Origin of the sequence: Streptomyces sp. NBC_01428 (genome assembly GCF_036231965.1) — a bacterium.
Classification (GTDB): Bacteria; Actinomycetota; Actinomycetes; order Streptomycetales; family Streptomycetaceae; genus Streptomyces.
On the sequence record NZ_CP109499.1, the window covers coordinates 6,529,813 to 6,644,817 of the forward strand.

Annotated in this window: 102 protein-coding genes, 1 pseudogene and 1 riboswitch (2 of these 104 cut by a window edge); of the genes and pseudogenes, 55 read left to right on the plus strand and 48 right to left on the minus strand. The window is 72.1% G+C overall.

What is annotated here, in order from left to right; all coding sequences use genetic code 11:
* From OG406_RS28220 to OG406_RS28255, 8 genes are all read right to left on the minus strand, one after another.
* Positions 1-551, minus strand: partial view of a LuxR C-terminal-related transcriptional regulator gene (locus OG406_RS28220; RefSeq protein ID WP_164373228.1) — the 5' portion only. The gene continues 106 nt to the left of window position 1, outside the view; only the first 551 of its 657 coding nucleotides appear in the window; the start codon lies at positions 549-551; its stop codon lies beyond the left edge, outside the window.
* Positions 536-1,807, minus strand: coding sequence for a sensor histidine kinase (locus OG406_RS28225; protein ID WP_329188441.1), 1,272 nt, complete (start codon positions 1,805-1,807; stop codon positions 536-538). Before OG406_RS28225 ends, OG406_RS28220 begins: the two co-directional genes overlap by 16 nt.
* Positions 1,808-1,959: 152 nt before the next feature.
* Positions 1,960-2,964 carry an NAD-dependent epimerase/dehydratase family protein gene (locus tag OG406_RS28230; RefSeq protein WP_329188443.1) on the minus strand — a complete coding sequence of 335 codons (1,005 nt, stop codon included), beginning with the start codon at positions 2,962-2,964 and terminating at the stop codon, positions 1,960-1,962.
* 113 nt (positions 2,965-3,077) lie between these two features.
* Positions 3,078-3,674, minus strand: coding sequence for a winged helix-turn-helix domain-containing protein (locus OG406_RS28235; RefSeq protein WP_164373231.1), 597 nt, complete (start codon positions 3,672-3,674; stop codon positions 3,078-3,080).
* A gap of 328 nt (positions 3,675-4,002) precedes the next feature.
* Positions 4,003-4,932, minus strand: coding sequence for a DUF6891 domain-containing protein (locus OG406_RS28240; RefSeq protein WP_329188445.1), 930 nt, complete (start codon positions 4,930-4,932; stop codon positions 4,003-4,005).
* A gap of 105 nt (positions 4,933-5,037) precedes the next feature.
* Positions 5,038-6,066: a glutamine synthetase gene (gene glnII / locus OG406_RS28245; protein WP_081216851.1), complete on the minus strand. Its 1,029-nt coding sequence runs from the start codon at positions 6,064-6,066 to the stop codon at positions 5,038-5,040.
* A gap of 413 nt (positions 6,067-6,479) precedes the next feature.
* Positions 6,480-7,166, minus strand: a complete 687-nt coding sequence (locus OG406_RS28250; protein ID WP_266848891.1) for a hypothetical protein — start codon at positions 7,164-7,166, stop codon at positions 6,480-6,482.
* A 205-nt stretch (positions 7,167-7,371) separates the two neighbouring features.
* Positions 7,372-7,740 (minus strand): ArsC/Spx/MgsR family protein, encoded by a 369-nt coding sequence (locus OG406_RS28255; RefSeq protein ID WP_164373234.1) that lies wholly within the window; start codon positions 7,738-7,740, stop codon positions 7,372-7,374.
* Positions 7,741-7,949: 209 nt separating this feature from the next.
* On the opposite strand from OG406_RS28255, the gene OG406_RS28260 reads away from it, so the two are divergent.
* A complete protein-coding gene (locus OG406_RS28260; protein ID WP_081221516.1) occupies positions 7,950-8,258 on the plus strand; it encodes a hypothetical protein in 309 nt (102 codons plus the stop codon).
* A gap of 145 nt (positions 8,259-8,403) precedes the next feature.
* Here the strand turns inward: OG406_RS28260 and OG406_RS28265 are convergent, their stop codons facing one another.
* Entirely contained in the window at positions 8,404-9,600 is a 1,197-nt protein-coding gene (locus OG406_RS28265) for a winged helix DNA-binding domain-containing protein (protein ID WP_329188451.1), read from the minus strand.
* Between the two features lie 182 nt (positions 9,601-9,782).
* Between OG406_RS28265 and OG406_RS28270 the strand changes: the two genes are divergently transcribed.
* From OG406_RS28270 to OG406_RS28295, 6 genes are all read left to right on the plus strand, one after another.
* Positions 9,783-10,310: a hypothetical protein gene (locus OG406_RS28270; protein WP_329188452.1), complete on the plus strand. Its 528-nt coding sequence runs from the start codon at positions 9,783-9,785 to the stop codon at positions 10,308-10,310.
* A 5-nt stretch (positions 10,311-10,315) separates the two neighbouring features.
* Positions 10,316-11,674: a DUF2252 domain-containing protein gene (locus tag OG406_RS28275; protein ID WP_164373236.1), complete on the plus strand. Its 1,359-nt coding sequence runs from the start codon at positions 10,316-10,318 to the stop codon at positions 11,672-11,674.
* A 126-nt stretch (positions 11,675-11,800) separates the two neighbouring features.
* Positions 11,801-12,400 carry a chemotaxis protein CheB gene (locus OG406_RS28280; RefSeq protein ID WP_329188454.1) on the plus strand — a complete coding sequence of 200 codons (600 nt, stop codon included), beginning with the start codon at positions 11,801-11,803 and terminating at the stop codon, positions 12,398-12,400.
* Positions 12,401-12,425: 25 nt separating this feature from the next.
* Entirely contained in the window at positions 12,426-14,297 is a 1,872-nt protein-coding gene (locus OG406_RS28285; protein ID WP_164373238.1) for a CheR family methyltransferase, read from the plus strand.
* A gap of 18 nt (positions 14,298-14,315) precedes the next feature.
* Positions 14,316-15,164, plus strand: a complete 849-nt coding sequence (locus tag OG406_RS28290) for an ANTAR domain-containing protein (protein WP_329188457.1) — start codon at positions 14,316-14,318, stop codon at positions 15,162-15,164.
* 152 nt (positions 15,165-15,316) lie between these two features.
* Positions 15,317-16,057 carry a GAF and ANTAR domain-containing protein gene (locus tag OG406_RS28295; protein ID WP_329188459.1) on the plus strand — a complete coding sequence of 247 codons (741 nt, stop codon included), beginning with the start codon at positions 15,317-15,319 and terminating at the stop codon, positions 16,055-16,057.
* Between the two features lie 90 nt (positions 16,058-16,147).
* Here OG406_RS28295 and OG406_RS28300 read toward each other — a convergent pair whose 3' ends face one another.
* Entirely contained in the window at positions 16,148-16,882 is a 735-nt protein-coding gene (locus tag OG406_RS28300; protein WP_329188461.1) for a DUF1269 domain-containing protein, read from the minus strand.
* 274 nt (positions 16,883-17,156) lie between these two features.
* Between OG406_RS28300 and OG406_RS28305 the strand changes: the two genes are divergently transcribed.
* A complete protein-coding gene (locus tag OG406_RS28305; protein WP_267050608.1) occupies positions 17,157-17,462 on the plus strand; it encodes a hypothetical protein in 306 nt (101 codons plus the stop codon).
* 36 nt (positions 17,463-17,498) lie between these two features.
* Here OG406_RS28305 and pspAB read toward each other — a convergent pair whose 3' ends face one another.
* The 3 genes from pspAB to glnA all read right to left on the minus strand — a co-directional run bounded on the left by pspAB (position 17,499) and on the right by glnA (position 20,691).
* Positions 17,499-18,083, minus strand: a complete 585-nt coding sequence (gene pspAB, locus OG406_RS28310) for a PspA-associated protein PspAB (RefSeq protein ID WP_164373241.1) — start codon at positions 18,081-18,083, stop codon at positions 17,499-17,501.
* A 4-nt stretch (positions 18,084-18,087) separates the two neighbouring features.
* Complete coding sequence (gene htpX / locus OG406_RS28315) at positions 18,088-19,032, minus strand: zinc metalloprotease HtpX (RefSeq protein WP_164373242.1); 945 nt, start codon at positions 19,030-19,032, stop codon at positions 18,088-18,090.
* 249 nt (positions 19,033-19,281) lie between these two features.
* Positions 19,282-20,691, minus strand: a complete 1,410-nt coding sequence (glnA, locus tag OG406_RS28320) for a type I glutamate--ammonia ligase (protein ID WP_267050606.1) — start codon at positions 20,689-20,691, stop codon at positions 19,282-19,284.
* Between the two features lie 199 nt (positions 20,692-20,890).
* On the opposite strand from glnA, the gene OG406_RS28325 reads away from it, so the two are divergent.
* Positions 20,891-21,358 carry an RDD family protein gene (locus OG406_RS28325; protein ID WP_081216841.1) on the plus strand — a complete coding sequence of 156 codons (468 nt, stop codon included), beginning with the start codon at positions 20,891-20,893 and terminating at the stop codon, positions 21,356-21,358.
* A 318-nt stretch (positions 21,359-21,676) separates the two neighbouring features.
* Here OG406_RS28325 and OG406_RS28330 read toward each other — a convergent pair whose 3' ends face one another.
* The 4 genes from OG406_RS28330 to lipB form a co-directional block, all read right to left on the minus strand.
* Complete coding sequence (locus OG406_RS28330; protein WP_081216840.1) at positions 21,677-22,375, minus strand: DUF4191 domain-containing protein; 699 nt, start codon at positions 22,373-22,375, stop codon at positions 21,677-21,679.
* 81 nt (positions 22,376-22,456) lie between these two features.
* Positions 22,457-22,654, minus strand: a complete 198-nt coding sequence (locus tag OG406_RS28335; protein ID WP_081216839.1) for an SCO2195 family GlnR-regulated protein — start codon at positions 22,652-22,654, stop codon at positions 22,457-22,459.
* 304 nt (positions 22,655-22,958) lie between these two features.
* Positions 22,959-23,924 carry a lipoyl synthase gene (gene lipA / locus OG406_RS28340; protein WP_164373244.1) on the minus strand — a complete coding sequence of 322 codons (966 nt, stop codon included), beginning with the start codon at positions 23,922-23,924 and terminating at the stop codon, positions 22,959-22,961.
* A gap of 131 nt (positions 23,925-24,055) precedes the next feature.
* Complete coding sequence (gene lipB / locus OG406_RS28345; RefSeq protein ID WP_164373245.1) at positions 24,056-24,862, minus strand: lipoyl(octanoyl) transferase LipB; 807 nt, start codon at positions 24,860-24,862, stop codon at positions 24,056-24,058.
* Between the two features lie 329 nt (positions 24,863-25,191).
* Here lipB and OG406_RS28350 point away from each other — a divergent pair, with 329 nt between their 5' ends.
* Complete coding sequence (locus tag OG406_RS28350) at positions 25,192-26,664, plus strand: regulator (RefSeq protein ID WP_081216836.1); 1,473 nt, start codon at positions 25,192-25,194, stop codon at positions 26,662-26,664.
* Positions 26,665-26,756: 92 nt separating this feature from the next.
* Here OG406_RS28350 and OG406_RS28355 read toward each other — a convergent pair whose 3' ends face one another.
* Both OG406_RS28355 and OG406_RS28360 read right to left on the minus strand, forming a co-directional pair.
* Positions 26,757-28,118 (minus strand): NAD(P)/FAD-dependent oxidoreductase, encoded by a 1,362-nt coding sequence (locus tag OG406_RS28355; protein WP_329191016.1) that lies wholly within the window; start codon positions 28,116-28,118, stop codon positions 26,757-26,759.
* Between the two features lie 293 nt (positions 28,119-28,411).
* Entirely contained in the window at positions 28,412-29,329 is a 918-nt protein-coding gene (locus tag OG406_RS28360) for a TIGR01777 family oxidoreductase (protein ID WP_266613147.1), read from the minus strand.
* A 72-nt stretch (positions 29,330-29,401) separates the two neighbouring features.
* Between OG406_RS28360 and OG406_RS28365 the strand changes: the two genes are divergently transcribed.
* Positions 29,402-29,893 carry a GNAT family N-acetyltransferase gene (locus tag OG406_RS28365; protein WP_081221513.1) on the plus strand — a complete coding sequence of 164 codons (492 nt, stop codon included), beginning with the start codon at positions 29,402-29,404 and terminating at the stop codon, positions 29,891-29,893.
* 111 nt (positions 29,894-30,004) lie between these two features.
* Here the strand turns inward: OG406_RS28365 and OG406_RS28370 are convergent, their stop codons facing one another.
* On the minus strand, positions 30,005-30,670 hold the full coding sequence (locus OG406_RS28370) for a TetR/AcrR family transcriptional regulator (protein ID WP_329188465.1): 666 nt from the start codon (positions 30,668-30,670) through the stop codon (positions 30,005-30,007).
* Between the two features lie 175 nt (positions 30,671-30,845).
* Between OG406_RS28370 and OG406_RS28375 the strand changes: the two genes are divergently transcribed.
* Positions 30,846-31,631: an SDR family NAD(P)-dependent oxidoreductase gene (locus OG406_RS28375; protein ID WP_267050601.1), complete on the plus strand. Its 786-nt coding sequence runs from the start codon at positions 30,846-30,848 to the stop codon at positions 31,629-31,631.
* A 75-nt stretch (positions 31,632-31,706) separates the two neighbouring features.
* Here the strand turns inward: OG406_RS28375 and OG406_RS28380 are convergent, their stop codons facing one another.
* Complete coding sequence (locus OG406_RS28380) at positions 31,707-32,891, minus strand: MarP family serine protease (RefSeq protein WP_164373254.1); 1,185 nt, start codon at positions 32,889-32,891, stop codon at positions 31,707-31,709.
* Between the two features lie 389 nt (positions 32,892-33,280).
* On the opposite strand from OG406_RS28380, the gene OG406_RS28385 reads away from it, so the two are divergent.
* Positions 33,281-34,006, plus strand: coding sequence for a peptidoglycan recognition protein family protein (locus tag OG406_RS28385; protein ID WP_267050600.1), 726 nt, complete (start codon positions 33,281-33,283; stop codon positions 34,004-34,006).
* A 150-nt stretch (positions 34,007-34,156) separates the two neighbouring features.
* Positions 34,157-34,396 carry a hypothetical protein gene (locus tag OG406_RS28390; RefSeq protein ID WP_164373258.1) on the plus strand — a complete coding sequence of 80 codons (240 nt, stop codon included), beginning with the start codon at positions 34,157-34,159 and terminating at the stop codon, positions 34,394-34,396.
* A 58-nt stretch (positions 34,397-34,454) separates the two neighbouring features.
* Here OG406_RS28390 and OG406_RS28395 read toward each other — a convergent pair whose 3' ends face one another.
* The 7 genes from OG406_RS28395 to OG406_RS28425 form a co-directional block, all read right to left on the minus strand.
* Positions 34,455-34,976, minus strand: a complete 522-nt coding sequence (locus tag OG406_RS28395) for a DUF4240 domain-containing protein (protein WP_267051604.1) — start codon at positions 34,974-34,976, stop codon at positions 34,455-34,457.
* 142 nt (positions 34,977-35,118) lie between these two features.
* Positions 35,119-36,090 (minus strand): helix-turn-helix transcriptional regulator, encoded by a 972-nt coding sequence (locus tag OG406_RS28400; protein WP_164373260.1) that lies wholly within the window; start codon positions 36,088-36,090, stop codon positions 35,119-35,121.
* Positions 36,091-36,244: 154 nt separating this feature from the next.
* Complete coding sequence (gene aceE / locus OG406_RS28405) at positions 36,245-38,944, minus strand: pyruvate dehydrogenase (acetyl-transferring), homodimeric type (protein ID WP_164373262.1); 2,700 nt, start codon at positions 38,942-38,944, stop codon at positions 36,245-36,247.
* A 356-nt stretch (positions 38,945-39,300) separates the two neighbouring features.
* Positions 39,301-39,924: a GntR family transcriptional regulator gene (locus tag OG406_RS28410; RefSeq protein ID WP_164373264.1), complete on the minus strand. Its 624-nt coding sequence runs from the start codon at positions 39,922-39,924 to the stop codon at positions 39,301-39,303.
* Between the two features lie 553 nt (positions 39,925-40,477).
* On the minus strand, positions 40,478-42,295 hold the full coding sequence (sucB, locus tag OG406_RS28415; RefSeq protein ID WP_329188474.1) for a 2-oxoglutarate dehydrogenase, E2 component, dihydrolipoamide succinyltransferase: 1,818 nt from the start codon (positions 42,293-42,295) through the stop codon (positions 40,478-40,480).
* 92 nt (positions 42,296-42,387) lie between these two features.
* A complete protein-coding gene (lpdA, locus tag OG406_RS28420; protein ID WP_081216825.1) occupies positions 42,388-43,776 on the minus strand; it encodes a dihydrolipoyl dehydrogenase in 1,389 nt (462 codons plus the stop codon).
* A 293-nt stretch (positions 43,777-44,069) separates the two neighbouring features.
* On the minus strand, positions 44,070-45,599 hold the full coding sequence (locus tag OG406_RS28425) for a leucyl aminopeptidase (RefSeq protein WP_081216824.1): 1,530 nt from the start codon (positions 45,597-45,599) through the stop codon (positions 44,070-44,072).
* Between the two features lie 348 nt (positions 45,600-45,947).
* Here OG406_RS28425 and OG406_RS28430 point away from each other — a divergent pair, with 348 nt between their 5' ends.
* From OG406_RS28430 to OG406_RS28445, 4 genes are all read left to right on the plus strand, one after another.
* A complete protein-coding gene (locus OG406_RS28430) occupies positions 45,948-47,975 on the plus strand; it encodes a hypothetical protein (RefSeq protein ID WP_329188477.1) in 2,028 nt (675 codons plus the stop codon).
* 121 nt (positions 47,976-48,096) lie between these two features.
* Entirely contained in the window at positions 48,097-49,626 is a 1,530-nt protein-coding gene (pelF, locus tag OG406_RS28435; RefSeq protein WP_164373913.1) for a GT4 family glycosyltransferase PelF, read from the plus strand.
* On the plus strand, positions 49,623-51,413 hold the full coding sequence (locus OG406_RS28440) for a hypothetical protein (RefSeq protein WP_329188479.1): 1,791 nt from the start codon (positions 49,623-49,625) through the stop codon (positions 51,411-51,413). The genes pelF and OG406_RS28440 overlap by 4 nt, the downstream gene beginning before the upstream one ends.
* Before the next feature lie 37 nt (positions 51,414-51,450).
* Positions 51,451-52,146: a spherulation-specific family 4 protein gene (locus OG406_RS28445; RefSeq protein WP_267050592.1), complete on the plus strand. Its 696-nt coding sequence runs from the start codon at positions 51,451-51,453 to the stop codon at positions 52,144-52,146.
* A gap of 27 nt (positions 52,147-52,173) precedes the next feature.
* Here the strand turns inward: OG406_RS28445 and OG406_RS28450 are convergent, their stop codons facing one another.
* Positions 52,174-52,968: an adenosylcobinamide-GDP ribazoletransferase gene (locus tag OG406_RS28450; protein WP_267050591.1), complete on the minus strand. Its 795-nt coding sequence runs from the start codon at positions 52,966-52,968 to the stop codon at positions 52,174-52,176.
* Between the two features lie 60 nt (positions 52,969-53,028).
* On the opposite strand from OG406_RS28450, the gene OG406_RS28455 reads away from it, so the two are divergent.
* Positions 53,029-53,796 (plus strand): hypothetical protein, encoded by a 768-nt coding sequence (locus tag OG406_RS28455; RefSeq protein WP_267050590.1) that lies wholly within the window; start codon positions 53,029-53,031, stop codon positions 53,794-53,796.
* Here the strand turns inward: OG406_RS28455 and OG406_RS28460 are convergent.
* From OG406_RS28460 to cobT, 3 genes are all read right to left on the minus strand, one after another.
* Positions 53,733-54,434 carry a hypothetical protein gene (locus tag OG406_RS28460; protein WP_329188482.1) on the minus strand — a complete coding sequence of 234 codons (702 nt, stop codon included), beginning with the start codon at positions 54,432-54,434 and terminating at the stop codon, positions 53,733-53,735. The two genes, OG406_RS28455 and OG406_RS28460, sit on opposite strands and share 64 nt — an antisense overlap.
* Positions 54,435-54,477: 43 nt before the next feature.
* The gene (locus OG406_RS28465) at positions 54,478-56,274 is read right to left on the minus strand and encodes a phosphatidylglycerol lysyltransferase domain-containing protein (protein WP_329188484.1); all 1,797 of its coding nucleotides are present in this window, start codon (positions 56,272-56,274) and stop codon (positions 54,478-54,480) included.
* A 143-nt stretch (positions 56,275-56,417) separates the two neighbouring features.
* On the minus strand, positions 56,418-57,608 hold the full coding sequence (cobT, locus tag OG406_RS28470; protein ID WP_329188485.1) for a nicotinate-nucleotide--dimethylbenzimidazole phosphoribosyltransferase: 1,191 nt from the start codon (positions 57,606-57,608) through the stop codon (positions 56,418-56,420).
* 122 nt (positions 57,609-57,730) lie between these two features.
* Here cobT and OG406_RS28475 point away from each other — a divergent pair, with 122 nt between their 5' ends.
* Entirely contained in the window at positions 57,731-58,798 is a 1,068-nt protein-coding gene (locus tag OG406_RS28475; RefSeq protein WP_329188486.1) for a class I SAM-dependent methyltransferase, read from the plus strand.
* A 94-nt stretch (positions 58,799-58,892) separates the two neighbouring features.
* On the opposite strand, the gene OG406_RS28480 is transcribed toward OG406_RS28475, so the two are convergent.
* Complete coding sequence (locus OG406_RS28480) at positions 58,893-60,092, minus strand: bifunctional adenosylcobinamide kinase/adenosylcobinamide-phosphate guanylyltransferase (RefSeq protein ID WP_164373920.1); 1,200 nt, start codon at positions 60,090-60,092, stop codon at positions 58,893-58,895.
* 113 nt (positions 60,093-60,205) lie between these two features.
* On the opposite strand from OG406_RS28480, the gene OG406_RS28485 reads away from it, so the two are divergent.
* The gene (locus OG406_RS28485; RefSeq protein ID WP_081216814.1) at positions 60,206-60,418 is read left to right on the plus strand and encodes a hypothetical protein; all 213 of its coding nucleotides are present in this window, start codon (positions 60,206-60,208) and stop codon (positions 60,416-60,418) included.
* A gap of 247 nt (positions 60,419-60,665) precedes the next feature.
* On the opposite strand, the gene OG406_RS28490 is transcribed toward OG406_RS28485, so the two are convergent.
* From OG406_RS28490 to OG406_RS28500, 3 genes are all read right to left on the minus strand, one after another.
* Positions 60,666-61,766 carry a S1C family serine protease gene (locus OG406_RS28490; RefSeq protein ID WP_327409979.1) on the minus strand — a complete coding sequence of 367 codons (1,101 nt, stop codon included), beginning with the start codon at positions 61,764-61,766 and terminating at the stop codon, positions 60,666-60,668.
* Between the two features lie 92 nt (positions 61,767-61,858).
* Positions 61,859-62,560: a class I SAM-dependent methyltransferase gene (locus tag OG406_RS28495; RefSeq protein WP_329188491.1), complete on the minus strand. Its 702-nt coding sequence runs from the start codon at positions 62,558-62,560 to the stop codon at positions 61,859-61,861.
* 83 nt (positions 62,561-62,643) lie between these two features.
* Entirely contained in the window at positions 62,644-63,267 is a 624-nt protein-coding gene (locus OG406_RS28500) for a DUF3043 domain-containing protein (RefSeq protein WP_266613106.1), read from the minus strand.
* A 246-nt stretch (positions 63,268-63,513) separates the two neighbouring features.
* Here OG406_RS28500 and OG406_RS28505 point away from each other — a divergent pair, with 246 nt between their 5' ends.
* The 5 genes from OG406_RS28505 to OG406_RS28525 all read left to right on the plus strand — a co-directional run bounded on the left by OG406_RS28505 (position 63,514) and on the right by OG406_RS28525 (position 69,997).
* A complete protein-coding gene (locus tag OG406_RS28505) occupies positions 63,514-64,311 on the plus strand; it encodes a PspA/IM30 family protein (protein WP_081216810.1) in 798 nt (265 codons plus the stop codon).
* A gap of 30 nt (positions 64,312-64,341) precedes the next feature.
* Positions 64,342-64,620 (plus strand): PspA-associated protein PspAA, encoded by a 279-nt coding sequence (gene pspAA, locus OG406_RS28510; protein WP_164373924.1) that lies wholly within the window; start codon positions 64,342-64,344, stop codon positions 64,618-64,620.
* A 133-nt stretch (positions 64,621-64,753) separates the two neighbouring features.
* Positions 64,754-65,974 carry a sensor histidine kinase gene (locus OG406_RS28515; RefSeq protein WP_266613103.1) on the plus strand — a complete coding sequence of 407 codons (1,221 nt, stop codon included), beginning with the start codon at positions 64,754-64,756 and terminating at the stop codon, positions 65,972-65,974.
* Positions 65,971-66,654, plus strand: coding sequence for a response regulator (locus tag OG406_RS28520; RefSeq protein ID WP_081216807.1), 684 nt, complete (start codon positions 65,971-65,973; stop codon positions 66,652-66,654). The genes OG406_RS28515 and OG406_RS28520 overlap by 4 nt, the downstream gene beginning before the upstream one ends.
* 154 nt (positions 66,655-66,808) lie before the next feature.
* Positions 66,809-69,997, plus strand: a complete 3,189-nt coding sequence (locus OG406_RS28525; RefSeq protein WP_329188494.1) for an efflux RND transporter permease subunit — start codon at positions 66,809-66,811, stop codon at positions 69,995-69,997.
* A 95-nt stretch (positions 69,998-70,092) separates the two neighbouring features.
* Here the strand turns inward: OG406_RS28525 and nadA are convergent, their stop codons facing one another.
* Positions 70,093-71,277, minus strand: a complete 1,185-nt coding sequence (gene nadA, locus OG406_RS28530; RefSeq protein ID WP_081216805.1) for a quinolinate synthase NadA — start codon at positions 71,275-71,277, stop codon at positions 70,093-70,095.
* Between the two features lie 335 nt (positions 71,278-71,612).
* On the opposite strand from nadA, the gene OG406_RS28535 reads away from it, so the two are divergent.
* Entirely contained in the window at positions 71,613-71,969 is a 357-nt protein-coding gene (locus OG406_RS28535; RefSeq protein ID WP_081216804.1) for a HesB/IscA family protein, read from the plus strand.
* Between the two features lie 219 nt (positions 71,970-72,188).
* On the opposite strand, the gene OG406_RS28540 is transcribed toward OG406_RS28535, so the two are convergent.
* Both OG406_RS28540 and OG406_RS28545 read right to left on the minus strand, forming a co-directional pair.
* Complete coding sequence (locus tag OG406_RS28540) at positions 72,189-73,964, minus strand: hypothetical protein (protein WP_443067115.1); 1,776 nt, start codon at positions 73,962-73,964, stop codon at positions 72,189-72,191.
* 208 nt (positions 73,965-74,172) lie between these two features.
* A complete protein-coding gene (locus OG406_RS28545; protein ID WP_164373927.1) occupies positions 74,173-74,394 on the minus strand; it encodes a hypothetical protein in 222 nt (73 codons plus the stop codon).
* Positions 74,395-74,528: 134 nt separating this feature from the next.
* Between OG406_RS28545 and OG406_RS28550 the strand changes: the two genes are divergently transcribed.
* Complete coding sequence (locus tag OG406_RS28550; protein WP_267050584.1) at positions 74,529-75,503, plus strand: carbohydrate kinase family protein; 975 nt, start codon at positions 74,529-74,531, stop codon at positions 75,501-75,503.
* A gap of 51 nt (positions 75,504-75,554) precedes the next feature.
* Here OG406_RS28550 and OG406_RS28555 read toward each other — a convergent pair whose 3' ends face one another.
* Positions 75,555-76,949: a cysteine desulfurase/sulfurtransferase TusA family protein gene (locus OG406_RS28555; protein WP_329188497.1), complete on the minus strand. Its 1,395-nt coding sequence runs from the start codon at positions 76,947-76,949 to the stop codon at positions 75,555-75,557.
* Positions 76,950-77,219: 270 nt separating this feature from the next.
* On the opposite strand from OG406_RS28555, the gene ctaC reads away from it, so the two are divergent.
* The 4 genes from ctaC (at position 77,220) to OG406_RS28575 (ending at position 81,748) form a co-directional block, all read left to right on the plus strand.
* Entirely contained in the window at positions 77,220-78,218 is a 999-nt protein-coding gene (gene ctaC, locus OG406_RS28560) for an aa3-type cytochrome oxidase subunit II (protein WP_382749417.1), read from the plus strand.
* Entirely contained in the window at positions 78,215-79,951 is a 1,737-nt protein-coding gene (gene ctaD / locus OG406_RS28565) for an aa3-type cytochrome oxidase subunit I (RefSeq protein WP_081216799.1), read from the plus strand. Before ctaC ends, ctaD begins: the two co-directional genes overlap by 4 nt.
* Positions 79,948-80,346 carry a cytochrome c oxidase subunit 4 gene (locus OG406_RS28570; protein WP_081216798.1) on the plus strand — a complete coding sequence of 133 codons (399 nt, stop codon included), beginning with the start codon at positions 79,948-79,950 and terminating at the stop codon, positions 80,344-80,346. Before ctaD ends, OG406_RS28570 begins: the two co-directional genes overlap by 4 nt.
* A 130-nt stretch (positions 80,347-80,476) precedes the next feature.
* Positions 80,477-81,748 (plus strand): L,D-transpeptidase, encoded by a 1,272-nt coding sequence (locus OG406_RS28575; protein WP_266848941.1) that lies wholly within the window; start codon positions 80,477-80,479, stop codon positions 81,746-81,748.
* Positions 81,749-81,776: 28 nt separating this feature from the next.
* Here OG406_RS28575 and OG406_RS28580 read toward each other — a convergent pair whose 3' ends face one another.
* Complete coding sequence (locus OG406_RS28580) at positions 81,777-82,178, minus strand: hypothetical protein (RefSeq protein WP_329188501.1); 402 nt, start codon at positions 82,176-82,178, stop codon at positions 81,777-81,779.
* A gap of 202 nt (positions 82,179-82,380) precedes the next feature.
* Here OG406_RS28580 and ctaE point away from each other — a divergent pair, with 202 nt between their 5' ends.
* The 6 genes from ctaE to OG406_RS28610 all read left to right on the plus strand — a co-directional run bounded on the left by ctaE (position 82,381) and on the right by OG406_RS28610 (position 89,539).
* A complete protein-coding gene (ctaE, locus tag OG406_RS28585) occupies positions 82,381-83,001 on the plus strand; it encodes an aa3-type cytochrome oxidase subunit III (protein WP_081216795.1) in 621 nt (206 codons plus the stop codon).
* A 64-nt stretch (positions 83,002-83,065) separates the two neighbouring features.
* Entirely contained in the window at positions 83,066-83,875 is an 810-nt protein-coding gene (gene qcrC / locus OG406_RS28590) for a cytochrome bc1 complex diheme cytochrome c subunit (RefSeq protein ID WP_164373931.1), read from the plus strand.
* The gene (gene qcrA, locus OG406_RS28595) at positions 83,872-84,948 is read left to right on the plus strand and encodes a cytochrome bc1 complex Rieske iron-sulfur subunit (protein WP_164373932.1); all 1,077 of its coding nucleotides are present in this window, start codon (positions 83,872-83,874) and stop codon (positions 84,946-84,948) included. The genes qcrC and qcrA overlap by 4 nt, the downstream gene beginning before the upstream one ends.
* Complete coding sequence (gene qcrB / locus OG406_RS28600; RefSeq protein WP_267050582.1) at positions 84,945-86,582, plus strand: cytochrome bc1 complex cytochrome b subunit; 1,638 nt, start codon at positions 84,945-84,947, stop codon at positions 86,580-86,582. The genes qcrA and qcrB overlap by 4 nt, the downstream gene beginning before the upstream one ends.
* Positions 86,583-86,724: 142 nt before the next feature.
* Complete coding sequence (trpD, locus tag OG406_RS28605; protein ID WP_329188503.1) at positions 86,725-87,789, plus strand: anthranilate phosphoribosyltransferase; 1,065 nt, start codon at positions 86,725-86,727, stop codon at positions 87,787-87,789.
* Between the two features lie 84 nt (positions 87,790-87,873).
* Positions 87,874-87,990, plus strand: a riboswitch (SAM riboswitch).
* A gap of 187 nt (positions 87,991-88,177) precedes the next feature.
* The gene (locus tag OG406_RS28610) at positions 88,178-89,539 is read left to right on the plus strand and encodes an aminotransferase class V-fold PLP-dependent enzyme (protein WP_164373935.1); all 1,362 of its coding nucleotides are present in this window, start codon (positions 88,178-88,180) and stop codon (positions 89,537-89,539) included.
* Between the two features lie 40 nt (positions 89,540-89,579).
* Here the strand turns inward: OG406_RS28610 and OG406_RS28615 are convergent, their stop codons facing one another.
* Complete coding sequence (locus OG406_RS28615; RefSeq protein WP_164373936.1) at positions 89,580-89,861, minus strand: Lrp/AsnC family transcriptional regulator; 282 nt, start codon at positions 89,859-89,861, stop codon at positions 89,580-89,582.
* Positions 89,862-89,904: 43 nt separating this feature from the next.
* A complete protein-coding gene (locus OG406_RS28620; RefSeq protein ID WP_164373937.1) occupies positions 89,905-90,669 on the minus strand; it encodes a rhomboid family intramembrane serine protease in 765 nt (254 codons plus the stop codon).
* Between the two features lie 151 nt (positions 90,670-90,820).
* Here OG406_RS28620 and OG406_RS28625 point away from each other — a divergent pair, with 151 nt between their 5' ends.
* The 5 genes from OG406_RS28625 (at position 90,821) to OG406_RS28645 (ending at position 96,353) form a co-directional block, all read left to right on the plus strand.
* Positions 90,821-91,060, plus strand: a complete 240-nt coding sequence (locus OG406_RS28625; RefSeq protein WP_081216788.1) for a hypothetical protein — start codon at positions 90,821-90,823, stop codon at positions 91,058-91,060.
* A gap of 35 nt (positions 91,061-91,095) precedes the next feature.
* The gene (locus OG406_RS28630; protein WP_329188508.1) at positions 91,096-92,445 is read left to right on the plus strand and encodes an NYN domain-containing protein; all 1,350 of its coding nucleotides are present in this window, start codon (positions 91,096-91,098) and stop codon (positions 92,443-92,445) included.
* Between the two features lie 320 nt (positions 92,446-92,765).
* Positions 92,766-93,797 carry a C40 family peptidase gene (locus tag OG406_RS28635; protein ID WP_266848948.1) on the plus strand — a complete coding sequence of 344 codons (1,032 nt, stop codon included), beginning with the start codon at positions 92,766-92,768 and terminating at the stop codon, positions 93,795-93,797.
* A gap of 242 nt (positions 93,798-94,039) precedes the next feature.
* The gene (locus OG406_RS28640; RefSeq protein ID WP_326843353.1) at positions 94,040-95,062 is read left to right on the plus strand and encodes a C40 family peptidase; all 1,023 of its coding nucleotides are present in this window, start codon (positions 94,040-94,042) and stop codon (positions 95,060-95,062) included.
* A gap of 91 nt (positions 95,063-95,153) precedes the next feature.
* Positions 95,154-96,353 (plus strand): hypothetical protein, encoded by a 1,200-nt coding sequence (locus OG406_RS28645; RefSeq protein WP_329188511.1) that lies wholly within the window; start codon positions 95,154-95,156, stop codon positions 96,351-96,353.
* 75 nt (positions 96,354-96,428) lie between these two features.
* Here the strand turns inward: OG406_RS28645 and OG406_RS28650 are convergent, their stop codons facing one another.
* Entirely contained in the window at positions 96,429-97,670 is a 1,242-nt protein-coding gene (locus tag OG406_RS28650; RefSeq protein ID WP_329188512.1) for a glycosyltransferase family 87 protein, read from the minus strand.
* 141 nt (positions 97,671-97,811) lie between these two features.
* Between OG406_RS28650 and OG406_RS28655 the strand changes: the two genes are divergently transcribed.
* On the plus strand, positions 97,812-98,954 hold the full coding sequence (locus tag OG406_RS28655) for a glycosyltransferase family 4 protein (protein ID WP_329188514.1): 1,143 nt from the start codon (positions 97,812-97,814) through the stop codon (positions 98,952-98,954).
* Between the two features lie 187 nt (positions 98,955-99,141).
* On the opposite strand, the gene OG406_RS28660 is transcribed toward OG406_RS28655, so the two are convergent.
* Positions 99,142-100,938, minus strand: coding sequence for an AMP-dependent synthetase/ligase (locus tag OG406_RS28660; protein WP_164373943.1), 1,797 nt, complete (start codon positions 100,936-100,938; stop codon positions 99,142-99,144).
* 338 nt (positions 100,939-101,276) lie between these two features.
* On the opposite strand from OG406_RS28660, the gene OG406_RS28665 reads away from it, so the two are divergent.
* The 6 genes from OG406_RS28665 to OG406_RS28690 all read left to right on the plus strand — a co-directional run bounded on the left by OG406_RS28665 (position 101,277) and on the right by OG406_RS28690 (position 106,883).
* Positions 101,277-102,032, plus strand: coding sequence for a metallophosphoesterase family protein (locus OG406_RS28665; RefSeq protein WP_164373944.1), 756 nt, complete (start codon positions 101,277-101,279; stop codon positions 102,030-102,032).
* Between the two features lie 123 nt (positions 102,033-102,155).
* Positions 102,156-102,596: an SRPBCC family protein gene (locus tag OG406_RS28670; RefSeq protein ID WP_081216780.1), complete on the plus strand. Its 441-nt coding sequence runs from the start codon at positions 102,156-102,158 to the stop codon at positions 102,594-102,596.
* A gap of 489 nt (positions 102,597-103,085) precedes the next feature.
* Positions 103,086-104,255, plus strand: coding sequence for an ArsA family ATPase (locus tag OG406_RS28675; RefSeq protein ID WP_164373945.1), 1,170 nt, complete (start codon positions 103,086-103,088; stop codon positions 104,253-104,255).
* 127 nt (positions 104,256-104,382) lie between these two features.
* Positions 104,383-104,868 (plus strand): DUF5304 domain-containing protein, encoded by a 486-nt coding sequence (locus tag OG406_RS28680; protein WP_164373946.1) that lies wholly within the window; start codon positions 104,383-104,385, stop codon positions 104,866-104,868.
* Between the two features lie 54 nt (positions 104,869-104,922).
* Positions 104,923-105,876, plus strand: a complete 954-nt coding sequence (locus OG406_RS28685; protein WP_081216777.1) for an ROK family glucokinase — start codon at positions 104,923-104,925, stop codon at positions 105,874-105,876.
* 242 nt (positions 105,877-106,118) lie between these two features.
* Entirely contained in the window at positions 106,119-106,883 is a 765-nt protein-coding gene (locus OG406_RS28690) for an endonuclease/exonuclease/phosphatase family protein (protein ID WP_267050575.1), read from the plus strand.
* A gap of 62 nt (positions 106,884-106,945) precedes the next feature.
* Here OG406_RS28690 and OG406_RS28695 read toward each other — a convergent pair whose 3' ends face one another.
* Positions 106,946-107,578: a hypothetical protein gene (locus OG406_RS28695; RefSeq protein WP_443067153.1), complete on the minus strand. Its 633-nt coding sequence runs from the start codon at positions 107,576-107,578 to the stop codon at positions 106,946-106,948.
* 193 nt (positions 107,579-107,771) lie between these two features.
* Positions 107,772-108,581: an alpha/beta hydrolase gene (locus OG406_RS28700; protein ID WP_081216774.1), complete on the minus strand. Its 810-nt coding sequence runs from the start codon at positions 108,579-108,581 to the stop codon at positions 107,772-107,774.
* A gap of 158 nt (positions 108,582-108,739) precedes the next feature.
* Here OG406_RS28700 and OG406_RS28705 point away from each other — a divergent pair.
* From OG406_RS28705 to OG406_RS28725, 5 genes and pseudogenes are all read left to right on the plus strand, one after another.
* Positions 108,740-109,531 (plus strand): annotated as a pseudogene (locus OG406_RS28705) (lysophospholipid acyltransferase family protein); the annotation flags it as partial.
* A gap of 266 nt (positions 109,532-109,797) precedes the next feature.
* On the plus strand, positions 109,798-111,024 hold the full coding sequence (gene macS / locus OG406_RS28710) for a MacS family sensor histidine kinase (RefSeq protein ID WP_164373949.1): 1,227 nt from the start codon (positions 109,798-109,800) through the stop codon (positions 111,022-111,024).
* 19 nt (positions 111,025-111,043) lie between these two features.
* Complete coding sequence (locus tag OG406_RS28715) at positions 111,044-111,745, plus strand: response regulator (RefSeq protein WP_203661002.1); 702 nt, start codon at positions 111,044-111,046, stop codon at positions 111,743-111,745.
* Positions 111,746-111,896: 151 nt separating this feature from the next.
* Positions 111,897-112,925 (plus strand): 6-phosphofructokinase, encoded by a 1,029-nt coding sequence (locus tag OG406_RS28720; RefSeq protein WP_267050571.1) that lies wholly within the window; start codon positions 111,897-111,899, stop codon positions 112,923-112,925.
* Positions 112,926-113,036: 111 nt separating this feature from the next.
* Positions 113,037-114,032 (plus strand): 2-hydroxyacid dehydrogenase, encoded by a 996-nt coding sequence (locus OG406_RS28725; protein ID WP_164373950.1) that lies wholly within the window; start codon positions 113,037-113,039, stop codon positions 114,030-114,032.
* On the opposite strand, the gene OG406_RS28730 is transcribed toward OG406_RS28725, so the two are convergent.
* Positions 113,984-115,005, minus strand: the 3' portion of a protein-coding gene (locus OG406_RS28730) for an anthranilate synthase family protein (RefSeq protein ID WP_329188519.1). Its footprint extends 880 nt past the window's final position; only the last 1,022 of its 1,902 coding nucleotides appear in the window; its start codon lies off the right edge, out of view; its stop codon occupies positions 113,984-113,986. The genes OG406_RS28725 and OG406_RS28730 overlap by 49 nt on opposite strands.

A 115,005-nucleotide genomic window follows, 5' to 3' on the forward strand; every position in this document is an offset into this window, starting at 1 on the left:
GCGATCGCCCTTTCGGTCACGACGAGCTGCGCGGCGATCGCCGTGTTGGAACGCCCCTGCGCCATCAGGTCCAGCACCTCCCGCTCCCGCGGGGTGAGCCGTCCGACCGGCTGGTCCCCGACCGTCCGCCGGGCCAGCAGCTGCTGGATCACCTGCGGGTCCATGGCCGTGCCGCCCGCCGCCACCCGCCGTACGGCGTCGATGAACTGTTCCGCGTCGAACACCCGGTCCTTCAGCAGATAGCCGACCCCGCCGGTGCCGTCGGCGAGCAGCTCGCGCGCGTACAGCTGCTCGACGTGCTGCGACAGGACGAGCACCGGCAGCCCGGGCCGCTCGCGCCGGGCCCGCAGCGCGCACTGCAGCCCCTCGTCGGTGTGCGAGGGCGGCAGCCGTACGTCCACCACCGCCACGTCCGGCCGCAACTCCGCGAGTGCCTTGGTGAGTTCGGGTCCGCTCTCGACCGCCGCGGCGATCTCGAAGTCGTAGGCCTCCAGCATCCGGACCAGGCCGTCGCGCAGCAGGAAGAGATCTTCGGCTAGGACAACACGCAAGGGATCTCCAGGGTGACCCGGGTGGGACCGCCCGCGGGGCTGCTGACGGCGAGGACGCCGTCGAATGTACCGAGCCGCCGCTCGATCCCGCCGAGTCCGGATCCGGCGCCGACGCGGGCGCCGCCCCGCCCGTTGTCCGTGACGGTGATCCGGAGCGTGCCGTCCCGGTGGTGCACGTCGATCCAGAGCCGGTCGGCACCGGAGTGCTTGACCGCGTTGGCCAGCACCTCGCTCACCGCGAAGTACGCGGCCGACTCGACCGGCGCCTCCACCCGCCCCGCCAGGTCCACGTCGACCTCGCTCACCGGGGGCAGGCTCAGCGCCAACGCCCTGATCGCGTCGCCGAGTCCGCGTTCGGCGAGCACCGGCGGGTGGATGCCCCGGACGAGGTCGCGCAGCTCGGTCAGCGCCTCGGCCGACGACCGCCGTGCCTGCGCCAGCAGGTGCCTCGCCCGCGCGGGGTCCTTCTCGATGAGGGCCTCGACCGTTCCCAGGTCCATGCCCACGGCGACGAGACGGGCCTGCGCGCCGTCGTGCAGGTCCCGCTCGATGCGGCGCAGTTCCGCGGCGGAGGTGTCCACGGCTTCGCGCCGCGTCTCGGTCAGCACCCGTACCCGCTCGGCGAGTTCACCCTCGCCGGGGGCCAGGACGGCACGGGTGACGCGGAAGTGGAGCCGCAGGAGGAGCGGGGAGAGGTACAGCGAGGCGGCCAGGAGCACGGCGCCGAGGGCCCCCGCCGCCAGGGCCGACGCCTGACCCGAGATCGGGACGAACCCGTACCACCAGCCGACCTGCGTGCCGTCCGTGAACACCCGCCACAGGCCGAGCGCGAGGGCGAAGCCCTCCAGCGGGTACAGGACCAGCGCGGCGGGCAGCAGCGCGGTGACGAACCCCGCGGTCATGTCGAACAGCAGCCAGCGCAGGTCCCGCCAGGTGGCCGGGTCCCGGAGCATCCCGAAACAGCGCGCCCAGGGGTTGGCCCCTTCGGGCAGCGGCCGGTAGGCGGGCCGGATCCGTACCCCGCACCACCGGGCCGCGACCAGCCGCCGTGCGTCGGCGAAGGCACGGACGGCGGTCAGTACCCGCGGTGTCGTGACGATCCCGACCCCGACGGGCACCAGCAGGAGGGACACGACGGTCAGGACGAACAGCCCGATCGACCCGGCCAGTCCCGTCACGGCGACCAACAGCCCCCGTGCGCCGGCCACCAGGGCCTCCCGCCCGCGGGCCCGGGCCTCGAACCTCTGCGACTCCATGCCCCGAGTCTCGCCGACCGACGCGACCACGTCACTGGGCCGGACCCCCTGCCGGGGGGTGGTGCCAGCAGCACCCCCCCGGGGACGGAGAGGAAGGGAAGGGGACGTGGGCGTGACGGCCCCCGCCCCGTCGCGAGCGGGGTCGTGGGGCCTCAGACGCCGAGGACCTTCGCCTCCACCGCGGGGTCGAGACCCACCGGCGGCCGGTCGGGCCGCAGGGGCGCCGTCCCGCCGCGCGACCGGAGCCACTCCCAGGTGTCGGCGACGGTCTCCCGCACGGGCCGGCAGCGGAGCCCGGCCGCGACCGCCCGGGAGACGTCCGCCGAGTGCAGGGCCCCGTGCAGCTCGCTCGCCGGCGGCACCCACACCGGCAACTGGGTCCACGGCTCGATCCCCGCGGCCAGAACGGTCTCCGGGTCGGTCCAGCGCAGCTCCGCGTGCCCGCCGGTGACCTCGGCGCACGCGTCGAGCAGCGCCCCCATCGTGCTGTGACCCTGCGGACTCACCAGGTTGTACGCGCCGCCGAGCCCCGACTCCGCCGCCGTCATCGTCCACTGGGCGAGATCCCGCACGTCGACGTACTGGAGCGGCAGTTCACGCGGGCCGGGCGCGAGGACGGGACCGCCCGCCGCGATCCGGTTCAGCCACCACGGCAGCCGCCCGATGTTCTCGTACGGCCCGAGGATCAGCCCGCACCGCACGAGCAGGGAGCCGTCCGCGCCGAAGGCGTCGAGCGCGGCCAGTTCGCCGCCCCGCTTGTCCCGCGCGTAGTCGGTCGCCTCCGCGTCCGGCGACGCCCCGTCCACGACCGGCGCGTCCTCGCCGTACCCGGCCTTGGGCGCCCACGCGTACACGGAACAGCTCGACACGTACACGTACCGGGAGACCCGCCCGGCCAGCAGGCGTGCGCCGTCCCGCACCACCCGCGGCGCCCCCGACCAGGTGTCGACGACGAGATCCCACGCCTCGGAGGTACCGGCGAGGGCGGCCAGTCCGTCCGGGGCGGTGCGGTCGCCCAGCAACGACCGCACGCCGGAGGGCGGTTCGTGCCGGCCGCGGTGGAAGACGGTGACCTCCCATCCCCGGCCGAGGGCCGCCTCCACGACGGCGCGCCCCACGAACTCCGTCCCGCCCAGCACCAGAAGTCTCCGTGTCATACGGACGACTCTGCCCGCCGCACCCGGCCGGTGGAACACGAATCTGCTGACAGAAGATCCGGCCGGGGCGGCGGCGGACGGGTCACGGGCGAGCCGGTCGACCCGCGGTCAGGTCAACGGCCGGTCGGCGGGGCGAACTTGTAGCCGACGCGACGCACCGTCTGGATGGACTGCCGGTGCTGCGCCCCGAGCTTGCGGCGCAGTCGCGCGACATGGACGTCGACGGTCCGGCCGTCGCCCACGTGCCCGTACCCCCACACCGTGGAGACGAGCTGGTCGCGGGTGTGCACCCGGTGCGGGTGCTGGACGAGGTGCGCGAGCAGCTCGAACTCCAGATAGGTGAGGTCCAGGATCCGTCCGTCGACCTCGGCGGTGCGCTGCACGGTGTCGATGCGCACCAGCGGGTCACCGGCGCCCGTGCCGGTGAGCGACGGTCCGTCGCCGTCCGGTGCCGTCCGGTCCGGTACGGCCACAGGCAGCAGGGGCTGCTGGTCGGCCGGTACGAGGACCAGGTAGCCGATCATCGGCGGCTGCCCCGGCAGGACGGGCAGGGTGTGCGGGGGAGCGGGCAGCCAGGTGGCGCCCGGCGGGAGGAAACCGGAGACGTCGACCACCTCGTCCCGGTCGACGGCACGCAGTCGGTGCCGTCCCGGGGAGGTCGAGGGGGTGGGAGCCGTCGCTACGGAGGAGAAGGAACGAGTGGTCGCCATGAGAGGTCAGCTCTTTCGCGCGAGAAGTCCGTCGGGTGGCCGACGACCGCGAGTCGGTGACCGGGTCGTCGAGGACGTACGTCGTGCGCGCTGGCCGAAGGCCGGGGTGTACGGCTTTAGAGGGCCGGCGCGTTCGTCGCGCGGCAACACACCCGGTCGAAGTCGTGGTGCTGACGGGAAGGCCAGAAGGGCTCGAGGTCGTGGCGACCTGTCGCGACGCACTTCTGATGGCTGGCCATGCCCCCATTGAAGCAGAAGGCGGAGCGCGGCAGCAGAGCCCTTCCACGGACCGGACGCATCCTTGGCGTGAACGTGACGCAGGGAGCCCCTATCCGACCAGGCGCTTGTGCCACGTCAGACCGGTGACATGGACGGCGCTGTCCGGGGAGCCGTCCCACTGGGCGGACAGGCCCGCCGCCTCCAGTGCCGTGACGACCTCACGGCCGACGGACGCCGTGGTCGCGGCCGAGCCGTCGAACCCGCCGTAGAGCAGCATCAGTCCGTGGCCCGCCGCGGCGCCCTCCGTGCACTGGGAGTGGAAGAAGACGAAGCCGCGTGACCCCTCACCGCGCTCGGCCCCTATCTCGGTGGTGCCGCAGGTACGGCAACAGGTGAAGTTCTCCCGGGCGGTGATGCCGCCCGCGTCGAGGGCCTCGAAGACCTCGGTGAGACGCTCCGGGTCCGTCACCCCTTCCCAGAGCGCCTGTTCGGCCAGCCGTTCCGTCCACAGCCGGTCGACCAGTTCGCGGGCCTGGGCCCGGGAGACCGGCCGGTGGTCGCCGTCGACCAGATACTCCTCGGCGTCCTCGGTGAGCCGGGCCCGGTCGTCGTACCCGCAGCGCAGCAGCTCCCTGATCCGTGGCTCGATCTCGCCCCGTACGTCCGCCGGCAGTTCCGGGACGTCCTGCGGGGCGTCGTGGCCGAGCGGCTCCCACGCGAGGCCCGCGTCCCAGCCGTCCTCGCCCCGGGCCCAGCCCACCAGGGCGTCGGCCACCCGGTCGGCGTCGCCCGCGTCCAGCGTCGTGCCGAAGAAGCGGGCGCGGCTCTCGCGATGCTCCAGGCGGTAGTCCCCGCCCCCCTCGTGCCACACCTGCGCGAAGACGTCCGGCAGGTCCGGTATCCGGTTCAGGACCAGGAAGCGGTCGCCCGCGCCGCCGATCCCGCGCACCAGCGTCCGCAGCGTGTCCGCCGGAAGCCGCTGGTGGCTCCGTCCGTTCTCCGTCCTGACCTTGACGGCGAGCTGTTCGTCGTTCCCCATGGGGCAACTCTGGCACGCCCCACCGACAACGCCCCGGCCGGTCCGGGGGACGCGGAAGGGGCGCCCGCCGGTCCGGCGGGCGCCCCTTCACGGGTGTGCGGTGGATCAGACCTGGCCGGCCTTCTCCAGGGCGCTGCAGCAGGTGTCGACGATCAGGCGCGTCACGACGTACGGGTCGACGTTGGCGTTGGGACGGCGGTCCTCGATGTAGCCCTTGCCGTCCTTCTCGACCTGCCACGGGATGCGGACCGAGGCGCCGCGGTTGGAGACACCGTAGGAGTACTCGTTCCACGGGGCGGTCTCGTGCAGGCCCGTCAGGCGGTCGTCGATGCCGGCGCCGTAGTTCTTGACGTGGTCCATGGGCTTCGAGCCCTCGCCCAGCGACTCGCACGCGGTGATGATCGCGTCGTAGCCCTCGCGCATCGCCTTCGTGGAGAAGTTGGTGTGCGCGCCGGCGCCGTTCCAGTCGCCCTTCACCGGCTTCGGGTCGAGCGTCGCGGAGACACCGAAGTCCTCGGCGGTGCGGTACAGCAGCCAACGGGCCACCCACAGCTGGTCCGAGACCTCCAGCGGCGCCAGCGGGCCGACCTGGAACTCCCACTGGCCGGGCATGACCTCGGCGTTGATGCCGGAGATGCCGAGGCCCGCCTTCAGACAGTTCTCCAGGTGCGCCTCGACGACGTCACGGCCGAAGATCTCGTCCGAGCCGACACCGCAGTAGTAGCCGCCCTGCGCGGCCGGGAAGCCGCCCTCGGGGAAGCCGAGCGGGCGCGTGCCCTTGAAGAACGTGTACTCCTGCTCGATGCCGAAGATCGACTCCTGGGCGGCGAACTTCTCGGAGACCTCGGTGAGCGCGGCACGGGTGTTGGACTCGTGCGGCGTCATGTCGATGTTCAGGACCTCGCACATGACGAGGACGTCGTCGCCGCCGCGGATCGGGTCCGGGTAGGTGGCCACCGGCTTGAGTACGCGGTCGGAGGCGTGGCCCTCGGCCTGGTTCGTGGAGGAACCGTCGAAGCCCCAGATCGGCAGCTCCGCGCCCTTGGCGTCGTCGCCCAGGATCTTCGTCTTGGAACGGAGCTTGGCCGTCGGCTCGGTGCCGTCGATCCAGATGTACTCAGCCTTGAAGGTCACGGGCCACATCCTTCGGGGTGTGTCTTGAGGCGCACTTGCGGGTGCTGCGGCGCTGCGGCACCGGGACGCCGCTGGGATGCCCGGCAGCCTGTCAACCGGCGATTTCCCGGTCGTTGCCCGAAGGTGAACCCCGTGTTACCCGGCCTGTGTGTGCCCCGTCTCACGCGGGCCGCCCCACTGCCCGTGTCCGCGCGACGGCGTTCGCGACCGCGATCCGCCGGCCCGCCGCCGGGCCCGGTCCGGCGCGCCCCGGTCCGCGGCCGGCTCGTATGCGATGGGCGTGAAGTCGATACGGGCGATGTGATGCGGTTGCGCCCCGGTTGCCTGAGCGTGCGAAGGCCCTGTCCCCACCGGTCCGGAGGAACCGGCGGGGACAGGGCCTCGACCCGTTGCGTCCGCTACCCGGGCGGGTGCTAGCCCACCTTCTCGATGCGGGCCTTGCGGATCAGGAACTTGCCGGGTTCCCTGACCTGTTCGAAGGCCGCGTTGTTCAGCAGCACACAGCTTCCGGAGACCGAGGTGACCTCCACGGTCGTGGACTTGTTGTTGTCCAGGTTGGTGACCTTCAGCTTCGTCCCGGCCGGGAACTGGTTGCTGGACGCGGCCGGTGCGCCGCCCTCGCCGGAGAGCGTGACCGTCGAACCGGTGCAGACCTGCTGCCCGGTGGCGGCGCCCGCTCCCGCGTTGTCCGCGGGCGCGGTCTGCGCCGGGTCCGCCTGCGCCGGAGCGGAGGGGGCGGGCGCGGCCTCGGCCGGCGCGGACCCGCCCGGCTGCGGTGCGGTCTGGGAGTCCTGAGCCGACTCCCCGACCTCGCAGCCTGACGCCTCCTGCTGAACCTTGATCTGCGCGATGACGGCATCGCGGTTGGCGATCCTGGCCTCCGACTGCGCGTCGGGGGCGGCCCGCTGGTCCGCGATGAACTTCTGGTTGTTGCCGAGCGCGGTGGCGAGACCCTTGCAGACCGTCGAGGTCTGCGCGTTCTGCACCGACGCGGCGTTCGAGGTGGCGGCGAGGGCGAACGCCCCGCCCCCGGCCACGAGCGCCGCGCCGGTCAGCAGAGCGATCTTCTTCTTGGTGCTGAGCGTTCTCCTACGCGACATGCGCGCCTCCAGTGCGGGGGGAGCGTTACGCCGCTATGTACGGGATACCGAACGGAGTTGCTCAACGGTGACAGCGGCCTCGTAAGTAACCTGGATCACAGGGGAGTTGGGGGAGATGCCGGACCGTGGGGGTCGAACACCCCCTCGGTGCGGCTCCGTTGGACGGTCGCCCCCGGTCCTCTCACGGCCGTCGCCCCCGGTCCGCTCACGGCTGTCGCCGGGACAGCGCCTCCCGTACCGCCTCGTCCGTGCGGGCGACGACAGCCGTCCCGTCGTCCGCCGTGATGATCGGCCGCTGGATCAGCTCCGGATGCTCGCCGAGCGCGATGATCCAGCGGTCCCGCGAACCGGCGTCCCGCGCCCACTCCCGGAGTCCCAGTTCCTCGGCCGCGGCCTCCTGGGTCCGCGTGATGTCCCACGGTTCGAGTCCGAGACGGTCGAGCACGTCGCGGATCTCGTCCGCGCGCGGCACGTCCTCCAGGTAGCGGCGGACGGTGTAGTCGGCGCCTTCCGCGTCGAGCAGGCCCACCGCGCCGCGGCACTTCGAACAGGCCGGGTTGATCCAGATCTCCATACGGCACACGCCACCCGGTGTTCGATTTTCTGCCACCTCACGCGTCACTCTCGGATCGGGGGTGGAACGGCGTCAATTCCCTTTCTCACCTGGTGCTTTGGTGTCCGTCCGGGCTCCCTGAATGTCAGTGCGGCGCAGTAGACTGGTAGCAGTGTTCGAGGATCACGCCGGGCGGTCCGGCGGGGTCCTGACGCGACAGGAGGATGCTCGTGCCCGCTGCCGCACTGAAGCCGCTGCCCACCCAGTCCACCGCGAAGAGGCCCGTCCAGCTGGACCTGCCGTACGAGCCCGTGGAGAAGCGCCCGCTCCCGCCGGGCCGCCCCCGCGACTGGTACGTCACGCACAACCGCCGGCTCAAGGCGATGCGCCTGGCCATCGCCCTGCTCGACTCCGGTGTGTACGTGCCGAACCAGGCACGCAACGAGACGATCCACGGCGCCGCCCGGCTCATCGGCGTGCACCCGCCGTCGGACACCACGTGCCACATGGTGCGCGCGCTGATGAGGTACGCGCGCTGACGCGTCCCACCCGCTGAGGGGCCGGGCACACCGGGCGAAGACCGCCGGGCACCCCCGTCGCACGACGAGGGCGCCCGGCACCGGTTGGCCCGCACCGGTTGGCCCGGCACCGGTGCCGGGCCGCCCGGCGCGGCCGCCCTTCTCCTCAGCCCGCGGCCAACTCCCTCTCCAGGGGCGTCCGGAAGCGCGGGGTGACGCGGGTCGTGCCCACCCATCGTTGGAGGCGTTCGGCCTCCGCGGTGATCGCGGTGCGGGCGTCGCGGCCCACGTCCTTCGGCGCGAGCAGCCGCCAGACGATCTCGCCGTCGGGTCGCTGTGCCCAGCCGCCGACCACCCGGCCGTCCCACCACACCGTCGGCCCGACGTTGCCGCTGCCGTCGAACAGGGCGGGCCGCAGGGACGGGTCGAGATACCAGTCGCGCTCCTGGCGGCTCATCGGCGTCGGGTCGAGGCCGGGCAGCAGCGCGGCCCAGGGTTCGGCGGGCCCGTCGACCGGCTCCTCGTCCCCGGGCGCCACATAGGCGGTGACCCCGTCGTCGAGCGAGACGGCGACCGCCCCGATCGCGGTCAGCGTCCGCCGTACGTCCGTGACCTTCCAGCCCGTCCACCACTTGAGGTCGGCCTCCGTGGCGGGCCCGCACGCGGTGAGCCAGCGGCCCAGCAGCTCGGATCTGGCCTCGGCGGGCGGGAGTTCGGGGTGCGGCGGTGCCACCGCCCAGCGGAACTGGCTCGACGTCCAGGAACCCAGCGGACGCCCCCGCACCACCCGGCCCTCGACGCCCAGCACCCGCATCAGCCGGGACGACACGGTCTGCGGAGTCTCGTAGCTCTTGCCGGCGCCGTAGACGAACTGCTCCTTCAACCGCGGCTCGTCCCGGGTGAGTTCGTTCACCGTGGCCTGGCCGCGGCGGGCCAGCGCCGCGAGCGCCGACTCCTCGACCAGGGTGAGCCACTCCTCGGTCAGCCGCCCGTCGCTGCCGGTGGCCACGTCCTTGACGAGCCCGGCCCGCGCCTTCGCCGCGATGTCCAGCCCGGTCGAGGCGTGCACCACGGCCGCGAGCGCGGTGGGGAACACGAACACCGTGTGCCGCATGCCGTGCATCCGGACGAGCGTCCGGTCCTCGTACAGGGCCCGGTCGACCTCCGCGACCGTCACCCCGGCGTCCACGAGCCGCGCGCCGACCGCCAGGTACACCGTCGCCGGATCGGTCCCGTGCAGCGCGACCAGCGCGTCCGCGACCTCCTCGGGCCGCGCCGCCCGCGCGGACGGCGCGAGCCGATGCCGCAGCCCCAGCCGTGCCCGCCGCTCCGCCACCCCGATGTGCCGTGGTTTCCCCGTCACGCCGCCTCCGCTCCCGACCCCTGGCCCTCGTGGCGTTCATCCTCCCGGAGGGCCGCCCGGTACGGGGCGCGGCTCACCCGTTCGTCCCACCCGGGCATGCGGTCGTCCCGCCCGCGGCCTTGACTGGGGCCACCGCCAGGAGCGGAGCCCGGAGGAGAGCCAGGACCACAACAGGAGACGCGATGCAGAGCAACGGCGCACGAGGACCGGTCCGGCTGATCCTGGCCGCGGCCGCGGTGGTGTCGCTGGCCGCGTCGCTGACCGCCTGCTCCGACGACAGCAGCCCCTCCGACGCGGCCTCCCAGGCCGCCTCCGCCGCCTCCAGAGCCGCTTCGGCGGCGTCCCGGGCCGCGTCCGCCGCCACCCAGGCCGGCGACTCGCTCGCCTCCGCGACCGCCGAGGCCGGCCGGAAGTTCGACGAGTTCAAGAACGGCGCGGACGCCAAGGACGAGGTGAAGACCGACGGCTCCGCGAACGCCGACTCGGACGGCCGCGCCACCGTGAAGGTGACCGCGTCCAACCCGACCTCCTCGGCACGGTCGTACGTCGTCCAGGTCGACTTCCGCGACACCGGCGGCAACCTCCTCGACACCACCGTCGTGACCGTCGACGACGTCGCGGCGAACGGGTCCAAGGACGCGACCACCCGCAGCAACCGCGGTCTCACCGGCGACGTCGACGCCACCGTCGCCCGCGCCGTGCGGCACTGACGGCCGTGCTCCGCAACGGCGTCACGGCCACCTCGGCCGACCGTGCCGCGCGCGGACGGGCGGCCCGCAAGCGCGTCTCCCGCTCCGCGCACGGCAGCTGGATCCCCGCCGCCGACCGCCCCGATCCCGTCGGCGTCCTGCAACGGCAGGGCAGGGACCGGCTCCAGGAACTGCTCCCCATCCGGTACGGGCGGATGGCCGCGTCACCGTTCGCGTTCCTGCGCGGAGCCGCCGCCGTCATGGCCGCCGACCTGGCCGCCCAGCCGCACACCGGGCTCACCGTCCAACTGTGCGGCGACGCCCACCTGCTGAACTTCGGCCTCTACGCCTCCCCGGAACGCTCGCTGCTCTTCGACCTCAACGACTTCGACGAGACGTTCCCCGGCCCCTTCGAGTGGGACGTCAAGCGGCTCGCGGCCAGCGTCGCCGTCGCCGCCCGCGAGAACGGGCACAAGGAGGAGCACGTCTTCGCCGCGGCACGGGCCGCCGCCGGGCACTACCGCGAGACGATGCGGCGGCTCGCCCGGCAGGGCGAGCTGACCGTCTGGTACCAGCACATCGACGCCGACCTGCTGCTGCCGCTGGTCCGCTCCGGACGCCGACGCCGGCGCGCCGAGGCGACCCTCACCCGGGCCCGCCGCCGCACCAGCCTGCACGCCCTCGGCAAACTCACCGAGACCGTCGACGGACGCCCCCGCATCGTCCACGACCCGCCCCTGCTGGAACCGGCCGGCACCCTCGACATGGCCACGCTCCGCAAGATCTTCAGCGACTACCGGTCCACGCTCACGGAGGAACGCCGCCTCCTCCTCGACCGGTACCGCTTCGTCGACGCCGCCCGCAAGGTGGTCGGCGTGGGCAGCGTCGGCACCCGCTGCTTCATCGTGCTGCTCGCCGGGCGCGACGCCGACGACCCGCTGTTCCTGCAGATCAAGCAGGCCGGACGCTCCGTACTGGAAGAGCACCTGCCGACCGGCCCGTACCTCCACCCCGGACGCCGCGTCGTCGCCGGGCAGCGGCTGATGCAGGCCGCCGGCGACATCTTCCTCGGCTGGACGACCGGACCCGAGGGGCGCGCGTTCTACTGGCGCCAGCTGCGCGACATGAAGGGCTCCGCGGACATCGCCGGCATGGACCCCGGTGAGCTGCGCGGATACGCCGGACTGTGCGGCACGGCGCTGGCCCGCGCGCACGCCCGCTCGGGCGACCGCATCGCCATCGCCGCCTACCTCGGCGGCGCCGACACCTTCGACCGCTCCCTCGCGCACTTCGCGCTGCGGTACGCCGACCGCACCACCGCCGATCACACGGCACTCGGCGCGGCGGTGACGGCGGGCGTCGTCCCGGCGACCCCCGGTGTGTGACGGACCGCGTCCCACCGCCCTTCCCCGTCCCACGGCCGTCCTCCCGCGTCGCTCCGCCGTCCTGAATCCGAGGTCCGCGGGGGTTCGCCGCCGTCGGCGACCCCGATACGGCGCTACGCTCCGTGTATGAGGGCTGAAGCGTCCACTCCGGAGCAGTACGCCGTCGTGGCGGTCGCCTCCTCCGCGGGCGGCATCTACGCGCTCATCGAACTCCTGGGCGGTCTCGGCGCCGATTTCCCGGTGCCGGTCCTGGTCGTCCAGCACCTCGACCGCCGGCACCGCACGGTGATCGCCGACGTGCTCTCCCGGCGCACGGAACTCGCGGTCAAGCTCGCGGAGGCCGACGAACGGATCGAGGCGGGCACGGTCTACATCGCCCCGCCCGACCGTCATCTGCTGGCCGGCCCCGAGGGAGTCCTGAGCCTGTCGAACAGCGAACTCGTCCATTTCGTCCGTCCCTCGGCCGATCTGCTCTTCGAGTCGCTCGCGGGCGCGTACGGCGACCGGGCGATCGTCTGCGTGCTCACCGGATCGGGTGGTGACGGTGCGATGGGGGTGGACGCCGTGAAGTCGCGCGGCGGCACCGTCATCGCGCAGGATCCGGCGAGCGCGCAGTTCCGGGGGATGCCGGAGGCGGCCGTGGCCACGGGCGCGGTGGATTTCATCCTGCCGCTCGGCGAGATCGCCGAGCTGATCCGGGGTCTGGTCGGAAACGACAAGAAGTGAATGACGAAACGTGAATGAGGAAGTCATGGCTGACGGGCGCGACGTCGAGACCGACGACGAACTGGAGGAACTTCTCGGCTTCCTGCGGGACGCGCGCGGATTCGACTTCACCGGGTACAAGCGGTCGACGCTGGGCCGCCGCATCCGCAAGCGGATGGCCGACGCCCAGGTCACGTCGTACGCCGACTACCGCGACCGGCTGGAGACGGACGCCGACGAGTTCGGTGCCCTCTTCAACACCATCCTGATCAACGTCACCTCGGTCTTCCGCGACCCCGACGCCTGGACCTTCCTCCAGAACGAGGTGGTGCCCGAGGTGCTCGCCCAGCTCGGGGACGACGAGGAGATCCGGGTGTGGAGCGCGGGGTGCTCCAGCGGGGAGGAGGCCTACTCGCTGGCGATCATGTTCGCCGAGACCCTCGGCGTGGACGAGGCACTCAATCGGGTGAAGATCTACGGCACCGACGTCGACGAGGAGGCGCTCCGGGAGGCCCGGGCCGGGCTCTACCCGGCGAAGGCCCTCGAACCTCTCGCGCCCGAGCTGCGCGACAAGTACTTCGAGGCGAACGGCGCCCGGTTCAGCTTCCGCAGCGACCTGCGCCGCCGGGTCATCTTCGGCCGCCACGACATCACCCGCGACGCCCCGATCTCCCGCCTCGACCTCCTCGTCTGCCGCAACACGCTCATGTACTTCAACGTCGAGGCGCAGACCCAGATCGTCGACCGCTTCCACTTCGCGCTGCGCGAGAGCGGCTTCCTCTTCCTCGGCAAGGCCGAGCTGCTCCTGAACGACGCCGACCGCTTCGACGTGGTCAGCATGCGCCAGCGGATCTTCCGCCGCCGCCCCGGGAGCCAGCCCACGCCCTACCAGCCGACCGGCGTGAAGATCAGGCCCGGCTCCGCCACCGAGGTGAAGACGGTGGCCCGCACCCGGCAGGTCCGCGATCTCGTCGTCGACGGCACACCGACCCCCATGCTCGCCGTCGACGCCGACGGCATCGTCGTCCTCGTCAACAGCCAGGCCCGGACCCAGTTCGGACTCACGGCCGGAGACCTCGGCCGCCCCTTCCAGGACCTGGAGATCTCCTACCGACCCCTGGAACTGCGCTCGTTGATCGAGCAGGCGACGAACGAGCGCCGCTCCCTGCGCATCAACGGAACAGAGCGCCGGGTCGGCGAGGAGCACCAGTACTACGACATCCTCATCCAGCCGCTGATGTCGCCGGGCAGCCCGCCCGTGGCCACCAGCATCACCTTCACCGACGTCACCGTCGCCACCCAGCTCAAGGCCGAGGTCAAGCGCGTACGCGAGGACCTGGAGACCGCCTACGAGGAACTCCAGTCGACGAACGAGGAACTGGAGACGACCAACGAGGAACTCCAGTCCAGCATCGAGGAACTGGAGACCACCAACGAGGAACTCCAGTCCACGAACGAGGAGTTGGAGACGACCAACGAGGAACTCCAGTCCGGCAACGAGGAACTGGAGACCATGAACGAGGAACTCCGGGTGCGCACCGAGGAGCTGGACGCCGCCCGCCTCTTCCTCGAAGGCATCCTCTCCAGTGTCGGCGCCGGCGTCGTCGTCCTCGACCGGGAACTGAAGGTGACCAGCTGGAACTCGGGCGCCGTCGACCTGTGGGGGCTGCGCGGCGACGAGGCGATCGGGCAGCCGTTCTTCTCCCTCGACTTCGGGCTCCCCACGGACTCGCTCCGCGCGGTCGTGAACGAGTGCCTCGACACCGGCAGACGGGACACCCCGCGCTATGTGTCGGCCGTCAGCAGACTGGGCAAATCGCTGCGGTGCGCGGTGCTGACCAGCCCCTTCGACGGTGACGGCGGCGGGGTGGTCATGCTCATGGAAGAGAGCTCCGGCGATTCCTCCGCCCGGTCCTGACCGGCGTAGGGTGAAGACATGCAGCCCCTGGGCGGTCGGCCCGATCCGGCGGCGCAGGCCCTGCGCCGCGCCGCCCTCGCCAGAGAGCGCGCGGAGCGCGAGCTGGCGGCGGCCGCGCGCCAGGAAAGACTGGCCGAGCGCACCGGCATGGACCTGCACGAACGTCTCGCGCGAATCCACCGCGACTCCGCGGCCTGCCAGCGCACGGCGGCCCAGCTCCAGGAGGCCTACGCCCGGCTGCTCACCGGCGCCGCCGCCGACGGGCCGACCGCGACCACGCCCGGCTTCATGGCCTCCGTGGCCGAGGTGTGCGGCACCCGCGGCGCCGCCCTCAGCTATCTCGCCGCCGACCGGAGCCAGCTCGCGGTCGCCGCGTCCGACGAACCCGCGCGCGCCGCACAGGAGTTGGAGTTCCTGCTCGGCGAGGGTCCGGCCAGGGACGCGGCCGTGGCCGGCACCGCGGTCAGCGCGTCCGGGACCGAGCTGTGCGAGCGCTGGCCGGTGTACGGGACGGCGCTCGCCGAGCTCGGCTTCGACGAGGTGGCCGCCGTGCCGCTGCGGCAGCACGACACCTGCGTCGGCTCCCTCACCGTCTTCGACCCGCGGTCCGGCGCGGTGGGTTCCCTCACCGAGGTGGCGGACGCCCTCACCCGGACGATGGTGCTCGGCCCGCAGGCCGACCCGGGCCTGTACGGCGGCACGGAGTTGCGCGCGGTGGTGCACCAGGCCGCGGGCATGGTGTCGGTCCACACGGGCTGCGCCGTCGCCGACGCCCTGGAACTCGTCAAGGCGCGCGCCTTCAGCGAAGGTCTGCCGGTCGAAGGTGTGGCCGAGCGGATCGTCAGGGGAGAGCTGCTCCTCGGCTGACACGGACAGGCGCCCACGGCGCGCGGCCGGCGGACCTCGGCGCCCGCGCCCACCCCACCCCGGGAAGTCGCCGGGCCGGATTCCACAGACCTGAAGCACCAGTAGCAGGAGAGATCCCCAGTGGCAGAGATCCGAGAGGTGGCAACGACCCCATGAGCACGCCCATGCCGCAGCAGCGGCTGGCCCACGCCTTCGTCGAGTTGGCCGGGCACGGGGTGACCGAGCCCGACGATCCGTCCGGGCTGCTCGCCACACTCGCCGCGTTCGGACCGCGGCTCCTCGGCAGCCACGGCGCCACGGTGATACACGTCCCCGACGACCATCTGCCGGTCCAGCTCGCCGGCACGGACCCCGACCTGGTGGACCTGGAATGGGAGGCGGTGGAGTGGGGTGAGGGGCCGGGGTACGACGCCCGGCGGACCGGCCGTCCCGTGCCGGACAGTGCCCTCGACACCCTGCCCGCCCAGAAGGCCTGGCCGCGGTACGCCCCGCGCGCCGTGGAACTCGGCTGCCGGCGGGCCGTCGCCCTCCCGCTCTCCGCGGGCCCCGGCAGGGGTCTGACCCTCGGCGCGCTGGTCCTGCTCTACACCGGGCCCGACCCGCTGACCGCCGACGTCCTCGCCCTCGCCCAGTCGTTCGCCGACGCGGCGGGCTACACGCTGGCGCGCGACCGCGAGATCCGTCAGAGCCGCGCCCTCGCCGACCAGCTCGGGCACGCCCTGAAGAGCCGGGTCGTCATCGAGCAGGCCAAGGGCGTGCTCGCGGCCCGCCGGAAGGTGTCGGTCGACGACGCCTTCGCCGTCCTGCGCGCGTACGCCCGGTCGCAGCAGCGGCGGCTGGCCGAGGTGGCCCGGGACGTGGTCGACGGACAGCTGGACCTGGGGAGCGACTGAGCCGTCCCGATCCCGGCGGGTGCACACGCCTCCGCCCGGCCCCCGACAGGGACCGGGCGGAGAAGGCGGGGCAGGCCGGGGCCTGCGGCCTCAGGAGGAGACCGGCGCGCTCCGTGCGTCCGCGGTGGGCGGGGCGGGAGGCGTGGGCTTCGGCGGACCGGGCTTCGGGGGCGCGGGCTTGGGAGGCGTCGCCGCCGTGCCGGGTCCCGACATGACGGCGCCGGCCCTCGACGGCCCGGCGTTGCCGGAGGACGCGGACGGGGACGTACCGCCGGTGGCCGTTCCCGGGGCGGCCGAGGTGCTCGCCTGCGGGGCCGGGGCGGTGCCCGCCGAGTGCGACCGGGCCGCCGCGACCGCGTCGCGCAGCGCGTCCTCCTGCTCCTGGCTCAGCGAGGTCTGCACCAACTGGCCGCCGAACCCGGCGATCTGGGGGATCACCTTGTCCCCGGCCGCCTGCTTCACCAGGACGAACAGCGCGGCGGCGCCGGGCCGCAGGTTCTGGCTCACGTCCTTCATGAAGCGGTCGTCGACCCCGGTGTCCGTGATCGCGCCGCCGGCCGCTCCGGCCGCCGCTCCCACCGCCGCCCCCAGCAGGGGCGCCAGGAACAGCAGCCCGATCACACCGCCCCACAGAGCGCCGCCCGCCGCCCCCACGGCCGTGTGGCTGACCGCCTGATGCAGCTTGATCCGGCCGTCCTCGTGCCGTTCGACGACGACGGCGTCCTCCAACTCGACGAGATGCTGCTTCGACAGCTCGAACAGCTTGTCGCGCACCTGGTTGGCGGTGGCCACGTCGTCGTAGGCGACGACGAACAGATTGCTCATGACGGGCACCCCTTATGTCGATTTCGTTTGACTTTATAGCGATATCGCACAAGGTGCAGTCGGGAGAAATCCAGATGCGTCCCGGCGTCCGGGCTCCCCGCGCCGACGGTGCGTTCGCGTACGACACGGCACCGCTTTCCGCCGTACAGGCATCAGTTCACGGACACGGGGCTACTCTCTACGCACCGACGGACGGCTGCCTCCCCCAGCGCCCCGCCGGACCATCCAGAAAGCCGTCAAGGCCCTTTCATCCACGCATCCAAGGAGTCCCGTCATGGGCACCTTGATCTTTTCCGCGACCGCGATCCTGGTCGTCATGGGTTTCTCCAACCACACGCTCTGGCTCGCGGCGGTGGCCGTCCTCTTCCTGTACGTCCGCTACGGCCGCACCGGGGGAAGCACGTCCGCCGCGTCCTCCCCGGCTGCTCCCGGCACTCCGGGCCCCGCGGCCGGGGGCTCCGGTGCCCGGCCCGACTCCAGCTACCGGGCGTACCGCGACCGGCGGGACCGTCAGGCCAGGTGGGAGCGCCGCTACCGGCGCGAACGTCCCCTGGAGTCGCGTCGCCAGGAACGCAAGTAGCTCCGCTCCCGCCCACGGCCCTGCGGGCCCGGGACGTCACAGCCCCGGCGCACCCCAGATCGGGAACCAGCGGCCGAGGTCCTCCTCGACCCGCAGGTCGTCCGCGAGCACCGCCTTGATCTGGAGCTCCAGCGCGTTGTCGCGCCGCTCGCCCGCTCCGGCGAGCGGCGCGAAGGGATAGAAGGTCCCGCGCTTGTACAGGTAGACGAGGCCGAGGTGGCGCTGCCGGCTGTCCTGGAACGTCGCCACGGAGCAGAGCAGCTGGGGTCCGAAGCCCGTGCCCTCCAGGGCGCTGTTGACCGCGTGCAGATCACTCACCAGCGCGGGGAGGTCGTCGGGACTCCGGCGGGAGACCAGCCACGCGTATCCGTACTCGTCCCGGCTGACCTCCACCGGTGGCCCCGACCGTTCGGCGTCCGCGTCGAGCAGGGCCTGCGCCTCCTGGTGGGCCTCGGCGAAGGCCGCGCCCTCCACCGAGGCGCAGCACACCGCGCCGGTGCCGGTCGGGGTGAAACCGGCCGCCGCCTCCAGGGTCACCGCCGCCGACGGCAGCCCGAAGAGGCGGTCGAGGTCCGGAGCGACGGGCTTGCTGCGGCCGAGCAGGATGTCCAGGAACCCCATGCGGTCAGACGGCCTCTCCGGGAGTCGGGGCGATCGGGTCCGGCACCGCGGGCTCGCCCAGCTCGACGGAGATGCGGGCCAGTTGTTCGAGCCGTTGTTCGAGGCTCGGGTGGGTGGAGAAGAGGTTGGCGATGCCGGGCTCCCGGCCGAGCGCGGGGGTGAAGTAGAAGGCGTTGAAGGCCTGGGCGGTCCGCAGGTCCTTCGTGGGGATGCGGCCGATGTCCCCGGTGACCTTGGTCAGGGCCGAGGCGAGCGCCGAGGGGCGGCCGGTGAGCAGGGCCGCGGCCCGGTCGGCGGCCAGCTCGCGGTACCGGGAGAGCGCCCGGATCAGCAGGAAGCTGATGGCGTACACGGCCGCGGACACCGCCATCACCGCCATGAAGATCGCGACGGTGTTCTGGTCCTTGCGGCCCCGCCCGCCGAAGAGCTGCGAGTAGAACGCGAACCGCACGATCAGACCGGCGAGCACCCCGAGGAACGACGCCACGGTGATCACGGCGACGTCCTTGTGCGCCACGTGCGACAGCTCGTGCGCGAGGACGCCCTCCAGCTCGTCGGGCTCCAGCCGCCGCAGCAGCCCGGTGGTCACGCAGAGCACCGCGTGGTCGGCGTTGCGGCCGGTCGCGAACGCGTTCGGCATGTCGATGTCCGACACGGCGACCAGCGGCTTGGGCATGTCGGCGACCGCGCACAGCCGGTCGACGACGCCGTGCAGCTGCGGATACTCCTCGCGCTCCACGATCCGCCCGTGCATCGCGTACAGGGCGATCCGGTCCGAGAACCAGTACTGGGCGATCAGCACCCCGGCCGCGATCACCACGACCAGCACCCACGACTTCAGCAGCACGATCAGCGCGGCGACGAACGCCACGTACAGCAGTCCGAGCAGGAACAGCGTGACCGTCATCCGCACGGTCAGCCGCCGATCGTTCCGGAACCGGCTCTGCATCTCGCATCACCCCGCAGCTCAGGCACTCGCCCCGCTGTCCATTGTGCGCCCGGCACCCCCCATGAACAGGTGCCGATACCCCCCGCGGTGGGCAAAGAACTTCCCTGTCAAAAGCCACTTATTTACGCCGCTCCGACACCGGGCCGGTCCCGGGCAGCACGACGGCCGTGCTGGCCGGTCCCGGGCAGCACGACGGCCGTGCCCCTCCAGAGGAAGGACACGGCCGGTGGTGTGGCGGTGGGGCGGGGTTTACACGTCGAAGTAGAGCTCGAACTCGTGCGGGTGCGGACGCAGCTGCAGCGGGGCGATCTCGTTGGTGCGCTTGTAGTCGATCCACGTCTCGATCAGGTCGGACGTGAAGACGTCGCCGGCGAGCAGGAACTCGTGGTCGGCCTCGAGGCGGTCGAGGACGGCGGGGAGCGAGGTCGGCACCTGGGCGACGCCCGCGTGCTCCTCGGGAGCCAGCTCGTACAGGTCCTTGTCGATCGGCTCGGCCGGCTCGATCTTGTTCTTGACGCCGTCCAGGCCGGCCATCAGCAGGGCCGCGAACGCGAGGTACGGGTTGCCGGAGGAGTCGGGCGCGCGGAACTCGACGCGCTTGGCCTTCGGGTTGGAGCCCGTGATCGGGATACGCATGGCCGCGGAGCGGTTGCGCTGCGAGTACACCAGGTTGACCGGGGCCTCGAAGCCGGGGACCAGGCGGTGGTACGAGTTCACCGTCGGGTTGGTGAAGGCCAGCAGCGACGGGGCGTGCTTGAGGATGCCGCCGATGTAGTAGCGGGCGGTGTCCGACAGGCCCGCGTAGCCCGCCTCGTCGTAGAACAGCGGCGAACCGTTGGTCCACAGCGACTGGTGGACGTGCATGCCCGAGCCGTTGTCACCGAAGATCGGCTTCGGCATGAAGGTCGCGGTCTTGCCGTTGCGCCAGGCGACGTTCTTCACGATGTACTTGAAGAGCATCAGGTCGTCGGCCGCGGCGAGCAGCGTGTTGAACTTGTAGTTGATCTCCGCCTGGCCGGCGGTGCCGACCTCGTGATGCTGGCGCTCGACCTGGAGGCCGGAGTTGGCCAGCTCCAGGGAGATCTCGGCACGCAGGTCGGCGAAGTGGTCGACCGGCGGGGTCGGGAAGTAGCCGCCCTTGTAGCGGACCTTGTAACCGCGGTTGTCCTCGACCGCACCGGTGTTCCAGGCGCCCGCCTCGGAGTCGATGTGGTAGAAGGACTCGTTCGCGGAGGTCTGGAACCGCACGCTGTCGAAGACGTAGAACTCGGCCTCGGGACCGAAGTACGCCGTGTCGGCGATACCGGTCGACGCGAGGTAGGCCTCGGCCTTCTTGGCCACGTTGCGCGGGTCACGGGAGTACTGCTCGCCCGTGATCGGGTCGTGGATGAAGAAGTTGATGTTGACCGTCTTGTCGCGGCGGAAGGGGTCGACGCGCGCGGTGGACAGGTCGGCGCGGAGCGCCATGTCGGACTCGTGGATGGCCTGGAAGCCGCGGATGGAGGACCCGTCGAACGCGAGCTCCTCGGCCGGGTCGAAGGCCTCGGCCGGGATCGTGAAGTGCTGCATCACACCCGGCAGGTCGCAGAAGCGGACGTCGACGAACTTGACGTCCTCGTCCGCGATGAACTTCTTGGCCTCGTCGGCGTTCTGGAACATCCAGCTCCTCCTACTCCCGCCCACTGTGGACCGGGGTGGTAGTTCGTTCGTGCGGCCAGTGCGGTGGCACACGCTGGAGCCGACCATAGGGACGGGGGATTTCTCAAGCGTGACCCATTTGTTTCGCCCAAGTTAACCGACCCGGGTCCGTACGGCCCCTCCTGTCCACAGGTCAAAACGGGCACAGTACCGTGGACGCGTGGACAACAGGCAAGCAATCGGATCGTGGCTCTCCGGACCCCGTGCGGCCGCCGAGGACGCCGGTGTCGACTTCGGATACCGCGGCGAACAGCTCGGTCTGCCGGAGCAGGGACCGGGCTCGATCGCCCGCCCCGGGCGCCGGCTCGGCGCCCTCGTCGTCGACTGGGGCCTGTGCCTCCTGATCGCATACGGGCTGCTCACCCATGGCTACGACCAGGCCACGGGCAACTGGGCCCTCCTCGTCTTCTTCGTTCTCGGCCTGCTCACGGTCGGTACCGTCGGCTTCACGCCGGGCAAGCGGCTGTTCGGTCTGCGCGTCGTCCCGGAGGGCGGCGGCCGGCTGAACCCCCTGCGCGTCCTGCTGCGCACCGCGCTGCTGTGCGTGGCCGTCCCGGCGCTGATCTGGGACCGCGACGGCCGCGGCCTGCACGACCGGCTGGCCCGCACGATCGAGGTCCGCGCCTGACCCGCACGGCGCGACCGCCCGCGGCCACTCCGTGAGCCCGGCCGCCGTGGCAGCCGAGGAGCGGTCACTTCGTGAACCCGGCCGCCGTGGCCGCGGAGGAGCGGTTGCTCCGTGAGTCCGGCGGCCGTGACCGGCCAGGAGGCGGCCACTCCGTCGGTCCGGCCGCAGCGGCTCTCGATGATTGAGCCGTCTCTCCCCGCCGGGCGGAGGCGACGGCATCCCGGAGTGCGGCCCACACGGCCCGCACGCCCTACAGAACGCCGATGGGGCGCCCGGAGAATCTCCGGGCGCCCCATCGGCGTTCTGGTCCTGGGTGCGTCAGCGGCCCTTGCCGCCGCGCGGCATCCGCATGCCCTTGGGCATCGGGCCCTTCGGCAGCGGCATGTTGCTCATGAGGTCGCCCATCGCGCGCAGCCGGTCGTTGGTCGCGGTGACCTGCGGGCCGGTGAGGACGCGCGGCAGCTTGAGCATCGTCGTGCGGAGCTTCTTCAGCTCCACCGTGTTCTCGCCCGTGCCCACGAGGATGTCGTGCACCGGAACGTCCGAGACGATCCGCGCCATCTTCTTCTTCTCGGCGGCCAGCAGGCTCTTCACCCGGTTCGGGTTGCCCTCGGCGACCAGCACGATGCCGGCCTTGCCGACCGCGCGGTGCACCACGTCCTGGCTGCGGTTCATCGCCACCGCCGGAGTCGTGGTCCAGCCCCGGCCGATGTTGTCGAGCACCGCCGCCGCTGCGCCGGGCTGTCCCTCCATCTGCCCGAAGGCGGCCCGCTCGGCCCTGCGCCCGAAGACGATCGCCGTCGCGAGGAAGGCGAGCAGGAGCCCGAGGATGCCGAGATAGACCGGGTGGCCGATCAAGAAGCCGATCGCGAGGATGACACCGAAGGTGACAATTCCGACAGCCGCGAGTACAAGACCGATCAACTTGTCGGCCCTGCGGGTCATCTTGTACGTCTGGACGATCTGCTTGAGTCGCCCGGGGTTCGCAGCGTCCGCTGCGGGTTCCTTCCTCGCCATGCCAGGAAGTCTACGTGGCCCGGGAAGCGCCTTCGACGGCAGTACCGGGCGAGCGGGGCCGCGGAGGCGCGGCGCCGGGGGTCAGGGACGCGTCAGAACGGATTCGAGCACGAGCTGCGCCTCGACCCGGTCCTTCGCGCGGCGGCGGTCCTCCAGGACGGAGGTCCACGCGTTGCGGCGGGCGGTGCGCTGCCCACTGCTCATCAGCAGCGACTCGACGGCACGGAGTGCATCGGTGAACGACGGGATCGCGGTGGCGCGAACGGGCGCGGCCTGCATGGCGGAGGTCCCCCCTCGGGATGGGTGGCTCGTGCGGGGCGGTACGGGGTGTAGGACAAGGGTCACTGATTGGTGTTACCAGGGCGTGACCGACCGGTCAAACACCGATGAAACCTTGACGCCGCGGGTCGTATTTCCGATGCGTCCGCGGTGGCGTCTCCAACTGCGCGGATGGCCGCGACGGCCGTGAACGGGCCGGTGTGAACGGTGAGTTGGCTGTGCCCGGACTCACACGAAGGCGGTGGCACTCAGTGCCACCGCCTTCGTTTCGCAAAATCTCGCGAGCGCTTCCCGTTCGGCGTAATCAGACCGCCTGGGAGGCGACATAGGCGCCGCGCTTCTCGACGGCCATCTGGTAGAGCCGGCCGGCCCGGTACGAGGAACGGACCAGCGGACCCGACATGACGCCGGAGAAACCGATCTCCTCGGCCTCCTCCTTCAGCTCCACGAACTCGTGCGGCTTGACCCAGCGCTCCACGGGGTGGTGGCGCACGGTGGGCCGCAGGTACTGCGTGATCGTGATGAGCTCGCAGCCCGCGTCGTGCAGCTGCTGGAGCGCCTCGCTGACCTCCTCGCGGGTCTCGCCCATGCCGAGGATCAGGTTCGACTTCGTGACCAGACCGTAGTCACGGGCCTCGGTGATGACCTTGAGCGAGCGCTCGTAGCGGAAGCCGGGGCGGATGCGCTTGAAGATCCGCGGCACGGTCTCGACGTTGTGCGCGAAGACCTCGGGGCGCGAGGAGAAGACCTCGGCGAGCTGCTCGGGCTCGGCGTTGAAGTCCGGGGCCAGCAGCTCGACCTTGGTGCGGCCGGTCTCGCGGCCCGCCGTCTGGGCGTGGATCTGGCGGACCGTCTCGGCGTACAGCCAGGCACCGCCGTCCTCCAGGTCGTCGCGGGCGACGCCGGTGATGGTGGCGTAGTTCAGGTCCATCGTGACGACGGACTCACCGACACGGCGCGGCTCGTCACGGTCCAGCGCCTCGGGCTTGCCCGTGTCGATCTGGCAGAAGTCGCAGCGCCGCGTGCACTGGTCACCGCCGATGAGGAAGGTGGCCTCGCGGTCTTCCCAGCACTCGTAGATGTTGGGGCAGCCCGCCTCCTGGCAGACGGTGTGCAGGCCCTCGCTCTTCACGAGCGCCTGCATCTTCGTGTACTCGGGGCCCATTTTCGCCCGGGTCTTGATCCACTCGGGCTTGCGCTCGATGGGGGTCTGGCTGTTCCGGACCTCCAGGCGCAGCATCTTGCGTCCGTCGGGTGCGACTGCGGACACATCGGCTCCCTGTAGCTTCGATTCTTCGGCGTACACCAGGGTACGCCCGTGCGGTTCTCGGCCCCCGAGGTGGGCAACCTTCGGGAACAGGGGTCCATTCCCGTACGGCCGCCCCGTCCGGGGGCGGGTTTCTAGGCCGGCGTCCGTTCCACGACCCGCGGCTGCAGCTCCGCGTTCTCCAGGACGTCCCGAAGATGCCGCTCGGCCACCGGCAGGACCTCGGCGATGGTCACGTCGCGGCCGAGTTCGCCCGCCAGCGAGGCGACGCCCGCGTCGCGGATGCCGCACGGGATGATCCGGTCGAACCAGGCGTTGTCCGGGTTCACGTTCAGGGCGAAGCCGTGCATGGTGACGCCCTTGGCGACCCGGATGCCGATCGCGGCGATCTTGCGGTCCTCACGGCGCTGGCCGGCGTTGGAGGGCGCGTACTCCGGGCCGTCGAGCCGCGGGTCGAACTCCTCGTCCTGGAGCCGCGGGTCGAAGTCCAGGGAGAGTCCGCCGAGCGCCGGGAGCTGTTCGGCGGGGTCCTTGGCGTCGCCGAGGATCCACACACCGCTGCGGCCCTCGACCCGGCTGGTCTCCAGGCCGAACTCCGCGCACGTGCGGATGAGCGCCTCTTCCAGGCGGCGCACGTGTGCCACGACGTCCACCGGGCGGGGGAGCTTCTGGATGGGGTAGCCGACGAGCTGGCCCGGGCCGTGCCAGGTGATCTTGCCGCCGCGGTCCACGTCGATGACCGGCGTGCCGTCCAGGGGCCGCTCGTTGTCCGCCGTGCGCCGGCCCGCCGTGTAGACCGGCGGGTGCTCCAGGAGCAGACAGGTGTCGGGGACCTCGTCCAGGAACCGGGCGGCGTGCACGCGACGCTGCTCGTCCCACGCCTCCTGGTACTCGACGGCCTCCGCACCGAATCCCATGCGGACGAACCGCAACTCACTCACGGCAAGCGCCTCCCTCGAAGCTTCCTGGGGCGGTGGTGGCCCCGTGCGCGGCACGTGGAAGAACCTTTCGTCAGGTCCGTCGCGCGCCCACGCCACTGTACGTCCGGCCGTCACGCGTCAGCTCGACGGTCAATCCTCACACGATCGGATGAATGAATGTCGAAGTGTGCGATGACGTGCTCACGCTCCGCTACATTCGCGCCGTTCACGAGGCCATAAGGGCTGCTCACAGGCAATCCGGGCACCAGGCGGCCTCGGGGCGGTCCGAGCACGCTCCACGCCGCCCCGAGGCCCCTTGCTGACCCGAAAGGCAGGAGACCGCACCGCAGATGACGGAACGACCCGCGCAGCGCACTCCCAACCGCCAGCTCGCCGCGCTCATCGCAGAAGCGGGGTTCTCCAACGCAGGTCTCGCCCGTCGCGTGGACCAGCTCGGTCTGGAACACGGACTCGACCTCAGATACGACAAGACGTCGGTGACGCGGTGGCTGCGGGGGCAGCAGCCCCGCGGCACCACGCCCGCGCTCATCGCCGAGGTCTTCACCCGCCGCCTCGGCCGGCGCCTGACCGCGCAGGACCTCGGACTCGACGCCTGCGCACCCGTCTACGCCGGGCTGGAGTTCGCGGCCACCCCGGAGGAGGCCGTCGACATCGTCAGCGGCCTGTGGCGCAAGGACTCCGGCAGCCACGCCGAACTCCGCAAGATCGCCTTCACCCCGGCCGGACTCGTCGTCCCCAGCCGGGACTGGCTGATCGGCCGGGCCGACGACCGCGTCGCACACGGGGACCAGCCCTCCCGGGTGCCTCCCCAGGGGCGTCCGGCGGCCCCCCGGCTCACCGCCCCGCCCGAACCGGGCGTCCCTCCCGCCCGGCGGACCCGCACCGAGCGCGGTCCGGGCCAGCGGGTCACCGGAGGGGACATCGCCGCCCTCCGGTCGGTCGGCGAACTCTTCCGCGCCCTCGACCACGCCTACGGCGGCGGCCACGCCCGGCAGGCACTGGTGCGCTACCTCGAGCACGAGGCCGAGCCGATGCTGCGCGGCGCGTACGGCGAACAGACCGGCCGCCACCTGTTCGCCGCGGCCTCCGACCTCACCCGGCTCGCCGGCTGGACCTCGTACGACATCGGCGCGCACGGGCTCGCCCAGCGGTACTTCGTCCAGGCGCTGCGGCTCGCGCAGGCCGCGGGGGACCGGGTGTACGGGGCGTACGTGCTCATCACGATGAGCCGGCAGGCCGTCTACCTCGGACACGGGCGGGAGGCCGTGCAGCTCGCCCGGGTCGCCCAGCAGGGACTCGGGTCGTCGGGACCGCACCTGGTCCAGGCGCTGCTGCACGCCGTCGAGGCGCGGGGGCACGGTGTGCTCGGCGAGGTGCGGGCCTGCACGGCCTCGCTGGTCCGGGCCGAACGGGCGCTGGAGGCGTCCCGGTCCGGCGACGAGGTCCCGCACTGGGCCCGGTTCTTCGACGAGGCCCAGCTCGCCGACGAGTTCGGGCACTGCCACCGGGACCTCCAGCAGTTCCGGGCCGCCGCGCAGCACGCCGAGCGCTCGCTGCAACTGCGCGCGCCCGGCTACGCCCGCAGCCGGCTGTTCTGCCGGGTGGTGCTCGCCTCCGCCCGGCTCGGGCTCGGCGAGCTCGACCAGGCCTGCCTGCTGGGCGCGGAGGCGGCCGGGCAGGCGGCGGAGATGCGATCGGCCCGGGCCGTCGAGTACGTACGGGACTTCGAGAAGCGGCTCGAACCGTACAAGGACGCGGCGCCCGTGCGCGGATACCGGGACAAGGTGTCCACGCTGGGCTGAGCCAGGGGGACCGCGGCGGTCGTCCCCGGTCTCCGGCCTGGGGTGCCGGAGACCGGGAAGTCGGCTGTGCCCGCCGGGCGGGCCGGGGGCCGTCAGGCGGCCGCGGACTCCAGCCGCTGCTCCGACGGGGCCCGGCGGACGTCCAGGTCCCGCAGGAGGGCGTGGGCGGCCCGTCGGGCCGAGTGCAGCGCGCCCTGGACGGTGCTGGTGTCCCGGTGGTCGCCGCACACGTACAGGCCCGCCAGCAGCCGTACCGGGCGCCGCGCGTCGTGCGGCGGCGGCATCGCCGGGACCGCCTCGGGTTCGTGATGGACCGCCAGCAGTTCCCAGCGGGACGTCGACGTCCCGTAGAGGCGCGCCAGTTGGGCGCGGACCGTCGCGTCCAGGTGGGCCGCGCCGGGCGGGGTGCCGAGCACGGTCGAGGAGACCAGGGCGCGGCCCGCCGGTGCCCGCGTCGGGTCGACCTGGCTGACGACCGCGGTGTGGGCCACCGGGCCGCCCCGGTCGGCGTCCAGGAGGAGGGCCGGGTCGGTGAGCGGGGGCTCGTCCATGGTGTGGTGCAGGACGGTCACCGGATGGAAGGCCGGGACGTGCAGCCCGGGCAGGAAGTCCGCGGCGGCGCGCGCCCCCGTCGCCAGCAGGACGGACCGGCAGCGGATCTCGCCGTGGTCCCGCGTCGAGACCCTGGTCGTGGAGACGGCGGTGACCTCGACGTTCGTGTGCACGGTACCCGGCGGCAGGCCGACCGCGAGCAGCTCCGGGAGCGCGTCCGCGCCGCCCTCCGGCAGACACAGCCGGCCCGTGGCGAAGGAGTGCAGGGCGAGATCCGCGCACCGGCTCGACGTCCCGAGCTCCGGGTCGCAGAGCAGGGCGGCCAGCAGGGGGCGCAGAAAGCCGTCGACCGTACGGGGTGGCAGGCCCCGGGCCGTCAGCGAACGGGCCGCGGTGAGGTCGGGGCGCGCGAGGAGCCGCTCCGGCTCGGTCGCGGCGAGCCGGCCGAGGGCCATCGCCAGACGGGACTGGTCCAGCGGGCCGCCGAGCGGTCCGGGCCGGGAGGTGCTGCGCGCCGGGCGGGCCAGCGGCAGCCGGGGGGCGCTCGCGAGGGCGCGTGCGGTGCTGAGTGCGCCCCTTGCGCTCCGTGGAGTGCCGGGTGCGGCGGCCCGGTGGTGGTGGCCGTCGCTGTGCAGCAGCACGCCGGGCGAGAACGGCCGCAGGACCAGGCCGTCCAGGCCCGGGGTGTGGCGCAGTTCCGGGTACGAGGTGGACAGGAGCCGGCCGAGCCGGTCCAGGCGGAAGCCGTCGACCTTCTCCGTGGACATCCGGCCGCCCACCTGGGGGCCGGCCTCCAGGACGACGGTCCTCAACCCCGCCCCGGTCAGATGTCGTGCGGCCGCGAGGCCGGCGACACCGGCTCCCACCACCACGACGTCCACCTCTGCTGCGTATTCCGCGATCGCCGCACTGTGCGCGGCTTGACGTGCGGGCTCTGGCACGTGCCCCTCCTCGAGGTTGCGCGGCCGGTGGGGACGTCATGCCCCCAACAGGCTTCAGGAATACCCGAGTTCGGATCGAGGGTGCGAGGCCCGCGCCGTGGGCGGAAGCCGCGCGGCAGCCGTGCACGGGGGCACGGGGGGTGCATGTGCCCGCCGGGGGAGGCCGGGAGGCCGGCGGAGCGGCCGGGCGGGGGCGCGCCCGGCGTGCGCGCTCCCCCTTCCCGGCCTCGGCCCGGAGCGGCCCGTTCCCGTCCTCAGCCCAGAGCGGCCCGCAGTGTCCCGTCGATCGACGGGAACGCGAAGGTGAAGCCGGACTCGAGCAGACGGGTCGGGAGCACGCGCTGGCTGCCCAGGATCTCCCCGGACATCTCGCCCAGGGCCAGGCGCATGAGCGGAGCGGGCGTGGCCAGCAGGGTCGGGCGGTGCAGCACCCGGCCCATGGCCTCGGTGATCTCCCGGTTGGTGAGCGGGTCGGGGGCCGTCAGGTTCACCGGCCCGGACACCGACTCCGTGTCCATGAGGTGCCGGATCGCGGCCACCTCGTCGTGCAGGGCGATGAAGCTCCAGTACTGGCGGCCGTCGCCCAGCCGGCCGCCGAGGCCCGCCTTGAACAGCGGAAACAGCTTCGCCCACGCCCCGCCCGCCCGGGACACCACGAGCCCGGTCCGGGGCAGCACCGTGCGCACCCCGGCCTCCTGCGCGGGCGCCGTCGCCTCCTCCCACTCCACGCACACCGAGGACAGGAACCCGTCGCCGGGCGGCGCCGACTCGTCCACCGCGCGGCTGCCCGTGTCGCCGTAGAAGCCGATCGCGCTGCCGTTCACGAAGACCCGCGGCGGCTCGTCGAGCGAGGCCACCGCCTCGGCGAGCGTCGCCGTCCCGAGCACCCGGCTGTCCCGGATCTGCTTCTTGTACGCCTCGGTCCACGGACGCGAGGCGACCCCGGCGCCGGCGAGGTTGACCACGGCGGCGCACCCGAGGAGCCCGGCCGCGTCGATCCGCTGCCGCTGCGGGTCCCAGCGCACCTCGTCCCGCGAACGGGGGGCGTGCCGCACGAGCCGCACCACCTCGTGTCCGTCCGCCCGCAGGGAGCGTGCGAGTTCGGAGCCGATGAGGCCGGACGCGCCGGCGATCGCGATACGGGAACCCGGGGGGAGGGAGGAGTCGCTCATGGATCCATCCTGCCCGCAGGACGGCGGAAATCCCGGAACGGACCTCCGTACGGCCGCCGTACAGTGATCGGCATGGCAGCCGCACCGCACATACGTACCGCCACCCTCGACGACGAGGACGCGCTCGGCAGGCTCGACCGCGACACCTGGTCCACGCTGCACGCCGTCATGCCGCGGCCCCAGCCGCCCTACGAGCCGTTCTACAGCGAGCGGTTCGGCCCCCGCGACCACCTCGTCGCCGAACTCGACGGCCGGGTCGTCGGGTACATCCGGCTGGGCTTCCCGACCCCGCTCGCCTGCAACGCGCACGTCCGGCAGATCCTCGGACTCGCCGTCGCCGACGAGGCGCGCGGCGCCGGGGTGGGCCGCGCGCTGCTGCGGGCCGTGTGCGAGGAGGCCCGCGGCCAGGGTGCCCGGCGCATCACGCTGCGGGTGCTCGGCCACAACGCCCCGGCGCGCGGGCTCTACGCCTCCGAGGGCTTCGCCGTCGAGGGCGTCCTGCGCGAGGAATTCCTGCTCGACGGGGTCTACGTGGACGACGTCCTCATGGGCCGCTCCCTCTGACCGAAGCGCGTCGGGGGCCGCTCCCGGCGACCGTCGCGCGTTCCCCCGCGCCACCCGCCCGCAGCCAGCCTCGTTCGCGCCCGGGCGCGCCGCCGATCCCGCGAGCGGGCGTCAGTTCTCGTCCGCGGTGAGTGACGGGCGCATCCCGCCCAGGAGATGACGCAGGCAGCGGACCGCCAGCTCGGCGGGGGAGCCCGGACCGTCGGCCGCCGCGTCCGTGGCCGCCCAGGTCTCCAGCGCGATCCTGATCGCGTCGGTGGCCGCCGCGGCGGCCAGCCGGACCTCCAGCGGGTCCGCGTCGGCGCCCGCGAGCCGCGCCACCACCGGGACCAGCCGTTCCTCCGACTCCTGGTTCACCCGGTACCAGACGGCCCGCAGCGCCGGATCGTCGACCGCCGCGCGCAGCAGCGCCCGCGTCTGTTCCAGCCCGTCCACCGCGCGCGCGTCCGGTGCGGACAGCGCCTCGACGGTCGCCCGCTCCAGGGCCTCGGGCAGTGCCGTGCCCGGTCCGGTCGCCGCGAGCACGGCGCGCCAGCGGTCGCCCCCCGACGCGAGCAACGGGCCCACGGCGTCCTGCTTGTTGCGGAAGTAGCGGTAGAAGGTGCGCAGGGCCACGCCGGCCCGGCGGGCGATGTCCTCGGCCGTGGTGCCGTCCGGACCGAACTCCGTGAAGAGCTCCGCCGCCGCGCGGGCGATGTCGAGCTGGGTCGCGGCCTTGCGGCGCTCGGTCAGCGAGAGGGCGGGGGGTTCGGGGGCCGGGGGCGGCTGGCTGCTCACGGGGAAAGCGTACGCCGCGGACGTGGGGAGGGGCACAGTTCGCCGTGATGGCAAAACGTGCCATCTCGACGTACTGTGCAATACGTTACGCCGTATCACAGCCGTATCACCGCGCACTGCCGCGGCCGGTGCCGGGAGAACCGGCGGCGGCCCGAGGACCGGGAGGACCACCACCATGAACCGATACGAAGGACGCCGGGCGCTCGTCACCGGAGGCGGCTCCGGCATAGGCCAGGCCACCGTGGAGCGGATGCTGGCCGAGGGCGGGCACGTCGTCGCCGCCGACGTGAGCGACGCGGGCCTGGCCGACACCGCGGCCCGGGCGGGCGCCCACGCCGGGCGGCTGACCACCGTCGTCGTGGACATCGCCGACGAGGCGTCCGTCCGCGGGGCCGTCGCCGAGGCCGTCCGCGTCCTCGGCGGTCTGGACGTACTCGTCAACGCCGCCGGCATCCTGCGCTCCGCGCACACCCACACGATGCCGCTCGCCGACTTCAACCAGGTCATCGCCGTCAACCTGACCGGCACGTTCCTGATGATCCGGGAGGCGCTGCCCCACCTGCTCGCCGGACAGGGGCCCGCCGTCGTCAACTTCAGCTCGACGTCGGCGGCGTTCGCCCACCCCTACATGGCGGCGTACGCGGCCTCCAAGGGCGGCATCCAGTCCATGACGCACGCCCTGGCGAGCGAGTACGGCAAGCAGGGCGTGCGCTTCACCGCCGTACAGCCCGGATCCATCTCCTCGGGCATGACCGACGGCTCGGGCGCCAGCAGGCGGAGTGTCGGCCCCGGACTGCCCGCGGACGCCGACCGGAGCCTGTTCGCCAAGCTGGCGCCCGCCCTCGGCGAGGGCTTCGCCGGTCCCGAGGCGGTCGCCGGAGTCGTGGCCATGCTCGCCTCGGAGGACGGACGCTTCATCACCGGCACCGAGGTGCGCATCGACGGCGGCACCCACTTCTGAGCGGCCGGCCGCTCGGCACCGGGGAGCGTCGCAACCGGGCCGGGGACCGGAGCTCGGGGCAGGGTCCGCCCCGGGTCAGGACGTGACCAGGTCGCCCGTGTCGACGCGGGCCGTGGCGTGCGTCGCCTTGCGGGCGTCGCCCGCCACCTCGTGCGCCGTCAGCACGTACCCCGTCTCGCTGTCCGAGGTCGACCGGGCGAAGACCACGCCGTACACCTTGCCGTCGGTGGTCAGCAGGGGGCCGCCGGAGTTGCCCGGGCGGACCGTCGAGCGGATCGAGTAGATCTCGCGGGTCACCGTGCCGGAGTTGTAGATGTTCTGGCCCGTCGCGTTGATCCGGCTCGCCACCGTGGCCGCCTGGAGGTCGAGGCCGCCGTCCTGGGGATAGCCCGCGACCACCGCGGAGTCGCCGCGCGAGGCGACCCCGTCGAAGGGCAGCACGGGGGCCCGCAGGCCCGGCACGTACAGCACGGCGACGTCCTTCTGCGGGTCGAACAGCACCACGCGCGCCGGATAGGGCCGGCTGACCCCGCCCACCCGGACGGTCGGCCGGTCGATGCCCGCCACCACGTGGGCGTTGGTCATCACGCGCTGCGCGGAGTAGACGAAACCACTGCCCTCGCGGCCCTGGTTGCCCGACACGCCCTCGACCTTCACCGTGCTCAGCTTCGCGGCGTTCGTCGCGGACGGGGTGACGCTGTCGCCGGAGGGCCGCGCGACACCCGCCGTCGGCTCGTTCTCGAAGGGGTTGAAGACCTGCGGGAAGCCCGCCTCCGTGAGCGCGGAGGTGGCGTGCGAGAACCACGTCGGCGTGGTCTCCGGCATCGTCTTCTGCACGGCGCCCAGCAGCGCCGAGTTGCGGATCGACTGCGTGACCACCGGTGACGAGGAGGCACCCAGCACGCTCGCGGCCACCCAGGCCACCAGCAGCACCGCCAGGGTGTTCGCCGCGGCCCCGCCGATCCCGTCCGCGACCCGCAGCGGGCCCTGGTCCAGCTCCCGGCGCAGCTTCATGGCCAGCCGCCCGGCCAGCTCGTGACCCACCACTCCGGGCACCAGCACCGTGAGCACCGCCGTGACCGTCGCCGCCGGGGTGCCCGCCGTGACCAGCTCCATCATCCAGGGCAGCACCCACACGCCGATCACGGCGCCGCCCACGAAACCTGCCAACGAGACACAGCCGGCCACCAGGCCACGGCGGTACCCGGACGCCGCGTAGGCCAGGATGACCAGCATCAGCAGGAGGTCGAGCACGTCCACGGAGCCGCCTTTCTCTGGGGCCCCTTAGTACGCGCCGGGCGGGCCCATTGATCAGTCACGCGCGTGTGGTGCCGCGGAAACGACCACACACGCGTGGACCTGTAAAAACGTCCCGGACACACCTGATGGTTCCACCGGGTGGCACACCACACATCGCGGGCCGCGCGGATCCGGGTCAGGGTGGGTCCATGCGTGTCTTCGGGAATGCTCGGGGGCCTCGAATACGGAACGGGCGGCGAGAACCCCGCCCCGTACGCCACGGACGCCCGGAACACCGGGCGGACGGGGCCCGCACACGATCGGGGCGCGAGCCCCGGCCCCCCGGACCGTGGAGTCCGCGCCGCCCCTGGGCGGCGCTGCCGAAGCCGGCCCTCGTCCTGCTGGCCTGCGTGCCGGGCCTCCTCGCCGTCGCGGCGCTCGTGACCTGCGCGGCGGGCGTGGACCGAAGCGCGACGCGCGCGGCCGTCGCGCCCCCGGTGACGGCGCGGGCGGCGGCGGAACGCCCCGTCGAACGGCCGCCCATCGTGCCGCGGTCGACGTGGCTCCGGTCCGCGGACCCGCACCGGCAGCCACCGCCCCGCTACGACGACCGCGTCGTCGCGGTCTTCGTCCACCACACCGACTCGCCGAACGGCTACGACTGCGCCGACGTGCCCCGCATCATCGGCGACCTCTACGCGGGCCAGACCGGCGCCAAGCAGTGGGACGACATCGGCTACAACTTCCTCGTCGACCGCTGCGGCACCATCTACGAGGGCCGCGCCGGCGGTGTCGACCGGCCCGTCACCGGAGCCCACGCCCAGGGCTTCAACCACCGCACCGCCGGGATCGCCGCGATCGGCACCTTCACGGCGGGCGTGCCGGTGCCGAAGGCCATGACCGACGCCATCGCCCGCCTCGCCGCCTGGAAGCTCGGCCTCGGCGGCGTCGACCCCCGGGGCACCGTCCGCCTCGTCTCCAGCAACAGCCTCAGCCGCTACCCCAAGGGCAGCACCGCCGTCCTGCCCACCATCGCCGGGCACGACGACGGCTTCATGACGAGCTGCCCGGGCGCCGCCCTCGCCGCCCGCCTCCCGGAGATCCGCGCCGATGCGGCCCGCTACCAGGGCCGCTGACCGCCCGCCCGAGTCCGCGCGCTCCCCGCCCCGGGTCCCGTCCCTGGCGAGCCCGCACGACCGGTCACAGCCGCGCCGCAGGCCGCTCACAGCCTCCGCAGAGCCGAGCCGCCCAGCATCGGGTGTACGCACTGACCGGAGGTGGGGATCATGAACATCAGTCGGCGGGAGAACACGGGACACCCGGAGCGGGCGGGCGGCTGGGCGAACGGAGTCCGGGGCCCCTGGGTGGTGGTCTGCGCGGCGGCGACCGTCGTCCTCGGTCCGGCGGCGGTCACGGCCTCCGCGCTGGGACAGGCCAACGCGGCCCCCCTGCGCCACACCGTGCGGGCCGAGCAGCCGCAGGCCTACCTCCCCGCGGATCTCACCCGGCGCAGGACGACGGCCTGAGCGCGCCGCCGACGGTCCGCGCGGCGCACGCTGCCCGGGCGCCGGGGCAGGCCCGAGGTCAGCTCTCCCGGAACCGCTCCCACAGCTTCGGGTAGCGCTCCGCGACGAGGGGCTCGTTCTCGAAGTCCAGCGGGGTACCGGCCGGCTCGGCGGCCGCGCCCGGGATGCCGAGGTCAGGTGCCACGGCGCCGGTCAGCTGCTCATAGGCCTCGTCCGCCGCGTACCCGAGCTCCTCGCCGTCGCCGTCGATCTCCTCGTCGAAGTCGTCCAGCAGCTCGGCGAGCGTGTCGGGGTCGTGCATCGCGCCCTCGAAGACCTCGCGGCCCTGGCCGATCAGCCAGCACCGGAAGAAGTCGAAGGCGTCGTCGCTGGCCCCGTCCAGCAGGACCCAGGCGGCGCCCCACAGATCCCAGCGGTAGGCACGGTTGTAGCGGGACTCGAAGTGCCGGGCGAAGTCCAGGACCGAGTCGGGGTCCAACTGGACGAGCCGTTCGACCAGCAGGTCGGCCTGTTCCTCGGGATCGCCCTCGGCAGCCTCGCGGGTCGAATCCACCAGCTGCCAGAACTCCGTCTCGTCCATCACGGGTCAAGCATCGGGCCTGCGCGGGAGGGACGCACGCGGAGTGGCGCAGATTGTTATGCGTGCACATGCCGAAGGTAAAACCGCCGGGTTCGTACGGATTTCAAGCGGCGCGCGTCCGCGGCCCTCCACGGAACCGCGATCACCGGTAGAGCGCGGCCGACCGGACGGCGTCCTCGGCGCAGCGCTCCCGCAGCGACGCCGGAGCCAGCACCTCCACCTCCGGTCCGAGTCCGCGCAGCTGGGCGCGGGCGACCTCCTCCGACTCCATGAGCAGCGTGAGGCCCACCCAGCCCTGCCCGTCGGGCACACCGGACATCCCCAGCGCCTCCTTCGCGGACGCCGGATCCAGCACGTACGGCAGCCGGCGGACGCCGTCCGGGGACAGCCGGACGGTGATCTCGGCCCGCAGGACGGACCGGGCGAACTCCTCGGCCCGCTCCGCCCAGAACCCCGGCAGATCGAACCCGTCCTCCCGCCGGAACCGCTCCGCGCCGGGCTCGACGGCGGTGAACCGGTCGATCCGGTACACCCGGAAGGCCTCCGTACCGGACACACGTGCGCAGAGGTACCACAGGCCCGCCTTGAGGACGAGACCGTACGGTTCGAGCGTCCGCTCCACCTCCGAGGCGTCCCGCCGGTACCGCGCGACGATCGGCCGGTCGTCCCAGACCGCGTCCGCGACCGACGGGAGCAGCTCCGGCGTCTGCGGCTCGCTGAACCAGGCGGGCGCGTCCAGATGGAAACGCTGCGCCGCCGTCCGCGAGGCGTCCCGCACCGAGGGCTGGAGCGCCGCCGACACCTTCAGCCGGGCCGCCGACGCCGTGTCCTCCAGGCCCATCTCACGCAGCGCCCCCGGCACCCCGCTCAGGAACAGCGCCTCCGCCTCGCTGCGCGCCAGACCCGTGAGACCCGTGCGGTAGCCCCCGACCAGGCGGTAGCCACCGGCCCGGCCCCGGTCCGCGTACACCGGGACCCCCGCCTCGGAGAGCGCCTGCGCGTCCCGCGTGATGGTGCGCTCGGACACCTCCAGCTCCCGCGCCAGCTCGGCGGCGGTCATCGACGTCCGGGTCTGGAGCAGCAGCACCATCTTGATCAGACGAGCAGCGCGCATGCGTTCATGATGCCGGGCCCCACTGACAACAAGGAGACGGACCGCTGACAACCCGGCCACGGCGGGAACGCCGATGAGGGGCACGGCCTGCGCCGTGCCCCTCATCGGGTGTCCTTCTTACCGCCGGCGCTGCGACCGCTGTCGCCGCCGGGGCCTACAGGCCGTAGCGCTCCCGGGCCTCCTTGACCGCGGACGCCTTGACCTCACCGCGGCGGGCGAGCTGCGCGAGCGCCGCGACGACGATCGACTCGGCGTCCACACCGAAGTGGCGGCGGGCCGCCGCGCGGGTGTCGGAGAGACCGAAGCCGTCGGCACCGAGCGAGGACCAGTCCTGCTCGACCCACTGCGCGATCTGGTCCGGGACCTGGCGCATGTAGTCGGAGACCGCGAGGACCGGGCCCTCGGCGCCCTGCAGCGCCTGGCGGACGAACGGCACCCGCTCCTCGCCGCGCAGCAGGGCCGCGTCGGCCTCCAGCGCGTCACGGCGCAGCTCGGTCCAGGAGGTCGCGGACCACACGTCGGCGGCCACACCCCACTCCTCGGCGAGCAGCTTCTGGGCGGCGAGCGTCCAGTGGATCGCCGTGCCGGAGCCGAGCAGCTGGATCCGCGGGGCGTTCGCCGCCGCCACGTTCACGCCCGCCGACTCCGCCGTGTTGAAGCGGTACAGGCCCTTGAGGATGCCCTCGTCGACACCCGCGGGCTTCGCGGGCTGCTGCATCGGCTCGTTGTAGACGGTCAGGTAGTAGAAGACGTTCTGGTCCTCGCCCGGGGCCGCCTCGCCGTACATCCGGCGCAGACCGTCCTTGACGATCGCCGCGATCTCGTAGGCGAACGCGGGGTCGTAGGACAGCGCGGCCGGGTTGGTCGCCGCGATGACGGGGGAGTGGCCGTCGGCGTGCTGGAGGCCCTCACCGGTCAGCGTCGTGCGGCCGGCGGTGGCGCCGACCAGGAAGCCGCGGCCGAGCTGGTCGCCGAGCTGCCACATCTGGTCGGCCGTGCGCTGCCAGCCGAACATCGAGTAGAAGATGTAGAACGGGATCATCGCTTCGCCGTGCGTGGCGTACGCGGTGGACGCAGCGATGAAGTCGGCCATCGAACCGGCCTCGGTGATCCCCTCGTTGAGGATCTGGCCGTTCGTGGCCTCCTTGTAGTACATCAGCTGGTCGCGGTCGACCGGCTCGTACGTCTGGCCCTTCGGCGAGTAGATGCCGAGCGACGGGAAGAGCGACTCCATACCGAAGGTACGGGCCTCGTCGGGCACGATCGGCACCCAGCGCCTGCCGGTCTCCTTGTCGCGGACCAGGTCCTTGACGAGGCGGACGAACGCCATGGTGGTCGCGATGTTCTGCGAGCCGGAGCCCTTGTCGAAGGACGCGAACGCCTTGTCGGCGGCGGCGGGCAACGGGGCCAGCGGGTGCGTGCGGCGGGCCGGGGCCGGACCGCCGAGGGCGGCGCGCCGCTCCTGGAGGTAGCGGACCTCGGGGGAGTCGGCGCCCGGGTGGCCGTAGGGCACCACGCCGTCGACGAACTGGCTGTCGGAGATGGGCAGTTCGAGCAGGTCACGCATCTGCTTGAACTCGTCCGTCGACAGCTTCTTCATCTGGTGGTTGGCGTTCTTCGACGCGAAGCCCTCACCGAGGGTGTGGCCCTTGACCGTCTGGGCCAGGATCACGGTCGGCGCGCCCTTGTGCTCGACGGCCGCCCGGTACGCGGCGTAGACCTTGCGCGCCTCGTGGCCACCGCGCGAGAGGTGGAAGCACTCCAGGATCTTGTCGTCGCTCAGCAGCTTCGCCATCTCGACGAGCGCCGGGTCGGCGCCGAAGAAGTCCTGGCGGATGTAGGCGGCGTCGCGGGTCTGGTACGTCTGCACCTGCGCGTCGGGTACCTGGCGCAGGCGGCGGACGAGCGCGCCCGTGGTGTCGAGCTGGAACAGCTCGTCCCACGCGTTGCCCCACAGCGACTTCACGACGTTCCAGCCGGCGCCGCGGAACTGGGCCTCCAGCTCCTGCACGATCTTGAAGTTCGCGCGCACCGGGCCGTCGAGGCGCTGGAGGTTGCAGTTGATGACGAAGGTCAGGTTGTCCAGACCCTCGCGGGAAGCCAGTGCGAGTGCCGCGGTCGACTCCGGCTCGTCCATTTCGCCGTCACCGAGGAACGCCCACACGTGGGACGCCGAGACGTCCTTGATGCCGCGGTTGGTGAGGTAGCGGTTGAAGCGTGCCTGGTAGATCGCCGACAGCGGGCCGAGGCCCATGGAGACGGTCGGGAACTCCCACAGCCAGGGCAGCCGGCGCGGGTGCGGGTACGACGGGAGGCCGTTGCCGCCCGACTCCTGGCGGAAGTTGTCCAGGTGCTGCTCGTCCAGGCGCCCGTCGAGGAACGCGCGGGCGTAGATACCGGGGGAGGCGTGGCCCTGGATGTAGAGCTGGTCGCCGGACCCGTCGGCCTCCTTGCCCTTGAAGAAGTGGTTGAAGCCCGTCTCGTAGAGCCAGGCCGCGGAGGCGAAGGTGGCGATGTGGCCGCCCACGCCGTGCTTCGCGCCGCGGGTGACCATCGCGGCCGCGTTCCAGCGGTTCCACGCGGTGATCCGGGACTCCATCGCCTCGTCACCGTCCACGGTGGGCTCGGCGGAGGTCGGGATGGAGTTGACGTAGTCGGTCTCGAGCAGCTTGGGCAGCGCGAGACCGTTGCCCTCGGCGCGCTCCAGCGTGCGGCGCATCAGGTACGCGGCACGGTGCGGCCCGGCCGCCTGGGTGACGGCGTCCAGGGAGGCCTGCCATTCGGCGGTCTCCTCGGGGTCGCGGTCCGGGAGCTGGTCGAGCTCGCTCGGCTGGATTGCGGTGGGGTCGGTCATTGCGCCGCCTTCCGGATGCGGAGGGGGGTTCCCTCGTCGGCAAGGGGTTTTCGGGGGTGCCCTTGGTCTTTGGCAGGACAGGGCGGGGGGCTCGGGTGGGAGCCCGTCGGTGACTGTAACTCCCTGATCGATGATCGATCAAAGGGTTCCGGGAGAAAACCTCTTCAGATCGGAAAAGTCGGCACGGCGTGCCTCGCCCTCAGGCACGGGGTGCCTCGGAAATCCGGGATTCCCGCAGGTGAGGGCACGCTTGAGCGCGGGTGTGCTCCGCTGTGCCCGCAGGTCGCAGCGGCCCGAGAGTCACCGGGGGGCGGGTGCCGGGTCACGCGTCCCGGCGCACGGCCGCCCCGCACCCCTCACGGACGGGGTGCGCACCCGAGGACATGGGCCTTGACCAGGTCGGCGATCAGCGGATCGCGGCGCCGAAAGGCGTCCACGAGGGCCTCGTGCTCCTCCGCGTACGACTGCTGCACCGTCCCCAGCCACCTTATGGACAGGGCGGTGAAGACCTCGATGCCCAGGCCCTCCCAGGTGTGCAGGAGGACGGAGTTCCCGGCCGCCCGCACCAGCTCCCGGTGGAAGCCCACGGTGTGCCGGACCTGGCCGGTCCCGTCGGACAGCCGGTCGGCCTCGTACAGGGCGCTCACATGCGGTTCCAGGGCCGAGCAGTCGTCGGCGAGACGTTCGGCCGCCAGCTCCGCCGCGATGGCCTCCAGACCGGCGCGTACGGGGTAGCTCTCCTCCAGGTCGGCGGCGGTCAGGTTCCGCACCCGCACGCCCTTGTTCGGCGCGGACTCGATCAGCCGCAGCGACTCCAGCTCGCGCAGTGCCTCCCGCACCGGGGTCTGGCTGACCTCCAGCTCGGTGGCGATCCGCCGCTCCACGATCCGCTCGCCCGGCTTCCAGCGACCGCTGACGATCCCCTCCACGATGTGCTCGCGGATCTGTTCGCGCAGCGAGTGGACGACGGGCGCGGTCATGAAGGCTCCTTTGGGAGGAGTGCGGGACCCCGAGGGCGTTTGACGTTTAGACAATAAGGCCGTGCCCGTGCCGGGGAGGGGCGCATGGGGGCGCTTTACCGCAGGTGAGACGAGACTTACACGTTGTCGAAGCGATCCCGCCCGTAAAGACCCGTACCGGACGGTGTCCGGACGCGTCACGTCCGTGTCACGTCGGGAACCCCACCGCCCCGTACGCGGTGGTCACGGGCGAGGAGGGCGCGCCGACGGTGTGCCCCGGTCCGCCCCAGGGGGAGTCATGAACGGTCGGGCACGCGTCAGGGGAGTCCGCGCGGCGGTCACGGTGGCGGCGGCCGCGCTGGTGGCCGCCGGGCTGACCGGCTGCCGGCCGATGGAGACCCGCGCGGCGGACCCGGGGTCCGGACGGGCACCGGCGGCGGTCTCCCGGACGGTGGACGGTCCCGCGGCCCCGAGGGAGTGCGGTCTCTGCCGGGGAACGGTGGAAAACACCGCGCCCCCGTCCGGAACTCCGGACGGGGGCGCGGCGACGGTGCGGTGGGTGCCGCTGCCCTGACTACAGGCCGAGCTCGACCTCGAACTCGCCGGCCTCCAGGATCGCCTTGACCGCGGTCAGGTAACGGGCCGCGTCGGCGCCGTCCACCAGACGGTGGTCGTAGGAGAGCGTCAGGTAGGTCATGTCGCGGACGCCGATGACGGTGCCCTCTTCCGTCTCGATGACGGCCGGACGCTTGACCGTGGCGCCGATGCCGAGGATCGCGACCTGGTTCGGGGGCACGATGATCGTGTCGAAGAGCGCGCCGCGCGAACCGGTGTTGGAGATGGTGAAGGTCGCACCGGACAGCTCGTCCGGAGTGATCTTGTTCGCCCGGACCTTGCCCGCCAGGTCGGCGGTGGCCTTGGCGATGCCGGCGATGTTCAGGTCGCCCGCGCGCTTGATGACCGGGGTCATCAGTCCCTTCTCCGAGTCCACCGCGATACCGATGTTCTCGGTGTCGAAGTAGGTGATCGTGCCCTCGTCCACGTTGATCCGGGCGTTGACGGCCGGGTGGGCCTTCAGCGCCTGGGCCGCCGCCTTCACGAAGAACGGCATCGGGGAGAGCTTGACGCCCTCGCGGGCCGCGAAGGAGTCCTTCGCCTGCGCGCGGAGCTTCATCAGCCGGGTGATGTCGACCTCGACGACCGAGGACAGCTGGGCCTGCTCGTGCAGGGCCTTCACCATGTTGTCGCCGATGACCTTGCGGATGCGCGGCATCTTGACGGTCTGACCGCGCAGCGGGGAGACCTCCAGGGCCGGCGCCTTCTTGGCGGCGGCGGCCGGAGCGGCGGCGGCCGGAGCCGGAGCCGCGGCGGCGGCCTTCGCGGCCTCGGCGGCGGCGATGACGTCCTGCTTGCGGATACGACCGCCGACGCCGGTGCCCTTGACGGCCGCGAGGTCGACGCCGTTCTCGGCGGCGAGCTTGCGGACCAGCGGGGTCACGTACGCGCCGTCGTCACCGGAGGTCGCGGCGGGCGCCGGGGCCGGGGTGACGGGGGCGGGCGCGGCCGGCGCGGGGGCCGGAGCAGCCGGAGCGGCCGGAGCCTGCGGCTGTGCGGGGGCCGGAGCGGCAGGTGCCTGAGCCTGGGCCGGAGCCGGAGCCGGGGCGGCGGGTGCCGCCGGGGCCTGCGGCTGGGCCGGAGCCGGAGCCGGCGCGGGCTTCTCGGCGGGGGCGGCGGGAGCGGCCGGAGCCGCGGCGGCCGGAGCGGCACCGGGAGCGCCGATGACGGCGAGCCTGGCGCCGACCTCGGCGGTCTCGTCCTCGCCGACCACGATCTCCAGCAGCACACCGGCGGTGGGCGAGGGGATCTCGGTGTCGACCTTGTCCGTCGACACCTCCAGCAGCGGCTCGTCCTCGGCGACCTCGTCGCCGACTTCCTTCAGCCAGCGGGTGACGGTGCCCTCGGTGACGGACTCGCCGAGCGCGGGCAGGACGACGTCCGTGCCCTCGGCGGAACCGCCGCCGGACGCGGCCTCGGCGGTCGGGGCCGGCGCGGGGGCCTCGGCCTCGGTGGACGGGGTGGCCTGCGGGGCGGGCTCCGGCTCGGCGGCCGGGGCCTCCTCGGCGGCGGGGGCCGGGGCGGCGGCGGGCGCGCCCGTGCCGTCGTCGATGACGGCCAGCTCGGCGCCGACCTCGACGGTCTCGTCCTCGGCGACCTTGATGGACGCGAGGATGCCCGCGGCGGGCGAGGGGATCTCGGTGTCGACCTTGTCGGTCGACACCTCCAGCAGCGGCTCGTCGGCCTCGACGCGCTCGCCCTCGGCCTTCAGCCAGCGGGTGACGGTGCCCTCGGTGACGCTCTCACCGAGCGCCGGAAGGGTTACGGAAACCGGCATGGTTTCTGTTGCTCCTTACGAATTTTGCGGAAGTCTGTGGTCGTCGCCGCGCCCTGCTCGACGCGGGTGACTGGGGCCGGCCGGGAGGCCGGTCAGTCGTGCGAGTGCAGCGGCTTGCCCGCGAGGGCGAGGTGGGCCTCGCCGAGCGCCTCGCTCTGCGTCGGGTGGGCGTGGATGAGCTGGGCGACCTCGGCCGGCAGCGCTTCCCAGTTGTAGATCAGCTGGGCTTCGCCGACCTGCTCGCCCATGCGGTCGCCGACCATGTGGACGCCGACCACGGCACCGTCCTTCACCTGGACGAGCTTGATCTCGCCCGAGGTGTTGAGGATCTTGCTCTTGCCGTTGCCCGCCAGGTTGTACTTCAGAGCGACGACCTTGTCCGCGCCGTAGATCTCCTTGGCCTTGGCCTCGGTGATACCCACGGAGGCGACCTCGGGGTGGCAGTACGTCACCCGCGGGACACCGTCGTAGTCGATCGGGACGGTCTTCAGACCGGCCAGACGCTCCGCCACCAGGATGCCCTCGGCGAAGCCGACGTGCGCGAGCTGGAGCGTCGGGACCAGGTCACCGACGGCGGAGACGGTCGGGACGTTCGTGCGCATGTACTCGTCGACCAGGACGTAGCCGCGGTCCATCGCGACGCCCTGCTCCTCGTAGCCGAGGCCGGCCGAGACCGGGCCGCGGCCGACGGCGACGAGCAGCACCTCGGCCTCGAACTCCTTGCCGTCGGCGAGGGTGACCTTGACACCGTTCTGGGTGTATTCGGCCTTCGAGAAGAACGTGCCCAGGTTGAACTTGATGCCGCGCTTGCGGAACGCGCGCTCAAGAAGCTTGGAGGAGTTCTCGTCCTCGAGGGGCGCGAGGTGCTTGAGACCCTCGATGATCGTGACCTCGGAGCCGAAGGACTTCCACGCGGAGGCGAACTCCACGCCGATGACCCCGCCGCCCAGGATGATCGCGGACTGCGGCACGCGGTCCAGGACGAGGGCGTGGTCCGAGGAGATGATGCGGTTGCCGTCGATCTCCAGGCCCGGCAGCGACTTCGGCACGGAGCCGGTCGCGAGCAGCACGTGACGGCCCTGGACGCGCTGGCCGTTCACGTCGACCGAGGTCGGGGACGACAGACGGCCCTCACCCTCGATGTACGTCACCTTGCGGGACGCGATCAGACCCTGCAGACCCTTGTACAGACCGGAGATGACCCCGTCCTTGTACTTGTGGACCGCGGGTACGTCGATGCCCTCGAAGGTGGCCTTGACGCCGAACTGCTCGCTCTCGCGGGCCTGGTCGGCGATCTCGCCCGCGTGCAGCAGGGCCTTGGTGGGGATGCACCCACGGTGCAGGCAGGTACCGCCGACCTTGTCCTTCTCGATCAGGGCGACGTCCAGACCCAGCTGCGCTCCGCGCAGCGCCGCGGCGTAACCGCCGCTACCACCGCCGAGGATCACTAGGTCGAAAACGGTGCTGGCGTCGTTCGCCACGTCACGTCCTCCATGCATGTGCGCCACGCCGGTCTCCAGTGACCGGTCGGCGGCTGGTGTCCGGCCGCTCTTCTTCGGCCCTGTGGTGGGGGCCCTGTCCTGCCGAGAACCCATCTTCGCACTTGTCGAGGGCGAGCGAGACGCCGGGCCGGTGTGTGGGACGTCTGATCCATCACGTCGACAGGGTGCGGGGCGGGGCGAACCTGCGGATTTCGTCGAAGACGAAACCGTCATACGGCCATACGAACGGCCCCGGGTGCGGGAACACCCGGGGCCGTTCGTCGCCCGGAGGATCAGCCCAGGTCGCCTGCCGCCGTCAGTTCGGCGAGACGGACCAGGGTGCGGACCGCGGAGCCGGTGCCGCCCTTGGGGGTGTAGCCGAAGGGACCGGCCTCGTTGAACGCCGGGCCCGCGATGTCCACGTGGGCCCAGGTGATGCCCTCGCCGACGAACTCGCGCAGGAACAGACCGGCGACCAGGCCGCCGCCCATCCGCTCGCCCATGTTGGCGATGTCGGCGGTGGGGGAGTCCATGCCCTTGCGCAGGTGCTCGGGCAGCGGCATCGGCCAGGACTCCTCGCCGACCTCCTCGGCGGCGTCGACGATCGAGGCGCGGAACGCGTCGTCGTTGGCCATCACGCCGAAGGTGCGGTTGCCGAGCGCGAGGACCATCGCGCCGGTCAGCGTCGCCACGTCGACGATCGCGTCCGGCTTCTCCTCGGAGGCCTTCCACAGCGCGTCGGCGAGGACCAGCCGGCCCTCGGCGTCGGTGTTGAGGACCTCGACGGTCTTGCCGCTGTACATGCGCAGCACGTCACCCGGGCGGGTGGCGGAGCCCGACGGCATGTTCTCGGCGAGCGCGAGCCAGCCGGTGACGTTGACGTCCAGGCCGAGACGCGCGGCGGTGACGACGGCGGCGAAGACCGCGGCGGCGCCGGCCATGTCGCACTTCATCGTCTCGTTGTGCCCGGCCGGCTTCAGCGAGATGCCGCCCGAGTCGTAGGTGATGCCCTTGCCCACGAAGGCGAGGTGCTTCTTCGCCTTCGAGGAGGTGTACGACAGCTTCACCAGGCGCGGACCGGCGGCCGAGCCGGCGCCGACGCCGAGGATGCCGCCGAAGCCGCCCTTGACGAGCGCCTTCTCGTCGAACACCTGGACCTTGATGCCGTGCTCCTTGCCGGCCGCGGTGGCGACGGCGGCGAAGGACTCCGGGTTGAGGTCGTTCGGCGGGGTGTTGACGAGGTCGCGGGCGCGGTTCAGCTCGTCGGTCAGGGCGGTGGCGCGCGCGACGGCCGCCTTGTACGCGGCGTCCCGGGGCTTGCCGCCGAGCAGCGTGACCTCGCCGAGCGGGCCCTTGCCGTTCTTCGCGGAGTCGCCGGAGCGGCCGCTGTCCTTGTACGCGTCGAACGAGTACGCGCCGAGCAGCGCGCCCTCGGCGACGGCACCGGCGTCGGCCGCGTCCGTCACGGGCAGCGCGAACGCGGCCTTCTTGGCACCGGCGAGCGCACGGGCGGCGACACCGGCGGCGCGGCGCAGCGCCTCGGCGCCGAAGCTGTCGTCCTCCTCCGGAGCGGCTCCCAGGCCCACGGCCAGCACGACGGGGGCCTTGAATCCGGAGGGTGCGGGCAGCTTGGTCACCTCGCCCTCGGAGCCGGAGGCGCCGAGGGTCTCCAGGATTCCGGCGAGCCCGCCGTCGTACGCCTTGTCCACGGCCTCGGCGCCCGGCGCGACGACCGGGCCCTTGGGGCCCTTCGCGACGCCGACGACGATCGCGTCGGCCCGCAGACCGGACGCTGCGGCGGTGCTGAGAGTGAGAGCAGTCACGGTGGTGAGATCTCCGCTTCCTTGAAAGTTCTTCTGGCCGAGAGAGGTGGGTCGACCGGGCCCGACGGCTGACCCTAGATCCGTCCTCGGGGGCGGTCCTTGCCGGGGCCCCTGCCAGGAGCCGGGCGAGTACCCGGGACGAGCCTACGCTCGGGCGCGCGTTTCGCTCATTCCTGCGGGCGTTCACCTGGAGGTGGTGCCATTGTCCGGTTCCCGCCCCTCACTCGTGGTGACCTGAGCAACACTCGTCGTGTTCCAGCGGGCACGGCGCCCGCTGCTTTGCATGATTTCCACAGATCCCTCTCGGTTTCCACCGAAAAGAGGGATCTTCGAGGGGGAGACGTCGACATGGCACCGAACACGCACCGAAAGAGAGCGACGGCCGCCGCCGTGGCGGCCGCCGGACTCCTGGCGCTGGGAGTGGGGGCACCCGGCGCGACCGCGGCGACGACGCCGAGGATCGATCTCAAGGTCCTGGTCGTCGACAACGGCGCGGGCCAGGTGGCCGCGATCACCGCCGAGCTGAAGAACAGCGGCATCCCGTACACCACGCTCGACCTGACCGACACGGGCCGCCCGAAGATCGACGCCGCGTTCCTGAGCGACACCGTGAACGGCGTCCCGCGCGCCAGGTACCAGGGCGTCGTCCTCCCGAACGAGGCGCCGTTCGGCCCGGGTTCGGCCGAGCAGACCGCCCTGGAGACCTACGAGAAGACCTTCGCCATTCCGCAGGTCGACGCCTACACGTGGGCGCATCCGGAGGTCGGGCTCGACTACACCGACCAGAACGGCGGCTGGTCCGGCGTCCTCGACGGCCTCCGTACCCAGGTGACCGCCGCGGGCACCGCGGGACCGTTCCGCTACCTCGACGGACCGCTCACCTTCGAGGACAACGACCCCGCGGTGGACGAGAGCTACGGCTACGCGGCGCACCCGAGGGAGGGGTTCACCAGCTATCTGAACGCCCCCACCGGCGGCACGCTGCTCGGCCAGTACGCGCACGACGGCCGCCGCGAACTCGTGGTGACGTTCGCGTACAACCAGTACCAGAAGCAGTTCAAGGTCCTGGCCCGCGGCATCGTCGAGTGGCTCACGCAGGGCGTGCACCTCGGGCAGAGCAGGAACTACTTCTCCGTCCACGTCGACGACGTCTTCGCGCCCGACGCCCGCTGGGACTCCCAGCGCAACTGCACGCCCGGCGACATCGACTGCGCGGGCGGAAACGGCGAGGACAGCACCACGCCGATCCGGATGACCGCCGACGACGCCGCCTACGCGGCCCAGTGGCAGGCCGCCCACGGCTTCACCCTCGACATGGTCTTCAACGCGGGCGCGGGCGAGGAGTGGAAGAGCGAGAACGGCGGCACCGACGCCCTCGCCACCAGGCTGCTCGCGGACCGGGCCAAGTACCGCTGGGTGAACCACACCTACACACACCTGTTCCTCGGCTGCGTCCAGGACACCACCACCGTGCCGTGGAGCTGCTCGAAGAACGCCGACGGCACGACCAAGTACATGAGCCGGGCCGACATCTCCGCCGAGATCTCGCAGAACAACAGCTGGGCCTCCTCGCACGGTCTGTCCACGGACCGCACCGAGCTGGTCACCGGCGAGCACTCGGGCCTGCGGACGCTGCCCCAGCAGCCCGACGACAACCCGAACCTGGCGGGCGCCCTGTCCGCGAACGGCGTCAGATGGACCGGCTCCGACAACTCCCGTGAGCCCGCGCAGCGTTCGGTCGGCAGCGCCCTGACCGTGCCGCGCTACCCGATGAACGTGTACTACAACGCGGGCCGGGCCGAGGAGATGGCCGACGAGTACAACTGGATCTACACCTCGAAGGCCGACGGCGGCAGCGGCCTCTGCGAGAACAACGCGACGTCCACCTGCCTGCCGGCCCCGCTGAACACGGCCACCGGCTACGCCGACCACATCGTCCCGCAGGAGGCGCGCACCGCGCTCGGGCACGCCATCGGCAACGACCCACGCCCGCACTACGTCCACCAGTCCAACCTGGCCGAGGACCGCATCCTCTATCCGGTCCTGGACAAGGTGCTCGCCGACTACCGGGCCCTCTACGCCGACAACGCCCCGCTGCAGAACCCCCGGCAGAGCGCCATCGGCACCGAGCTGCAGCGCCGCACCGCCTGGCAGGCGGCCCTGGCGGGCGGCAAGGTCACGGCCTACCGCGTCGGCAACACCGTCACCGTCACCGCCCCGTCCGGCACCCAGATCCCGGTGACCGTGCCGGAGGGGACCAAGAAGCAACTCCTGCTCGGCACGGCCGTGTTCGGCACCGCGTACGCCGGGCAGCGCAACGACTGGACCACCCCGGAGCTCCTCCAGTCCGCTCTGAAGCTCAACCTGCCCGGCTAGAGGAGCAGCCTCGCGGCTCGACGCGCACCCCGGTCCGACCGGCCGGGGTGCGCGTCCGAGCCGTGCAACCGGAGGGCCGGGGGCGCCCTCCGGACGGAACCGTCCCAGGGGGGAACCGCGCATGATGCGCACCGGCCGTCATGTCACCATGCTCACCGAAGGCACCTACCCGCACGTCCACGGCGGGGTCAGCACCTGGTGCGACCAGCTCGTCAAGGGCATGCCCGAGGTCGACTTCCACATCGTCTCGCTCACCGGCAGCGGCCGCGAACCCGTGACGTGGGACCTGCCGCCCAACGTCTACCGGCACACCTCGGTGCCCACCTGGGGCCCGCGGCCCGGCCGCACCCGGGCACCCCTGGGCCGTGCCCGCCGCCGCTTCACCGACACCTACGAGCGGTTCCTGCTCGCCTTCCTCGACCCGGATCCGGACCGGCCCGGGGACTTCGGCGACGCCCTGTACGAACTGGCCGTCCTCGCCCGCGACGGACGCCTCTCCGCCGCCCTGCGCGGCGAGGCCGCCCTGCGCTCCCTGATGTGGATCTGGACCCTGCCGCACCTGCCGACGGCAGCCGCCGCGCCCACCGTGCACGACGCGCTCACGGCGACGGACCTGCTGGAACACGCGCTGCGCCCGCTCGGCGTCCGCGTCCCCGAGGACTCCGTCGCCCACGCCGTCAGCAGCGGCCTCGCCACCCTGCCCGCGCTCGCGGCGCACCACCTCGACGGCGTCCCGTTCCTGCTCACCGAGCACGGCATCTACCTGCGCGAGCGCTACCTCGGCTACCGCGCCGCCGAACAGCGCTGGCCCGTCAAGGCGTTCATGCTCGGCTTCTACCGCGAACTGAACTCCCTGGGCTACCGCGCCGCCGACCTCATCACGCCCTGCAACCAGTACAACCGGCGCTGGGAGGAGCGCGGCGGCGCCGACGGCGACCGGATCCGCACGGTCTACAACGGCGTCGACCCGCACGCCTTCCCGCACGCGGGCCCCGAACCCGCCGTGCCCACCCTCACCTGGTGCGGCCGCGTCGACCCCATCAAGGACCTGGAGACCCTGCTGCGCGCCTACGGCATGGTGCGCGCCGAACTCCCCGACACCCGGCTGCGGTTGTTCGGCCCCGTACCACCCGGCGGGGAGGCGTACCGGACCCGCCTGGAGAAGCTCGCCGCCGAACTGGGCGTCACCGACGGGCTGACCTTCGAGGGCCGCATCAGCGAGGTGTGGCGGGCCTACGCGGCCGGGCACGTCGTCATGCTGTCGTCCATCTCCGAGGGCTTCCCCTTCTCCATCATCGAGGCGATGTCGTGCGGCCGGACGACGGTCTCCACGGACGTCGGCGGGGTCCGCGAGGCGGTCGGGGACACCGGCCTCGTCGTCCCGCCGCGCGAACCGGAGAAGATGGCGGCCGCCGCCCTCACCCTGCTCCGCGACGACGAACGGCGCGCGGAACTGGGTGAGTCGGCCCGGCAGCGGGTCATCGACCGGTTCACGCTGCGCCGTTCCGTCGACGCCTTCCGGACGATCTACCAGGAGCTCGCCGGACGGCCCGCGGTCTACGAGCCCACCGTCGAGACCGTCGCCGACTGGACCGTCGAACTCCGCGACCCCTGGTACCAGGCCGTCGCCACGGACGGGACCGGCCGGTGAGCGACACCCTGCGCCCGCCCGGCGCCTTCGAGGACGTCGAGGGCACCCTTGCCGCGCTGCCCGCCCAGCGCCGCTCCCCGAGCTGGGCGCGCCCCGACCCGATCGACGAACTCGCCGACAAAATGGCTGAGTTCGTCGCCGCCGCCGTCCACCCCGACGAGGTCGCCGCGGCCCTGGAGTCCGACGGCATGTCCGACGACCAGATACGCGAACGCTACGGCGTCCGGAACTCCTTCGCGCTGGCCGAGGAGTTGTACGGCCGGGTCGCGCGGAACCACCCCGAACCGGCGGAACCGCCCCACGACCCCTGGCGGATCGGCCTCCTCGGCTGCCTCCTCCGGGGCATCGTCTTCGCCCTCCCCGGCCTCGGCCACGTCCTCGCCGCACCGCTTCTCGCCGGCCCCCGGGACGGGTTCGGGCTGCCGTCCGGAACCGTCCCGATGCTCGCGGGCGCGCTGTGCGGCTGGACCTGGAACCAGGGGCTCGCGCACCGCGCGTACACCTGGCTCGGGCTCGGCGACCGGGCGGCCGCGCGCCGCGTGCTGCTGGTGGGGACCCCGGCCGGTGCGCTGCTCGGTTCCCTGGTGGCCCTCGCGGTGGCGGGCCCGGCCCGTCCGGGCGCCGTGGTCTTCGCGGCCGGACAGTCCGCCTACCTGGGCGCCGCCACCGTGCTGCTGGTGATGGGCCGGGAACGCCTCCTGCTCGCCGCCCTGGCCCCCGTGACGGCGGGCGCGGTCGTCACCGTCCTGCACCCGGTCCCCGATCTCGCGCGCACGGCCCTCCTGCTGGTCTCGCTCGCCGCCGTCGCCCTGTTCGGCCTCCGCGAAGTGGCGCCCGCCGCACGGGAGTCGGGGGAGGGCGGCCGGCGATCCGTGCTCGCCGCCCTGCTGCCGTACGGATCCCGGCGGCACGGCACGGAGACCGCCGGCCGCACCGGAGTGTCCCGCCCGGCCTCCGTGGGCCGGTCGGCGGGCGGGAAGCGGTCCGCGGCTCCCCGTCGTCGAGGTGTGGCGGGCCGGGTCGGTGTCCGCCGGCCGGCCGGCAGCCCGCCGCGCACGCCTCCGACGCGCGGAGCGGAGTCCTCCGGGCGGACCGGAGTGCCCCGCCCCGCTTCCGCGGGCCGGCCCGCGAGGGGGAAGCGGCCCTCTTCTCCTCGCCGGAGCGGTGTCGCCGGACGGCTCCGGGCCCGCCGGTCCACCCCGCGGCGGACGGCGGGAACCCTCCCGTACGCGCTCTTCGGACTCGGCAGCGGTGTCCTCGTGCTGCACGCGGCCCTCGGCGACGTCCTCGCCGGAGCCGGTACGACGGTCGCCGCACCGGCCGCCGTCGCGCTGACCCTCAGCATGGGGCCGGCCGAATGGCTGCTGTACCGGTTCCGCAGCGGGAGCCTCGCCGGACTGCGGGCGGGCGGTTCGGCACGGGCCTTCCGGCGGATCACCGGAGGCGTCCTCGTCCGCTGCCTCGCCGCCTACCTCACCGCGCTGCTCGCCCTCACCCTCGGCACCTCCGCGCTGTGGCCGCACGCGACCGCGTCCACGGACGCCGTCCGCCTCGCCGGGCTGCTCCTGCTGGGCGCGGTGCTGTGGACCGGGCTGCTGCTCCAGTCCTTCGGTGCCGTCACCGGCACGGCCGTCGTCGTCTGCGCCGCCGCCCTCGTCCAGACCGAGGCCCTGGTCATCCGCGTGGGCGACCCGAACCGGGTGGCCCTGCTCGTCCACGGCACCGCGGCCGTCGCCCAGACCGTCCTGGTCTGCACGCGGCTGCGCAGGGCCACCGCCCACCGATGAACCGCCTTTGACCCGGCACCCGGAAGAGAGCCCGCCCATGCGCACCCCCGACCTCGGGCCGTCCGGCCGATCCGGAGGCCCGGTCGGCTCCCGTACGGACCGTTCCCTCCTCGTCCCCTACTACGAGCACCCGGCCGTCCGTCCCGCCGAGTGGGAGGCGCTCCTGGCGGCGGCGCCACGGCTGTACGGCGTGGTGCTGAACCCGGCCAGCGGACCCGGCGAGGACCCCGACCCGGCGTTCGCGGAGGTCGCCGCGCGGCTGCGCGCCGCGGACGTCCGGGTCCTCGGTTACGTCGACACCGACTACGGGCGCCGGCCCCTCGCCGACGTCCTGCGCGACGTGTCGCGGCATCGTTCCTGGTACGACACCGACGGCACGTTCCTCGACCAGGCCGCCGCCTCGGAATCGGGCGTGGACTACTACCGGCGGCTCGCGGCGGCCTGCCGGGGCACGCTCGTCCTCAACCACGGGACGACCCCGCACCCCGTGTACGCCGGCGTCGCCGATGTCCTCGTCACCTTCGAGGGCACCTGGGCCGGCTACCGCAGGAAGGGCCCGCCGCCGTGGACCGGTACCGGGGCGGACCTGTGCCATCTCGTCCACGGGGTACCGCCCGGTGCCGATCCGGCGGCCCTGGCCCGGGAGCGGGGAGCCGGCCTGTACTGCGCGGTCCCCGGCGTCGGCGACCACCCCTGGGGCACGCTTCCCTGCGGCCTGGAGCCCGCCCCGTGAACCGCCCCGGCCCGCGGCGCGGGGCCGTCAGCCGAGCGCCAGCACCACGAGCGCGGTCGTGGCGGCCGTCTCGGCGAGGCCGCCGAACACGTCGCCGGTGACACCCCCGAAGCGGCGCGTGCAGTGCCGCAGCAGCAGTTCGGCGGCCAGGCAGGCGGCGGCCACCGCCACCACGGCGCGCACCAGGTCGGCCACCCCGACGAGCGCACCGGCGCCCGCCGCGGCGACCGTCACGGCAGCCGCCACGAGCAGGGCCGAGCGGGCCGGCACGGTGCCCGCGACCGCCGCGCCCAGGCCCTCGGGGCGGGCCGGCGGCACTCCCGTGCGGGCGGCGAGCGTCAGCGCGAGGCGGGCCACGACCGCCGAGAGGACGGCGGCGAGGACGCCTCGGGACCACGAGCTGCCGTAGGCCTCGGCCAGTGCGGCCACTTGGGCCAGCAGCACGAACAGGAGGGTGATCACCCCGAACGGGCCGATGTCCGACTGTTTCATGATCCGCAGCGCGTCCTCGGCGGGCTTGCCGCTGCCCAGCCCGTCCGCGGTGTCCGCGAGGCCGTCGAGGTGCAGCCCCCGGGTCAGAACCGCGGGGACGGCCGCCGTCGCCACGGCCGCGAGCAGTGGCCCCGCCCCCATGGCCAGCAGGGCCACACCCACCAGGGCCGCGCCCGCCCCGACCACGAGACCGGCCAGCGGAGCGCACAGCATGCCGCCGCGGGCGGCGTCCCGGTCCCAGCGGGTCACGGTCACGGGAAGCACGGTGAGAGTGCCGAAGGCGAAGCGGAGGCCGTCGGCGCGTGTGGGGGCGGAAGAGGGCGTGGACATCGGCGCAGGCTATCCGGCCGTCCGGAGGGCGGACACGGCGCCGGTGGATAAAGTTCGCATATGGGTCATTGGTTGCAGCGGAACATCGTCGAGCCGGGCAAGCTCCCCATGCTGCTCGCCCTGGCCTCGTTCGTCGTGACCTTCGTCGTCACCCGCGTCGTCGTGCGCATGATCCGGGCGGGCAAGGGCCCCTTCGGCAACGTCAAGGCCGGCGACCTGCACATCCACCACGTGGTCCCCGGCATCGTGCTCACGGTGGTCGGCGGATTCGGCGCGGTGGCCAGCGGCCGGTACGGCTTCGGGGCCTCCGCGTTCGCCGTGGTGTTCGGCATCGGCGCCGGCCTCGTGCTCGACGAGTTCGCGCTCATCCTGCACCTCGACGACGTCTACTGGACCGAGGACGGCCGCAAGAGCGTCGAGGTCGTGGTGCTCACGGCGGCCCTCGTCGGCCTGGTGCTCAGCGGCTTCTCGCCGTTCGGCGTCAACGACGTCAACGACCAGGAACTCCAGGACCGCACGAGCGCGATCGTCTCCATCGCCCTCAACTTCTGCTTCGCGCTGCTCGCCCTCAGCAAGGGCAAGGCGCGTACGGCCATCTTCGGGATCATCGTCCCCTTCGTCGCGCTCATCGGCATGATCCGGCTGGCCAAGCCCGGCTCGCCCTGGGCCAAGCGTTTCTACCGGCGCCGGCCGCGCGCCCGCGCCCGGTCCCGGCTGCGCGCCTACCGGCACGACCGCCGCTGGGCGGGCCCCAGCCGCAGGGTTCAGGAATGGATCGGCGGCAAACCCGACCCGGAGCCCGCCCGCGCCTTGCCCGAACGGCGGTGACGCACGGCCGAGACGCCGCACATCACCAGCACCGCCGCGATGGCCGCCAGATGCTCCTTGCCGGCCAGGTTGTCCTTGAACAGCACCTCGACCACCATCGCCGCGATCACCAGTCCCGCCGTGACGTACGCCCGGTAGCGCCAGCCGAGGAACACCGCGAGGCCCACCACGGCCGCCGACGGGCCGGTGTCCACGATCTGCGCGTCGGCGCCGGGCAGCCCCAGCGGATGGTGCGGGCCGAGGGCGATGCCGACCCGCGCGTACAGGGTCCCGGCCAGCGTGGCCACGTATGCGACGAGAAGCGTGCGCCACCAGCCCAGACAGATCTCGGCGATCCCGAAGACGAGCAGGATCTGCGCGAGCGCGCCCCACACCGGAAGGTCCAGCGCCGGTACGAACAGGGAGAACGGGGTGCGCAGCAGAGCGAGCCACAGCGGGTCCTCCGCCCGCACCGAGCCGAGGTCCTGCACCGCCTGGAAGCCCCACGACCGGTTCTGGACGAACTGCAGCGCCGCCGTCAGGCACACCGCGCCGAGCGTCACCGGGACCGCCCGCCACCGCCGCCGCGCGAGGCCCCGGCTCACGGCGAGGTACAGCGGACCCCACTCGGCGCGGGCCCGGCGGGCGAGCCGGTTCATCCGCGGGTTCCCGCGGCTCGCCCCGCGCCGGTTCCCGTCCGTCTCATCTGTGCGACTCCAAATGCTTGCGGTGCAGCCACTTCGGCAGGCCCGGCGCCTCCAGGAACCCCTCGGCCCGCGCCGACGCGACACCGATGCGCAGCAGGTCCGCGCTCTTCTCGAAGAGCAGGAACCGCGGTTCCCAGATGGGCCGGTACTTGGCGTTGGCGCGGTACAGCGACTCGATCTGCCACCAGCGGGAGAAGAAGCTGAGCAGCGAGCGCCACAGCCGCAGCACCGGCCCGGCGCCGAGGCGCGCGCCCCGTTCGAAGACCGACCGGAACATCGCGAAGTTCAGCGAGACCTGAGTGATCCCGATCTCCCGCGCGCGCCGCAGGAGTTCGATCACCATGAACTCCATCAGCCCGTTCTCGGAGTCGCGGTCACGCCGCATCAGATCCAGGGACAGCCCGTTCGGCCCCCACGGGACGAAGGACAGCACCGCCCGCAACGCGCCCTCGGCATCCGTGCATTCGAGCATCACGCAGCGCCCGTCGTCCGGATCGCCGAGCCGGCCGAGCGCCATGCTGAAGCCGCGCTCGGTGGCCCCGTCGCGCCAGTCGTCCGCGCGCCGCAGCAGGTACGCCATCTCGTCGGCCGGGATCTCCTCGTGCCGCCGGATGCGCACCCGGTACCCGGCCCGCCGGACCCGGTTGTACGCCTGTCGCACGGTACGCATCGCCCGTCCTTCGAGCGTGAACTCGGCGGTCTCGACCAGGGCTTCGTCCCCCAGTTCCAGCGCGTCGAGGCCATGCCGGGCGTAGATCGTGCCGGCCTCCTCGCTCGCGCCCATCACCGCCGGGATCCAGCCGTGCTCCCGGGCCTCGGCGAGCCAGGGCTCGATGGCGCCCGGCCAGGCCTCGGGGTCGCCGAGCGGGTCGCCGCTGGCCAGCGAGACCCCGCCCACCACGCGGTACGCCACCGCCGCCTTGCCGGTCGGCGACCAGACCACGCTCTTCTCCCGGCGCAGCGCGAAGTAGCCGAGGGAGTCCCGGTCGCCGTTGCGTTCGAGCAGGACCCGCAGGTGCTTCTCGTCCTCCTCCGTGAACGGGTCGACGGCGCGCCGGGAGCGGAACGCGGCGTAGAGGACGGCGAGGACCAGCAGGGTGCTGAGGACGTTGACGGTGACGTTGACCCAGTTGGGCGTCGCGATTCCGGGGTAGTGGGAGTCGTCCGCGGCGACCGACACGAGTCGCAGGGTGCCGTAGCGCCAGCGGTCCAGGAAGGTAGAACGGTGCGCGTCCCCCGCGGTGTTGGTGACCGTGACCAGCAGCGCCGCGAGCAGCGAGGTGACCAGCAGGCCGCCGACCCCGACGACGGCGGCGAGCCTCGGGTTCGACCGGTCGCCCTTGGCGTAGAACTCCCGGCGGCCGACGGCCAGCGCGCCCACGAAGCCCGCCGTCAGCGCGAGGGAGACCCAGTTCTGCGCGTACTGGCGGATCTCCGGGAACGCCATCGCGACCGAGAAGAGCAGCAGGAACAGGCCGCTGAGCACGGAGTTGAGGATCCACGCGGCCCGCTTGCGGCGCCGCATCGTGATGGCCAGGAACATGGTGAACACGCCGGACGCGAAACCCGCGGTCAGCAGGTAGGGCGTGAAGTAGTTCTCCGTGTTGTGCCGTCGTACGTCCTGACCGAGCGAGACCCACGCGGCGCTCAGAAAGTTGATGAACGTGACCGCGCGCAGATACCAGACGGCGAAGGACGCGGCCCGCCGCGAGGCGGCCGTGGACCGCCGGTCCCCGTCGCTCCGGCGGGCCGACGCCCGTTCCTGATCTACGACAATTCGGGCATCTCCCATGAAGCGCGATGATATGGCGCAAGGTCGTCGGTACGGGGGAGGGACGGGACGCTCGATGCGCCTTGGGCCCGAGTGGCGAACGAGGACCGGCCCCCGGCGACGGGCTCGTCGTCAGGGGCCGATGGGGTCCGTGGGGTCCTGGGTCAGGAGTCGGAGTCGGTGCCGGGTTCGGGGACCGGCCGGGAAGCGGGGCCCGACTGCGACCGCGACTGCGACGGCGACGGCGACTGCGGCTCCGCATCCGGCTCGGGGTCGGGCTTGGTCCCGGATTCCGCGTCGGCCGTGGGGGAGGGGGCCTCCGGAAGGTCCGCCGCCAGCCCCGCCGCGGCCTGCACCAGCGGCAGTGCCAGCAGCGCGCCCGCGCCCTCGCCCACCGTCACCCCGTGGTCGAGGAGCGGTTCGAGGGCCATCCGGTCCAGCGCCTTCGCCTGCGCCGGCTCCCCGCTGTTCTGCCCGGCCAGCCACCAGTCGGGGGCGCGGAACGCGACCCGCTGTCCGACCAGCGCGCACGCGGCCGACACGACGCCGTCGAGGATGACCGGCATCTTCCGCGCCGCGCTCTGCAGCAGGAACCCGGTCATCGCCGCCAGGTCGGCACCGCCCACGGTCGCGAGCAGCTGGAGCTGGTCGCCGAGCACCGGCCGGGCGCGCCGCAGCGCGTCCCGTACGGCGGCGCACTTGCGCATCCATGTCAGGTCGTCGATGGCCTCGCCGCCCCGGCCGGTCACGACCGACGCGTCCGTTCCGCACAGCGCCGCGACCAGCACGGCCGCCGCCGTGGTCCCGCCGACACTGATGTCGCCGAGCACTACCAGGTCCGTACCGGAGTCCGCCTCCTCGTCGGCGAGGGCGACCCCGGCACGGAAGGCGGCCTCGGCCTCCTCCAGGGTCATCGCGTCCTCGACGTCGATCCGGCCCGAGCCGCTGCGGATCCGGTGCCGCACGACCTCGGCGGGCAGCCCCTCGGGGTCGCCCTCCAGTGCCATGTCGATCACCCGCACCGGCACGCCGAGCCGACGGGCCAGCACCGCGGCGGGGCTCGCGCCCTCCAGGACCGACCGGACCAGCGCGGAGGCAGTGCCCGCGGGGCGTGCCGACACGCCCAGCGCGGCGATCCCGTGGTCACCCGCGAACAGCACGACGCGCGGATGCTCGATCGGCCGCACCGGCACCGCGGACTGCGCCGCCGCCAGCCACTCACCCAGGTCGTCGAGGCGGCCCAGGGCGCCGGGCGGGACGATCTGTCGCTCCCGCCGCGCCTCGGCGTCACGGCGTACGCCTCCGTCGGGGCGCTCGATCAGATCGGTGAAGTCGTCGAGATTAAGCGAGCTCATTCGCCGAACAGTACCGGCCTCGATCGAACACGTCCGCGCCACGTCGTTGCGCTCCGGATCGCGCTCACATACGTACCGTTTGTGTCAGATTGTCGTACGGCTCGTCCCCGACAGGAGCGCCCATGCCCCCCACCTCGTTGCCGACCGCCGAACGCCGGGCCGCCTATGCCGCCGAACTCGCCCAGGGCACCGAGCGGTTCCACGAACCGCGGCGCGCCGACTGTCCCTGGTGCGGCTCGCGGCGGCTGCGCACCCGGCTGCGGACGCCCGACCTGCGGCAGCGCAAGCCGGGGACGTTCGTCGTCGACGAATGCGGGGACTGCGCCCACGCCTTCCAGAATCCCCGGCTCAGCGCCGAGGGGCTCGCCTTCTACCGCCGGGACGGCCGGGAGGAGGCGCACGAGGGCCTCGCCGACCGGCTGCTCGGTGCCCGCGGCGGCGCCCGGCGCCACCGCGCCGCCGCCCGCGCCATGCTGCCCTTCCCCGAGCCGGAGAGCTGGCTCGACATCGGCACCGGGCTCGGACACTTCCCGGAGGCGGCCCGGGAGGTCCTGCCGTACACCTCCTTCGACGGGCTCGACGCGTCACGGCGCGTCGAGAAGGCGCGCGCCGCCGGGCGGGTGGAGGAGGCCCACGTCGGCCGGCTCACCGACCCGCGGATCGCCGAGCGGCTGCGCGGCCGGTACGACGTCGTGAGCATGTTCCACCATCTGGAGCACACCCCCGACCCCCGCGAGGAACTGCGCGCCGCCCTGGAGGTACTCCGCCCCGGCGGTCACCTCCTCGTCGAGGTCCCCGACCCGGACAGCGCGTTCGGCCCGCTGCTCGGCAAGTGGTGGGTCGCGTACGGCCAGCCGCGCCATCTCCACCTCATGCCGCTGCCCAACCTGCTCGGCGAACTGGAGTCCCTCGGCTGCGCGATCGTGGTGACGGACCGCCGGGAGCCGCACGTCCCCTACGACCTCGCCGGCGCCGTCGCGCTGGCCCTGGGCCGCGCCCTGCCCGGCCTCGACGCCCCCTGGCGCCCCGCGCCCCCGACACCCCTCCAGCGCAGGCTGCGGACGGGCCTGACCCGGGCCTCCGCCCCACTCCTCGCCTCCACCGCGGCGCTCGACCATCTGATGGCCCCCCTGCTGCGCCGCACCCGCTTCTCGAACGCGTACCGCGTCGTCGCCCGCCGGGAGCCCTGAGACGCGAGCCCTGAGACGCGAGCCCTGAGACGCGAGCCCTGAGACGCGAGCCCGGGGGCGAGAGCGGTGCGGCGAGGGCCACGCACCCTCTGCCTCAGCCCCGCAGCCGCACCGCCTGCCCCGCCACCAGCAGCAGGACGTGCTCGCACTCGTCGGCGAACTGCGCGTTCAGTCGCCCCAGTTCGTCGCGGTAGCGGCGCCCGGACGCGGTGGCCGGGACGATGCCCGAGCCGACCTCGTTCGAGACGGCGACGAGCGTGCGGCGGGTGGCGCGGACCGCGGCGACCAGTTCCCGCGTGCGGGCACGCAGGGCGCGTTCGCCGCCGCCGGACCACTCGGCGTCGTCCCACGCGTTCACCTCGTCCATGGCGTCGGTCAGCCACAGGGAGAGGCAGTCGACGAGCAGCGGCGGGCCGTCCTCCGCGAGGAGCGGGACCAGGTCGCAGGTCTCGACGGTCCGCCAGGAGCCGGGCCGCCGCTCACGGTGGGCGCTGACGCGCGACGCCCACTCGGAGTCCCCGCCGCGGGTGCCCCCGGTGGCGACGTACAGCACGCCCGGGAACGCCTCCAGCCGCCGCTCCGCCTCCAGCGACTTGCCCGACCGGGCGCCGCCGAGCACCAGCGTCCTGCGCGGCACGTCCGGCACGTCCTCGTAGACGCCCACGTCGAGCGTCGTCCCGTCGGGCACCGCCCGGGCGCCCGCCGCCGCGAGCCGCCGCCGCAGTTCGGGCCCGGGCGGCACGTCGTGGTCGAGATGCACCGCGATCACGTCCGTGGTCGGGCCGACCGCGCCGACCGCGCGCAGCTTCGCCAGCGCGTCCGGCCGGCCCACCACGTCGGCGAGCACCATCGCGTACGTGCCGCCGTTCTCGTCCAGGCCCGCCGGCGCGCCGCCCGGCGGCAGGTACAGCAGCCGCAGCCCGTCCGGCCCCGTCACCGCGTAGCCCGTGCCCGGCGCGTCCATCGGCACCGCCCGCACCCGATGGCCGGTCAGCAGCGCCAACTCCCGCCCGTCCGGCACCCGGCCGGGCTGCGGCAGCCCGGCCGGCACCTCCACGGCGGGTCCGTCGTGCGGATGCGAGAGCAGCACCTGCCGGACGCCGCCCAGCGACCGTCCGGCACGCGCCGCCGCGAACGCGGCGCCGGGCGTCAGGTCGAGCAGCAGCGTCCCGTCGACGAGCAGCGAGGTCGCCGCCCGCGCCCTCTCACCGAGCGCGGACGCGCAGGCCGCGCAGGGACAGTCGGGGCGGGGCAGGCCCGCGGGGGCACCGGTGCCGAGAAGAGTCAGTTCCACGCCGATGATTTTTCCGTGTCCCCGCAGGTCTTGCGCGTCCGGCTAGGCTTCGGACGGGAGCCGGATCTTGTCCGGCTCGCGCTGTGCAGTGTGCTCACACCTTGGAGGCGTACATGGCGGCATGGACGTGGCGGTTCGAGAAGTCCGACGGGACAGAGGTCCAACCCGCGGTGCAGCCCGAGGAGTTCACCACGCAGGGCGACGCCGAGTCCTGGATCGGCGAGGTGTGGAAGGACCTGCTGGCGGGCGGCGCGGACCAGGTGTTCCTCTTCGAGGACAGCACGAAGATCTACGGTCCGATGAGTCTGCACGCCGAACCGGAGTAGGCCGGCCGGGGTTGCCGGGGCCCCGCCCCGGCAACCCGCGCGCCCGCCGCGGCCACGCCCCGGAGACCGCTCGCCGCGGCCACGCCCCGGAGACCGCTCGCCGCGGCCATGCCCCGGAGACCGCTCGCCGCGGCCATGCCCCGGAGACCGCTCGCCGCGGCCATGCCCCGGAGACCGCTCGCCGCGGCCATGCCCCGGAGACCGCCCGTCGGGGCCACCTCCCGGGGGCCGCCGGACGGCACCCCCGCTAGATCTCACCCAGCGTCACCTCCACCGTCCTGCGGTTCCCGCCGCGGGTGAACGTCACCCTGGCCTTGTCGCCCGGCTTCTCCGCGGCGAGCGCCTCGGAGAGCGAGGTGATGCTCGTGACCGCCGTGTCGTCGAGGCCCACGATGACGTCACCCGGTTCGATCCCGGCCTTGTCGGCCGCGCCCCCGCTCTTCACCTGCGCCACGGCGACGCCCGCGGGCTGCGAGGAGGCGTCCACCACGGTCCGTCCGGTGATGCCGAGCGCGGCCCGCCCCGAGTCGGTGACCCGGCCGTCCTTGATGATCTGGTCCGCGACCGTCTTCACCATGGAGGCGGGGATCGCGAAGCCGATCCCGGGCGCCGCGCTGTTGCCGAGGTCGGGGTCGGTGGCGGCGAGGGTCGGGATGCCGATGACCTGGCCGTCGAGGTTCACCAGCGCGCCCCCGCTGTTGCCGGGGTTGATCGCCGCCGAGGTCTGCACCATGTTGGCGATCGTCGCGCCCGTACCGCCCCCGGAACCGCTCTCGCTGACGGTGCGTCCGGTCGCCGACACGATGCCCTGGGTCACGCTGGACGACAGACCGAGCGGGGAGCCCATCGCGAGCACGATGTGCCCGACCTGCACCTTCGAGGAATCCCCGAAGACCGCGGCCTTCAGCCCCTGCGGAGGCTTGTCCAGCTTGATGACCGCGAGATCCTGCTCCGGGTACGCGTAGACCAGGCTCGCCGTCAGCTCGCCCTCGTCGCTGGCCGTCGTGACCTTGAACTTCTTCTCGTCCCCGACCACGTGCGCGTTGGTGACGATGCGCCCCGAGTCGTCGTAGACGACGCCCGAGCCGAGCGCGCCGCTCGCCTGGATCTGCACCACCGACGGCAGAACGTTCTTGATCACCTTCAGGTAGTCGTCCTGGAGGTCGTCGGCCGCCGCGGGCACCGCCGCCCGGGTGGTGGTCGCGCCTTGCCTCTGGCCGGAGCCGGAAGCCGCTCCGTCGGCCGAGCAGCCGGACACCAGCACGGCCGCGCCGGCCAGCAGGGCCAGGGACGCCCGCAGGCGCAGGGGATGAACACGGGCGCGGGCGAGGGCACGGGAGGCATCCATGCCCGCAGTGTCGCTTTCCGCCGGGCGTCACTGCCTCCGGTGCTCACCCGAACGGGTCGACGGACCCCACCGGTCCCGCAACCTCCGGACGGTCAGCCCCGCACGCCGCACAGGTGCAGCAGCGCCGCCACCCGGCGGTAGGGATCGGTGCGCCCGGCCCGCTCCTCGGCGGCCAGCAGCGTCTCCACGTCCGCGGGAACGGCCGCGCCGTCGGCAGCGGTGTCCGTGAAGACCCGCACCCCGTACCAGGCGTGCAGCGGTGCCCCGATCCCGGCGAGCGTGCCGGTCAGCGTCGAGAGCCGGTCGGCGCGGACGTCGAGCCCGAGCCGGTTCGTGTAGGCCGTCGTGTCGAAGGCGGACAGCGTCGCCGCCCAGTCGCCGTGCAGACCGGTCCGCATGGCCAGCGCGTCCGCGTTGCGCACCAGCAGCGAGAGCAGCCCGCCCGGGGCCAGCATCCGCGCGAGGCCCGCGAGGAGCGCGTCCGGCTCCTGGACGTACATCAGGACGCCGTGGCAGAGCACCACGTCGAAACTGCCCGGCAAAAAGTGCACCCCGGTCTCGCGCCCGTCGCCCTCGATGAGCCGCACCCGGCTCCGGATGCCCTCGGGCTCGGCGGCCAGCGCCTCCCGGGCCACGGACAGCATCGTCGCGTCCTGTTCGAGGCCGGTCACCTGGTGGCCGGCCCGGGCGAGCCGCAGGGCCTGCGTGCCCTGGCCCATCCCGACGTCCAGCACCCGCAGCCGCTGCCCCACCGGGTAGCGCCCGGCTATCTGCTCGTCGAGCTGCCGGGCCACCAGCTCCTGCCGTACGACATCACGCAGACCGCCCAGCTTGCTCAGCCAGGCATCCGCCGCGCCCCCGGAGAAGGATGTCGCGCTCAGGGCCGCTCTCCGCGCTTGACCTGCGGCTTCGGCAGCCGGAGTCGACGCATCTGGAGGGTGCGCATCAGCGCGTAGCGGACCGCGCCCTTGGTGGGCTGGTCGGGGAAGCGCTCGGCGAGCCGCTTCTTCAGGCGGATCGAGATGAGGATCGAGTCGAGCACGATCAGCACGATCACGACCAGCCACAGCAGCAGCGCGATGTTCTGCAGCGCGCCGACGCGCAGCATGCTCATGACGAGGATGACCACGGCCATGGGCAGGAAGAACTCGGCGACACAGAACCGCGAGTCCACGAAGTCACGCGCGAAGCGGCGCACCGGGCCCTTGTCGCGCACCGGGAGGTAGCGCTCGTCGCCGCTCGCCAGCGCCTGGCGCTGGCGCTCCATCTGGGTGCGACGGTCGTCGCGCTGGCGCTTGGCCGCCTCCTTGCGCGTCGTCGGCGTCGTGGCGACGCTGCGGCGCTGGGTCTGGGCCTCACTGCGCTTCGGAGTGGGGCGGCCCTTGGGGGCCTGCGGGTCACGGGTCACTTTGGAGTCGGCCTGCGCCTTGGCGGCGGGGGCCTTCTCTTCCTTCGCACGGCTTCGGAACACAAAACCCAAGGGTACGGGGTTCGCGGGCATGGACGTCGTGCGAGTGGGGAACGATCCGGCAACACCGTGCGTCTGTAGTGGGGCAGAGGGGACGTTGCGCCCGGGCGGACCTCGGGGTCCACCTACTCCCTACGCCGGAGTGGTGCCGGTCGCAGTCGTCCTTGGGGATGAGCGCATCCGTCCCCGAACAGTGCGGTAATGGATGCAGGGCCCGTACTGTGGGTTCTGTTGCAGTACCTGGAGCTGGAGTCCGTCAGAAGGGGGCGCGCGAAGCCCATGAGCGGTGTCATGAAGCGTATGGGGATGATCTTCCGCGCGAAGGCGAACAAGGCCCTTGACCGGGCCGAGGACCCGCGCGAAACCCTCGATTACTCGTACCAGAAGCAGCTGGAGCTGCTCCAGAAGGTGCGCCGTGGTGTCGCCGACGTGGCGACCAGCCGCAAACGCCTGGAACTGCAGCTGAACCAGCTCCAGGGCCAGTCCACCAAGCTGGAGGACCAGGGCCGCAAGGCGCTCGCGCTCGGCCGCGAGGACCTGGCCCGTGAGGCCCTGTCCCGCCGTGCCGCGCTGCAGCAGCAGGTCACCGACCTGGAGACGCAGCACCAGACGCTGCAGGGCGAGGAGGAGAAACTCACCCTCGCGGCCCAGCGCCTCCAGGCCAAGGTCGACGCCTTCCGCACGAAGAAGGAGACGATCAAGGCCACGTACACGGCGGCCCAGGCGCAGACCCGGATCGGTGAGGCCTTCTCCGGCATCTCCGAGGAGATGGGCGACGTCGGCATGGCCATCCAGCGGGCCGAGGACAAGACCGCGCAGCTCCAGGCACGGGCCGGCGCGATCGACGAGCTGCTCGCCTCCGGTGCCCTGGACGACCAGTCGGGTCTGGCCAAGGACGACATCCAGAGCGAGCTGGACCGGCTCTCCGGTGGTACGGATGTGGAGCTGGAGCTGCAGCGCATGAAGGCGGAGCTGGCCGGCGGTTCCTCGTCGTCGCAGCAGGCGATCGAGGGCGGCCCGGGCCAGTCCCAGCCGTCGTCGCAGCCCCAGGACACACCCCGTTTCGACAAGCAGTGACCATCCGGGCCCACGCCTGAGGAGGGCGACATGATCGTACGGATCATGGGGGAGGGGCAGGTGAGGCTGGACGATGCCCGCCTCACCGAGCTGAACAGGCTGGACGACGAGTTGCTCGCCGAGATGCAGCGCGGCGACGACTCCGGCTTCCACCGCACCCTGGGGGCACTCCTGGACGCGGTCCGCGCGGCCGGGTCCCCGCTTCCCGACGACTCCCTGGAGCCGTCGGAACTCATCCTCCCGTCCCCGGACGCCACCCTCGAAGAGGTCCGGGAGATGCTCAGCGACGACGGCCTGATCCCGGGCTGACCCCGACCGGCGGGACCGGGGCCCGCCCGGGTCCCGGTGCTGCCGTCCGGCGCCCCGCCACGGCATGCGGATGTGGCGGGCGGCACCCGCACCACCCGGTTCCGGGCGCGGCGGAGCACCGTACCGTGGGCGGGTGAGCACCCTGGAGCGTACGAGGGACTGGCTGCGCGCCCACCCCCTCGCCCTGGACGCCGCCCTCGCCACCGGCGTCCTCGCCTGTATGGCGGCCGGCTCCTTCGTCGACCCGCACGGCGAGAACGGCACGACCTGGAGCGCCCGCACCCCCGACGCCCTCAGCCTCGTCCTCATGGTGCTCGGCGCCGGCGCGCTCGTCTTCCGCCGCCGGGCCCCGATGAAGGTCCTCGCGGCGACCGGCGCCTTCTCCCTGGCCGAGCTGGTCACCGGCGACCCCAGGGCGCCGGTGGTGATGTCCGCCGTCGTCGCCCTCTACACCGTGGCCTCGACGACCGACCGTCCCACGACCTGGCGGGTCGGACTGGTCACCATGACCGTCCTGACCGCCGTCGCGATGCTCGCCGGGCCGCTCCCCTGGTACGCGCAGGAGAACCTCGGCATCTTCGCCTGGACCGGCATGGCCGCCGCAGCCGGCGACGCCGTCCGCAGCCGGCGCGCCTTCGTGCACGCCATCCGCGAGCGCGCCGAACGCGCCGAACGCACCCGCGAGGAGGAGGCGCGCCGCCGCGTCGCCGAGGAACGGCTGCGCATCGCCCGGGACCTGCACGACGTCGTCGCCCACCACATCGCGCTCGTCAACGTGCAGGCGGGCGTCGCCTCCCACGTCATGGACAAGCGGCCCGATCAGGCCAAGGAGGCCCTCGCCCACGTACGCGAGGCCAGCCGGTCCGCGCTGAACGAGCTGCGCGCCACCGTCGGCCTGCTGCGGCAGACCGGCGACCCCGAGGCCCCCACCGAACCCGCCCCCGGACTGGCCCGCCTCGACGAACTCGCGGACACCTTCCGCAACGCGGGCCTGCCCGTGGAGGTGGCCCGTTCCGACCAGGGCCCCCCGCTGCCCGCCGCCGTCGACCTCGCCGCGTACCGCGTGATCCAGGAGGCGCTGACCAACGTCCGCAAGCACGCGGGCCCGGAGGCGAAGGCCGAGGTCAGCGTCGTCCGCGTCGGGGACAACGTGGAGGTGACCGTCCTCGACAACGGGCCGGGCCAGGACATCGGCCCGCAGGAGGGCGGCGGTCACGGACTGCTCGGCATGCGGGAGCGGGCCACCGCGATCGGCGGGAGCTGCACGGCCGGTCCCCGCTACGGAGGCGGCTTCCGCGTCCATGCGATCCTTCCGGTCAAGAACCGCGCGCCTGCCCTGGGGGACCCCGTATGACCATCCGTGTCGTGCTCGCCGACGACCAGGCCCTGCTGCGCAGCGCGTTCCGTGTGCTCGTCGACTCCGAGCCGGACATGGAGGTCGTGGGGGAGGCGTCCGAGGGCGCCGAGGCGGTCGCGCTGACCCGCAGCGAGCGGGCCGACGTCGTGCTCATGGACATCCGCATGCCCGGTACGGACGGCCTCGCCGCCACCCGCCTCATCACCGCCGACCCCGGCCTCGCGCACGTCCGGGTCGTGATGCTGACGACCTTCGAGGTCGACGAGTACGTCGTGCAGTCGCTGCGGGCCGGCGCCTCCGGATTCCTCGGCAAGGGTGCCGAGCCCGACGAGCTGCTCGCCGCCATCCGGATCGCCGCCGGCGGCGAGGCCCTGCTGTCCCCCGCGGCCACCAAGGGCCTGATCGCCAAGTTCCTCGCCCAGGGCGACGGCGACGAGGACGGGCCCGGCCCGGCCGGCGCCGGCCGGCTCTCCGCACTCACCGGGCGCGAGCGCGAGGTCCTCGTCCAGGTCGCCGGAGGGCACTCCAACGACGAGATCGCCGAGCGCCTCGAAGTCAGCCCGCTCACGGTGAAGACGCACGTCAACCGGGCCATGGCCAAGCTCGGCGCCCGCGACCGGGCCCAACTGGTCGTGATCGCTTACGAGTCCGGTCTGGTACGTCCACGGGTGGACTGAGGTCCACCTGGGCGTACTGCGCCTGGAGTAGGTTCCGCGTAAGGAAATGGACCCAGGGGCTACGGATCGTCGCCCGTCCATGGCCCAGGGTGTGACGTGGGGTGCCCACGCTCCCCGCCTTCCGCTCGAACCACAGAAGAGAGACCCACCACCCATGTCCTGGCTGTCCAGATTCAGCCTCGCGCAGCGGGCCCTCATCGGGCTGATGTCGATCATCGCGCTCGTCTTCGGGGCGATAGCGATCCCCCAGCTCAAGCAGCAGCTGCTGCCCACCATCGAACTGCCCATGGTGTCCGTGCTCGCGCCGTACCAGGGTGCCTCTCCGGATGTGGTCGAGAAGCAGGTCGTCGAACCCATCGAGGACAACCTCGAAGGCGTCGACGGCATCACGGGTGTCACCTCCACCGCCGCCGAGGGCAACGCCGTGATCATGGCGTCCTTCGACTACGGCAACGACACCAAGCAGCTCGTCGCCGACGTCCAGCAGGCCGTGAACCGGGCCCGCGCCCAACTCCCGGACAGCGTCGACCCGCAGGTCATCGCGGGTTCGACGGACGACATGCCGACCGTCGTCCTCGCCGTCACCTCCGACAAGGACCAGCAGGCCCTCTCCGACCAGCTCGACCGGACCGTCGTCCCGTCCCTGGAGGACATCGACGGCGTCGGCCGGGTCACCGTCGCCGGTGTGCGGGACCTCCAGGTCACCGTCACGCCCGACGACGGGAAGATGGCGAAGGCCGGACTCACCTCCGCCGCCCTCGGCCAGGCCCTCCAGGCGGGCGGGGCGACCGTCCCGGCCGGCTCCTTCGACGAGGACGGCAGCAACCGCACCGTCCAGGTCGGCGGCGGCTTCACCTCGCTCGGCCAGATCAAGGACCTGATGGTCGCCGGCGGCCCCGGCAAGAAGCCCGTGCGCCTCGGCGCCGTCGCCACCGTCCGGCAGGAGCAGGCCCCGGCCGACTCCATCACGCGCACCGACGGCCGTCCGAGCCTCGCCGTGAGCGTCACCATGGACCACGACGGCAGCGCGGTCGCCATCTCCGACGCCGTCAAGGACAAGCTCTCCGGTCTGCGCAAGGACCTCGGCGCCGGCTCGACGATCACCGTCGTCAGCGACCAGGGCCCCGCCGTCTCCAAGTCCATCCACGGCCTGACCACCGAGGGCGCCCTGGGCCTCCTCTTCGCGGTCCTGGTCATCCTGCTGTTCCTCGCGTCGGTCCGCTCGACGCTGGTCACCGCCGTGTCCATCCCGCTCTCCGTGGTGCTGGCCCTGGTCGTCCTGTGGACCCGCGACCTGTCGCTCAACATGCTGACGCTCGGCGCGCTCACCATCGCGATCGGCCGGGTCGTCGACGACTCGATCGTCGTCCTGGAGAACATCAAGCGGCACCTCGGCTACGGCGAGGAGCGCGAGCAGGCGATCCTCGCGGCGGTCCGCGAGGTCGCCGGGGCGGTCACGTCCTCGACCCTCACCACGGTGGCCGTCTTCCTGCCGATCGGTCTGACCGGCGGCATGGTCGGCGAACTGTTCGGCTCCTTCAGCATCACGGTCACGGCGGCGCTCCTCGCCTCCCTGCTCGTCTCGCTGACGGTCGTCCCGGTCCTCTCCTACTGGTTCCTGCGCGCCCCCAAGGGCACACCGGCGGACGCGAAGGAGGCCCGGCGCAAGGCCGAGGAGAAGGAGGAGCGCAGCCGTCTGCAGCGCTTCTACGTCCCCGTCCTGCGCTTCGCCACGCGGCGCCGGCTCACCAGTGTGCTGATCGCGGTCGCCGTCCTCGTCGGTACGTTCGGCATGGCGCCGCTGCTGAAGACGAACTTCTTCGACCAGGGCGAGCAGGAAGTCCTCACCGTCAAGCAGGAGTTGAAGCCCGGCACCAGCCTGGCCGCGACCGACGCGCAGGCGAAGAAGGTCGAGAAGCTCCTCGGCGGCATCAAGGGCGTCAAGAACTACCAGGTCACCATCGGCTCCTCCGGCTTCATGGCGGCCTTCGGCGGCGGCACGGACACGAACCAGGCGTCCTACCAGGTCATGCTGGACGACGCGGCCTCGTACGAGGACGTCCAGGACCGCATCGAGAAGGGGCTCGGCGCGCTCTCCGGCGTCGGCACCACCACGGTGTCCGCCGGTGACGGCTTCGGCAGCCAGGACCTCAGCGTCGTCGTGAAGGCGGCCGACGGGGACGTGCTGCGCGAGGCCGCGGGCAAGGTCCGTGACGAGGTGGCGAAGCTCGACGACGTCACCGACGTCACGAGCGACCTCGCGCAGAGCGTGCCGCGCATCTCGGTCAAGGCCAACTCCAAGGCGGCGGCGGCCGGTTTCAACGACGCCACGCTCGGCGCGGCCGTCGGCGAGGCGGTCCGTGGAACCACCAGCGGCAAGGCGATCCTGGACGACTCCGAGCGGGACGTCGTCATCCGGTCCGCCGAGCCGGCCACCACGCTCGCGGAGCTGCGCGGGCTGCGGCTCGGCGCGGTGAAGCTCGGTGACATCGCGGACGTGAAGCTGGTCGACGGGCCGGTCTCGATGACCCGGATCGACGGTCAGCGCGCGGCCACCATCTCGGCCAAGCCGACCGGCGACAACACGGGCGCCGTCAGCGCGGACCTCACCGCGAAGCTCGACAAGCTGAAGCTGCCCGCGGGTGCCACGGCGTCGATCGGCGGCGTCTCGTCGGACCAGGACGACGCGTTCGCGTCGCTGGGCCTCGCGATGCTGGCGGCGATCGCGATCGTCTTCATGCTGCTCGTGGCGACGTTCCGCTCGCTGATCCAGCCGCTGATCCTGCTCGTGTCGATCCCGTTCGCCTCGACCGGCGCGATCGGCCTGCTCGTCCTCACCGGCACCCCGATGGGCGTCCCGGCGATGATCGGCATGCTGATGCTCATCGGCATCGTGGTGACCAACGCGATCGTGCTGATCGACCTGATCAACCAGTACCGCAAGCAGGGGTACGGCGTGGTCGAGGCCGTCGTCGAGGGCGGCCGGCACCGGCTCCGTCCGATCCTGATGACGGCACTGGCGACGATCTTCGCCCTGTTGCCCATGGCGCTGGGTGTGACCGGCGAGGGCGGCTTCATCGCGCAGCCGCTCGCGGTGGTCGTGATCGGCGGTCTCATCACCTCGACGCTGCTCACCCTGCTGCTCGTGCCGACGCTCTACGCGATGGTCGAACTCCGCAAGGAGCGCCGCGCGAAGAAGAAGGCGGCGAAGCGGGCGGCGAAGTCCGGTGCGGACACCGCCGGCCGCGGGGACGACGAGCAGTCCGACGAGAACGAGAACGAGAGCGGGAACGACAACAAGGACAAGGACGGGGACAAGTCCCCGGAGCCGGCCGGAGTCTGACCGGTTCACCACAAGGGCCCCCGTCCCGGCGTTCACACGCCGGGACGGGGGCCCTTGTCCGTACTGCTCAGTGCCGGTGCCGGCACCGGTGCGGGCTACGGCAGCGCCAGCATCCGCTCCAGCGCCAGCTTCGCGAACGCCTCGGTCTCCTTGTCGACCTCGATCCGGTTGACGAGGTTGCCCTCGGCGAGGGACTCCAGGGTCCACACCAGGTGCGGCAGGTCGATGCGGTTCATGGTCGAGCAGAAGCAGACCGTCTTGTCGAGGAAGACGATCTCCTTGCCCTCGGGTGCGAACCGCTTCGCGAGGCGCCGCACGAGGTTCAGCTCCGTGCCGATCGCCCACTTCGAGCCGGCCGGGGCCGCCTCCAGGGCCTTGATGATGTACTCCGTGGAGCCGACGTAGTCGGCCGCCGCGACGACCTCGTGACGGCACTCGGGGTGCACGAGGACGTTGACGCCCGGGATGCGCTCGCGGACGTCGTTCACCGAGTCCAGGCTGAAGCGTCCGTGCACCGAGCAGTGGCCGCGCCACAGGATCATCTTCGCGTCGCGCAGCTGCTCCTGGGTCAGCCCGCCGTTCGGCTTGTGCGGGTTGTAGAGCACACAGTCGTCCAGGGACAGGCCCATGTCGCGGACGGCGGTGTTGCGGCCGAGGTGCTGGTCGGGCAGGAAGAGCACCTTCGAGCCCTGCTCGAAGGCCCACTCCAGGGCCCGCTCGGCGTTCGACGACGTGCAGATCGTGCCGCCGTGCTTGCCCGTGAACGCCTTGATGTCGGCGGAGGAGTTCATGTACGAGACGGGCACGACCTGCTCGGCTATGCCGGCGTCGGTCAGCACGTCCCAGCACTCGGCGACCTGCTCGGCGGTGGCCATGTCGGCCATCGAGCAGCCCGCGGCGAGGTCGGGGAGGACGACCTTCTGGTCGTCGCCGGTGAGGATGTCCGCGGACTCGGCCATGAAGTGCACGCCGCAGAACACGATGTACTCGGCCTCCGGGCGGGCCGCCGCGTCCCGGGCCAGCTTGAAGGAGTCACCGGTCACGTCCGCGAACTGGATGACCTCGTCGCGCTGGTAGTGGTGGCCGAGCACGAAGACCTTGTCGCCGAGCTTCTCCTTGGCCGCGCGGGCGCGCTCGACCAGGTCCGGGTCGGACGGGGAGGGCAGGTCGCCGGGGCACTCGACACCGCGCTCGCTCCTCGGGTCGGCCTCGCGGCCGAGCAGCAGCAGGGCGAGGGGCGTCGGCTGTACGTCGAGATCCTGGGTCTGGGCGGTGGTCACGACACGCACCCTTTCTGTTCTGCGGCTCGCCGGGCCCGTAGGGGAGCGGCCCGGCGGAACGATGCCTTTTCGTCGAATTGACGTTATCTATCATAACCGCTTCACGTCATGTTGACGATGTCCATAGCGTCCATGTGACGTGAATCCCGATCGCCGCTCCGGCGGGGTGCGCCCCGCCGCCCGTGGGGTTGTCCACAGGCCGTGGCCCGTGCGAGGGCGGGTGTGCGAGCATGAACGGAGAAGGCAAAGACACGCACACGGCCCGGAATGAATCCGCGGCCCCGCCGGTTGCAACCGTCGGCAAGCAGTCTCCGTACAACCCGGGAGAGAAGCAGATGTCCGTATCGGACGAGACCACCACCGTGAGCGACGGCATCATCCTGTCCGACGCCGCCGCGGGCAAGGTCAAGGCCCTGCTCGACCAGGAAGGCCGCGAGGACCTGGCGCTGCGCGTCGCCGTTCAGCCCGGCGGCTGCTCGGGTCTGCGGTATCAGCTGTTCTTCGACGAGCGCTCCCTCGACGGCGACGTCGTGAAGGACTTCGGCGGCGTCAAGGTCGTCACCGACCGCATGAGCGCCCCGTACCTCGGCGGCGCCTCGATCGACTTCGTGGACACCATCGAGAAGCAGGGCTTCACGATCGACAACCCGAACGCGACCGGCTCCTGCGCCTGCGGCGACTCCTTCAGCTAGGACGGCACGGCCCGGCCGGGCCCGGCATCGACCGGGCCCGGGTTCGCCGGTGCCGACTGCCACTGAGCCGAGCCCGCGGCTCACGGCTCCGGCCGAACACGTCCGCACGCCGAGTACGGACGAAGGCGGCGTCCCCCTCCGACGGGGACGCCGCCTTCGTGTGTCCGGAGCCCGCCGGGCCGCCGCAGCCGACCCCGCGTCCCGCCGCGACCGCCGGTACTACCGCGGTCCCGCGCCGGTGGTCCCGGACGCTCCGGGCTCGGTGACCCGCCCCTGGTGGATCACCCGGCCGTCGCTCCCGACGACGCTCCGGCCGTCCAGGGGCCCGTCCAGGCGCACCGTCCGCTGGTAGATCTTGGCGATCAGGATGCAGACCTTGCCCTTCTCCGGCTTCTCCGTGACCGTGACGGTCACCCGGTCCCCGCTCTCCTTCGCCGCGACCGTGTAGGTGGCGCACACCCCGCCGGTGAAGGAGACGGTCAGCTCACCGCCGTCCGCCGTGTAGCCCTGGACGTGCACATCCCGCGGGCTCGCCGAGGACTCGTCCCCCGGCGACGTGGGAGCCGGGGTCGGCTGCCCCGGGGCCTCGGGCGCGGTCAGGAACTCGGGGTCGATCGCCGGATGCGTCACGGTGTAGGTGTCCCCGGCACCCGGCGCGCGCACCTCGAACAGCCACGACGGCACCAGCGCCTGCCGCCCGTCCGCCCGGTGCGCCGCCAGTCCGAAGGTCGCCTTCTCCACGGTCACCGACTGCGCCGTGCCCCCCGTGGTCGGGTGCTCGCACGGCTGCTCGTCGCGGTCCTTCAGCGGTACGGGGCTGGCGCAGCCGCCGATCCCCATGCGCCCGCCGCCCGACGGCGAGGCTCCCGACGAGGACCCGTTCATCAGGTCCAGCGTCCGCCGCGCTCCGACGACCGGGTAGGTGTCGCCCTTCACCGGCGTCTTCAACTGGCCGCTGCCGCCGATGACATGACCCTCACCGTCGATCCGGAGCCCGGTCGTCCACCCGTAGGTCGGCAGACCGCCCACCACCGGGTCGGCGTTCACCACCCGCACCCGGTCCATGAGCTGGGTGGCGTCGAGCTTCGCGTCGTCCTGGCCCATGGCCTTGAGCACGGGAGCCGCGGCCTTCTTCGCCGCGGCCTCACCGACGGGACCGGGACCCGCCCCCGACAGACCGCCGGACCCCCCCGACCCGCCCGGCCCGCCGGGCCGGCACGGCTTGCCCCGGGGGCAGTTGTCGGTCCCGGGGATCGCGTAGCTGAACGTCCAGGTCCCCGGAGCGTCCGCGTTCACCCGCAGATTGGGCTCCGAACCGTCCTTCACCGCACCGACCGTCCAGGCGTCTCCGACCAGCCGGGGTGTGCCGGCCAGGTCCAGCGCCTTCGCGAGCCGCTCCACCTCCGCCCGGGTCACGCCGCCCTCGGCCCAGTGGACGGGGGCGGAGCCGGGTCCTTCCGGCAGCTTGCCGTCGGCGCGGTAGGTCGTGCCGTAGGGGTCGGGCTCGCCGGGCGCGATGCCGTTCGGGCCGCCGGTGGATCCGGTGCTCGTGGTCGTCTCGGAGTAACCGTCCAGCGCGAGCGGCGGGGGAGTGCCGTCACCGGCGGGCGTCCCCGGGGAGCCGCTGCCGCCGGCCGCGCTCGTGGCGACGTACGCGCCGCCGCCCCCGACGAGCAGCACCGCCGCGGCGACCGCGACGATCACGGCGGTGGGCCGCCGGCGCGGCACGGCCGGACCGTCGTCCGCGTCCCGCTCCCCGGAAGGGCCCGCGGCACGCACTTCGCCGGAGTCCCCGGAGTCCCCGGAGTCCCCGGAGTCCCCGGAGTCCCCGGAGTCCCCGGAGTCCCGGGACTCCGCGGGGGAACGCCCGTCACGTGCCTCGGTGTCCTTCTCTGCGGGTTCCGCGACGGCTTCCTCCGCGGCGTCCTCGACAGGACCCCTGGCGTCACCCTCGACGGGATCGGTCGCGTCGTCGTCGGGTCGCTCGCTGCTCACCGCATCGCTCCTTCGGCTCCACTGCTGTCCCCTGGCCGGGCCCTGTCGAAGACGGGCCCCGCGAGGTCGTACACCGCGTCCCCTTTACGGGGGACGGCGATGGGACGCAGCGGGGGAGCGCACGGTTCCCTGCGGGCGCTCCGCGCGTTTCACCCGGACGGCGCCGCCGGGCCCTCACCCGGACGGCGGCACCGCTCCGGCGGCGCGCTCAGTCGCCGTAGTCGGACATCCCGTCGAGCATCCGCGCCGAGGTGGACGGCACGGTCACCCCGTGGATGAGGGAGGGGGAGACGGGGAGGGCGGAGGCCGCCGTGGGAGCCGCCCAGTTCCCGGCCATCCGGGCGCAGTCGCCGCGCAGTGTCGCGAGATCGCCGTCCAGGTCGCCGGCCTGGCCGAGCGGAGGGGTGCCTGGGACCTTGAGGTTCGTCATACCGGAACCGTATGCACGCCTGCCGTCACGAAGAAAGATCTACTATCGGGTAGTTTTGCCCGCTTCAGAGGTCCCGTGCCGAACCGGTAGCGTTAACTGTCAATCCCCTCCCCTCGCAGGAGCGTGTCCTAGCCGTGCGTATCGCAGTCACCGGCTCCATCGCCACCGACCACCTCATGACCTTTCCCGGCCGATTCGCCGACCAGTTGGTCGCGGACCAGCTGCACACGGTCTCCCTGTCCTTCCTGGTCGACAACCTCGACGTCCGCCGGGGCGGGGTCGGCGCGAACATCGCGTTCGGCATGGGCCAGCTCGGCACCCGGCCGATCCTCGTCGGTGCGGCCGGCTCCGACTTCGCGGAGTACCGCGCCTGGCTGGACCGGCACGGCGTCGACACCGACTCCGTCCGCATCTCCGAGGTGCTGCACACCGCGCGCTTCGTGTGCACGACGGACGCCGACCACAACCAGATCGGCTCCTTCTACACGGGGGCGATGAGCGAGGCCCGTCTCATCGAGCTGAAGTCCGTCGCGGACCGGGTCGGCGGCCTCGACCTCGTCCTGATCGGCGCGGACGACCCCGAGGGGATGCTCCGCCACACCGAGGAGTGCCGCTCCCGCGCGATCCCCTTCGCCGCCGACTTCTCGCAGCAGATCGCGCGCATGAACGGCGACGAGATCCGGATACTGCTGGACGGCGCGACGTACCTCTTCTCCAACGAGTACGAGAAGGGCCTCATCGAGTCCAAGACGGGCTGGACCGAGGAGGAGATCCTCTCCAAGGTCGGCCACCGGGTCACCACCCTCGGCGCGCGCGGTGTCCGCATCGAGCGCGTCGGCGAGGACCCGATCGAGGTCGGCTGCCCGGAGGAGGAGCTCAAGGCGGACCCGACCGGCGTCGGCGACGCGTTCCGCGCCGGTTTCCTCTCCGGTCTCGCCTGGGGCGTCTCCCACGAGCGCGCCGCCCAGGTCGGCTGCATGCTCGCCACCCTCGTCATCGAGACGGTCGGCACGCAGGAGTACCAGCTGCGCCGCGGCCACTTCATGGACCGCTTCACCAAGGCGTACGGCCACGAGGCCGCCGCCGAGGTCCAGACGCACCTCTCCTAGCAGGACCGGCGGAACCCCGGAGCCTTCCCGCTCCGGGCCCGCCGTGACCGACTAGGACAGCCGGCGGACCACATAGGCCGAGCCGTGGTCCGCCGGCTCCTCACCGACGTACTCCTGCCCCCGCATCTCGCACCACGCCGGGATGTCGAGCCGGGCCGCCTCGTCGTCGGCGAGGACCCGCACCGTGCCGCCGACCGGCACGTCCCCGATGACCTTGGCCAGCTCGATGACGGGGATCGGGCAGCGCCTGCCCAGCGCGTCGACCACCAGGGAGTCGACCGGGGCGGCGGCCTCCTCCTCCTTCACCACCGCCGAGCTCGGCGCGCCGAGCTTCTCGCGCACCGCCGCGACGGTGTCCGGCAGCGCCGCGAGGAACCGCTCGACCTCGTCCTCCGGGGTGCCCGGCGGCAGCGACACCCGGACGTTCCCCTCGCTCAGGACGCCCATGGCCTTCAGGACGTGGCTGGGGGTGAGGGTACTGCTCGTGCACGACGAGCCCGAGGAGACGGAGAAGCCCACCCGGTCCAGCTCGTGCAGCAGTGTCTCCCCGTCGACATAGAGACAGGAGAAGGTCACGATCCCCGGCAGTCGCCGGACCGGGTCGCCGACCACCTCGACGTCCGGGACCAGACCGGGCACCCGTACCCGGATCCGCTCCGTCAGCTCCCGCAGCCGCGCCGCCTCCCGCTCGGCCTCCGCGCGGACCGCGCGCAGCGAGGCCGCCGCCGCCACGACGGCCGGGATGTTCTCGAAACCGGGCGCCCGTCCCGACTCCCGCTCGTCCGCGGGCCCTTGGGGGGCGAACCGGGCTCCCTTGCGCACCACGAGCAGTCCGACGCCCGAAGGCCCGCCCCACTTGTGGGCACTTGCCGTCAGCAGGGACCAGTCGCCCTCCACCCGGCCCCAGCCCAGCGACTGCGCCGCGTCCACCAGGAGCGGCACACCCGCCCCCCGGCACACCTGTGCCACCTCGGCCACCGGCTGTTCGGTCCCCACCTCGTGGTTGGCCGACTGCAGACAGGCCAGCGCGGTGTCGGCGCGCAGGGCCTCCGCGTACGCGGAAGGCGACACCCGGCCCGTCCGGTCGACCGGGATCCGTGTCGCCGTGCCGCCCGACACCTCGTGCGACTCCGCCGAATGGAGCACCGACGAGTGTTCGACGGCTGACACGATCAGGTGGCCTCCGACGCGCCGCCGGCCCGCCAGGGCGCCCGCGATCCCGGAGTGCACCGCGCGGGTTCCGGAGGTGGTGAAGGTCAGCTCGTCGGGGCGGCAGCCCACCGCGTCGGCCGCCGCCTCGCGCGCGGCGTCGAGCAGCAGCCGGGCCCGCCGTCCCTCCCGGTACAGGCGGGCGGGGTCGGCCCACCCCTCGTCGAGCGAGGCCTGCAGGGCCTGTCGGGCGACGGGGTGCAGCGGAGCCGCGGACGCGGCGTCGAAGTAGGACACGCCACCACGCTAGTCCGTCGCCCCAAAGGCACCGTCAGAAGGCATCCGGAGTGGGGCATTCCAGGGCGCGGAAGAGTGCCCCACAGGCGAAACGGCACTCCTTCGGGGAGTCGGGCGGCGCGTTGGGCACCCTCCCCGCGCGACCCCAAATAGCGTCCAGTAGGGTTTGGTCCGCATAAACATCCAAACCCCTGCCCGACGCAGGGCGGCGACCGACCAGCGAGAAGGCCGCAGCCAACAGCGCGGGCGAGACTCTCGGGAAGGCGCTACGTGAGTCCCAACGGCTCCGACCTCCCCCACGCCCTGGGGGGCGCGGGCGGTACCCCCACGCCGCGGCGCCCGATGCGGCGGAAGCTGCTGCAGGCAATGACTGCGGGCCTGGTCCTGGCGACAGCCACTGGTTGCTCGTACAACTGGGAAGACTTCCCCCGCCTTGGTATGCCCACCCCGGTGACGGATGAGGCTCCGCGGATCCTCTCCCTCTGGCAGGGCTCGTGGGCGGCCGCGCTCGCCACGGGCGTGCTGGTCTGGGGCCTGATCCTGTGGAGCGTCGTCTTCCATCGGCGCAGCCGGACCAAGGTCGAAGTTCCTCAGCAGACCCGGTACAACATGCCCATCGAGGCGTTGTACACCGTGGTCCCGCTCATCATCGTCTCGGTGCTGTTCTACTTCACCGCCCGCGACGAGACGAAGCTCCTCAGCCTCGACAAGAAGCCCGACGTCACGGTCAACGTGGTGGGCTTCCAGTGGAGCTGGGGCTTCAACTACGTCGCGGACGTCCCCGGCTCCACCGGGAACGCCAAGACAGACCCGAACCTGGCGGCCATTCCGGACCGGTTCAAGAAGCAGTTCCCGGCGAACGCCGGCGGTGTCTACGACGTCGGCACGCCCGGCACGAAGAACCCGCAGACGGGCAACCCGGGTCCGACCCTCTGGCTCCCCAAGGGCAAGACGGTCCGCTTCGTCCTCACTTCGCGTGACGTCATCCACTCCTTCTGGGTGGTGCCGTTCCTCATGAAGCAGGACGTCATCCCGGGGCACACCAACTCCTTCCAGGTGACGCCCAACCATGAGGGCACCTTCCTGGGCAAGTGTGCCGAGCTGTGCGGCGTCGACCACTCCCGGATGCTCTTCAACGTGAAGGTCGTCTCCCCCGAGCGCTACGAGGCCCACCTCAAGGAGCTCGCGGCGAAGGGACAGACCGGTTACGTCCCGGCCGGCATTGAGCAGACGGGCCACGAGAAGAACCGGGAGACGAACAACCTGTGAGCATCCTCAACGAACCCCAGGGTGCCGACGCAGCCGAAGACTCGTACGAGAGCGAGCTGCCGGTTCGGCGCAAGCAGCCCGGCAGTGTTGTGATCAAGTGGCTCACCACCACGGACCACAAGACGATCGGCACGTTGTATCTGGTCACGTCGTTCGCGTTCTTCTGCATCGGCGGCGTCATGGCGCTGCTCATGCGCGCCGAACTGGCGCGCCCCGGACTGCAGATCATGTCGAACGAGCAGTTCAACCAGGCGTTCACGATGCACGGCACGATCATGCTGCTGATGTTCGCGACGCCGCTGTTCGCCGGTTTCACGAACTGGATCATGCCGCTGCAGATCGGCGCGCCCGACGTGGCGTTCCCGCGGCTGAACATGTTCGCCTACTGGCTCTACCTGTTCGGCTCGACGATCGCGGTCGGTGGCTTCCTCACCCCGCAGGGCGCGGCCGACTTCGGCTGGTTCGCCTACAGCCCGCTGTCCGACGCGGTCCGCTCGCCGGGCATCGGCGCCGACATGTGGATCATGGGTCTGGCCTTCTCCGGCTTCGGCACCATCCTCGGCGCGGTCAACTTCATCACCACGATCATCTGCATGCGCGCTCCCGGCATGACGATGTTCCGCATGCCGATCTTCGTCTGGAACGTGCTGCTCACCGCCGTGCTGGTGCTGCTCGCCTTCCCCGTTCTCGCGGCGGCCCTGTTCGCCCTGGAGGCGGATCGAAAATTCGGGGCACATGTCTTCGATGCGGCCAACGGTGGAGCGCTGCTCTGGCAACACCTCTTCTGGTTCTTCGGCCATCCAGAGGTGTACATCATCGCGCTGCCGTTCTTCGGCATCATCTCCGAAGTCATCCCGGTGTTCTCCCGCAAGCCGATGTTCGGCTACATGGGCCTCATCGGCGCGACCATCGCGATCGCCGGTCTGTCCGTGACCGTGTGGGCGCACCACATGTACGTCACCGGTGGCGTACTGCTCCCGTTCTTCTCCTTCATGACGTTCCTCATCGCCGTACCGACGGGCGTGAAGTTCTTCAACTGGATCGGAACGATGTGGAAGGGCTCGTTGTCCTTCGAGACACCGATGCTCTGGGCCGTCGGCTTCCTGATCACCTTCACCTTCGGTGGTCTGACCGGCGTCATCCTGGCCTCGCCGCCGATGGACTTCCACGTCTCGGACTCGTACTTCGTGGTGGCGCACTTCCACTACGTGGTGTTCGGCACCGTGGTGTTCGCGATGTTCTCCGGCTTCCACTTCTGGTGGCCGAAGATGACGGGCAAGATGCTCGACGAGCGGCTCGGCAAGATCACCTTCTGGACGCTGTTCGTGGGCTTCCACGGCACGTTCCTGGTGCAGCACTGGCTGGGTGCCGAGGGCATGCCGCGTCGCTACGCGGACTACCTCGCGGCCGACGGCTTCACCGCGCTGAACACGATCTCCACGATCAGCTCGTTCCTGCTCGGCCTGTCGATCCTGCCGTTCCTCTACAACGTGTGGAAGACGGCCAAGTACGGCAAGAAGGTCGAGGTCGACGACCCGTGGGGCTACGGCCGCTCGCTGGAGTGGGCCACCTCGTGCCCGCCGCCGCGGCACAACTTCCTCACCCTGCCGCGGATCCGCAGTGAGTCCCCGGCGTTCGACCTGCACCACCCCGAGATCGCCGCGCTCGACCAGCTCGAGCACGCCGGTTCCGGTTCGTCGGCTCTCGCTGGTGGCAAGGAGGCCGGCAAGTGAAGGTCCAAGGCAAGATGTTCCTCTGGCTCGCCGCGTTCATCCTCGTCATGGGGATCGTGTACGGCGTGTGGTCCAAGGAGCCGGCCGGCACCACGGCCCTCTTCATGGGCTTCGGCCTGAGCGTGATGATCGGCTACTACCTGGCCTTCACGGCCCGGCGGGTCGACCAGCTGGCGCAGGACAACAAGGAGGCCGACGTCGCGGACGAGGCCGGCGAGGTGGGCTTCTTCAGCCCGCACAGCTGGCAGCCGCTCGCGCTGGGCGTCGGCGGCGCCCTGGCCTTCATGGGCGTCGTCTTCGGCTGGTGGCTGCTCTACTTCTCGGCCCCGATCATCGTGATCGGCCTGTGGGGCTGGGTCTTCGAGTACTACCACGGTGAGAACCGCACCCAGTAGCACGCGCTGAACCCCGGGGAGCCCGGACACTCCGTCAGGAGAGTCCGGGCTCCCCCGTTTGCCACGACTTCCGTCCCTCGGTCGGCCCACCCGGCGCGCCGTCCTTGACGGGCGTTCATAGCGTGAGCTCATGAACCACTCACCGCGAATCCGCACGGTCGTCAGCTGCACCGCGCTGGTGGTCGCCCTCGGAGCGGGCGCCACCGCCTGCGGCTCCGACGGCCACCCGCTCTCGGCGAAGCCGTACGACGCGGCGGGACAGATCTCGTTCAACGGCCCCGTCGGAGAGAGCAAGAAGCCCGGCAAGGTCGACCCCGACAAGCCGCTCGAAATCACCTCCGAGGATGACGACGGGCGCATCACCGACGTGACGGCCACCGACGCGTCAGGACGCTATGTGGCGGGCGAACTGTCCGCCGACGGCAGTCGCTGGCACAGCACCTCCCCGCTGGCCGCAGGAGCCCACTACACGGTCCGGGTGAGCACCGAGGACGAGGACGGCGCCCCCGGGCGCAAGGTCCTCGGCTTCGACACCAGCACACCCAAGACCAAGAAGACGCTCGACGTCGAGTTCGGCCCCAAGGCCGGCAAGTACGGGGTCGGTCAGCCCGTCACCGCCGAACTGAGCGCCCCCGTCAAGGACAAGGCGGCCCGCGCCGTCGTCGAGCGCGCTCTCAAGGTCGACTCCACGCCCGCCGTGGACGGCGCCTGGCACTGGGTGGACGACAAGACGCTCCACTACCGCCCCAAGGAGTACTGGCCCACCCACGCCACGGTCACGGCGCACAGCAACCTCGCCGGCATCAAGATCGGTGAGCGGCTGTGGGGCGGCAACGCCAAGACCCTGAAGCTCACCACGGGCGACCGGCTCGTCGCCGTCACCGACGCCGCCTCGCACGAGATGACGGTCTACCGCAACGGCGAGCAGATCAACGAGATCCCCGTCACCACCGGCAAGCCCGGCTTCGAGACCCGCAACGGCGTCAAGGTCGTGCTGGGCAAGGAGTACTACGTACAAATGCGCGGTACCAGCATCGGTATCGCCGAGGGCAGTTCGGACTCCTACGACCTGCCCGTGTACTACGCCACCCGGGTGACCTGGAGCGGCGAGTACGTGCACGCCGCGCCGTGGTCGACCGGCTCGCAGGGGTCCGCCAACGTCAGCCACGGCTGCACCGGCATGAGCACCAGCAACGCCGAGTGGTTCTTCGACACCTTCAACGAGGGTGACGTCGTCAAGGTCGTCAACTCGAACGGCGACATGATGGACGCGTTCGGCAACGGCTTCGGCGACTGGAACCTCGACTGGAAGAACTGGCGCGAGGGCAGCGCCCTGGTGGGCGGATCCCCGGACGCCCCGACCCCGGCCGAGCGCGCGAGGCTTCGCCCCGAGAGTGTGTGAGACCGCGCCCCGAGAGGGGCGCGGGTCCTCAGGCGCTCTGCAGGTTCTTGCGGCGCAGCAGGGTGGCCAGGGAGGCGGCGAACTCCACCGGGTCGACCGGAAGGGTGACTGCGGCGTCCGCACGGCTCCAGGTGGCCAGCCAGGCGTCCTGCGGGCGCCCGATGAGGACGAGCGCGGGCGGGCAGTCGAAGACCTCGTCCTTGATCTGCCGGCAGACGCCCATGCCGCCGAGCGGAACCGCCTCGCCGTCCAGCACGCACACGTCGATGCCGCCCTTGTCGAGCTCCATGACGACGGCGGCCGGCGTCGCGCACTCGACGAACTCCACGAGGGGAACGTCCGGAGCGGGCCTGCGCCCGGTGGCGAGCCGCACCTGTGCGCGGGTGTTGGAGTCGTCGCTGTAGACCAGCACCGTGGCGGTCGGCTGCATTCTTCCTCCGGGACGTCGGCGTCGTACGGACATGAAGCGGCCGGGCCGGCCGGAGCCTGCCCGATGCGCGGATGCTACTCCCTTGAACACCTCGTCAACACCGGTTCGGACAGGGCTTCGATGGGCCATACGGGCTGGACACACCCCGTCAACACTCCGAACGGCACCCCCCGGGGTGAGGGCGGGATAAGCGACCGACATAATGTCGGTCGTGGCGACAGCAACGACAGTAGAAACCGGGCACGCGCACCCGTCGGTCAATCGGCCGAACCTCACCAGCGTCGGAACCATCATCTGGCTGAGTTCCGAGCTGATGTTCTTCGCGGCCCTCTTCGCGATGTACTTCACCCTGCGATCGGTGACCGGGCCGGATCACTGGAAGGAAATGGCGTCCAGCCTGAACCTTCCGTTCTCGGCGACGAACACCACGATCCTGGTGCTCTCCTCCCTGACCTGTCAGCTCGGCGTCTTCGCCGCCGAGCGCGGGGACGTGAAGAAGCTCAGGATGTGGTTCACCGTCACCTTCATCATGGGTGCGATCTTCATCGGCGGTCAGGTCTTCGAGTACACCGAACTGGTCAAGAAGGACGGGCTCTCGCTCTCCTCCGACCCGTACGGCTCGGTGTTCTACCTGACCACCGGCTTCCACGGACTGCATGTGACGGGCGGACTCATCGCCTTCCTGCTGGTCCTTGGTCGCACCTATGCGGCTCGGCGGTTCACTCACGAGCAGGCAACCGCCGCCATCGTCGTGTCCTACTACTGGCACTTCGTCGATGTCGTCTGGATCGGCCTCTTCGCCACGATCTACCTGATCAAGTAATCGGGCCCGGAGCCCGAAACATCCAGAAGCACCGACGCAGAAGATCCTGACACCGGGGTAATCCGTGAAAAAGCTCTCCGCACGACGACGCCATCCGCTGGCGGCGGTCGTCGTCCTACTCCTCGCGCTGGCGGCCACCGGGGGGCTGTACGCCGCGTTCGCACCCGCGGGCAAGGCGCAGGCCGATGAAACCGCCCAGTCCCTCGCCATCACCGAGGGCAAGAAGCTGTACGCCGTGGGCTGCGCAAGCTGCCACGGAACCGGCGGTCAGGGCACCTCCGACGGGCCGAGCCTGGTGGGAGTGGGCGCCGCGGCGGTCGACTTCCAGGTCGGCACCGGACGTATGCCGGCCCAGCAGCCCGGCGCGCAGATCCCGAAGAAGAAGGTCATCTACTCGCAGGCCGAGATCGACCAGCTCGCGGCGTTCATCGCCTCGCTCGGGGCCGGTCCTTCGGTCCCGACGAAGAGCCAGGTCAGTCCCGAGGGCGCGGACATCGCCAAGGGTGGCGAACTGTTCCGCACCAACTGCGCCCAGTGCCACAACTTCACCGGCAAGGGCGGCGCGCTGACCCACGGCAAGTTCGCGCCGACTCTTGAGGGTGTCGACCCGAAGCACATCTACGAGGCCATGCAGACGGGCCCGCAGAACATGCCGTCCTTCCCCGACACCACGCTGACGGAGAAGAACAAGAAGGACATCATCGCGTACCTCGACGCGGTCAACGGTGACAACACCGAGAGCCCCGGCGGTCTCGAACTGGGCGGTCTCGGACCGGTCAGCGAGGGCCTGTTCGGCTGGATCTTCGGACTTGGCACCCTGGTCGCCGTCGCCGTCTGGGTCGCCGCTCGGACCGCAAAGGCCAAGAAGTCATGAGTAGCCAAGACATTCCAGAAGAGAACGTGCCCGCTGAGCGGGCCACCGACGACCACGCCGGTCACGGTCATGCCTCGGTCGCCGTCGCGGACGAGCAGAACCCGTTCGCGGACCCGGGGCTGCCGCCCCACGAGCACCGCATCCAGGACATCGACGAGCAGGCCGCCAAGCGGTCCGAGCGACTTGTGGCCCTGCTGTTCGTGCTGTCGATGCTGGCGACCGTCGCCTTCATCGTCGCGTACGTGGCGATCCCCAACGACAAGTCGATCTACGTCTTCCCGATCGGTCACATCAGCGCGCTGAACTTCACGCTGGGTCTGACGCTCGGGGTGGCACTGTTCGCGATCGGCGCAGGCGCGGTCCACTGGGCCCGCACCCTGATGTCCGACGTGGAGATCGCCGACGAGCGTCACGCGATCGAGGCGGAGCCCGAGGTCAAGGCCAAGGTCCTGGCCGACTTCAAGCAGGGTGCCAAGGAGTCCGCGCTCGGCCGTCGCAAGCTGATCCGCAACACGATGTTCGGCGCGCTGGCCCTGTTCCCGCTCTCCGGCGTCATGCTGCTGCGCGACCTCGGTCCGCTGCCCGGCACGAAGCTCCGCCACACCCTGTGGTCCAAGGGCAAGCTCCTCGTCAACATGAACACCAACGAGCCGCTCCGTCCCTCGGACGTGGCCGTCGGTTCTCTGACCTTCGTCAAGCCCGAGGGCCTGGAGGAGCACGACGAGGACTTCCAGAAGCAGATCGCCAAGGCGGCCCTGATGATCATCCGGCTCCAGCCGGACAACATCAAGGACAAGCAGGAACTCGAGTGGTCCTACCAGGGCATCGTGGCGTACTCGAAGATCTGCACCCACGTCGGCTGCCCGATCTCCCTGTACGAGCAGCAGACGCACCACGCGCTGTGCCCGTGCCACCAGTCCACCTTCGACCTCTCCGACGGTGCCCGAGTCATCTTCGGCCCGGCCGGTCACCCGCTGCCGCAGCTGCGCATCGGCGTGAACGATGAGGGTTACCTCGAAGCGCTCGGCGACTTCGAAGTGCCCGTCGGTCCTGCATTCTGGGAGCGCGGATGAGCACTACGACCACCTCCGACTCGCGCTCGCGCGAGAAGGCGCCCGCCGGTGAGCGGGTAGCCGACTGGGCCGACGGCCGCCTGGGGATCTACTCCCTGGCCAAGGCCAACATGCGCAAGATCTTCCCCGACCACTGGTCGTTCATGCTGGGTGAGATCTGCCTGTACAGCTTCATCATCATCATCCTCACGGGTGTGTACCTGACGCTGTTCTTCCACCCGTCGATGAACGAGGTGGAGTACCACGGCAGCTACGTCCCGCTGCAGGGACAGCTGATGTCCGAGGCGTTCAACTCGACCATGCACATCTCCTTCGATGTGCGCGGTGGCCTGCTGATCCGTCAGATCCACCACTGGGCCGCGCTGATCTTCCTCGCCGGCATGTTCGTGCACATGATGCGCGTGTTCTTCACGGGTGCGTTCCGCAAGCCCCGTGAGGTCAACTGGGTCTTCGGATTCCTGCTGTTCGTCCTCGGCATGTTCACCGGCTTCACCGGTTACTCGCTCCCGGACGACCTGCTCTCCGGTACCGGTGTCCGCTTCATGGAGGGCGCGGTCCTGTCCGTGCCGATCGTCGGCACGTACCTGTCGTTCTTCCTCTTCGGCGGCGAGTTCCCGGGCGGCGACTTCGTGGCCCGCTTCTACTCGGTGCACGTGCTGCTGCTGCCGGGCATCATGCTCGGCCTGGTCGTCGGCCACCTGATCCTGGTCTTCTACCACAAGCACACCCAGTTCGCGGGCCCCGGCAAGACGAACAAGAACGTCGTCGGCATGCCGCTGCTGCCGGTCTACATGGCCAAGGCCGGAGGCTTCTTCTTCCTGGTCTTCGGTGTCATCGCGGCCATCGCGGCGATCGCCTCGATCAACCCGATCTGGTCGCTGGGTCCCTACCGTCCGGACCAGGTGTCCACCGGCGCCCAGCCGGACTGGTACATGGGCTTCTCCGAGGGCCTGATCCGTGTCATGCCGGGCTGGGAGATCAACCTCTGGGGTCACACGCTCGTCCTGGGCGTGTTCATCCCGCTGGTCATCTTCCCGCTGGTCCTGGTCGCGATCGCGGTCTACCCGTTCATCGAGTCCTGGGTCACCGGCGACAAGCGCGAGCACCACATCCTGGACCGCCCGCGCAACGTCCCGACCCGGACCGCGTTCGGCGTCGCCTGGATCAGCTGGTACTTCGTGCTCCTCGTCGGCGGCGGCAACGACATCTGGGCCACGCACTTCCACCTGGCGATCAACTCGATCACCTGGTTCGTGCGCATCGCCTTCTTCGTCGTGCCGGTGCTCACGTTCCTCGCCACCAAGCGGATCTGCCTCGGCCTCCAGCGCCGGGACCGGGACAAGGTGCTGCACGGCCGCGAGTCGGGCATCATCAAGCGCCTGCCGCACGGTGAGTTCATCGAGGTGCACGAGCCGCTCAGCCAGGACGCGCTGCACACGCTCACCGCGCACGACCAGTACAAGCCGGCCGAGATCGGCCCGGCGGTCGACGAGAACGGTGTCGAGCGCAAGGTCAACAGCGCGCAGAAGCTGCGCGCCAAGATGAGCAAGGGCTTCTACGGGGAGGACAACCAGATCCCCAAGCCCACCGTCGAGGAGTACAAGGAGATCACGAGCGGCCACGGCCACCACTGATCCCCGCGACACCCCGGTTCGCCACGGCAGGAGCCCCGTCCACGGACGGGGCTCTTCGCCGTCTCCGGGGCTGGATAGGGTGGACTCACCCCCGTGCTGCGGGGCGAACCCACTCGCGTGACCCAGGAACCCAGGAGCGACCATGAGCGCTGTGAACCCCGCTGGAGGCGACACCGCGGCGGGCCGTTCCTGGCCCGAGGTACTGAACGGCCTTCTCGAAGGCCGCGACCAGAGCGCGGACGACACGGCCTGGGCGATGGACCGCATCATGCGCGGCGAGGCGACCGACGCGCAGATCGCCGGCTTCGTGGTGGCCCTGCGGGCCAAGGGCGAGACCGTCCAGGAGATCTCCGGCCTGGTCCGGGCGATGTACGAGCACGCCAACGTGATCGAGGTGCCCGGGCGGACCGTCGACATCGTCGGCACGGGCGGCGACGGCGCGAAGACCGTCAACATCTCCACCATGTCCTCGATCGTGGTGGCCGGCACCGGCGCCAAGGTCGTCAAGCACGGCAACCGGGCCGCGTCCTCCGCGTCCGGCTCCTCGGACGTCCTGGAGAAGCTCGGCGTCAATCTCCAGCTGACGGTGAAGCGGGTCGCGGAGGTGGCCGAGGAGGCCGGGATCACCTTCTGCTTCGCGGTCAAGTTCCACCCGGCGCTGCGCCATGTGGCGGCGGCGCGCGGACAGCTCGGCATCCGGACGACCTTCAACGTGCTCGGACCGCTGACGAATCCGGCCCGGGTCAAGGCCCAGGCGGTCGGGGTCGCCGACCCCCGGATGGCGCCCATCGTGGCGGGCGTCTTCGCCGAGCGCGGCAACTCCTCGCTCGTCTTCCGCGGCGACGACGGCCTCGACGAGCTGACCACCACCGCCGGCTCCCGGGTCTGGGTGGTCCGCGACGGCAAGGTCACGGAGGAGCACTTCCACCCCCGCGACGTCGGCCTCGACGTCGTTCCGGTGGAGGCGCTGCGCGGAGCCGACGCCGCGTACAACGCGGAGGTCGCCCGGCGGCTGCTGGACGGCGAGACCGGGCCGGTGCGCGACGCCGTGCTGCTGAACTCGGCGGCCGCCCTGGTGGCCCTGTCGCCGGCCGACGCGCCCCTCGCGGACCAGCTCCGGGCCGGTATGGCGAAGGCGGCGGAGGCGATCGACTCCGGGGCCGCGAAGCGCACCCTCGACCGGTGGGTGGCGGCCAGCAACGCCTGAGCGACGCCGGCGTGACGCAAGGCGCGGTCCACAATTCGGACCGCGCCTTGCGCGTCGAAGATCTTCTGGCAAGATGCTGTACCAGGTCATGAGCGACAGCCATCAGGCCCCGGCCGGCTGTCCGGCAACCCTCCGTCCGTGGCGGGGTGCCCCGGGTGAAGACCAGGCCGTAGGCAGCGAGGTCTACGGCAAGCGCGGACCCCTCCCACTCTTTCGAGTGGACGTAACCAGGGGTCCTGGTCGTTCGAGGGAGCCTTCTGTGAGCAAGCGAATGCGATAGGGCGCCGAGCCCCGCCTCCGCACACCCTTTTCTCCCCTTCCTGCGCCGAGCGCTGCCTCCGGGCGGCCGGCTCGCGCGGCGATCCCGCCTGCCTCACAGGAGCCCGCCATGTCTGTCACCACCACCGCCGCCGACACCTCCGTCTGTGCCCCGCTGCCCGTCCTCGGCCGCGACGTCACCGTGCCGCTCGTCACCGGCGGCGAGGTCAGCTACGCCGCTCTCGACTACGCCGCCAGCGCCCCCGCCCTCCAGCGGGTGTGGGACGACGTCGCCGCGTACGCCCCGTACTACGGCAGCGTCCACCGCGGTGCCGGGTACCTCTCGCAGCTGTCCACCGACCTCTTCGAGAACGCCCGCAGGACCGTCGCGGAGTTCCTCGACTGCCGGGCCGACGACCAGGTCGTCTTCACCCGCTCCACCACGGACTCGCTCAACCTGCTCGCCGCCGCGCTCCCGGCCGACTGCCAGGTCTTCGTCTTCGAGACCGAGCACCACGCCTCGCTGCTGCCCTGGCGCGACGCCCGGGTGACGTACCTGAACGCCCCGCGCACCCCCGGCGAGGCCGTCGCGACCCTGGAGCACGCCCTCGCGGCCCGTGACCCCCACGGACCGGCCCTCGTCTGCGTCACCGGCGCCTCGAACGTCACCGGGGAGCTGTGGCCGGTGCGGGAGCTCGCCGCAGCCGCGCACGCCCACGGCGCCCGGATCGTCCTCGACGCCGCCCAGCTCGCCCCGCACCACCCGGTGTCCGTCCAGGACCTCGACGTCGACTGGGTCGCCTTCTCCGGCCACAAGCTGTACGCGCCGTTCGGCTCCGGTGTCCTCGCGGGCCGCTCCGACTGGCTCCGCGAGGCCGACCCCTACCTCGCCGGTGGCGGCGCCAGCCGCAAGGTCACCCGGCGCGCGGACGGCGGCGTGGACGTCGAGTGGCACGACAGCGCGGCCCGCCACGAGGCCGGCTCGCCGAACGTGATCGGCGCCTACTCCATCGCGTCGGCCTGCAAGGCGCTCACCGAAGAGGGCTTCGACAACCTTCTCGCCCGGGAGCAGCACCTGATCGGCACCGTCCGTGCCGGCCTCGCCGAGGTCCCCGAGGTCCGGATCCTCTCCCTGTTCGGTGACGACGCCCCGCGGGTCGGCGTCCTCTCCTTCGTCGTCGAGGGCTGGAACAGCTCGCACTTCGCGGCCGCGCTGTCCGCCGAGTACGGCATCGGCGTCCGCGACGGCCTCTTCTGCGCCCACCCGCTGGTGCGCACACTGCTCGGCAGCGACCCCGAGACCCAGGGGGAGTGCGGCGCCCCCGAGGCGGCGCCCGGCGAGAAGTCCCTCAACGCCATCCGCGTCAGCTTCGGCGCCGGGACGCCCGACGAGCACGTCGAGCGGTTCGTCCGCGCGGTGCGCGAGCTGGTGCGGGACGGCGCGCGGTGGCAGTACCGCACCCAGGACGGCCGCTGCGTGCCGGCGGTATAGGAACCCACGACGACATGCCGCGAGGCGGCGGACGCACCGGTCAGGAGTCGAGACCGATCGCGAACGCCGCCTCCAGGTCGTGCTGGGAGTACGTGCGGAACGCCACGTGCGTGTCCGTCGCCTCGACACCCGGGATCTTGCTGATGCTGCCGGGGATGACGTCCGCGAGGTCGTCGTGGGACCTGACCCGGACCATGGCGATCAGGTCGTAGGTGCCGGTGACGGAGAAGACCTCGCTGACGCTCTCCAGCGACGCGATCGACTCGGCGATCTCGGGGATCCGGTCCACGCTGGTCTTGATGAGGACGATCGCGGTGATCACGGCTGGTTCTCTCCCTAGGGGGCCACTGCTGGGGGATCTCACCCTACTCGCGCTCCACCTGGCCCCGTCCGTCCGGCGGGGCACCGACCGGACCCCCCAGGGCCGGCACGACGGGCACGGCGGTGCCGCGGCGCCCGAACCGCACCCACGCGTAGACGAAGCCCAGCGAGAAGCCCACCAGGTGCGCCAGATAGGCGACGCCGGGGCCCGACTCGCTCTGGCCCGCCGCCAGCCACTGCAGGGTGAACCAGAACGGCAGCACCACCCAGGCCGGGAACCGCAGCGGCAGGAAGAACAGGAACGGGAAGAGACTGGTGACCCTGGCCTTGGGGAACAGGTACAGGAACGCGCCGAGCACCGCGGAGATCGCCCCGGACGCCCCGACCAGGGACTGCTCCGAGGAAGCGTTGGCGGCCGCGTAGCCGAGCAGGGCCAGGTATCCGCACCCGAGGTAGAACAGCGCGAACTCCACATGGCCCATGCGTTCCTCGGTCAGCAGCCCGAAGACGTAGAAGAAGAGCATGTTGCCCAGGAGGTGGAGCCAGCTGCCGTGGATGAACAGGGCCGTGGCCGGGGTGAGCAGCTCGCGGGGCGGCCCGCCGAACAGATCGGCCGGCACCACGCCCCAGCGCCGGAAGTACGCCCGTTGGACGGCCAGCAGCTCGTCCCCGGTGCCGTACCCGGGATTGAGGCCCGAGGCGGGACCGATGACGAAGATCAGACAGCACAGGACGATCAGCCCGTACGTCACCGGTGCCGACTGGGACCGCACCGCTCTGCCGATTGCCGTACTCCAATTGCCGATCATGGTGCAGAGCATGACGTACCGGACGGATCGGCACAGACAGCCTCGCCGCCGTGGACGGCCGAGCGTCGACTACCCGCCAGGCCGTAGGGTTACGAGCCACATGTACCGGGAGACCGGTGCCGGACGGACACTAGAAGGAAGCGACTGCCCTATGACGGTTCCCCTGCCGGACGCCAAGACGCGCTGGCGCTGCTCGCTCTGCGGCAACCTCACGCGCTTCGACGTCACCCGCTCCTCGAAGGTCGTCGAGTACGTGCACCTCGACCTCGCCGGTGAGCCGAAGGTCGAGGAGCGTGAGGTGGTCAGTGAGACCATCGAGTCGGTGCGGTGTCGCTGGTGCAACGCGGTGGATCAGGTCGAACTCGTGGACAGGCCGGGCGCCGGCTCCTGAGGGAGCGGGCCCCGCACGGATAATTGGGGTGACGGATGATGGAGACCACAGGCGGGGAGCCGGACGACGGCACCGCCGAGGTGCTCGATCGTCCGCTGCCCGACGGTGTGCGCCGACGGGTCGTGCAGATCGTCTCGGACGGTTTCGGCGGCCTGACGCTGGCCGAACTGCCCACGCAGCTACGGCAGTACGCCCGCTTCACGCCGAGCCGGCGGGCCAAGTTCGCCGGCAACGCCATGGCGGCGGCGCTGGAGACGGACCCGCTGTTCAGACAGCGCATCGCCGAGAAGCTGAGAGAGACGCAGCCCGAGCTGACCGCGGCCCTCGACTCGGCCGCGCCGCCTCCGGCCGCGGATCCGCTGGACGTGGCGGCCGCGGCCTATGTTCTGCGCCCGGCGGGCTGGGTGAAGCTGGTGACCGCCGCCGGCGAGGAGGCCCTGCGGGCGGACGCCGAGCGCGCCGACGAGGAGAGCCGGGCCGAGCTGGAGCGGCTGCGCGAGGAACTCGCGGCGGCGCGCGGCCAGATCAGGACCGAGACCGAGCGGCTGCGCACGGAACTGGACACGGCCCGCAAGGAAGCGGAATCGCTTCACCGCAAGCTGCGCGGGGCCCTCAGTGACGTGAAGCGCGGCGAGGCCGCGCTGCGCAAGCTCCAGGCCGAGACCGACGCGGCGCGCGCGGAGAGTCAGGCGCAGGTGTCCGCCGCCGAGAGCGAGAGCCGACGGCTCAAGGCGCGCCTCGCCGAGGCCGAGGCGGCCCTGGAGGCCGGCCGCAAGGCCGCGCGCGAGGGGCGCAGCGTCGAGGACATGCGGCTGCGGCTGCTCCTCGACACGGTGCTGGACGCGGCTCAGGGCCTGCGCCGCGAGCTGGCGCTGCCGCCCGTCTCGGTGCGGCCCGCGGAGACGGTGGAGGCGGTCGAGCCCGGGCGGATGACGCCCAAGGACATCGCGACCCGCGCCCTGTCGGAGAACGACCCCGCGATCCTGGACCAGCTGCTCGCCCTGCCCCAGGCGCATCTGGTCGTCGACGGCTACAACGTCACGAAGACCGGCTATCCGCAGATGCCGCTGGAGAAGCAGCGGCTCAGACTGCTCGGACAGCTCTCGCAGCTGGCCGCGCAGACCGGCGCCGAGGTCACCTGTGTCTTCGACGGGGCCGAGCTGGCCGCACCGGTGCTGCTCGCGCCGCCGCGCGGGGTGCGGGTGCTGTTCTCCAAGCCGGGGGTCACCGCGGACGAGGTGATCCGCCAGCTGGTGCGCGCCGAGCCGCCGGGACGGCCGGTCATCGTCGCGTCCACGGACCGTGAGGTGGCCGACGGCATCGCCAAGGCGGGCGCCCGCCCGGTGGCCTCGGCGGTCCTCCTCAAGCGCTTCACGCGCGGCTGAGGCGACGCCCCGTCGATCTGGGGTGTACGTCGCAAGAGCCACCTACGCACCATGCGTAACCTCTGGGCCTCATGCCCGAATTGGTCCGGTGTTCACGCGACGTAGTGTCAAGCGGACATCACTGCACGTGAGTTGAATGCAAAGAATGCGCTCCGTGACAAAGAATTTTCAGGTTTGGATTTGAACTGATCACAAGAAGGTCACTAGGGTCATGGCTCGAACCTCCAACTAGGGTGATCACTCATCAGGAGTGACGGTGGAGGGGCACCGCCCGTCGGCGTGACGCGGCAGGCGGCTGGAGGAAGAAGGAGCTCGCCTTCGTGGCGTCCCACCGTCGACCCAAGCAGCCGAGCCGCACCCGTGTGACCGTGCTCACCACCGCGGCCGCCGCCGCCGTTGCCCTCAGTGCCAACGTCGCCAATGCCGCGCCGTCCGAGAAGCCCAGCAAGGACGAGGTCAAGGCCAAGGTCGACAAGCTCTACGAAGAGGCCGAGAAGGCCACGGAGAAGCTCGACGGCGCCAAGGAGAAGCAGGAGAAGCTCCAGAAGGAGATCAGCTCCCTCCAGGACAACGTCGCCCGCGGCCAGGAAGACCTCAACACCCTGCGCGACGGCCTCGGTTCGATGGCCAGCGCCCAGTACCGCACCGGCGGCATCGACCCGTCCGTGGCGCTCTTCCTCTCCTCCGACCCGGACAGCTACCTGGACAAGGCCTCGGCCATGGACCAGCTGAGCGCCCAGCAGGTCGAGTCGCTCAAGAAGGTCCAGGAGAAGCAGCGTTCGCTCGCCCAGCAGCGGTCCGAGGCCTCCGAGAAGCTCAAGGACCTCGCCGACACCCGGACCGAGCTCGCGAAGAAGAAGAAGGAAGTCCAGGGCAAGCTGGGCGAGGCCCAGAAGCTCCTGAACTCGCTGACGGCCAAGGAGAAGGCCGCGCTCGCCGCGAAGGAGCAGGAGCGCGCCACCCGCGCCACCGAGCGCGTGAACCTCGGCAGCAGCAAGGGCTCCGGCCGGGCCGGCTCCGCGTTCGCCGCCGCTCAGGGCGCCATCGGTTCGCCGTACGTCTACGGCGCCTCCGGCCCCAGCTCCTTCGACTGCTCCGGCCTCACCTCCTGGGCCTACGCCCAGGCCGGTGTCTCCATACCGCGCACCTCCGAGGCCCAGGCCAACGCCGGCACCCGGATCTACTCGCAGAGCGCCCTCCAGGTCGGCGACCTGGTCATCTTCTACGGCGACTTCCACCACGTCGGTCTCTACGCGGGCAACGGCCAGGTGCTGCACGCCCCGCACACCGGCGCGGTCGTCCGCTACGAGGCGATCGGCAACATGCCCTTCCAGTTCGGCGTCCGGATCTGATCCGGACGGGCGGTCCGGAGCCTGCCTCCGCCGCCTGAAGGGACCCGTCGCCACGCCGCCCAAACGGGCGAATTGCGACAACTCCCGCTGACCCCACGCCCCGTCGGTGACCTGCGTCTCCGGCGGGGCGTCACTGTGCGTGCCCGCGGAGGTCTTTGGCCGGTGCCTGGTGGCACGGCTACTGTCTGGCGCGTTTCCCCCCGACGGCGGGGGACCGTCAGCGGAAGGGAGCGCGGCCACTCGTGGGGTTCCATCGCCGCCTTGCACCGACCGGCTTCGACCGGGGCGCCGGCGCCTTCGGCATCGCCGCCTGCGTGATGTCCGCGGCGGCAGCCGCACTCGGTACCCTGCCCGCCTCCGCGGCACCGCAGGACGACACCCGCGCCGAGGTGGACCGCCTGTACACCCAGGCGGAGAAGGCCACCGAGGCGTTCAACAAGGCCGACGAACGCGCCGACACCCTGCGCCGGCAGATCGGCACCGCGCAGGACGAGATCGCCCGGCAGCAGGACCGCATCAACACCATGCGGGAGGCGCTCGGTTCGCTCGCCGGCGCCCAGTACCGCTCCGGCGGCATCGACCCCTCGCTCGCCCTGCTCTTCTCCGACGACCCGGCCGACTACCTCGACAAGGCCGCCGCCCTGGACCGCATCACCTCGCACCAGGCAGGCGAACTCCGCGACCTCCAGATCGCGATGCGCGACCTCTCCCAGAAACGCGAGGAGGCCGGCGGGAAACTCGCCGAGCTGGAGAGCAGCCGCAAGGCCGTCGCCCATAACAAGCGCACCGTCGAGCGGAAACTCGCCAAGGCCCGCCGGCTGCTCAACTCGCTGCCCGACGCCGACCGCGCCGCCTACGACCGCGCCTCGCGCTCGACCCGCGCGGACCTGCCCGGCTTCGGGAGCGACGCTCCGTCCTCCGGACGCGCCGCCGCCGCTGTCGCCGCCGCCCGCTCGGCCCTCGGCCGCCCCTACGTCTGGGGCGCGAACGGGCCGGGCGGCTTCGACTGTTCGGGCCTCATGCAGTGGTCCTACGCGCGGGCCGGTGTCGGCCTGCCGCGCACCTCGCAGGCCCAGCGGTACGCCGGACGCCAGGTGCCGCTGTCCCAGGCGCAGCCGGGCGACCTCGTCACCTACCGGTCCGACGCCAGTCATGTCGGGATGTACGTGGGCAACGGCCAGGTGATCCACGCGCCCTACCCGGGCGCCCCGGTGCGCTACGACCCGGTCGGGATGATGCCGATCTCGTCCGTCACCCGGCCCTGACGGACGCGCGGCCGGACCGGGACCCGTCACCGGGGCCGGGCCCCGCGCGACGGAGCGGACCGAACGGCGTGCGCACCGTACGATCGTGAACGTGGCCGGTGGAAGACGTGCGTCGCGGGCGGGGCTCTCCCTGGTGCTGCTGCTCGCCGTGCTCGTCGGCTGCTCCGGCGGGCCGTCCGCCGACACCGCCTCGTCGGCCGCCGTGCAGCGCGTCCTCGACCGGCGGGCCGCCGCCGTCCTGGACCGGGACGTGTCCGCGTACCGTGCCACTGGCGACCCGTCGGCAGCCTCCGACGAGTTCGCCAACCTGCGCGAGGTGCCCCTCGCGGCCTGGTCCTACCACCTGGACCGGCTGAACGTCTCCGGCGACCGGGCCACGGCCCGCGTCCAGCTCCGCTACCGCATCGAGGGCTACGACACGGCACCGGTGACCGCCGGCCGCACCCTGGATCTGACCTGCACCGCGGGGACCTGGCACGTCGACTCGGACGAGCCCACGGGCGGGAGCGGCCGCCAGCTCTGGGAGCAGGGGGCCGTGGCGGTCGCACGCGGGAAGCACAGCCTCGTGCTCGGGGTGGGGCAGTCCGGTGAGCGGCTGCGTTCCTTCGCCGCTCTCGCGGACCACGCGGTGCCCGCCGTGTCGCGGGCGTGGGGCCCCGACTGGGCCGGGCACGTCGTCGTCCTCGTACCGAAGTCGCTGGACGGGATGGCGGGGCTGCTCGGGGCTCCGGCGGCCGGGTACCGGGGGATCGCGGCGGTCACCACCGGTGAGGTGGGGGGTTCCGCGCAGGCGCCCGCGGACCGGATCATCGTCAACCCGGACGCGTACGGCGTGCTCGGCGACTTCGGCAAGCAGGTCGTGCTCACCCACGAGAGCACGCATGTCGCGACCCGCGCCCGCACCACGGCCGCCACCCCGCTGTGGCTCTCCGAGGGGTACGCGGACTGGGTCGGCTACGGGGGGAGCGGGCGGACCCCCGGGCAGGTCGCCTCCGAACTGCGGCGGGCCGTCGCGGACGGGCAGGTGCCGGCCGCCCTGCCCGACGACAAGGCCTTCGGGTTCAGCGGTGACGCGACCGCGCTGGCGCAGGCCTACGAGGGCGGCTGGATGGCCTGCCGGCTGATCGCCGGCCACTGGGGCGAGGACAGCCTGAACGCGTTCTACCGGGCCGTGGGCGAGCACCACAAGCGCCCGGGCGCCGTCGAGGACGCGCTGCGGGACGTGCTGCACACGACGCCGGAGCGGTTCACGGAGCAGTGGCGGGACTACCTCCGGGACCAACTGGGCTGACGCCGCCTCGCGCCGTCCCCGCGTGTACGGTGCGCAGCCCTGCCGTCGCGGACGTGGGCCGTCGGGGACGGGGCCTCAGGAGGAGGCCAGGGTCTCCCTGGCGAGGGACGGCTGAGCGGGGAGGTCCGGCGCGGGCTCGGAGACCGTGCCGCGCCACAGCGACCGGGCCGCGAGCAGCGAGGCGGCGACCAGCAGCCCGTTGCGGACGACCAGCAGGGTGATGCCGAGCGTGTCGCTGGCCACGACGTCCGCGAAGTAGACCGGGAACTCCAGCACCGTCACGAAGCAGGCGATCAGCACCAGGGCCGCGGGCAGCGCCATCCGGCTCGCGCGAAAGCACAGGCAGACCGCGGCGAGCCCGACCAGCCACACCATGTACTGCGGGCTGATGACCCGGCTGGTCGCGGTGAACATCAGCACGGCCACGAACGCGGCGTCCGCGAGCGTGTGCGGCGGGAACCGCCTGGCACTCAGCCGCCACAGCAGCAGCCAGCCGAACGCGAGCGCGGTCAGCACCAGGGCCGCCGTGCTCACCAGGTCGACGTGCGGGCCGAGGAACTCCACCGAGCCGTAGTTCAGCAGCACCTGGCCGTTCCAGCCGTGGTGCCGGGCCACATGGAAGACGAGGGAGCCGAGCGACTCCACCTCGGTGCCGCGGTCGCGCTGGAAGGTCAGGAAGGCGAACGCGCCGGGCATCGTGATCCAGAACACCGCCGCGATCACGGCCGCCGTCACCACGGCCGACCCCCAGGCGCGCCGCCGCACGGCCCCGACCAGCAGCAGCACCGGCCACACCTTCACCATCGCGCCGAACGCGACGAGCGCCCCCATCACGCGCGGATGACGCACCCCGGCCAGCAGCGCCGCGACCGCGACGGCCGTCACCATCAGGTCGTAGCGGGCGTACACGGTCGGGCCGAGCAGCGGCACGCCGATGACCCACACCCAGGTGCCCCGCCGCGTGCTGCCGGAGCGCGAACCCGCGTACAGGAGCAGCCCGAAGACGACCAGGTCGGCGACGAAGGCCAGCACGAAGAAGGCGTGCGGATAGTCCAGGAACGGCAGCAGGCCGGGGGAGAGGATCGCGAGGGCGGCGGCCGGCGGGTACTGCCAGGTGACGTCCTGCCGGGGGAACGAGCCGTGCCGCAGCACGTCGTACCAGCCCTGGTAGATCACCGACACGTCACTCGTGACGTCCGGGCCGGGGAAGACGTAGACCTTGGTGACGAAGAGCAGCAGCAGCACCCTGGTCAGCGCCCAGATGCCGAGCAGCGCGGTCATCCCCAGCGCCACCCTCGCGCGACTGGCGCCCGTCATGCCCACCTGGCCCTCTTCGTCCGGATTCCGTGTGCGTCGCCGCCGTGCTTCGAGGAGTCAGGGTGACGCGCCGGCCTGTGTGCGAGCCGTCAAGCGCGGCCGTGCCGACCTGTGAGTATAGGTTCGATAGTGTCGAACACGATGCACAAGACCCTGATCGTGACGAACGACTTCCCGCCCCGTCCGGGCGGCATCCAGGCCTTCCTGCACAACATGGCGCTGCGCCTGGACCCCGAACAACTCGTCGTCTACGCCTCCACGTGGAAGCGCGGCCACGAGGGTGCCGAGGCGACCGCGGCGTTCGACGCCGAGCAGCCCTTCACCGTCGTACGGGACCGCACGACGATGCTGCTCCCGACGCCCGGCGCCACCCGCCGCGCGGCCGGCCTGCTGCGCGAACACGGCTGTACGTCGGTGTGGTTCGGGGCGGCCGCCCCGCTCGGCCTGATGGCACCCGCGCTGCGCCGGGCGGGCGCCCGCCGCATCGTGGCGACCACGCACGGGCACGAGGCCGGCTGGGCCCAGCTGCCCGCCGCACGCACCCTGCTGCGCCGCATCGGCGAGTCCACCGACACGATCACCTACCTCGGCGAGTACACGCGCTCCCGCATCGCCGCCGCCCTGACGCCCGAGGCCGCCGCGCGCATGGTCCAGCTGCCGCCCGGCGTCGACGAGGGGACCTTCCACCCGGGGTCCGGCGGTGCGGAGGTCCGCGCCCGGCTCGGCCTCACCGACCGGCCGGTCGTCGTCTGCGTCTCCCGCCTGGTCCCGCGCAAGGGCCAGGACACCCTCGTCCGCGCGATGCCCCGCGTCCTGGCCAAGCACCCGGACGCGGTGCTGCTGATCGTCGGCGGCGGGCCCTACGAGAAGGACCTGCGCGCCCTCGTCCGCGACACCGGGGTGACGGAGTCGGTCCGGTTCACCGGGGCGGTGCCCTGGTCGGAACTGCCCGCGCACTTCGGCGCCGGAGACGTCTTCGCGATGCCGTGCCGTACGCGCCGGGGCGGCCTCGACGTCGAGGGGCTCGGCATCGTGTACCTGGAGGCGTCGGCGACGGGCCTGCCGGTGGTGGCCGGCGACTCGGGCGGCGCGCCCGACGCAGTGCTCGACGGTGAGACGGGCTGGGTCGTCCACGGCGGCTCCGCCGAGGAGACCGCCGACCGCGTCACCACCCTGCTCGCCGACCCCGAACTCCGCCGCCGCATGGGGGAGCGGGGCCGCGCCTGGGTCGAGGAGAAGTGGCTCTGGGACCTGCTGGCGGAACGGCTGCGCGAGCTGCTCTGAAGCCGCCCACGGGGGTTCGGCGCCCGGATTCCTGGCGCCCCGTCAGGGGCGCCGGGAACTGCGCGAGCAACCACCACGAGGTGTCCGCCCGGGAGCGGCATCCGCCCGCACGGCGGAACCCGGCTGCGCAGCGGGTGCGGCGGCGCAGCCGGGAAGGGGCCGGGGCCGTAACTCCGGCGCTCGGGGATCAGCCCCGATAAAGTGCCTCGATCTCGCTCGCGTAGTCCTTCGCGACGACATTCCGCTTCAGCTTCAGCGACGGCGTCAGGTGCCCCGACTCCTCGGTGAACTGGTGCGCCAGGATGCGGAACTTACGGACCGACTCGGCCTTGGACACCGCCGCGTTGCCGTCGTCGATCGCGTCCTGGATGGCGGCGAGCAGGTCCGGGTCCTCGCGCAGCGTCGCCGCGGTCGAACTGACCGGCTTGCCGTGCTCCTCGGCCCACCGGACCAGGAACTCCTCGTCGACGGTGACGAGGGCGCCCACGAAGGGGCGTCCGTCGCCGACCACCATGCACTCGGCGACCAGCGCGTGCGCGCGGATGCGGTCCTCGATCACGGCCGGGGCGACGTTCTTGCCGCCGGCGGTGACGATGATCTCCTTCTTGCGGCCGGTGATGCGGAGATAGCCGTCCTCGTCGAGGGTGCCGATGTCACCGGTGTGGAACCAGCCGTCGGCCAGCGCCTCGGCGGTCGCGCCCTCGTTGTTCCAGTACTCCTTGAACAGGTGCTCACCGTGCAGCAGCACCTCGCCGTCGTCGGCGATGCGGATGACGGAGCCGGGCAGCGGCTGGCCGACCGTGCCGATCTTCGTGCGGTCCCACGGGTTGAAGGCCGTGGCCGCGCAGGACTCGGTGAGGCCGTAGCCCTCCAGGACCGTGAAGCCGATGCCGCGGAAGAAGTGGCCGAGCCGCTCGCCGAGCGGGGCGCCGCCCGAGATCGCGTACTCGCCGCGTCCGCCGAGGACCGCGCGCAGCTTGCTGTAGACGAGCTTGTCGAACGTCTTGTACTTGATCTTCAGGCCGAGCGACGGGCCCGAGGGAGTGTCCAGCGCCCGGCTGTACGCGATGGCCGTGTCCGCGGCCTTGTCGAAGATCTTGCCCTTGCCGTCCGCCTGGGCCTTGGCGCGCGCCGAGTTGTAGACCTTCTCGAAGACGCGCGGCACACCGAGGATCAGCGTCGGCCGGAACGAGGCCAGCTCGTCCGTGAGGTTCTTGATGTCCGGGACACAGCCCAGCTTGATCGGCGCCATCATCGGCGCGACCTGCACGAGCCGTCCGAAGACGTGGGCGAGCGGGAGGAAGAGCAGCACGGAGCACTCGCCCGTACGGAACAGCGGGCGCAGTCGCTCCACGATGTTGCCGCACTCGGCGAAGAAGGCACGGTGGGTGAGGACACAGCCCTTGGGGCGGCCCGTCGTCCCGGACGTGTAGACAATGGTCGCCGGATCGTCCGCCTTGGCGAGCGAACTGCGCTCCTCGACGGCGGCGTCACTGACGTCGTGACCGAGACGCCCCAGCTCCTCGACGCCGCCGGCCTCGATCTGCCAGACGTGCTTGAGGGCGGGCAGGTGGTCGCGCACCGACTCGACGGAGGCCGCGTGCGTGGCCAGCTCGACGATGCAGGCGGTCGCGCCCGAGTCGCCGAGGATCCACTGCACCTGCTCGGCCGAGCTGGTCTCGTACACCGGGACGGTGACCGCGCCGGCGCTCCAGATCGCGAAGTCGAGCAGCGTCCACTCGTAGCGGGTACGCGACATCAGGGCGACCCGGTCCCCGGGCTGCACGCCCGAGGCGATCAGGCCCTTGGCCGCGGCACGCACCTCGGCGAGGAACGTCGTGGCGCTCACGTCCGTCCACGTGCCGCCGACCTTGCGCGCGATGACGGCGACGTCGGGATGCTGCGCGGCGTTTCTGCGGACGATGTCGGTGAGATTTCCGTCAGCGGGGACCTCGTACAAAGCCGGAAGGCTGAACTCGCGCAAGACTGCTGCTCCTCATAGGGCGCCGACGCCACGACTCTGTGTGATGCGACGGTGCGGTCCAAGGCTCGGGCAGGTACTCGGAAGATCACTGGTTGAAATCCTGAGTACGACTGGACTGGCCGGACGTTACCCGCCGGTATGGCTTCTTCGACAGGGGGGTCGAGCGAGATGTTCCATGCGTCACACGTGTTGGCGTTCCTTCGCGCAGAGTAGTCCACGCCTTTCCCGGCCAGCCAGTAATCGCAGGTCCGGCCGCCTCTGTTCACGTTTGCCGCACACGCCTACGCTTGATCGTCATGGCACCCACACCGGTCGGAAACCCGAGGACGCGCGTTCACGTGGTCAGTGACGTGCATGGCAACGTCCGGGACCTGGCCCGGGCCGGCGACGGCGCTGACGCCCTGGTCTGCCTCGGTGACCTGGTCCTCTTCCTGGACTACGCGGACCACTCCCGCGGCATCTTCCCCGAGCTCTTCGGCGTGGAGAACGCCGACCGCATCGTCGAGCTGCGCACCGCCCGCCGCTTCGAGGAGGCCCGCGCGTTCGGGGCCCGGCTGTGGGCCGGCATCGGCACCGAGCGGGCCGCCGCCATCGAGAAGGCCGTACGCAAGCAGTACGCCGAGATGTTCGCCGCGTTCCCCACTCCGACGTACGCCACCTACGGCAATGTCGACATGCCGAACCTGTGGCCGGAGTACGCCGGACCCGGTACCACCGTCCTCGACGGCGAGCGGGTGGAGATCGGCGGCCGCGTGTTCGGCTTCGTCGGCGGCGGACTGCGGACACCGATGCGCACCCCGTACGAGATCAGCGACGAGGAGTACGCGGCCAAGATCGAGGCGGTCGGCGAGGTCGACGTGCTCTGCACGCACATCCCGCCGGAGGTTCCGGAGCTGGTCTACGACACCGTGGCGCGCCGCTTCGAGCGGGGATCCCGCGCCCTGCTGGACGCGATCCGGCGTACGCGCCCCCGGTACGCGCTCTTCGGCCACGTCCACCAGCCCCTCGCCCGCCGGATGCGCGTCGGGGCGACGGAATGCGTGAATGTGGGGCACTTCGCGGGGTCGGGCCGGCCCTGGGTGCTGGAGTGGTGAGCCGCCGGGGTGGTGAACGCCGGGCGGGGTGACGGTGGCCGTGGCTGTGCGCGGTAGCCTTCACGCTGCACAGACGTGCGCACCACCCTCCCTCACCGGACCGCATCTGGAGGAGCCACCGCGATGGCGGAACACACCAGTTCGAGCATCACGATCGAGGCGGCACCGGAGGAGGTCATGGCGGTGATCGCCGACTTCGCCCGCTACCCGGACTGGACGGGTGAGGTGAAGGAGGCCGAGGTGCTGAAGACGGACGCGCAGGGCCGCGCGGAACAGGTCCGCCTCGTCATGGACGCCGGCGCCATCAAGGACGACCAGACCCTCGGCTACACCTGGACCGGGGACCACGAGGTCTCCTGGACCCTGGTCAAGTCCCAGATGCTGCGCTCGCTCGACGGCTCGTACCTGCTCGCGGCCGTCGGTGCCGGGGCGACCGAGGTGACCTACCGGCTCACCGTCGACGTCAAGATCCCGATGCTCGGGATGATCAAGCGCAAGGCCGAGAAGGTCATCATCGACCGGGCGCTGGCGGGCCTGAAGAAGCGCGTCGAAGAAACGGCCTAGCCACCCAGGGGCGCCCGCTCTCCCGGCCCACGCACTTACCCCGGTGAGCCCGGGAGGCCCCGCCCGTCAGGGCCCACCCTTTCCTCGCCCCCTCCGCCCCTACCCGTCCCGACCTGGGGCTCCGCCCCAGACCCCGCTCCTCAAACGCCGGAGGGGCTGATTTTTCCCCGCTCGAAGCGCTGAAGGCTCTGCCCGCACCCGGGATCCGGCGGAAGGGGCGAGCCCCGGCCACGCACGGCCCGCGGTCGGCGTCCGGCGGGAGGGGCCGTGCCGGTACATCGGATGCCCGTCGCTTACGTCCGGATCGAGCAGCCGGGTGTTGATGACTGAGGTCTGATGCAGCGGCGACGGGCGGATGCACCGGCGCGGCCCCGACCCACCCACCGGACCGCACCCGAGACCGCGACAGGCCCCCGGCCCGGTATCCGCACAGGCCCCGGCCCGAGACCGGCAGAGGCCCCCGGCCCGGTACCGGTACCGTTCACCCCCATGCGCACCATCCTGATCACCGGCCAGGGCGGCACCGGCCGTACCACCGTCGCCGCGGCCACCGCGCTGAAGGCGGCCCGCGAGGGCACCCGCACCCTGGTGCTCACCGCCGACCGCACCGACACCCTCGGCGCCGTCCTCGGCGTCCCCACCGGCCCGGACCCCGTCGAGGCCGCCCCCCATCTCACCGCCTGGCGCCCCGACGCGGCCGCCCGCTTCCGCGACGACCTCACCGCGTTCCAGCAGCGCGCCACCACCGCCCTCGACCTGCTCGGCGCCTCCCGTCTGGACGCCGAGGAGGTCACGCCGCTGCCCGGCGCCGAGGAGCTCGCCCTGCTCAGGGCCCTGCGCGACGCCGCGCTGTCGGACGCGTACGACCTCCTCGTCGTGGACCTGCCGCCCGCTCCGCAGGCCCTCGCCCTCCTCGCCCTGCCCGAGGAACTCCGCCGCTACCTGCGCCGCCTGCTCCCGCCCGAGCGTCAGGCGGCCCGCGCCCTGCGCCCCGTCCTCGGTCGGCTCGCGGGCGTCCCGATGCCCGCCGAGTGGCTGTACGAGACGGCAGCCCGCTGGGACGTCGAGCTGGCCGCCGTACAGGCCGTCGTCGAGGACCGCGCCACGACCGTGCGCCTGGTCGCCGAGCCGGGCCCCGCCGGTGCCGACGCCGTCCGCACCGCGGCCACCGCCCTGGCCCTGCGCGGCCTGCCCGTCGACACCCTGGTGGCGAACCGGGTCCTGCCGGGCGCCACCAACGACACCTGGCTCGCGGCCCTCGCCGCCCAGCAGCGCAAGGCCCTGGACGAGTGGCAGGACGCGTACGACCTCCACGAGGTCCCGCACGCGGGCCACGACCCGCGCGGCCCGCACGACCTCGCCGCGCTGCCCGTACCGGCCGTCAACACCGCGCCCACCCCCGTCGAGTGGCCCGTCGTCGACCGTCTCGCCGACGACGGCGTCCTCGTCTGGAACATCCCGCTGCCCGGCGCGATACGCGACGAACTCGACCTCATCCGGCGCGGCGACGAACTCGTCGTCACCGTCGGCCCCTTCCGCCGGATCGTGCCGCTGCCGTCCGCGCTGCGCCGCTGCACCGTGGCCGGCGCGGCCCTGCGCGAGGGAGAGCTGCGCATCCGCTTCGCGCCGGACCCCGGCCTGTGGCCGCGCGGCACCTGAGCGGGGACGCGGCAGGCGACGTGGCCGAAGGACGTGCCCCGGTCCTGATCGGGGCCGTCGGGACGGTGAACGGTGTACCGCCGTTCGGGTAACGTCGAAGGCACGAACACGTAGGCAGGAGTCCGCCATGAGCGAAGAGCGCCCCCCATCCGACGCCGCTCAGGAGGAGACGGCCGACGAGGTGCGCGTCGATGAGGCGCACGCGACGGACGCCGACGCCTGGGCGACGGCGTGCGCCGAGGACCTAGCGGAGGAACAGGCCCGCCGCCGCACCCAGCACGGCCCGCCCCCCGGCTCCGCCGCCGAGGAACTGCGCAAGCTCGTCGACGCCGTCGCCGACAAGCTCTCCGGGATCCAGTCGCCGCTGTTCGGCGCGGTCGCCTCGGGCACCGCCCAGCAGATGGTCAACCAGGTCGTCCAGCAGGCCAGGGCCGCCGTCGAACCGGTGATCGAGCGCAACCCGGACGTCTTCGACCATCTCGCCGCCGCGGGCACCGAACTGCTCGCCGCCTACCGCTCGGCCGTCGAGACGCAGGAGCGGCGCTGGACCACCCGAGACACCGGATCTCGTGACGAGGAGCCCGGTCCAGGGGAACACATCGACCTGGACTAAAGGTCGCTCGGGTACGGTTGCCCGTAGCGGGGCTCGACCGAAACTGAGGGATTCATGGGACTCACCATCGGCGTCGATATCGGCGGCACGAAGATCGCGGCCGGTGTGGTCGACGAGGAAGGCAACATCCTCTCGACGCACAAGGTGCCGACTCCCAGCACGCCGCAGGCCATCGTGGACGCCATCGCCTCGGCCGTGGAGGGCGCGCGGGCCGGTCACGACATCGTGGGCGTCGGCATCGGTGCCGCCGGATACGTGAACCGCCAGCGCTCGACGGTGTACTTCGCGCCGAACATCGACTGGCGCCAGGAGCCGCTCAAGGCCGAGGTCGAGCAGCGCGTGGGCCTGCCGGTCGTCGTGGAGAACGACGCGAACGCGGCCGCGTGGGGGGAGTACAAGTTCGGTGCGGGCAAGGGGCACCGCAACGTCATCTGCATCACCCTGGGCACCGGCCTCGGCGGCGGCATCATCATCGGCAACAAGCTGCGCCGGGGGCACTTCGGCGTGGCCGCCGAGTTCGGCCACATCCGGATGGTCCCGGACGGCCTGCTGTGCGGCTGCGGCTCGCAGGGGTGCTGGGAGCAGTACGCGTCCGGGCGCGCCCTCGTCCGCTACGCCAAGCAGCGGGCGAACGCCACCCCGGAGGCCGCGGAGGTCCTGCTGGGCCTCGGCGACGGTTCCCCCGACGGCATCGAGGGCAAGCACATCTCGATGGCCGCCCGGCAGGGCGACCCGGTGGCGGTGGACTCCTACCGTGAGCTGGCCCGCTGGGCCGGCGCGGGTCTCGCCGACCTCGCGTCGCTGTTCGACCCGTCCGCCTTCATCGTCGGCGGCGGCCTCTCGGACGAGGGCGAGCTGGTTCTCGACCCGATCCGGAAGTCGTACAAGCGCTGGCTGGTGGGGGGCAACTGGCGCCCGGTCGCCGATGTGATCGCCGCCCAGCTGGGCAACAAGGCGGGGCTGGTCGGCGCGGCCGACCTGGCCCGGGAGCCCGACCCGATCATGTAACGCGCCTCTTCTGCCGTACAGCGGAGCCCGCCGACCCCCACGGGGCCGGCGGGCTCCGTCGTTCCCGGCCCGCGCCCGCCCCGGCTGCCCCGGCCGGACGCCCTGCGCGGATCGAGGCCGGGTCGGAGGCGATCGGGGCCGAGCGCGAACGCCGGTACCGAGGAGCCCGGGCCCGCGTCGCGCGTTCCGCCCTTCCGCCTTTCGGCCCGTCCGGCACCGCCGCAACGCGTATCTTGATCGCCATGCCGACCAGCCCCACCGCCAGTCCGCTGCCCGCGTCCCGCACCGAACCCGACGGTTCGGCAGTGATCCGGGTGCTCAGTTACAACATCCGCTCGATGCGTGACGACACCGCGGCGCTCGCCCGTGTGATCACCGCCTGCGCCCCGGACCTCGTGCTGATCCAGGAGGCGCCGCGCTTCTTCCGGTGGCGCAAGAAGCTCGCACGCCTGGCCGCCGCCTCCGGCCAGGTGATGCTCTCCGGCGGCGCCACCACCTCGGGGCCCGCGCTGCTGTGCTCCCTGCGGGCCACCGTCGAACGCACCGAGGACGTGCTGCTCCCGCGGATGCCCGGCCGGCACCGGCGCGGCTTCGCCACGGCCGTGGTCCGCTTCGGGGGAGCCCGGATCGGTGTGCTGAGCTGTCATCTGTCGCTGCACAAGGACGAGCGCGCGGCGCACGGCGGTCTGCTGCTCGACCGGCTGGCCGGCCTCGGAACCCCGTACGCCGTCGCGGGCGGCGACCTCAACGAGCGTCCGACCGGGCCGACGTTCCGCCGTGTCGCGGGCGCGCTCCAGGACGGCTGGGTGACCCGCCCCTGGGGCGCGGAGAACACCTGGACGCGGACGGAACCGGAGCGCCGCATCGACGCGATCTTCGCGACGCCCGGGGTGGAGGTCCTGGGCTGCGGCGTCCCGCTCGGCCTGCCCGGCATCACGGAGGCGGACCTGAGGGCGGCCACGGACCACCTGCCCGTGCTGGCCGCCCTCAGAGTGCCCGCGTCCTGACGCATGTCGTAGCTCGTCGCCGCCCGGTGCCGCGCGGTGCGGGGTTCAGACGGTGCGGGGTCTCAGACCACCGCGCCGCGGCCCGGGTCGTCCGGATCGTCGTCGTCGGTCTGCATGCGGGTCACCAGGGTGGCGAAGCCGCCGAGGAAGCCGCCGATGCCGAGGGTGCTGAGCCACCACGTCATGTCCCAGCCGAGCAGTACGGCGAGCAGCAGCAGGGTGGGTCCGCCGAGCACGCCGAGCCAGGCGAACTTCGCGGTCGTGTCCGCGGCCGGCAGCGGGGGCGGCTCGGGCGGCACGAAGTGGCCCTCGTCGTCCTCGTCGAAGTCGCCCTCCGCCGGCTCGGGCGCGGTGTGGTCACGCGGGCCGCCGACGCCGCCCACACCGGGCGCGAAGGCCACCGAGCTGCCGAGGGCCTTGGCGGCCGGGGGCTTCCCGCCGGTCGAGGCGTCCGAAGGGGAAGCGGCACCGGTGGCGTCCTCCGCCCCGCTCCCGTCCTCGTCGTCCTGGGCGTCCGCGGCCGTCCCGCCACGCTTGCCGGACCTGCCGCCGTCGTCGGGGCCGTCGTTCGTCTCGGGGTCCAGCAGTGCCAGGTCCTCCACGGACTTGAACGGCTTCGCGCCGGGCGGGTCCGGCGGCTCCTCGCCGTAGCCCTCGACGATCGACTGCCAGGCGGCCTCCTCGTCGAACGGCACGCTCTGTTCGTCGCCCGGCGACTCCCCGCCCGCGTCGCCCGGGGCCTGCGCGCGGGTGTCACCGAGGGGCTCCGCCAGCGGTTCTCCGAGCGGCTCGGCGCGCGACTCCCCGATCCCCTCGCCGAGAGCCCCGTCGAGGGGCTCGCCGACGGGAACGCCCTTCTCCTCGGAATCGCCGCGGTCCGCGTCCTGCTCAGCCACCGGCTGCCGTCCCTTCCTGCTGACCCACCTGACCCGGGCCGGACTCCTTGTCCGCCCCGGGAGCGAGCCGGGTGACGAAGGCGTAGCTCTCCTCGAAGATCCGGTCCGCATCGTGGTCCAACGTCGCGACGTGGTAGCTCTGTTCCAGGACGGACTCCGTCACGTCCGTGGACGACACCCGGCCGAGGATGCGGGCCGCGTCGGCGGGGGAGACGACATGGTCCTGGAGGCTGTGCAGCAGCAGGAGCGGCTGCGTGACCTGCGGCAGTTCCGCGTCGACGACGGCGCACAGTTTCCGCATCGAGTGCGCGGCGTGCAGCGGCACGCGTGTGTAGCCGAGCTCCTCGGAGCCCTCCTTCGCGATGTCGCTCGCGATGCCCTTCGTGGAGGGGACGAGGTGCCGGACGACCGGCAGGGCGTAGGCCGCGAGGCCGTGCACCTTGTTCAGCGGGTTGACGACCACGATGCCGCTGATCTCGTCGCCGTGCCGGGCGGCGAGCCGCAGGGCCAGCGCGCCGCCCATGGAGAGACCGAACACGAAGACCCGCGAGCACCTCTCGCGCAGGGAGCGCAGCTCGCGGTCGACCTCCGCGTACCAGTCCTGCCAGCCGGTGAGCTGCATGTCCTCCCAGCGGGTGCCGTGCCCGGGCAGCAGGGGGAGCGCGACGGTGAGGCCGCGCTCGGACAGGTACTCCGCCCAGGGGCGCAGTGACTGCGGGGAGCCGGTGAAACCGTGGCAGAGGAGGACTCCGACCTCTCCGCCCTCGTGGCGGAACGGCTCGGCTCCAGGAAGGACCGGCACCTCGGTCTCCTGTTCGTGAGAAGGACGGGAACGACCCCAGGTCTGCTTCACCGTACGCGACGGTACTGACACCGACCAGGGTCGTCGGAGCCTTTGACAGTGCTCCGGGTTAAGGTCTGATCCACGACTCAGGAGGCACTCGGGTGATCTACGGCGCAATGAAGTTTTCCATCGGAGGGTCACTGAAGCTCGCCTTCAGGCCCTGGGTGGAAGGCCTCGAGAACATCCCTGCCGAGGGGGCCGCCATCCTGGCGAGCAATCACCTGTCGTTCTCGGACTCGTTCTTCCTTCCCGCGATCCTCGACCGCAAGGTCACCTTCATCGCCAAGGCGGAGTACTTCACGACGCCCGGTCTCAAGGGCCGGATGACCGCCGCGTTCTTCAAGGGCGTCGGCCAGCTCCCGGTGGACCGTTCCGGCGCCCGCGGCGCGGGTGAGGCGGCCGTCAAGAGCGGGATAGACGTCATCGAGCGCGGAGAGCTGTTCGGCATCTATCCGGAGGGCACCCGCTCGCCCGACGGGCGGCTGTACCGCGGCAAGCCGGGCGGCCTCGCGCGCGTGGCGCTGGCCACCGGCGCACCCGTCATCCCCGTCGCGATGATCGACACCGAGAAGATCCAGCCGCCGGGGAAGGTGATGCCCAAGCTGATGCGTCCGGGCATCCGCATCGGCAAGCCGCTGGACTTCAGCCGGTACAACGGCATGGAGCACGACCGTTTCGTGCTCCGCGCGGTGACCGACGAGGTCATGTACGAGATCATGAAGCTCTCCGGCCAGGAGTACGTCGACATCTACGCGACGGCCGCCAAGCGGCAGATCGCGGAGGCGGCCAAGGCCGAGAAGGAAGAGGAGAAGGCCGAGAAGGCGGAGAAGGCGGCGCTCGCGCAGGCCGAGAAGCAGGCGGCGGCGGAAGCGGCCGAACAGCGGGCCGCCGAGCAGAGGCGCGCCGAGCTGAAGCTCGTCGAGGACGAGGGCGGCGCGGCGAAGAACGCCGAGAACGCCGAGAACGCCGAGAGCGACAGGAACGCCGCGGACGGCGCGGACGGCGCGGCGAAGGACAGCGGGCACAAGGACGCCTAGCGGGGGAGCGGCGCCCCGGAGACCTCCGGGCGGGCCGAGGGCCGCCCGGCGCGGGGGAAGCCGGACCGGCGCGGACGGGAACGGTCCGCCCGCCGGGAGCGTCCGTCAGGACGTCGGCAGTGTGGGGTGGGGGAGACATGGCCAAGCGCGAGAGAGTCATGAGGATGTCGGTCGAGCAGCCGCTGTGGCGTGCCCTGACCGCGTACCGGGTGCTGACCATGTTCTACGCGGTCGGGCTGTTCGCCACCGCCTACGACCACTTCACCCGCCCCTGGGTGGCCGTCACCTACTTCGCCGTGCTGTTCGTCTGGACCCTGGCCACCCTGCCGAGGGTCGCCGGCGCGGTCCACTGCACCAAGCCGTTCCTCGCCGCCGACCTCACCGTCGCGCTGACCGGAATCCTGCTCACCCGGGTCGCCGACGCGGGCTCGCGCATCGACGGGGGAGGGCCGACGCTGCCGTCGATATGGACGGCAGGCGCCGTCCTGGCGTTCGCGATCAAGGGCGGCTGGCGGTGGGCGGCGTTCGCCTCCACCCTCGTCGCGGCGGCCAACCTCGTCGAGCGGGGCGCCCCGACCCGCGACACCGTGCACAACGTGATCCTCGTCTGGGTCGCCTCCATCGCGATCGGCTACGTCGTCGAGGTGGCCCGCGCCTCGGAGCGCACCCTCGCCCGCGCCCTGGAGATCGAGGCCGCCACCCGTGAGCGCGAGCGGCTCGCCCGGGACATCCACGACGGCGTGCTCCAGGTCCTCGCGATGGTGCAGCGGCGGGGCAGCACGCTCGGCGGCGAGGCCGCCGAGCTCGGCCGGATGGCCGGCGAGCAGGAGGTCGCGCTGCGCACGCTGGTGTCGGGCGGGATGGTGCCCCTCTCCCGGGTGTCGGAGGACGCCGCGCTCGGCGCGCTCGTGCGGGCGGTCGACGAACCGGACGACGAGGACGACCCCGTGGGCCCCGTCGACCTGCGCTCCCTGCTCGCCCCGTACGCCACCGCGCGCGTGACCTTCTCCGAGCCCGGCGCTCCGGTACCGCTCACCCCGGCCGCCGCGCGGGAGCTGGCGGCGGCCGTCGGCGCCGCCCTGGACAACGTCCGCAGGCACGTCGGCGCGGACGCCCGCGCCTGGATCCTGGTCGAGGACGAACCGGACGAGGTCGTGGTGACCGTGCGCGACGACGGCCCCGGCATCCCGGAGGGCCGGCTCGCGCAGGCCGAGGGAGAGGGCCGCCTCGGGGTGGCGCTGTCCATCCGCGGCCGGCTGCGCGACCTGGGCGGCACGGCGGAGCTGGTCTCGGTCCCCGGGCAGGGCACGGAGGTCGAGCTGAAGGTACCGAAGGTCTCACGGGGAAGGGCGAGCACACGATGACGGACACGAGGGGACGGCGATGACGGACGGCACGGCGGAGGAGCGGCGGACGGGCGAGGGTCCCGTGCGGGTCATGGTGGTGGACGACCACCCGATGTGGCGGGACGCCGTGGCCCGTGACCTGGAGGCCGCCGGCTTCGACGTGGTGGCCACGGCGGGCGACGGCGAGCAGGCCGTGCGCCGCGCGCTGGCCGTCGCCCCCGACGTCCTCGTCCTCGACCTGAACCTGCCCGCCAAACCCGGTGTCCAGGTCTGCAAGGAACTGGTCGGCGCCGATCCGGCTCTGCGGGTCCTCGTCCTGTCGGCCAGCGGCGAGCACGCCGACGTGCTGGAGGCGGTGAAGTCCGGGGCGACCGGCTACCTCCTCAAGTCCGCGTCCACCGAGGAGCTGACCGACGCCGTGCGGCGGACGGCCGTCGGGGATCCGGTGTTCACCCCCGGCCTCGCCGGGCTGGTCCTCGGCGAGTACCGCCGACTGGCCTCGGAGCCCGTCACGGCGGCGGGCGCCGACGAGCCGCGGGCGCCGCAGCTGACCGACCGCGAGACCGAGGTGCTGCGTCTGGTCGCCAAGGGCCTGAGCTACAAGCAGATCGCCGAGCGTCTGGTCATCTCGCACCGCACGGTCCAGAACCACGTGCAGAACACCCTGGGCAAGCTCCAGCTCCACAACCGTGTCGAGCTGGTCCGCTACGCCATCGAGCGCGGCCTGGACGACGAGTAAACCACCCGATAACCACCCAAGGTCCCCCTTCGGGTGATCTCTGGTGATCAACTACGCGACAATGCACCGGAATTGACCATCCGCACCATCCCGGAGTGACGTGGGTCACCTTTAGCGTGAGTCCATCAGCCACTCGGCGAAGGGACTTTCCATGCGGGTCGGAGTACTGACCGGAGGCGGCGACTGCCCCGGACTCAACGCCGTCATCCGGGGCATCGTCCGCAAGGGCGTACAGGAGTACGGCTACGAGTTCGTCGGCTTCCGGGACGGCTGGCGGGGGCCGCTGGAGGACGACACGGTCCGGCTGGACATCCCCGCCGTCCGGGGCATCCTGCCGCGCGGCGGCACCATCCTCGGGTCCTCGCGCACCAATCCCCTCAAGCAGGAGAACGGCATCCGCCGGATCAAGGAGACCCTCGTCAAGCAGGACGTCGACGCGCTCATCGCGATCGGCGGCGAGGACACCCTGGGTGTCGCCGCGCGGCTCGGCGACGAGTACGGCATCGACATCGTCGGCGTGCCGAAGACGATAGACAACGACCTGTCCGCCACCGACTACACCTTCGGCTTCGACACGGCGGTCGGCATCGCGACCGAGGCCATCGACCGCCTCCACACCACCGCCGAGTCGCACATGCGCGTCCTCGTCTGCGAGGTGATGGGCCGCCACGCGGGCTGGATCGCGATCCACTCGGGCCTGGCCGGCGGCGCGAACGTCATCCTCATCCCCGAGCAGCGCTTCGACGTCGAGCAGGTCTGCGCCTGGGTGACCTCCCGCTTCAAGGCGTCGTACGCGCCGATCGTCGTCGTCGCCGAGGGCGCGATGCCCAAGGACGGCGACATGGTCCTCAAGGACGGCACGCTGGACTCGTTCGGGCACGTCCGGCTCTCCGGTGTCGGCGAGTGGCTGGCCAAGGAGATCGAACGGCGCACCGGCAAGGAGGCGCGCACCACCGTCCTCGGGCACGTCCAGCGCGGCGGGACGCCCAGTGCCTTCGACCGCTGGCTCGCCACCCGCTTCGGGCTGCACGCCATCGAGGCCGTCCGGGACGGTGACTTCGGCAAGATGGTCGCCCTGCGGGGCACGGACATCGTCCGCGTCCCCATCGCCGAGGCGACCGCCCGTCTGAAGACCGTCGACCCGGCGCTGTACCAGGAGGTCGGCGTCTTCTTCGGCTGACGGCGACGCCGCGCCGTGATCTCCACCGCGCCTCCGTCCGCCCCTGCGACCTGAGGGGACGGGCCGTATATTCGGCATCCGGCCCATAACCCTCCAGAACGGGAGCAGCCGGTGGAGATCCTGGCGTTCGGCGTCCAGTCCGACGAGAAGCCCCTGATCGAGAAGGCCTTCGCCGGACGCCACGAGGTCCGCTGTCTCGACGTCTTCCTCACCGAGGACACCGCGCCCATCGCGGCGGGCCACGAGGCGATCTCCACCAGCGTCAACTGCGGCCTGGGAAACCGGGTCCTGCAGACCCTCGCCGCCGGCGGCACCCAGCTCGTCGCCCAGCGCTCCACCGGCTTCAACAACATCGACCTGGACGTCGCCGAGCGCCTCGGCATGACCGTCGCCCGGGTCTCGTACTACTCGCCCTACTCGGTGGCCGAGTTCGCCTGGACTCTCGGGATGGCCGTCAACCGCCGGGTCGTGCGCGCCGCCAACCGCACCCGCGACTTCGACTTCCGGCTCGACGGGCTGATGGGCCGCGACATGCACGGACGCACGGCGGGCGTCCTCGGCACCGGGAAGATCGGCGAGGCGTTCACCCGGATCGCCCACGGCTTCGGCATGAAGCTGCTCGGCTGGGACATCGCCGAGAACCCCGCCTGCGTCGAACTCGGCATGGAGTACGTCCCCAAGGAGCGTCTCCTCGCCGAGTCCGACCTCATCTCCCTGCACGTGCCGTTGATGCCGCAGACCCAGCACCTGATCGACGCCGACGCCCTGCGCACGATGAAGGACGACGCCGTCCTGGTGAACTCCAGCCGCGGCGGCCTCATCGACAGCCGGGCCCTCGTCGCCCAGTTGCGCGAGGGCCGCTTCACGGGTGTCGGCCTCGACGTGTACGAGGCGGAGGCCGGGCTGTTCTTCCTCGACAAGTCCCTCGAAGCCGTCGAGGACGACACCCTGGCCCGCCTCGTCACCTTCCCGAACGTCCTGGTCACCTCGCACCAGGCGTACTACACCGCCGACGCCGTCGGCCAGATCGTCGACGCCACCGTCCGCAACGTCGTCGACTACGCGGAGGGCCGCCGCTCGGAGAACGTGCTGGTGCCGCGCAGCTGACCGACCAGCTCCCGGACGACCGCCGCGCCGTTCAGGCTCAGCACCGACTCCGGGTGGAACTGCACGCCGGCGAACCCCGGTCCGCGCAGCGCGTGCACCTCGCCGTTCGCCGCGCGGCTGACCTCGACGCCGTGCGCCGACAGCTCCACCAGCGCCTCCTCGTCGCACCGGGCCGTGAAGCTGTTGTAGAAACCGACGGTCTCCTGCCGCCCGAACAGGTCGATCACGGTCTGCGCGCCCTGGTACGGCACGTCCTTGCGGACGATGTCGAGGCCCAGCTCGGCCGCGATCAGCTCGTGCCCGAGGCAGACACCGAGGACGCCGTCCCGGTGCTCCCGGATCACCTCGGCGGTGAGCGCCCGCAGGAGGCGCATCTTCGGGTCCGCGAGGTCGCGGGGGTCACCGGGGCCCGGGCCGAGGACGACCGGTCCCCGGTGCGTGCGGACGGCCTCCCGCAGCCCCGGCTCGTCGTAGCGGCGCACCGTCACGTCGAGCCCCGACGACCGCAGCACGTGCGCGAGCATCGCCGTGAAGGTGTCCTCGGCGTCCACGACCAGGGCGTGCCCGGACAGTTCCGGGGACCGCTCCTGCATCCGCAGCCAGAACGGCGCGAGCGAGGCCCGCCGGCCGTCCAGCGACGCCCGGACCCGCGGATCGTCGCCCAGCCGGGGCCGAGCGCCGTCCGGGCGCGGGCGGCCGGGCAGCACCCCGAGGGCCGCCAGCACCCCGGCCGCTTTCGCGTGCGTCTCGGCCACCTCGCCCGCCGGGTCCGATCCGCGGACGAGCGTGGCGCCGACCGGCACCCGCAGCCGGCCGTCCGCGCCGATGTCGGCGGTCCGGATGAGGATCGGGGAGTCGAGCGTCTGCGCGCCGCCGGCGCCGTCCGGCCCGTCTCCCCGGTCCCGTCCGAGCAGGGCCAGCGCGCCCGCGTAGTAGCCGCGCCCTCCGACCTCGTGCCGCTCGATGACCCGGC

Bases quoted from the DNA above. Each gene is read 5' to 3' on its own strand.
- OG406_RS28400 (WP_164373260.1), bottom strand. From the start codon at position 36,090: ATGCGCGCTGCTCGTCTGATCAAGATGGTGCTGCTGCTCCAGACCCGG.
- OG406_RS28525 (WP_329188494.1), top strand. From the start codon at position 66,809: ATGTCCTGGCTGTCCAGATTCAGCCTCGCGCAGCGGGCCCTCATCGGG.
- OG406_RS28500 (WP_266613106.1), bottom strand. From the start codon at position 63,267: ATGCCCGCGAACCCCGTACCCTTGGGTTTTGTGTTCCGAAGCCGTGCG.
- OG406_RS28430 (WP_329188477.1), top strand. From the start codon at position 45,948: ATGGCACCGAACACGCACCGAAAGAGAGCGACGGCCGCCGCCGTGGCG.
- OG406_RS28255 (WP_164373234.1), bottom strand. From the start codon at position 7,740: ATGGAGATCTGGATCAACCCGGCCTGTTCGAAGTGCCGCGGCGCGGTG.
- OG406_RS28445 (WP_267050592.1), top strand. From the start codon at position 51,451: ATGCGCACCCCCGACCTCGGGCCGTCCGGCCGATCCGGAGGCCCGGTC.
- qcrB (WP_267050582.1), top strand. From the start codon at position 84,945: ATGAGCACTACGACCACCTCCGACTCGCGCTCGCGCGAGAAGGCGCCC.
- OG406_RS28330 (WP_081216840.1), bottom strand. From the start codon at position 22,375: ATGGCGAGGAAGGAACCCGCAGCGGACGCTGCGAACCCCGGGCGACTC.
- pspAA (WP_164373924.1), top strand. From the start codon at position 64,342: ATGATCGTACGGATCATGGGGGAGGGGCAGGTGAGGCTGGACGATGCC.
- OG406_RS28300 (WP_329188461.1), bottom strand. From the start codon at position 16,882: ATGAGCAATCTGTTCGTCGTCGCCTACGACGACGTGGCCACCGCCAAC.
- OG406_RS28360 (WP_266613147.1), bottom strand. From the start codon at position 29,329: ATGAGCGACTCCTCCCTCCCCCCGGGTTCCCGTATCGCGATCGCCGGC.
- OG406_RS28610 (WP_164373935.1), top strand. From the start codon at position 88,178: ATGTCTGTCACCACCACCGCCGCCGACACCTCCGTCTGTGCCCCGCTG.
- OG406_RS28335 (WP_081216839.1), bottom strand. From the start codon at position 22,654: ATGCAGGCCGCGCCCGTTCGCGCCACCGCGATCCCGTCGTTCACCGAT.
- htpX (WP_164373242.1), bottom strand. From the start codon at position 19,032: ATGCAGAGCCGGTTCCGGAACGATCGGCGGCTGACCGTGCGGATGACG.
- qcrA (WP_164373932.1), top strand. From the start codon at position 83,872: ATGAGTAGCCAAGACATTCCAGAAGAGAACGTGCCCGCTGAGCGGGCC.
- OG406_RS28250 (WP_266848891.1), bottom strand. From the start codon at position 7,166: ATGTCGCGTAGGAGAACGCTCAGCACCAAGAAGAAGATCGCTCTGCTG.
- OG406_RS28545 (WP_164373927.1), bottom strand. From the start codon at position 74,394: ATGACGAACCTCAAGGTCCCAGGCACCCCTCCGCTCGGCCAGGCCGGC.
- OG406_RS28630 (WP_329188508.1), top strand. From the start codon at position 91,096: ATGATGGAGACCACAGGCGGGGAGCCGGACGACGGCACCGCCGAGGTG.
- pspAB (WP_164373241.1), bottom strand. From the start codon at position 18,083: ATGGGGTTCCTGGACATCCTGCTCGGCCGCAGCAAGCCCGTCGCTCCG.
- OG406_RS28490 (WP_327409979.1), bottom strand. From the start codon at position 61,766: ATGGATGCCTCCCGTGCCCTCGCCCGCGCCCGTGTTCATCCCCTGCGC.
- OG406_RS28690 (WP_267050575.1), top strand. From the start codon at position 106,119: ATGCCGACCAGCCCCACCGCCAGTCCGCTGCCCGCGTCCCGCACCGAA.
- OG406_RS28685 (WP_081216777.1), top strand. From the start codon at position 104,923: ATGGGACTCACCATCGGCGTCGATATCGGCGGCACGAAGATCGCGGCC.
- trpD (WP_329188503.1), top strand. From the start codon at position 86,725: ATGAGCGCTGTGAACCCCGCTGGAGGCGACACCGCGGCGGGCCGTTCC.
- OG406_RS28375 (WP_267050601.1), top strand. From the start codon at position 30,846: ATGAACCGATACGAAGGACGCCGGGCGCTCGTCACCGGAGGCGGCTCC.
- OG406_RS28465 (WP_329188484.1), bottom strand. From the start codon at position 56,274: ATGGGAGATGCCCGAATTGTCGTAGATCAGGAACGGGCGTCGGCCCGC.
- OG406_RS28295 (WP_329188459.1), top strand. From the start codon at position 15,317: ATGAGCACGCCCATGCCGCAGCAGCGGCTGGCCCACGCCTTCGTCGAG.
- OG406_RS28410 (WP_164373264.1), bottom strand. From the start codon at position 39,924: ATGACCGCGCCCGTCGTCCACTCGCTGCGCGAACAGATCCGCGAGCAC.
- OG406_RS28520 (WP_081216807.1), top strand. From the start codon at position 65,971: ATGACCATCCGTGTCGTGCTCGCCGACGACCAGGCCCTGCTGCGCAGC.
- OG406_RS28460 (WP_329188482.1), bottom strand. From the start codon at position 54,434: ATGAACCGGCTCGCCCGCCGGGCCCGCGCCGAGTGGGGTCCGCTGTAC.
- cobT (WP_329188485.1), bottom strand. From the start codon at position 57,608: ATGAGCTCGCTTAATCTCGACGACTTCACCGATCTGATCGAGCGCCCC.
- pelF (WP_164373913.1), top strand. From the start codon at position 48,097: ATGATGCGCACCGGCCGTCATGTCACCATGCTCACCGAAGGCACCTAC.
- OG406_RS28450 (WP_267050591.1), bottom strand. From the start codon at position 52,968: ATGTCCACGCCCTCTTCCGCCCCCACACGCGCCGACGGCCTCCGCTTC.
- OG406_RS28235 (WP_164373231.1), bottom strand. From the start codon at position 3,674: ATGGCGACCACTCGTTCCTTCTCCTCCGTAGCGACGGCTCCCACCCCC.
- OG406_RS28485 (WP_081216814.1), top strand. From the start codon at position 60,206: ATGGCGGCATGGACGTGGCGGTTCGAGAAGTCCGACGGGACAGAGGTC.
- OG406_RS28390 (WP_164373258.1), top strand. From the start codon at position 34,157: ATGAACATCAGTCGGCGGGAGAACACGGGACACCCGGAGCGGGCGGGC.
- OG406_RS28675 (WP_164373945.1), top strand. From the start codon at position 103,086: ATGCGCACCATCCTGATCACCGGCCAGGGCGGCACCGGCCGTACCACC.
- OG406_RS28650 (WP_329188512.1), bottom strand. From the start codon at position 97,670: ATGACGGGCGCCAGTCGCGCGAGGGTGGCGCTGGGGATGACCGCGCTG.
- sucB (WP_329188474.1), bottom strand. From the start codon at position 42,295: ATGCCGGTTTCCGTAACCCTTCCGGCGCTCGGTGAGAGCGTCACCGAG.
- OG406_RS28655 (WP_329188514.1), top strand. From the start codon at position 97,812: ATGCACAAGACCCTGATCGTGACGAACGACTTCCCGCCCCGTCCGGGC.
- OG406_RS28225 (WP_329188441.1), bottom strand. From the start codon at position 1,807: ATGGAGTCGCAGAGGTTCGAGGCCCGGGCCCGCGGGCGGGAGGCCCTG.
- OG406_RS28270 (WP_329188452.1), top strand. From the start codon at position 9,783: ATGCAGAGCAACGGCGCACGAGGACCGGTCCGGCTGATCCTGGCCGCG.
- glnA (WP_267050606.1), bottom strand. From the start codon at position 20,691: ATGTTCCAGAACGCCGACGAGGCCAAGAAGTTCATCGCGGACGAGGAC.
- OG406_RS28575 (WP_266848941.1), top strand. From the start codon at position 80,477: ATGAACCACTCACCGCGAATCCGCACGGTCGTCAGCTGCACCGCGCTG.
- OG406_RS28535 (WP_081216804.1), top strand. From the start codon at position 71,613: ATGTCCGTATCGGACGAGACCACCACCGTGAGCGACGGCATCATCCTG.
- OG406_RS28280 (WP_329188454.1), top strand. From the start codon at position 11,801: ATGAGGGCTGAAGCGTCCACTCCGGAGCAGTACGCCGTCGTGGCGGTC.
- OG406_RS28365 (WP_081221513.1), top strand. From the start codon at position 29,402: ATGGCAGCCGCACCGCACATACGTACCGCCACCCTCGACGACGAGGAC.
- OG406_RS28475 (WP_329188486.1), top strand. From the start codon at position 57,731: ATGCCCCCCACCTCGTTGCCGACCGCCGAACGCCGGGCCGCCTATGCC.
- OG406_RS28455 (WP_267050590.1), top strand. From the start codon at position 53,029: ATGGGTCATTGGTTGCAGCGGAACATCGTCGAGCCGGGCAAGCTCCCC.
- OG406_RS28625 (WP_081216788.1), top strand. From the start codon at position 90,821: ATGACGGTTCCCCTGCCGGACGCCAAGACGCGCTGGCGCTGCTCGCTC.
- OG406_RS28580 (WP_329188501.1), bottom strand. From the start codon at position 82,178: ATGCAGCCGACCGCCACGGTGCTGGTCTACAGCGACGACTCCAACACC.
- OG406_RS28505 (WP_081216810.1), top strand. From the start codon at position 63,514: ATGAGCGGTGTCATGAAGCGTATGGGGATGATCTTCCGCGCGAAGGCG.
- OG406_RS28290 (WP_329188457.1), top strand. From the start codon at position 14,316: ATGCAGCCCCTGGGCGGTCGGCCCGATCCGGCGGCGCAGGCCCTGCGC.
- ctaE (WP_081216795.1), top strand. From the start codon at position 82,381: ATGTCGGTCGTGGCGACAGCAACGACAGTAGAAACCGGGCACGCGCAC.
- OG406_RS28620 (WP_164373937.1), bottom strand. From the start codon at position 90,669: ATGATCGGCAATTGGAGTACGGCAATCGGCAGAGCGGTGCGGTCCCAG.
- macS (WP_164373949.1), top strand. From the start codon at position 109,798: ATGGCCAAGCGCGAGAGAGTCATGAGGATGTCGGTCGAGCAGCCGCTG.
- OG406_RS28680 (WP_164373946.1), top strand. From the start codon at position 104,383: ATGAGCGAAGAGCGCCCCCCATCCGACGCCGCTCAGGAGGAGACGGCC.
- OG406_RS28720 (WP_267050571.1), top strand. From the start codon at position 111,897: ATGCGGGTCGGAGTACTGACCGGAGGCGGCGACTGCCCCGGACTCAAC.
- OG406_RS28285 (WP_164373238.1), top strand. From the start codon at position 12,426: ATGGCTGACGGGCGCGACGTCGAGACCGACGACGAACTGGAGGAACTT.
- OG406_RS28230 (WP_329188443.1), bottom strand. From the start codon at position 2,964: ATGACACGGAGACTTCTGGTGCTGGGCGGGACGGAGTTCGTGGGGCGC.
- OG406_RS28670 (WP_081216780.1), top strand. From the start codon at position 102,156: ATGGCGGAACACACCAGTTCGAGCATCACGATCGAGGCGGCACCGGAG.
- OG406_RS28240 (WP_329188445.1), bottom strand. From the start codon at position 4,932: ATGGGGAACGACGAACAGCTCGCCGTCAAGGTCAGGACGGAGAACGGA.
- aceE (WP_164373262.1), bottom strand. From the start codon at position 38,944: ATGACCGACCCCACCGCAATCCAGCCGAGCGAGCTCGACCAGCTCCCG.
- OG406_RS28350 (WP_081216836.1), top strand. From the start codon at position 25,192: ATGACGGAACGACCCGCGCAGCGCACTCCCAACCGCCAGCTCGCCGCG.
- OG406_RS28305 (WP_267050608.1), top strand. From the start codon at position 17,157: ATGGGCACCTTGATCTTTTCCGCGACCGCGATCCTGGTCGTCATGGGT.
- OG406_RS28715 (WP_203661002.1), top strand. From the start codon at position 111,044: ATGACGGACGGCACGGCGGAGGAGCGGCGGACGGGCGAGGGTCCCGTG.
- OG406_RS28395 (WP_267051604.1), bottom strand. From the start codon at position 34,976: ATGGACGAGACGGAGTTCTGGCAGCTGGTGGATTCGACCCGCGAGGCT.